The organism is Streptomyces atratus (genome assembly GCF_014648655.1).
Classification (GTDB): domain Bacteria; phylum Actinomycetota; class Actinomycetes; order Streptomycetales; family Streptomycetaceae; genus Streptomyces; species Streptomyces atratus.
Window position 1 is genome coordinate 281,751 of record NZ_BMRN01000005.1, and the last position, 112,402, is coordinate 394,152.

Annotated in this window: 101 protein-coding genes and 8 pseudogenes (1 of these 109 running past the window's edge); 42 read left to right on the forward strand and 67 right to left on the reverse strand. The window is 70.3% G+C overall.

The genetic code is table 11. From position 1 onward, the window contains the following. Positions 1 to 175: 175 nt before the first annotated feature. Complete coding sequence (locus IEZ15_RS11360) at positions 176 to 1,831, reverse strand: FAD-binding dehydrogenase (RefSeq protein ID WP_114243681.1); 1,656 nt, start codon at positions 1,829 to 1,831, stop codon at positions 176 to 178. Between the two features lie 204 nt (positions 1,832 to 2,035). On the opposite strand from IEZ15_RS11360, the gene IEZ15_RS11365 reads away from it, so the two are divergent. The 6 genes from IEZ15_RS11365 to IEZ15_RS11390 all read left to right on the forward strand — a co-directional run bounded on the left by IEZ15_RS11365 (position 2,036) and on the right by IEZ15_RS11390 (position 5,726). Beyond that, positions 2,036 to 2,929, forward strand: a complete 894-nt coding sequence (locus IEZ15_RS11365) for a DMT family transporter (RefSeq protein ID WP_189276280.1) — start codon at positions 2,036 to 2,038, stop codon at positions 2,927 to 2,929. 71 nt (positions 2,930 to 3,000) lie between these two features. Beyond that, positions 3,001 to 3,630, forward strand: coding sequence for a TetR/AcrR family transcriptional regulator (locus IEZ15_RS11370; RefSeq protein ID WP_189276282.1), 630 nt, complete (start codon positions 3,001 to 3,003; stop codon positions 3,628 to 3,630). Between the two features lie 29 nt (positions 3,631 to 3,659). Continuing rightward, positions 3,660 to 4,433: a glucose 1-dehydrogenase gene (locus IEZ15_RS11375; protein WP_189276284.1), complete on the forward strand. Its 774-nt coding sequence runs from the start codon at positions 3,660 to 3,662 to the stop codon at positions 4,431 to 4,433. Between the two features lie 33 nt (positions 4,434 to 4,466). After that, a complete protein-coding gene (locus IEZ15_RS11380) occupies positions 4,467 to 4,988 on the forward strand; it encodes an NUDIX domain-containing protein (RefSeq protein ID WP_189276285.1) in 522 nt (173 codons plus the stop codon). A 34-nt stretch (positions 4,989 to 5,022) separates the two neighbouring features. After that, a complete protein-coding gene (locus IEZ15_RS11385) occupies positions 5,023 to 5,418 on the forward strand; it encodes a YidH family protein (protein WP_114243685.1) in 396 nt (131 codons plus the stop codon). Next, entirely contained in the window at positions 5,415 to 5,726 is a 312-nt protein-coding gene (locus IEZ15_RS11390) for a DUF202 domain-containing protein (RefSeq protein ID WP_189276288.1), read from the forward strand. Before IEZ15_RS11385 ends, IEZ15_RS11390 begins: the two co-directional genes overlap by 4 nt. Positions 5,727 to 5,744: 18 nt before the next feature. On the opposite strand, the pseudogene IEZ15_RS11395 reads toward IEZ15_RS11390, so the two are convergent. Both IEZ15_RS11395 and IEZ15_RS11400 read right to left on the reverse strand, forming a co-directional pair. After that, positions 5,745 to 6,261 (reverse strand): annotated as a pseudogene (locus IEZ15_RS11395) (zinc-binding dehydrogenase). Between the two features lie 347 nt (positions 6,262 to 6,608). After that, entirely contained in the window at positions 6,609 to 7,898 is a 1,290-nt protein-coding gene (locus tag IEZ15_RS11400; protein WP_189276290.1) for a glucarate dehydratase family protein, read from the reverse strand. Positions 7,899 to 8,050: 152 nt separating this feature from the next. Here IEZ15_RS11400 and IEZ15_RS11405 point away from each other — a divergent pair, with 152 nt between their 5' ends. After that, complete coding sequence (locus IEZ15_RS11405; RefSeq protein WP_189276292.1) at positions 8,051 to 9,073, forward strand: phosphotransferase family protein; 1,023 nt, start codon at positions 8,051 to 8,053, stop codon at positions 9,071 to 9,073. Positions 9,074 to 9,081: 8 nt separating this feature from the next. Further along, the gene (locus IEZ15_RS11410) at positions 9,082 to 10,308 is read left to right on the forward strand and encodes an acyl-CoA dehydrogenase family protein (RefSeq protein ID WP_189276294.1); all 1,227 of its coding nucleotides are present in this window, start codon (positions 9,082 to 9,084) and stop codon (positions 10,306 to 10,308) included. A gap of 57 nt (positions 10,309 to 10,365) precedes the next feature. Here the strand turns inward: IEZ15_RS11410 and IEZ15_RS11415 are convergent, their stop codons facing one another. Both IEZ15_RS11415 and IEZ15_RS11420 read right to left on the reverse strand, forming a co-directional pair. Next, positions 10,366 to 14,976: a HEAT repeat domain-containing protein gene (locus tag IEZ15_RS11415; protein WP_189276297.1), complete on the reverse strand. Its 4,611-nt coding sequence runs from the start codon at positions 14,974 to 14,976 to the stop codon at positions 10,366 to 10,368. A 52-nt stretch (positions 14,977 to 15,028) separates the two neighbouring features. Next, complete coding sequence (locus tag IEZ15_RS11420) at positions 15,029 to 15,193, reverse strand: hypothetical protein (protein WP_189276299.1); 165 nt, start codon at positions 15,191 to 15,193, stop codon at positions 15,029 to 15,031. Positions 15,194 to 15,294: 101 nt separating this feature from the next. Between IEZ15_RS11420 and IEZ15_RS11425 the strand changes: the two genes are divergently transcribed. Beyond that, the gene (locus tag IEZ15_RS11425) at positions 15,295 to 15,645 is read left to right on the forward strand and encodes a LysR family transcriptional regulator (protein WP_229845832.1); all 351 of its coding nucleotides are present in this window, start codon (positions 15,295 to 15,297) and stop codon (positions 15,643 to 15,645) included. Here IEZ15_RS11425 and IEZ15_RS11430 read toward each other — a convergent pair. From IEZ15_RS11430 to IEZ15_RS11440, 3 genes and pseudogenes are all read right to left on the reverse strand, one after another. Beyond that, positions 15,584 to 16,177: a TetR/AcrR family transcriptional regulator gene (locus IEZ15_RS11430; RefSeq protein WP_189276301.1), complete on the reverse strand. Its 594-nt coding sequence runs from the start codon at positions 16,175 to 16,177 to the stop codon at positions 15,584 to 15,586. The genes IEZ15_RS11425 and IEZ15_RS11430 overlap by 62 nt on opposite strands. 54 nt (positions 16,178 to 16,231) lie before the next feature. Continuing rightward, positions 16,232 to 16,529 (reverse strand): annotated as a pseudogene (locus IEZ15_RS47010) (AMP-binding enzyme); the annotation flags it as partial. Between the two features lie 205 nt (positions 16,530 to 16,734). Further along, positions 16,735 to 17,499: an SDR family oxidoreductase gene (locus IEZ15_RS11440; RefSeq protein ID WP_114243691.1), complete on the reverse strand. Its 765-nt coding sequence runs from the start codon at positions 17,497 to 17,499 to the stop codon at positions 16,735 to 16,737. Between the two features lie 186 nt (positions 17,500 to 17,685). On the opposite strand from IEZ15_RS11440, the gene IEZ15_RS11445 reads away from it, so the two are divergent. Continuing rightward, the gene (locus tag IEZ15_RS11445; protein ID WP_189276302.1) at positions 17,686 to 18,963 is read left to right on the forward strand and encodes an exo-beta-N-acetylmuramidase NamZ family protein; all 1,278 of its coding nucleotides are present in this window, start codon (positions 17,686 to 17,688) and stop codon (positions 18,961 to 18,963) included. Positions 18,964 to 19,167: 204 nt separating this feature from the next. Beyond that, positions 19,168 to 19,779, forward strand: coding sequence for a hypothetical protein (locus IEZ15_RS11450; protein WP_189276303.1), 612 nt, complete (start codon positions 19,168 to 19,170; stop codon positions 19,777 to 19,779). A gap of 58 nt (positions 19,780 to 19,837) precedes the next feature. Here IEZ15_RS11450 and soxR read toward each other — a convergent pair whose 3' ends face one another. Beyond that, positions 19,838 to 20,311 (reverse strand): redox-sensitive transcriptional activator SoxR, encoded by a 474-nt coding sequence (soxR, locus tag IEZ15_RS11455; RefSeq protein ID WP_189276304.1) that lies wholly within the window; start codon positions 20,309 to 20,311, stop codon positions 19,838 to 19,840. Between the two features lie 134 nt (positions 20,312 to 20,445). On the opposite strand from soxR, the gene IEZ15_RS11460 reads away from it, so the two are divergent. Beyond that, positions 20,446 to 20,907 carry a MaoC family dehydratase gene (locus IEZ15_RS11460; RefSeq protein ID WP_114243695.1) on the forward strand — a complete coding sequence of 154 codons (462 nt, stop codon included), beginning with the start codon at positions 20,446 to 20,448 and terminating at the stop codon, positions 20,905 to 20,907. 36 nt (positions 20,908 to 20,943) lie between these two features. Here IEZ15_RS11460 and IEZ15_RS11465 read toward each other — a convergent pair whose 3' ends face one another. From IEZ15_RS11465 to IEZ15_RS11475, 3 genes are all read right to left on the reverse strand, one after another. Then, complete coding sequence (locus IEZ15_RS11465; RefSeq protein WP_114248902.1) at positions 20,944 to 21,567, reverse strand: TetR/AcrR family transcriptional regulator; 624 nt, start codon at positions 21,565 to 21,567, stop codon at positions 20,944 to 20,946. An 81-nt stretch (positions 21,568 to 21,648) separates the two neighbouring features. After that, positions 21,649 to 21,939, reverse strand: a complete 291-nt coding sequence (locus IEZ15_RS11470) for a YiaA/YiaB family inner membrane protein (RefSeq protein WP_189276305.1) — start codon at positions 21,937 to 21,939, stop codon at positions 21,649 to 21,651. A gap of 91 nt (positions 21,940 to 22,030) precedes the next feature. Then, a complete protein-coding gene (locus IEZ15_RS11475; protein WP_189276306.1) occupies positions 22,031 to 23,182 on the reverse strand; it encodes an acyl-CoA dehydrogenase family protein in 1,152 nt (383 codons plus the stop codon). Between the two features lie 65 nt (positions 23,183 to 23,247). Between IEZ15_RS11475 and IEZ15_RS11480 the strand changes: the two genes are divergently transcribed. From IEZ15_RS11480 to IEZ15_RS11490, 3 genes are read left to right on the forward strand one after another with little or no spacing between them, the layout of a single operon-like run. After that, entirely contained in the window at positions 23,248 to 23,922 is a 675-nt protein-coding gene (locus IEZ15_RS11480; protein WP_114243697.1) for a TetR/AcrR family transcriptional regulator, read from the forward strand. 15 nt (positions 23,923 to 23,937) lie between these two features. Beyond that, on the forward strand, positions 23,938 to 24,660 hold the full coding sequence (locus IEZ15_RS11485; protein ID WP_373302547.1) for an ArsR/SmtB family transcription factor: 723 nt from the start codon (positions 23,938 to 23,940) through the stop codon (positions 24,658 to 24,660). A 33-nt stretch (positions 24,661 to 24,693) separates the two neighbouring features. After that, a complete protein-coding gene (locus IEZ15_RS11490) occupies positions 24,694 to 25,677 on the forward strand; it encodes a DMT family transporter (protein ID WP_189276307.1) in 984 nt (327 codons plus the stop codon). Positions 25,678 to 25,951: 274 nt separating this feature from the next. On the opposite strand, the gene IEZ15_RS11495 is transcribed toward IEZ15_RS11490, so the two are convergent. The 9 genes and pseudogenes from IEZ15_RS11495 to IEZ15_RS11535 all read right to left on the reverse strand — a co-directional run bounded on the left by IEZ15_RS11495 (position 25,952) and on the right by IEZ15_RS11535 (position 38,119). After that, positions 25,952 to 27,031 (reverse strand): Zn-dependent alcohol dehydrogenase, encoded by a 1,080-nt coding sequence (locus IEZ15_RS11495; protein WP_189276308.1) that lies wholly within the window; start codon positions 27,029 to 27,031, stop codon positions 25,952 to 25,954. A 51-nt stretch (positions 27,032 to 27,082) separates the two neighbouring features. Beyond that, the gene (locus tag IEZ15_RS11500; RefSeq protein ID WP_189276309.1) at positions 27,083 to 28,471 is read right to left on the reverse strand and encodes an aldehyde dehydrogenase family protein; all 1,389 of its coding nucleotides are present in this window, start codon (positions 28,469 to 28,471) and stop codon (positions 27,083 to 27,085) included. A 504-nt stretch (positions 28,472 to 28,975) separates the two neighbouring features. Continuing rightward, positions 28,976 to 30,862, reverse strand: coding sequence for an ABC transporter ATP-binding protein (locus IEZ15_RS11505; protein ID WP_189276310.1), 1,887 nt, complete (start codon positions 30,860 to 30,862; stop codon positions 28,976 to 28,978). 238 nt (positions 30,863 to 31,100) lie between these two features. Further along, positions 31,101 to 31,339: pseudogene (locus IEZ15_RS11510) on the reverse strand (hypothetical protein); the annotation flags it as partial. Continuing rightward, positions 31,336 to 32,748 carry a CitMHS family transporter gene (locus IEZ15_RS11515; RefSeq protein ID WP_189276311.1) on the reverse strand — a complete coding sequence of 471 codons (1,413 nt, stop codon included), beginning with the start codon at positions 32,746 to 32,748 and terminating at the stop codon, positions 31,336 to 31,338. The pseudogene IEZ15_RS11510 and the gene IEZ15_RS11515, both read right to left, overlap by 4 nt. Before the next feature lie 464 nt (positions 32,749 to 33,212). Then, positions 33,213 to 33,833, reverse strand: a complete 621-nt coding sequence (locus IEZ15_RS11520; RefSeq protein ID WP_189276312.1) for a TetR/AcrR family transcriptional regulator — start codon at positions 33,831 to 33,833, stop codon at positions 33,213 to 33,215. Positions 33,834 to 33,882: 49 nt separating this feature from the next. After that, positions 33,883 to 35,166 (reverse strand): hypothetical protein, encoded by a 1,284-nt coding sequence (locus IEZ15_RS11525; protein ID WP_189276313.1) that lies wholly within the window; start codon positions 35,164 to 35,166, stop codon positions 33,883 to 33,885. Next, entirely contained in the window at positions 35,163 to 36,011 is an 849-nt protein-coding gene (locus tag IEZ15_RS11530) for a cupredoxin domain-containing protein (RefSeq protein WP_114243707.1), read from the reverse strand. Before IEZ15_RS11530 ends, IEZ15_RS11525 begins: the two co-directional genes overlap by 4 nt. Further along, a complete protein-coding gene (locus IEZ15_RS11535; protein ID WP_189276314.1) occupies positions 36,008 to 38,119 on the reverse strand; it encodes a right-handed parallel beta-helix repeat-containing protein in 2,112 nt (703 codons plus the stop codon). Before IEZ15_RS11535 ends, IEZ15_RS11530 begins: the two co-directional genes overlap by 4 nt. 122 nt (positions 38,120 to 38,241) lie before the next feature. Between IEZ15_RS11535 and hmgA the strand changes: the two genes are divergently transcribed. The 3 genes from hmgA to IEZ15_RS11550 all read left to right on the forward strand — a co-directional run bounded on the left by hmgA (position 38,242) and on the right by IEZ15_RS11550 (position 41,711). Next, positions 38,242 to 39,570: a homogentisate 1,2-dioxygenase gene (hmgA, locus tag IEZ15_RS11540; protein ID WP_189276315.1), complete on the forward strand. Its 1,329-nt coding sequence runs from the start codon at positions 38,242 to 38,244 to the stop codon at positions 39,568 to 39,570. 83 nt (positions 39,571 to 39,653) lie between these two features. Beyond that, positions 39,654 to 40,421 carry a GntR family transcriptional regulator gene (locus IEZ15_RS11545; RefSeq protein ID WP_189276316.1) on the forward strand — a complete coding sequence of 256 codons (768 nt, stop codon included), beginning with the start codon at positions 39,654 to 39,656 and terminating at the stop codon, positions 40,419 to 40,421. Between the two features lie 63 nt (positions 40,422 to 40,484). Beyond that, positions 40,485 to 41,711 carry a type ISP restriction/modification enzyme gene (locus IEZ15_RS11550; RefSeq protein ID WP_229845833.1) on the forward strand — a complete coding sequence of 409 codons (1,227 nt, stop codon included), beginning with the start codon at positions 40,485 to 40,487 and terminating at the stop codon, positions 41,709 to 41,711. Between the two features lie 22 nt (positions 41,712 to 41,733). On the opposite strand, the gene IEZ15_RS11555 is transcribed toward IEZ15_RS11550, so the two are convergent. Then, positions 41,734 to 42,441, reverse strand: a complete 708-nt coding sequence (locus IEZ15_RS11555; protein WP_114243711.1) for a TetR/AcrR family transcriptional regulator — start codon at positions 42,439 to 42,441, stop codon at positions 41,734 to 41,736. Between the two features lie 65 nt (positions 42,442 to 42,506). On the opposite strand from IEZ15_RS11555, the gene IEZ15_RS11560 reads away from it, so the two are divergent. Both IEZ15_RS11560 and IEZ15_RS11565 read left to right on the forward strand, forming a co-directional pair. Next, complete coding sequence (locus IEZ15_RS11560; RefSeq protein ID WP_189276317.1) at positions 42,507 to 43,484, forward strand: ATP-binding cassette domain-containing protein; 978 nt, start codon at positions 42,507 to 42,509, stop codon at positions 43,482 to 43,484. A gap of 71 nt (positions 43,485 to 43,555) precedes the next feature. Further along, entirely contained in the window at positions 43,556 to 44,308 is a 753-nt protein-coding gene (locus tag IEZ15_RS11565; RefSeq protein ID WP_229845850.1) for an ABC transporter permease, read from the forward strand. 13 nt (positions 44,309 to 44,321) lie between these two features. On the opposite strand, the gene IEZ15_RS44595 is transcribed toward IEZ15_RS11565, so the two are convergent. The 3 genes from IEZ15_RS44595 to IEZ15_RS11585 form a co-directional block, all read right to left on the reverse strand. Further along, positions 44,322 to 44,780 (reverse strand): alpha/beta fold hydrolase, encoded by a 459-nt coding sequence (locus IEZ15_RS44595; RefSeq protein ID WP_229845834.1) that lies wholly within the window; start codon positions 44,778 to 44,780, stop codon positions 44,322 to 44,324. A gap of 462 nt (positions 44,781 to 45,242) precedes the next feature. Continuing rightward, on the reverse strand, positions 45,243 to 45,506 hold the full coding sequence (locus IEZ15_RS11580; RefSeq protein WP_189276319.1) for a hypothetical protein: 264 nt from the start codon (positions 45,504 to 45,506) through the stop codon (positions 45,243 to 45,245). 271 nt (positions 45,507 to 45,777) lie between these two features. Further along, the gene (locus IEZ15_RS11585) at positions 45,778 to 46,587 is read right to left on the reverse strand and encodes an SGNH/GDSL hydrolase family protein (protein WP_189276320.1); all 810 of its coding nucleotides are present in this window, start codon (positions 46,585 to 46,587) and stop codon (positions 45,778 to 45,780) included. A gap of 223 nt (positions 46,588 to 46,810) precedes the next feature. Here IEZ15_RS11585 and IEZ15_RS11590 point away from each other — a divergent pair, with 223 nt between their 5' ends. Further along, positions 46,811 to 47,905, forward strand: coding sequence for a DUF5925 domain-containing protein (locus tag IEZ15_RS11590; protein WP_373302548.1), 1,095 nt, complete (start codon positions 46,811 to 46,813; stop codon positions 47,903 to 47,905). An 89-nt stretch (positions 47,906 to 47,994) separates the two neighbouring features. Here the strand turns inward: IEZ15_RS11590 and IEZ15_RS11595 are convergent, their stop codons facing one another. Next, positions 47,995 to 48,372, reverse strand: coding sequence for a GntR family transcriptional regulator (locus IEZ15_RS11595; protein ID WP_114248906.1), 378 nt, complete (start codon positions 48,370 to 48,372; stop codon positions 47,995 to 47,997). 69 nt (positions 48,373 to 48,441) lie between these two features. Here IEZ15_RS11595 and IEZ15_RS11600 point away from each other — a divergent pair, with 69 nt between their 5' ends. The 3 genes from IEZ15_RS11600 to htpG all read left to right on the forward strand — a co-directional run bounded on the left by IEZ15_RS11600 (position 48,442) and on the right by htpG (position 52,124). Then, complete coding sequence (locus tag IEZ15_RS11600; protein ID WP_114243717.1) at positions 48,442 to 49,362, forward strand: GNAT family N-acetyltransferase; 921 nt, start codon at positions 48,442 to 48,444, stop codon at positions 49,360 to 49,362. Then, the gene (locus IEZ15_RS11605; protein ID WP_189276324.1) at positions 49,343 to 49,837 is read left to right on the forward strand and encodes a ribonuclease FAU-1 family protein; all 495 of its coding nucleotides are present in this window, start codon (positions 49,343 to 49,345) and stop codon (positions 49,835 to 49,837) included. The genes IEZ15_RS11600 and IEZ15_RS11605 overlap by 20 nt, the downstream gene beginning before the upstream one ends. A 349-nt stretch (positions 49,838 to 50,186) precedes the next feature. Continuing rightward, entirely contained in the window at positions 50,187 to 52,124 is a 1,938-nt protein-coding gene (gene htpG, locus IEZ15_RS11610; protein WP_114243719.1) for a molecular chaperone HtpG, read from the forward strand. Positions 52,125 to 52,140: 16 nt separating this feature from the next. On the opposite strand, the gene IEZ15_RS11615 is transcribed toward htpG, so the two are convergent. The 5 genes and pseudogenes from IEZ15_RS11615 to IEZ15_RS44600 all read right to left on the reverse strand — a co-directional run. Then, the gene (locus tag IEZ15_RS11615; protein WP_189276326.1) at positions 52,141 to 53,688 is read right to left on the reverse strand and encodes a trifunctional class I SAM-dependent methyltransferase/NUDIX hydrolase/VOC family protein; all 1,548 of its coding nucleotides are present in this window, start codon (positions 53,686 to 53,688) and stop codon (positions 52,141 to 52,143) included. A 35-nt stretch (positions 53,689 to 53,723) separates the two neighbouring features. Next, positions 53,724 to 54,188, reverse strand: a complete 465-nt coding sequence (locus IEZ15_RS11620; protein ID WP_189276328.1) for a GNAT family N-acetyltransferase — start codon at positions 54,186 to 54,188, stop codon at positions 53,724 to 53,726. Between the two features lie 134 nt (positions 54,189 to 54,322). After that, positions 54,323 to 54,493: pseudogene (locus tag IEZ15_RS11625) on the reverse strand (transcriptional regulator); the annotation flags it as partial. A gap of 63 nt (positions 54,494 to 54,556) precedes the next feature. Beyond that, positions 54,557 to 54,973, reverse strand: coding sequence for an ester cyclase (locus tag IEZ15_RS11630; protein WP_189276330.1), 417 nt, complete (start codon positions 54,971 to 54,973; stop codon positions 54,557 to 54,559). A gap of 148 nt (positions 54,974 to 55,121) precedes the next feature. Beyond that, positions 55,122 to 55,217, reverse strand: a pseudogene (locus tag IEZ15_RS44600) (MBL fold metallo-hydrolase); the annotation flags it as partial. Here IEZ15_RS44600 and IEZ15_RS11635 point away from each other — a divergent pair. Beyond that, positions 55,217 to 55,315: pseudogene (locus IEZ15_RS11635) on the forward strand (CGNR zinc finger domain-containing protein); the annotation flags it as partial. The pseudogenes IEZ15_RS44600 and IEZ15_RS11635 overlap by 1 nt on opposite strands. Positions 55,316 to 55,544: 229 nt before the next feature. Here the strand turns inward: IEZ15_RS11635 and IEZ15_RS11640 are convergent. Continuing rightward, positions 55,545 to 55,922: a DUF5959 family protein gene (locus IEZ15_RS11640; protein ID WP_229845836.1), complete on the reverse strand. Its 378-nt coding sequence runs from the start codon at positions 55,920 to 55,922 to the stop codon at positions 55,545 to 55,547. Between the two features lie 411 nt (positions 55,923 to 56,333). Here IEZ15_RS11640 and IEZ15_RS11645 point away from each other — a divergent pair, with 411 nt between their 5' ends. Further along, positions 56,334 to 57,374, forward strand: a complete 1,041-nt coding sequence (locus IEZ15_RS11645) for an NAD(P)/FAD-dependent oxidoreductase (RefSeq protein WP_189276332.1) — start codon at positions 56,334 to 56,336, stop codon at positions 57,372 to 57,374. A 10-nt stretch (positions 57,375 to 57,384) separates the two neighbouring features. Here IEZ15_RS11645 and IEZ15_RS47015 read toward each other — a convergent pair. Together IEZ15_RS47015 and IEZ15_RS11650 are read right to left on the reverse strand one after the other, a co-directional pair. After that, positions 57,385 to 57,608 (reverse strand): annotated as a pseudogene (locus IEZ15_RS47015) (IS630 family transposase); the annotation flags it as partial. 175 nt (positions 57,609 to 57,783) lie between these two features. Next, entirely contained in the window at positions 57,784 to 58,398 is a 615-nt protein-coding gene (locus tag IEZ15_RS11650; protein WP_189276334.1) for a DUF2867 domain-containing protein, read from the reverse strand. A gap of 105 nt (positions 58,399 to 58,503) precedes the next feature. Between IEZ15_RS11650 and IEZ15_RS11655 the strand changes: the two genes are divergently transcribed. After that, positions 58,504 to 59,088, forward strand: a complete 585-nt coding sequence (locus IEZ15_RS11655; protein WP_189276337.1) for a TetR/AcrR family transcriptional regulator — start codon at positions 58,504 to 58,506, stop codon at positions 59,086 to 59,088. 53 nt (positions 59,089 to 59,141) lie between these two features. On the opposite strand, the pseudogene IEZ15_RS11660 reads toward IEZ15_RS11655, so the two are convergent. Then, positions 59,142 to 59,354, reverse strand: a pseudogene (locus tag IEZ15_RS11660) (IS5/IS1182 family transposase); the annotation flags it as partial. Between IEZ15_RS11660 and IEZ15_RS11665 the strand changes: the two are divergent. Beyond that, entirely contained in the window at positions 59,311 to 59,463 is a 153-nt protein-coding gene (locus IEZ15_RS11665; protein ID WP_308427395.1) for a hypothetical protein, read from the forward strand. The pseudogene IEZ15_RS11660 and the gene IEZ15_RS11665 overlap by 44 nt on opposite strands. Positions 59,464 to 59,485: 22 nt before the next feature. Here IEZ15_RS11665 and IEZ15_RS11670 read toward each other — a convergent pair whose 3' ends face one another. The 3 genes from IEZ15_RS11670 to IEZ15_RS11680 form a co-directional block, all read right to left on the reverse strand. Beyond that, on the reverse strand, positions 59,486 to 60,379 hold the full coding sequence (locus IEZ15_RS11670; protein WP_189276339.1) for an esterase/lipase family protein: 894 nt from the start codon (positions 60,377 to 60,379) through the stop codon (positions 59,486 to 59,488). Positions 60,380 to 60,562: 183 nt separating this feature from the next. Continuing rightward, positions 60,563 to 61,570: a DNA polymerase Y family protein gene (locus IEZ15_RS11675; RefSeq protein ID WP_189276341.1), complete on the reverse strand. Its 1,008-nt coding sequence runs from the start codon at positions 61,568 to 61,570 to the stop codon at positions 60,563 to 60,565. Next, positions 61,567 to 65,064, reverse strand: coding sequence for a DNA polymerase III subunit alpha (locus tag IEZ15_RS11680; RefSeq protein WP_189276343.1), 3,498 nt, complete (start codon positions 65,062 to 65,064; stop codon positions 61,567 to 61,569). The genes IEZ15_RS11675 and IEZ15_RS11680 overlap by 4 nt, the downstream gene beginning before the upstream one ends. Positions 65,065 to 65,243: 179 nt before the next feature. On the opposite strand from IEZ15_RS11680, the gene IEZ15_RS11685 reads away from it, so the two are divergent. Further along, the gene (locus IEZ15_RS11685; protein WP_189276345.1) at positions 65,244 to 66,281 is read left to right on the forward strand and encodes an ABC-2 transporter permease; all 1,038 of its coding nucleotides are present in this window, start codon (positions 65,244 to 65,246) and stop codon (positions 66,279 to 66,281) included. 174 nt (positions 66,282 to 66,455) lie between these two features. On the opposite strand, the gene IEZ15_RS11690 is transcribed toward IEZ15_RS11685, so the two are convergent. Then, complete coding sequence (locus IEZ15_RS11690; protein WP_229845837.1) at positions 66,456 to 67,862, reverse strand: protein kinase domain-containing protein; 1,407 nt, start codon at positions 67,860 to 67,862, stop codon at positions 66,456 to 66,458. 556 nt (positions 67,863 to 68,418) lie between these two features. Between IEZ15_RS11690 and IEZ15_RS11695 the strand changes: the two genes are divergently transcribed. Both IEZ15_RS11695 and IEZ15_RS11700 read left to right on the forward strand, forming a co-directional pair. Then, a complete protein-coding gene (locus IEZ15_RS11695; RefSeq protein WP_189276349.1) occupies positions 68,419 to 69,297 on the forward strand; it encodes a septum formation family protein in 879 nt (292 codons plus the stop codon). 494 nt (positions 69,298 to 69,791) lie between these two features. Continuing rightward, positions 69,792 to 70,013, forward strand: a complete 222-nt coding sequence (locus IEZ15_RS11700) for a hypothetical protein (RefSeq protein ID WP_189276350.1) — start codon at positions 69,792 to 69,794, stop codon at positions 70,011 to 70,013. Here IEZ15_RS11700 and IEZ15_RS11705 read toward each other — a convergent pair. Next, positions 70,007 to 70,558 carry a DoxX family protein gene (locus IEZ15_RS11705; RefSeq protein WP_373302549.1) on the reverse strand — a complete coding sequence of 184 codons (552 nt, stop codon included), beginning with the start codon at positions 70,556 to 70,558 and terminating at the stop codon, positions 70,007 to 70,009. The two genes, IEZ15_RS11700 and IEZ15_RS11705, sit on opposite strands and share 7 nt — an antisense overlap. A 230-nt stretch (positions 70,559 to 70,788) precedes the next feature. Here IEZ15_RS11705 and IEZ15_RS11710 point away from each other — a divergent pair, with 230 nt between their 5' ends. Further along, a complete protein-coding gene (locus IEZ15_RS11710; RefSeq protein WP_189276352.1) occupies positions 70,789 to 71,439 on the forward strand; it encodes an alpha/beta hydrolase in 651 nt (216 codons plus the stop codon). Positions 71,440 to 71,762: 323 nt separating this feature from the next. On the opposite strand, the gene IEZ15_RS11715 is transcribed toward IEZ15_RS11710, so the two are convergent. Next, on the reverse strand, positions 71,763 to 72,923 hold the full coding sequence (locus tag IEZ15_RS11715; RefSeq protein ID WP_189276354.1) for an alkaline phosphatase PhoX: 1,161 nt from the start codon (positions 72,921 to 72,923) through the stop codon (positions 71,763 to 71,765). Between the two features lie 126 nt (positions 72,924 to 73,049). Between IEZ15_RS11715 and IEZ15_RS46395 the strand changes: the two genes are divergently transcribed. Then, a complete protein-coding gene (locus IEZ15_RS46395) occupies positions 73,050 to 73,181 on the forward strand; it encodes a hypothetical protein (RefSeq protein ID WP_268250372.1) in 132 nt (43 codons plus the stop codon). A 225-nt stretch (positions 73,182 to 73,406) separates the two neighbouring features. On the opposite strand, the gene IEZ15_RS11720 is transcribed toward IEZ15_RS46395, so the two are convergent. Next, positions 73,407 to 73,847: an ATP-binding protein gene (locus tag IEZ15_RS11720; RefSeq protein WP_189276356.1), complete on the reverse strand. Its 441-nt coding sequence runs from the start codon at positions 73,845 to 73,847 to the stop codon at positions 73,407 to 73,409. Positions 73,848 to 74,098: 251 nt separating this feature from the next. Between IEZ15_RS11720 and IEZ15_RS11725 the strand changes: the two genes are divergently transcribed. Next, the gene (locus IEZ15_RS11725; protein ID WP_189276358.1) at positions 74,099 to 74,944 is read left to right on the forward strand and encodes a helix-turn-helix domain-containing protein; all 846 of its coding nucleotides are present in this window, start codon (positions 74,099 to 74,101) and stop codon (positions 74,942 to 74,944) included. Continuing rightward, a complete protein-coding gene (locus IEZ15_RS11730; RefSeq protein ID WP_114243741.1) occupies positions 74,941 to 75,147 on the forward strand; it encodes a DUF397 domain-containing protein in 207 nt (68 codons plus the stop codon). The genes IEZ15_RS11725 and IEZ15_RS11730 overlap by 4 nt, the downstream gene beginning before the upstream one ends. Before the next feature lie 86 nt (positions 75,148 to 75,233). On the opposite strand, the gene IEZ15_RS11735 is transcribed toward IEZ15_RS11730, so the two are convergent. Further along, a complete protein-coding gene (locus IEZ15_RS11735) occupies positions 75,234 to 75,509 on the reverse strand; it encodes a hypothetical protein (protein ID WP_229845838.1) in 276 nt (91 codons plus the stop codon). A 170-nt stretch (positions 75,510 to 75,679) separates the two neighbouring features. On the opposite strand from IEZ15_RS11735, the gene IEZ15_RS11740 reads away from it, so the two are divergent. Continuing rightward, entirely contained in the window at positions 75,680 to 76,555 is an 876-nt protein-coding gene (locus IEZ15_RS11740) for an alpha/beta fold hydrolase (protein WP_114243742.1), read from the forward strand. Positions 76,556 to 76,631: 76 nt separating this feature from the next. Here the strand turns inward: IEZ15_RS11740 and fxsT are convergent, their stop codons facing one another. From fxsT to fxsA, 4 genes are all read right to left on the reverse strand, one after another. Further along, positions 76,632 to 80,567, reverse strand: coding sequence for an FxSxx-COOH system tetratricopeptide repeat protein (fxsT, locus tag IEZ15_RS11745; RefSeq protein WP_114243743.1), 3,936 nt, complete (start codon positions 80,565 to 80,567; stop codon positions 76,632 to 76,634). Continuing rightward, positions 80,551 to 81,906, reverse strand: a complete 1,356-nt coding sequence (gene fsxC / locus IEZ15_RS11750; protein WP_229845852.1) for an FxsC protein — start codon at positions 81,904 to 81,906, stop codon at positions 80,551 to 80,553. Before fsxC ends, fxsT begins: the two co-directional genes overlap by 17 nt. A gap of 210 nt (positions 81,907 to 82,116) precedes the next feature. After that, on the reverse strand, positions 82,117 to 84,351 hold the full coding sequence (fxsBH, locus tag IEZ15_RS11755; protein WP_189276362.1) for a radical SAM/SPASM protein FxsBH, inactivated beta-hydroxylase extension form: 2,235 nt from the start codon (positions 84,349 to 84,351) through the stop codon (positions 82,117 to 82,119). Between the two features lie 64 nt (positions 84,352 to 84,415). Further along, positions 84,416 to 84,583, reverse strand: coding sequence for an FxSxx-COOH cyclophane-containing RiPP peptide (gene fxsA, locus IEZ15_RS11760; RefSeq protein WP_229845839.1), 168 nt, complete (start codon positions 84,581 to 84,583; stop codon positions 84,416 to 84,418). A 226-nt stretch (positions 84,584 to 84,809) separates the two neighbouring features. Here fxsA and IEZ15_RS11765 point away from each other — a divergent pair, with 226 nt between their 5' ends. Then, positions 84,810 to 85,736, forward strand: a complete 927-nt coding sequence (locus IEZ15_RS11765) for a DUF4231 domain-containing protein (protein ID WP_229845840.1) — start codon at positions 84,810 to 84,812, stop codon at positions 85,734 to 85,736. Between the two features lie 57 nt (positions 85,737 to 85,793). Here the strand turns inward: IEZ15_RS11765 and IEZ15_RS11770 are convergent, their stop codons facing one another. From IEZ15_RS11770 to IEZ15_RS11815, 10 genes are all read right to left on the reverse strand, one after another. Further along, positions 85,794 to 86,273, reverse strand: coding sequence for a hypothetical protein (locus IEZ15_RS11770; RefSeq protein WP_114243745.1), 480 nt, complete (start codon positions 86,271 to 86,273; stop codon positions 85,794 to 85,796). A gap of 212 nt (positions 86,274 to 86,485) precedes the next feature. Then, positions 86,486 to 87,385, reverse strand: coding sequence for a S1 family peptidase (locus IEZ15_RS11775; protein ID WP_189276364.1), 900 nt, complete (start codon positions 87,383 to 87,385; stop codon positions 86,486 to 86,488). A 248-nt stretch (positions 87,386 to 87,633) separates the two neighbouring features. After that, the gene (locus IEZ15_RS11780; protein WP_189276366.1) at positions 87,634 to 88,449 is read right to left on the reverse strand and encodes a DUF1684 domain-containing protein; all 816 of its coding nucleotides are present in this window, start codon (positions 88,447 to 88,449) and stop codon (positions 87,634 to 87,636) included. Positions 88,450 to 88,453: 4 nt separating this feature from the next. Then, positions 88,454 to 89,734, reverse strand: coding sequence for an NtaA/DmoA family FMN-dependent monooxygenase (locus IEZ15_RS11785; RefSeq protein WP_189276461.1), 1,281 nt, complete (start codon positions 89,732 to 89,734; stop codon positions 88,454 to 88,456). 17 nt (positions 89,735 to 89,751) lie between these two features. Then, on the reverse strand, positions 89,752 to 90,819 hold the full coding sequence (locus IEZ15_RS11790) for an LLM class flavin-dependent oxidoreductase (RefSeq protein ID WP_189276368.1): 1,068 nt from the start codon (positions 90,817 to 90,819) through the stop codon (positions 89,752 to 89,754). A 19-nt stretch (positions 90,820 to 90,838) separates the two neighbouring features. Next, positions 90,839 to 91,813, reverse strand: a complete 975-nt coding sequence (locus tag IEZ15_RS11795; RefSeq protein WP_189276370.1) for an ABC transporter substrate-binding protein — start codon at positions 91,811 to 91,813, stop codon at positions 90,839 to 90,841. A 44-nt stretch (positions 91,814 to 91,857) separates the two neighbouring features. Beyond that, a complete protein-coding gene (locus IEZ15_RS11800; RefSeq protein ID WP_189276463.1) occupies positions 91,858 to 92,610 on the reverse strand; it encodes an amino acid ABC transporter ATP-binding protein in 753 nt (250 codons plus the stop codon). 29 nt (positions 92,611 to 92,639) lie between these two features. Beyond that, on the reverse strand, positions 92,640 to 93,539 hold the full coding sequence (locus IEZ15_RS11805; protein ID WP_189276372.1) for an amino acid ABC transporter permease: 900 nt from the start codon (positions 93,537 to 93,539) through the stop codon (positions 92,640 to 92,642). A gap of 59 nt (positions 93,540 to 93,598) precedes the next feature. Then, positions 93,599 to 95,455: an FAD/NAD(P)-binding protein gene (locus IEZ15_RS11810; RefSeq protein WP_189276374.1), complete on the reverse strand. Its 1,857-nt coding sequence runs from the start codon at positions 95,453 to 95,455 to the stop codon at positions 93,599 to 93,601. After that, positions 95,452 to 96,318, reverse strand: a complete 867-nt coding sequence (locus IEZ15_RS11815; protein ID WP_189276376.1) for an amino acid ABC transporter permease — start codon at positions 96,316 to 96,318, stop codon at positions 95,452 to 95,454. The genes IEZ15_RS11810 and IEZ15_RS11815 overlap by 4 nt, the downstream gene beginning before the upstream one ends. 491 nt (positions 96,319 to 96,809) lie before the next feature. On the opposite strand from IEZ15_RS11815, the gene IEZ15_RS11820 reads away from it, so the two are divergent. Continuing rightward, positions 96,810 to 97,754, forward strand: coding sequence for an ABC transporter substrate-binding protein (locus IEZ15_RS11820; protein WP_189276378.1), 945 nt, complete (start codon positions 96,810 to 96,812; stop codon positions 97,752 to 97,754). A 67-nt stretch (positions 97,755 to 97,821) separates the two neighbouring features. Here IEZ15_RS11820 and IEZ15_RS11825 read toward each other — a convergent pair whose 3' ends face one another. Next, complete coding sequence (locus IEZ15_RS11825) at positions 97,822 to 99,063, reverse strand: DUF5685 family protein (protein ID WP_189276464.1); 1,242 nt, start codon at positions 99,061 to 99,063, stop codon at positions 97,822 to 97,824. 310 nt (positions 99,064 to 99,373) lie between these two features. Here IEZ15_RS11825 and IEZ15_RS11830 point away from each other — a divergent pair, with 310 nt between their 5' ends. Beyond that, on the forward strand, positions 99,374 to 99,817 hold the full coding sequence (locus IEZ15_RS11830) for a cell division protein SepF (protein ID WP_189276380.1): 444 nt from the start codon (positions 99,374 to 99,376) through the stop codon (positions 99,815 to 99,817). Positions 99,818 to 99,839: 22 nt separating this feature from the next. Here IEZ15_RS11830 and IEZ15_RS11835 read toward each other — a convergent pair whose 3' ends face one another. Together IEZ15_RS11835 and IEZ15_RS11840 are read right to left on the reverse strand one after the other, a co-directional pair. Continuing rightward, positions 99,840 to 101,051 carry an acyl-CoA dehydrogenase family protein gene (locus IEZ15_RS11835; protein WP_189276382.1) on the reverse strand — a complete coding sequence of 404 codons (1,212 nt, stop codon included), beginning with the start codon at positions 101,049 to 101,051 and terminating at the stop codon, positions 99,840 to 99,842. 73 nt (positions 101,052 to 101,124) lie between these two features. Next, entirely contained in the window at positions 101,125 to 102,849 is a 1,725-nt protein-coding gene (locus tag IEZ15_RS11840; protein WP_189276385.1) for an MFS transporter, read from the reverse strand. A 554-nt stretch (positions 102,850 to 103,403) separates the two neighbouring features. Here IEZ15_RS11840 and IEZ15_RS11845 point away from each other — a divergent pair. Beyond that, positions 103,404 to 104,447, forward strand: coding sequence for a phosphatase PAP2 family protein (locus tag IEZ15_RS11845; protein WP_189276386.1), 1,044 nt, complete (start codon positions 103,404 to 103,406; stop codon positions 104,445 to 104,447). Between the two features lie 118 nt (positions 104,448 to 104,565). Here IEZ15_RS11845 and IEZ15_RS11850 read toward each other — a convergent pair whose 3' ends face one another. From IEZ15_RS11850 to IEZ15_RS11865, 4 genes are all read right to left on the reverse strand, one after another. Beyond that, positions 104,566 to 104,781, reverse strand: a complete 216-nt coding sequence (locus IEZ15_RS11850) for an I78 family peptidase inhibitor (protein ID WP_114243759.1) — start codon at positions 104,779 to 104,781, stop codon at positions 104,566 to 104,568. A 413-nt stretch (positions 104,782 to 105,194) separates the two neighbouring features. Further along, on the reverse strand, positions 105,195 to 106,154 hold the full coding sequence (locus IEZ15_RS11855; protein ID WP_189276387.1) for a helix-turn-helix transcriptional regulator: 960 nt from the start codon (positions 106,152 to 106,154) through the stop codon (positions 105,195 to 105,197). A gap of 57 nt (positions 106,155 to 106,211) precedes the next feature. Beyond that, positions 106,212 to 107,066, reverse strand: a complete 855-nt coding sequence (locus IEZ15_RS11860; protein ID WP_189276388.1) for a transferase — start codon at positions 107,064 to 107,066, stop codon at positions 106,212 to 106,214. Beyond that, positions 107,063 to 108,346 (reverse strand): glycosyltransferase family 4 protein, encoded by a 1,284-nt coding sequence (locus IEZ15_RS11865; protein WP_189276389.1) that lies wholly within the window; start codon positions 108,344 to 108,346, stop codon positions 107,063 to 107,065. Before IEZ15_RS11865 ends, IEZ15_RS11860 begins: the two co-directional genes overlap by 4 nt. Positions 108,347 to 108,703: 357 nt before the next feature. On the opposite strand from IEZ15_RS11865, the gene IEZ15_RS11870 reads away from it, so the two are divergent. Next, a complete protein-coding gene (locus IEZ15_RS11870) occupies positions 108,704 to 109,495 on the forward strand; it encodes a DUF8842 C-terminal domain-containing protein (protein WP_189276466.1) in 792 nt (263 codons plus the stop codon). Positions 109,496 to 109,632: 137 nt separating this feature from the next. Next, entirely contained in the window at positions 109,633 to 109,986 is a 354-nt protein-coding gene (locus IEZ15_RS11875; RefSeq protein WP_114243764.1) for a hypothetical protein, read from the forward strand. A gap of 63 nt (positions 109,987 to 110,049) precedes the next feature. Here the strand turns inward: IEZ15_RS11875 and der are convergent, their stop codons facing one another. From der to cmk, 3 genes are all read right to left on the reverse strand, one after another. After that, positions 110,050 to 111,519 carry a ribosome biogenesis GTPase Der gene (der, locus tag IEZ15_RS11880; protein ID WP_114243765.1) on the reverse strand — a complete coding sequence of 490 codons (1,470 nt, stop codon included), beginning with the start codon at positions 111,517 to 111,519 and terminating at the stop codon, positions 110,050 to 110,052. Between the two features lie 63 nt (positions 111,520 to 111,582). Then, on the reverse strand, positions 111,583 to 112,287 hold the full coding sequence (locus IEZ15_RS11885) for a lysophospholipid acyltransferase family protein (RefSeq protein ID WP_189276390.1): 705 nt from the start codon (positions 112,285 to 112,287) through the stop codon (positions 111,583 to 111,585). Further along, positions 112,284 to 112,402, reverse strand: partial view of a (d)CMP kinase gene (gene cmk / locus IEZ15_RS11890; RefSeq protein WP_189276391.1) — the final stretch only. The gene runs 598 nt beyond the window's last position; only the last 119 of its 717 coding nucleotides appear in the window; its start codon lies off the right edge, out of view; the stop codon is at positions 112,284 to 112,286. The genes IEZ15_RS11885 and cmk overlap by 4 nt, the downstream gene beginning before the upstream one ends.

Genomic DNA, 112,402 nt, shown 5'->3' on the forward strand with positions numbered 1-112,402 from the left:
GACCCGGTCATCGAGGCCGAAGGCCTCGGCCTGCACTACCGACGGCGCCGCAAGGCCGCCTGGGCGCTGAAGGACTGTACCTTCACCCTGCCCGTCGGCCGGGTCGTCGCCGTCGTCGGCCCCAACGGGGCGGGCGACGGCCCAGGTCGCCGGGACAGCGGGACGCCCGGGGTGCCTAGGAGGTCGCCTGCGCCGCCGCCCTCCCCGCTGCCCGGCCGGAGAAGATGCAGCCGCCGAGGAAGGTCCCTTCGAGGGAGCGGTACCCGTGCACCCCGCCGCCGCCGAAGCCTGCCGCCTCCCCCGCCGCGTACACACCGGGCAGGGGCGTGCCGTCCTCGGTCAGCACCCGGGAGGACAGGTCCGTCTCCAGTCCGCCGAGCGACTTGCGGGTCAGGATGTTGAGCCGTACCGCGATCAGCGGGCCGGCCTTGGGGTCGAGGATGCGGTGCGGCGGAGCCGTACGGATCAGCTTGTCCCCGAGATAGGTGCGGGCCCCGCGGATCGCGGTGATCTGGAGGTCCTTGGTGAAGGGGTTGGCGATCTCGCGGTCACGTGCGGTGATCTCGCGGCGCAGTTCGGCCTCGTCGATCAGCGGCTCGTCGGTGAGCGCGTTCATCCCGCGGACCAGCGCGCCGAGGTCCTTCTCGACCACGAAGTCCACCCCGTGGTCCATGAAAGCCTTCACCGGGGCCGGTACGTCCGCGCGGGCCCGGCCGATCACGTCACGGATCGACTTTCCGGTCAGGTCGGGGTTCTGCTCGGAGCCGGAGAGCGCGAACTCCTTGCCGATGATCTTCTGGTCGAGGACGAACCAGGTGTGGTCGTGGCCGGACTTCATGATGTGTTCGAGGGTGCCGAGGGTGTCGAAGCCCGGGAAGAGCGGGACCGGCAGCCGCTTGCCGCGGGCGTCCAGCCAGAGCGAGGACGGTCCCGGCAGGATCCGGATGCCGTGCTCGGCCCAGATCGGGTTCCAGTTCTCGATGCCCTCGGTGTAGTGCCACATCCGGTCGCGGTTGATGTGGTGGGCGCCCGCCTCCTCGGTGATGCCGAGCATGAGTCCGTCGACATGGGCGGGGACGCCGGAGAGCATCTTCGCGGGCGGGGTGCCGAGCCGCGGGGGCCACTGCTTGCGCACGAGGTCGTGATTGCCACCGATGCCGCCGGAGGTGACGATCACCGCCTGGGCCTTCAGCTCGAACGTGCCGGTCGACACCCGGCTGCTCGCGGTGCCCCGGGCGGCGGCGCTCGGCTCCAGGATCTCGCCGCTCACCGTGTCGACGGCGCCCGCGGTGCGGCCGAGACCGGTGACCCGGTGGCGGAACCCGAACTGTACGAGGCCCTTGGCGACGCCTGCGCGGACCCTGCGCTCGAAGGGGGCGACGACGCCGGGGCCGGTGCCCCAGGTGATGTGGAAGCGGGGTACGGAGTTGCCGTGGCCGGTCGCGTCGTAGCCGCCGCGCTCCGCCCAGCCGACGACGGGGAAGAGCCGCAACCCCTGGGCGTGCAGCCAGGAGCGCTTCTCACCGGCCGCGAAGTCGACGTACGCCTCGGCCCACTTCCGTGGCCAGTGGTCCTCCTCGCGGTCGAAGCCCGCCGTGCCGAGCCAGTCCTGGAGGGCCAGCTCATGGCTGTCCTTGATCCGCATCCGGCGCTGCTCGGGCGAGTCGACGAGAAAGAGACCGCCGAAGGACCAGTGCGCCTGCCCGCCGATCGACTGTTCGGGCTCCTGGTCGAGCAGGATCACCGAGCGGCCCGCGTCGACCAGCTCGGCGGTGGCCACCAGACCCGCGAGCCCCGCCCCGATAACGATCACATCAGCGTCGTACGCCATGGGTTCCATCCTTGTCGGGGCGATCCGGTCACGGCCACGGTGACCGTCCGGCCGGGGCGCCGGAAGTTACTCGTGCGTCAGATCCTCTGCATCGGCCGCCGCGGCGTCAACCGCCCGGTCGGCGGCGCTCCGGCCGCACCCGCAGGGCGCAGGCGCTATCGTCGAAACAAATCACCCACTTCTGGCCTGACTTGAGGTAGAAGCGTGTCGGTGCTGGTCCTCGTGCTCGCCGTGAGTGCCGCCTGCTGTCTGGGATTCGGTTTCGTCCTGCAGCAGGCCGCCGCTTCGCACGCCCCGAGGAGCGACTATCTCTCCTTCCGACTGCTGCTGGACCTGATGCGGGTGCCGAGCTGGCTGGCCGGGATCGGGCTGATGGTCTGCGGCATGGCGCTGGGGGCCCTGGCCCTGGGCGAGGGCGAGGTGTCCGTCGTCGAACCCCTGCTGGCGACCAATCTGCTCTTCGCGATGGCTCTGTCGCGCCATCGCACGGGGCAGCGGCTCGGCCGGCAGGGCTGGGCCGGGCTCTGGCTGCTGGCGGGCGGAGTCGCCGCCTTTCTGCTGGCGGGCCAGCCGCAGGGCGGTGAGGCGGTGACCAGTCCGCTGCGGCACTGGCTGGTCATCGGCGTGGTCGTGGGAATCGCCCTGCTGCTCACCGCCTTCGCCAAACGCTCGGAGTCCGGGGTCGCCCCGGCGCTGCTCGCGGTGGCCGCGGGGCTGCTGTACGGACTCCAGGACGCCCTCACCCGGGTCACCGGCGAGCGGCTGTCCGACGAGGGCTGGTCGGCACTGGTGACGGCGTGGCAGCCGTACGCGGTGGCGGTGCTGGGGGTGACGGGTCTGCTCCTGGTGCAGAGCGCGTTCGAGACGGGCCCGCTGCGCGTCTCGCTGCCGCCGCTGACCGCATCCCAGCCGCTGGCCGGGATCGCCTGCGGGGTCGGTTTCCTCGGCGACCGACTGCGTACCGACACCGGCGCACTCGCCTGGCAGGCGGTAGGTCTTGTGGCGATCGTCGTCGGGATCGTGCTGCTGGGACTGCATCCGGCGATGCCGGAGGGGCCCGTGAGCGGGCGCCGGGAAAAGAGTCTCCAGCCGAACTGACCGGCGTCTGTCCGGTCACAGGGCGCCGTCCGCCCTGGTCATTAATAATGGCCAGCATTAGAATGGTCCTCATGGCGAGAACGTCAGGGCAAGAGACCAGGGACAAGCTGATCCGCGCGGCCGAGGAGATCTTCGCCGCGCAGGGCACGGACGGCGCCCAGCTGCGAGACATCGTCCGGCTGGCCGGGCAGAGCAACCCCTCCGCGGTCCAATACCACTTCGGCTCCCGGGCCGGGCTGCTCGACGCGGTGATGGAAGGCCGCCAGACCCGTACCGAACAGGTGATCGCGCCGCTGCTCGACGAGCTGGCCGGGGACTGTGGCGTACGGGAACTGCTCACCGCACTGGTGACGGCCGAGGCGAGCCTGCTCGCCGACGACCGGGGCCGCCGCTGTCTGCGGATCTCGGCCCAGCTCAGCCATGAGACCGGACTGCGGACCGGCCGATTGCACCCCGCCCTGGACGGCACCGCCTACGGGCGGCTGATCGGCCGCATCGGGGACTGCCTGGGCGCACTGCCCGGGCCCGTGCGTCTTGAGCGCCTGGACCTGGCGCTCACCCTGATCGGCGCGGCGCTGGCCGACCGCGCCCGCCAGGGTCTCGACGGCACCCGGCCGCTGACCGGCGAGGAGTTCTTCCTCGCCGATCTCGTCGAGACCACCACCGCGTTCCTGCACGCGCCCGTGCCGGGCGGCGCGTGAACCACCCGCACCACATGAAAGACAGTGTCATGACCGACAAGAACAAGCTCAGCGACAAGACCGTCATCATCACCGGCGGCGCCCGGGGACTCGGCGCCGAGGCCGCCCGCCTCGCCGTTGCGGGCGGCGCCCATGTGGTGATCACCGATGTGCTCGACGACGAGGGCGCCGCCACCGCCGCCGCACTCGGGGCGCAGGCCCGCTTCATGCACCACGACGTGACCTCCGAGAAGGACTGGCAGCGCGTCGCCGAATTCGCCGTCGCCAAGTTCGGGCGGATCGACGGCCTGGTCAACAACGCCGGCGTATCGACCGGTCAGCCGCTGGAGACCGAGACGGTCGAGCACTTTCGCAAGGTCATCGACATCAACCTGACGGCCGTCTTCATCGGCATGAAGACGGTGATCCCGGTGATGAAGGAGAACGGCGGCGGTTCGATCGTCAACATCTCCTCGGCCGCCGGTCTGATGGGCCTCGCCCTGACCTCCAGCTACGGCGCCTCCAAGTGGGGGGTCCGCGGTCTGACGAAGGTCGGCGCGGTGGAGCTCGGCGAGGCGAAGATACGAGTGAACTCCGTGCACCCGGGCATGGTCTACACGCCGATGACCGCGTCCGTCGGCATTCAGCAGGGCGACGGCAACTACCCGAACACCCCGATGGGCCGGGTCGGCGAGGCCCCGGAGATCGCGGAGGCGGTCACCTTCCTGCTCTCGGACGCCGCCTCGTACATCACCGGCGCCGAACTGGCCGTGGACGGCGGCTGGACCACGGGCCCGACCGTCAAGTACGTCATGGGCCGGTGATCACTGTCAGCGGCCTGATGTTGGATGAGGGGCATGACTCCTTCTGACGAGATCCTGGACATCGTCGACGAGCACGACGTGGTCGTGGGGCAGGCCCCGCGCGGTGAGGCGACCGCGCGGGGCCTGCGCCATCGCTGCGTCTTCATCGAGGCCAGGGATGCCGGGGGCCGGCTCTTCGTGCACCGCAGGACCCCGGCCAAACCGGTCTTCCCGTCCCACTACGACATGTTCGTCGGCGGGGTGGTCGGGGCGGGCGAGTCGTACGACGAGGCAGCACTGCGGGAGGCCGAGGAGGAGCTGGGGGTCTTTGGGCTCCCCCGCCCCGAGCCGCTGTTCAAGTTCCTCTACGAGAGCGCGGAGCACTCCTGGTGGAGCCACGTCTACCAGGTACGGTGCGAGCTGCCGGTGAACCCGCAGGTGGAGGAGGTCGCCTGGCACACCTTCCTCACCGATGCGGAGCTGGAGCAGCGGCTCGACGACTGGGAGTGGGTGCCGGACGGCCTGGAGGCGTACCACCGGCTGCGAGCCTTCCGGGCGGGCGGGGCAGCCTCCTGAGCCGGGGCTCGATTGCCGGTCGTAAGGTTCACGCGTGATCGAATTCGTACAGAGCCTGCGACTGTGGTTCGCGCCGCAGCGTATCCGCGAAGAGGGCGACACCCCCGACTACCGGTTCTCGCTCGCCAACGAGCGCACCTTCCTCGCCTGGATCCGGACGGCTCTCGCACTGATCGGCGGTGGTTTCGCGGTCGACCAGTTCCTCCCTGAGCTGGTGTGGGGCATCCGCGCGGGACTGGCGCTCGCGCTGCTCGCGGCCGGTGTGCTGTGTGCGCTGCGGGCGATCAATCACTGGGTACGGTGCGAGCGGGCGATGCGGCGCGGCGAGGACCTGCCGGTCTCCCGGTTCCCGACGCTGCTCGGTCTCGCGGTCGCCGTCGTCGCCGTGGCGATGGTGGTGGTGGTCCTCTTCGGCTGGGAGGGCCGGTGACGGCCGAGGGGCGCGACCCCGGACTTCAGCCCGAGCGGACCAGGCTGGCGTGGCGGCGCACGACCCTGTCCTGCACGGTGGTGGCGCTGCTGGCGGTCAAGCAGGCGCTGCACAGTGGGGCGAGCCCGGCCGGGATCGTCGCCGTGGCGCTGAGCGCGCTGGCCTGGCTGGGATTCCTGCTCGTGGCGCACCGGCGGGTGCTCGGGATGGGGACCGCGCGGCCGCAGCCGCTCTCGGCGCTCGGTGCGCTGACCGCGGGGGCGTGCACGGTCGCGCTCGCGGTGTTCGCCGCGGCCATGCTGTTCTGAGGCCCGGCACCGGGTGTGTCAGACGTCCGGGGTGTCCCGGGGGACGGTGACAACAATCTTTCCGCGGGTGCGCCCCTGCTCGTTCAGCCGGGAGGCGTCCGCCGCCCGTTCCAGCGGGAAGACCCGGTCCGGATGGACCGTGACGATGCCCTGCCCGGCCGGTTCCGCCAGGTGGGCCAGGTCCTTGGCGTCCGGACGCACGAAGGCGTAGCGGCCGCCGTACGAGAAGACCTCGCCGTCCGCGATGGAGGCCGGCCGACCCTCGGGCTTCAGCACTTCGGCGGAGGCCCGGAGCGCCTCGCCTCCGACGGTGCCGAACGCGGCGTCGACGAGGCCGTCCCCGCGTCGGGATCAGCGGGGGCACGGCCACCGGGCCTGGGGCGAGGCGCCCCTCCTGGTCCTTCCGGTCAACCGGGTTGATCGCCGCAGCCCGCACCTTCACCAGGACGATGTCGGGGCCGACCTCGGGGTCGGGCCATTCGCCGGACTCCAGGACGTCGGCCCCACCATGCCTGCTGTTGCTGATCGCCTTCATGTACCGACCGTTCCTGGGCGGTGAGCAGACGCGGGTCCTGTCTCACCGGCACGCCCCGAACGGTCTTGGGCGCACTGGTCCTCCGCTTTCGTGTCCTGGGCGGCGACGCATATCCCGTATGCGGTCCGTCCCGGGCGGGCAAAATCCCTACGCCCTGACCATGTGAGTGCGGCCGGAGAAGAAGACACTTTGCGCACGCCCCGCCGGGCACATTCACGGATCGTCGCACCGTGCACTCAATCGTGCCCATGTGTGCCAGAACAAGGCAATCGCCCAGCAGTTGTGAACCCTCGGTGCGGGCCGGGGCCCCCGCAACCCAGGCCGTGGCCGCTGCGGGGAACGTTCCGTCACCAGCGCGGGATCGAGGGGGTCTGCCATCCGGACTCGGCCTTGCGCATCGCGGCCGCGTCGTCGCGCTCGCGCATCGTGCCGTCGTCGTCGAGCCAGCGCCGGTGCAGCACGGCCAGGCGTTCGCGGTCGAGCTCGACGCCGAGCCCGGGTGCGTCGGAGACGGTGAGCCGGCCGCCTCGGAAGACATGGCGTGTGGTGATGACGTCCTCGGCCTGCCAGGGGTAGTGGCTGTCGCAGGCGTAGTCGAGGTTGGGGACGGTGGCCGCGACGTGGGTCATCGCGGCGAGGCTGATGCCGAGGTGGGTGTTGGAGTGCATGGAGAGTCCGACGCCGAAGGTACGGCAGATCCCGGCCAGCTCACGGGTGCGGTGCAGGCCGCCCCAGTAGTGGTGATCGGAGAGCACGACTTGGACGGCGCCGCGGGCGAAGGCCTCCGGGACCTCGGCGAGGGTCGTGACGCACATGTTGGTGGCGAGCGGTACGTCGGTGCCTGCGGCGACGGCGGCCATCAGGTCCGTGCCGCTCGCCGGGTCCTCCAGATATTCGAGTACGCCCTTCAGCTGTTCGGCGACGTACAGCGAGGTCTCGACGGACCAGGCGCCGTTGGGGTCGAGGCGCAGCGGCTGCCCGGGGAACTCGTCGGCCAGGGCACGGATCGCGGCGATCTCCTGGTCGGGTTCGAAGACGCCGCCCTTGAGCTTGAAGGAGGAGAAGCCGTGCTCGCGGGCGAAGCGCCGGGCCTGGGCGACGACTCCGGCCGGGTCGACGGCTGCGCCCCAGTCGTCCTGTTCGCCGCCCTCGGGGTGGGCGGCCCAGCGGTAGAAGAGGTACGCGCTGTACTCGACGCTGTCGCGGACCCTGCCGCCGAGCAGAGCGTGCACGGGGAGGCCGAGGGACTTGCCGAGCGCGTCCAGACAGGCGACCTCGAAGCCGGAGACGACGGAGAGCCGGAGCTTGTCGGCGGTCTGGACGCCGCGCAGCCCACCGGCGTCGACACGGTCGTCGGCCGCGCGTGAATCACCGCACACCTCGTCGGCCAGTGCGAACAGGCCGTTCAGATCGCTGACCGGGCGTCCGACGAGGGCAGTGGCGAGCGGCTGGGCGAGTTCGAGGTACTTGCCGTCCCCGTACGTCTCCCCGATACCGGTCACACCGCCGCGTGTGACGACTTCCACGATGAGTCGCGGGGTGTACGGCTGGTGGACGCCCTGGGTGTTGAGCAGGGGCGGGTCCGCTATCAGGATCGGGGTCAGCCGGACTTCGTCGATCAACAGCTCTGTATTCATACGTGAACCATATTCAGGGATACGGCTGAACGCCAGACTCCGGCCCGCGTCGGAGCGGAGTCCGCACGCCGGATTCCGGGAGTTCACTGGACGACATACCGACTGGTCGGCATCATGAACACCGACCGTCTCTCACCCCGGAGGTGCGCACGATGAGCCCAGTCCATCCGCCAGGTCTCGACCTCGACCGGCTGCGCGGACATCTCGCCCGCGAGCGGCCGGGTCTGGTGAACGGACCGCTCGAAGCCCGGCTCGTCGAGGGCGGCCGCTCCAATCTGACGTACATCGTCACGGCCGGCACCGGCCGCTGGGTCGTGCGCAGGCCCCCGCTGGGCCATGTGCTCGCCACCGCACACGACATGAAGCGCGAGCACCGGGTGATCAGCGCCCTGCACCCCACGGCCGTTCCGGTGCCCGAACCGGTGCTGCTCTGCGAGGACGACTCGGTGATCGGGTCACCCTTCTACGTCATGGAGTACGTCGAGGGCACCCCGTACCGCACGGCCGAGCAGCTCGCCCCCCTGGGCGCCGAGCGCACCCGGGAGGCCGTCCTCGGTCTCGTCGACACCCTCGTCGAACTGCACGCCGTGGACCCCGAGTCCGTCGGGCTCGGCGACTTCGGGCGCCCCGAGGGCTTCCTCGACCGGCAGCTGCGCCGCTGGGGCAAGCAGCTGGACGCCTCCCGAAACCGCGAACTGCCCGGCATCGACGAACTGCACGCCGCGCTCGGCCGAGAGCTGCCCGTCTCCCCCGCGCCCACCGTCGTACACGGCGACTACCGCCTGGACAACGTCCTGATCGGCTCCGACGACCGGATCAAGGCCGTTCTCGACTGGGAGATGTCGACGCTCGGCGACCCGCTGACCGACCTCGGTCTGCTGGTGATGTACAGCTCCGACCTCGGTCTGCCGAAGTCCCCGGTCTCCACCACCAGCGGCGCGGCCGGCCATCCCACCCCCGCCGAGCTGATCGAGCGCTACGCCGCACGCTCCGGCCGGGACACCTCCGCCATCTCCTGGTACACGGCGTTCGCCTGGTTCAAGCTCGCCGTGATCCTGGAGGGAATCCACTACCGCTACACCCTGGGCCAGACCGTCGGAGCCGGCTTCGACCGCATCGGCGATCTCGTCCCCGTCTTCATCGAGCACGGCCTCACCACCCTCCAGGAAGGCTGATCACCCCCATGGACTTCGCATTCGACGCCCGTACCGAAGAGCTGCGCAACAAGCTGCTCACCTTCATGGACGAGCATGTCCACCCGGCCGAGAAGACCGCGGACGAACAGCGCGCGCTCCTGGCCTCGCCGTGGGACACCCCGCAGATCGTCGAGGACCTGAAGGCCGAGGCGCGGCGGCAGGGGCTGTGGAACCTCTTCCTTCCCGATGCCGAGTACGGCGCCGGGCTGACCAACCTCCAGTACGCACCGCTCGCCGAAATCACCGGCCGTTCACCGCAGTTGGCGCCGACCGCGCTCAACTGCGCGGCGCCGGACACGGGCAACATGGAGGTGCTCTTCCAGTTCGCCACGGACGACCAGAAGAAGCAGTGGCTGGAGCCGCTGCTCGCCGGGGAGATCCGGTCGGCGTTCGCCATGACGGAGCCCGAGGTGGCCTCTTCGGACGCGACGAACATCGAGACCCGGATCGTGCGGGACGGCGAGGACTACGTCATCAACGGCCGCAAGTGGTACATCTCCGGGGCGATGAACCCGGACTGCCGGATCTTCATCGTGATGGGCAGGACCGCGACTGCCGATGACCCCGACGGTCCCGACATCCGCCGCCAGCAGTCGATGATCCTGGTCCCGCGCGACACGCCCGGCCTCGAAGTGCGGCGCGCGATGCAGGTGTACGGGTACGAGGACCACTACCACGGCGGTCACGCGGAGGTCGTGTTCAACGATGTGCGGGTGCCCGCCGCGAACCTGATCGGCGAAGAGGGCGGCGGCTTCGCAATCGCCCAGGCCCGTCTCGGCCCGGGCCGGATCCACCACTGCATGCGGCTGATCGGCATGGCCGAGCGGGCCATCGAGCTGATGTGCAAGCGGGCGGTCTCCCGTACGGCCTTCGGCAAGCCGCTCGCCCAGCAGGGCGTCGTGCAGAACTGGATCGCCGACGCACGGGTCACGGTGGAGCAGCTGCGGCTGCTGGTGCTGAAGACGGCGTGGCTGATGGACACGGTGGGCAACCGGGGTGCGCACACGGAGATCCAGTCCATCAAGATCGCCACCCCGCGTGCGGTGGTCGACATCCTCGACCGGGCGGTGCAACTGCACGGCGCGGGCGGCGTCAGCCAGGACTTCCCACTGGCGGAACTGTGGGCGGCGGCACGGACGTTGCGGCTGGCGGACGGGCCGGACGAGGTGCATCAGCGGTCGTTGGCCCGGCGGGAGATCAAGCGGTACGTGTAGGCGGTGGCCCGGGCGGGGTCGGTGGGTGCGAGGGCCCGCCCGGTTGCCGTTTTGTCCTCAATCACCGGACGGGCCCGGCATGTTGCCGGACGGGCTTGAATTTCTGAGCCGGTCGAGGACGTCCGTGTAGAGGGAGCGTTTGTCGGGGCGGGCGTGGGCGGCGGCTTGACGGAGGGCGGGGATCGCCGCCTCGCTCATCCCGACGAGCCCCTCGGCCGCCGCCCTGCGCACGCCGGGATGCGGGTGTGCGAGCAGTCCGGTCACGGCAGGGATCGCGGGCTCCCAGCCGGCGTGGCAGAGCGTGCGGATCGCCGTACGCGTCGGTTCCGGCCGGGGGTCGTCCAGCAGGAGCATGGTGTGGCCCAGATAGGTGCCCCGGTCCAGCATCGTCCGTGAGGTCCGGTGGGCGCGCAGGCGTACCTTGGCCCGGGGATGGTTCAGCAACTCACCGATCAGGTCGCACAGTCCGGGGTCCCGGTCCGGGTCCGGGCCCGCGTGGGTCTCGGCCAGTTCTCTGAGTGCCCCGCATATCTGATCCGGGGTGCCGGTTCGGGCCAGGTCCAGCAGTTCCTGCCTGGACGGGCGGTGCGAAGCTCCGCCGGGTGCGGCCGGGGGGCGGTCACGGAGCGCTGCCAGCGCTGCCGCGTCCTGCTGCGCGGCGTCCGGGCCGCGCAGCGGACCCTCGACGAGAAGAAGCCGGTCCGCCATGTCGTCGCGCCCTTCGGCGCGCAGCCGCCGACACGTGCGTGTCAGCGCGGGGGTACGCAGGAGCCGACGGTCGAGGAGCAGGTCGAGGAAACCCCAGGCCCCGGCGTCGAGCCGGTCGCCGAGGGCCCTGGCGAGCGCGTCGGCGGGGTAGCTGCGCAGTGCGTCGCCGACTGCCGGTCCGGCGGCGGGCAGGGCGTGCTCCCACCACTCCAGCAACAGCGGCACCAGCGGTTCCAGTGTCCACGGGGAGAGCTTCGAGGCCGCGAGAGCCACCCTGTCGTGCAGGACGTCCTCGCCCCGGAGCTCCGTCTCGTCGAAATTGCGCAGTGCACGGGCCAGGTCCACGCCGACGGGTATGTCGATGTGCCCGCGGAGGTACGCGCGAAGAACCGGCAGCCGGGCCTCGGGCTCGGGCCACTTCGCCAGTGCCAGGGCAGCGGTCTCCCTGCGGCCTGCGTCAGTTGACCCCAGCATGTCGAGCAGGCGCTCCCGCAGGGCCGCAGAACGGGGCTGGTCGAGGTCGTCGATGTGTACGTGCCGGGGCAGCGGCGTCGCAGCCCGGGCGGTCTCGGTGATGGTCCAGGGCGGTGCGTCGAGGGGCTGAAGAAGCGTCATCCAGTCGAGCAGGGCGGCCCGGACTTCGGGGTCCGCGCCGTGGTGTACCTCGATCAGTGCGGTCAGCCGGTCCCGCGAGCCGACCCTGCCGTCGTCCTGTCGGCGGAACTCCTCCAGAGTGTCCGGTGCGCGCACCGCGTCGTCCAGCGCCGCCCGCCATGCCCGGGTCTCGGCGGGCACGGGTGCCGCGGTGGTCTCCGGGGCTGCGAACGCCTCCCTCAGCACGGCGGCCTGGGCCTGCCAGGGGTCGGCGCCGAGCCGGGCCGAAGCGAGTGCCTGATCGAGGTCGGCGCGGACCAGCACCGCGCCGAGGCGGCGCAGCAGCGTCAGCGTGGACCGGCTCGGCGTCGTGGGTGCGGGAGGCAGTGCCCGTACCGCAGCGGCGACGGCCGGCCTGCCGGCCCCCGTCAGCATCGGCGCGGCCTCTTGGAGTACCACGATCAGGTCGTGCCGGTCCTCGTCCCGTGCGTCGACGAGCGCGTCGAGCAGGACCCGTGCGGACCGGGCGAATGCCGTCAGTTCCCCGGCCGCCCGGGGTGCGGGGCAGATGCGCAGCGCGAACCGCACCAGTCTGTCCCGGGCCGCGGGCCGGGAGCCGGCCAGCCGGAGCCAGTCTGTGAGCATCGGCCGCAGATCGTTCAGCCGGTCGGGGTGGGGCGGCACGTCCCTCTCGGCGACGCGCAGGGCGACCGAGGGGTTCCAGCCCCCGGCCACCAGCGACCTGATGTCACGGTCCGCCGCACTGTCCACCGATGACCGCTGTGCGACGGCCGACGCGGTGATGCCATGCCTGGCCTGCGGTATCGCCAGATCCTTCACGTCCCCGGAGGCAAGACCGACCCGGCCGTCCGCCACCAGGGAGAGCAGGGTGGCCGCCACCGGTGACGCCTGATCGTCCAGCGCGAGGACCGAGCGGGCGCCGAGGACGCCGTCGAGGCCCGCCAGCAGCAGTTCGCGGGTACGGCCGTCCCGGCTGTGCTCGGCGGCGGCGAGAAGTGTCGCCGCGTAGGCGTCGCCGAGGACGGCGCGCAGGGCCGCGACGAGGGTGCCGCGCAGCCCGGGGTTGTCGTGGTGCCCGAGCCAAAAAAGAAGCTTGGGCAGCGCCGCCGGTGTGCCCGCGCGGACCAGTACCTCGGCGGCGGTCTTCTTGATGTTCATGTTCGGATGGTCGAGACATGCGGCGATCGCGGTGCACGCCCAGTGGGCCTGTGCCTGACCCAGTGCGAGCAGGGCCTGCCGGACGGTCTGGATGTCCTGGGCGGTGGTCAGCGCGATCAGGGTCGCCGACAGCGCCTGTGCGTCCTCGCCCGTGGCGTCGCGGGCGAGCAGGGCGATGACGTGTTTGCGTACGTGCCGGTCGCGGTGGCGCAGCAGCCGGTGCACCCGGGCGCGGGTGCCCGCCCAGGGGGCCCTGAGCAGCAGTTCGAGCAGGATCGCCCGCTCACGGTCGGACAGTCCGGGCCGGTCCAGCAGATCCAGTGCCATGGTCGCGACGAGTGCGTGGCCGGCCTCTTGCGCATCTGCCGTGCCGAGCAGGCAGACCGGCCGGATCGCGCCCCGCTCGTGGAGACGGCGGCCCAGGGCGTGCACGGCGTCCAGGACCTCTTGGGGCACCACGGGCTCACCGCCGGGCTGTCCGTGTTCCCACTCCCGCAACGCCGCCTGTTCGGCCACGATGCGCAGCAGCAGGTCCGCGATGGCCGGCAGTGTGCCGGCGTTGCCGTGGTCCGCGAGACGGCACAGCGCCGCCACCGGCTCGTCCGGGTTCAGATGGGAACGCAGCAGGGCCAGTTCCCGCTCGTCCGGGCCGCCCAGGTCCGCCGCGACGCGCGCCGGCAGGCCGACGGGATCCAGCTGTACGAGAAGGGCGCGGCGGTGCGCCGGATCGCGGGTCAGCTGCCACAGCAGTTCGAGGGCGCGGTCCCGTACGGCGTACAGGTGGGGCGCGATCGTGTCGCCGTCCAGGCCCAGCCCTTCTCGCAGGGCCAGTACCGTCCGCTGCCCGCCGATGGCCTGAAGAGCGTCCAGGGCCGCGGCGGGCACCGAGGGCAGCAGAGCGATCACCGCGTCTTCGGCATCCGCATGGCGCAGCTCGCGGATCGCGTCGAGGAACGGACCGGGGGCGCAGGCCGTGGGAAGCACGCGTGCGATCGCTTCCCCGATCGGAAGCTCGCCCGCTCCCTGCCCGGCCAGGGCCACCAGCAGGGCGAGCCGTCGCGGCCCGCTCGGATCATCGGCGGCCGCCTCCGTCAGTACCCGGAATGCCTCCTTCCGGCAGGTGAACAGGATCGTCGCGATCTCACGGGGCGGAATCGAGTGATCGGCCAGGGCCAGGCCGACCACCGCCGGAACTTCCGGACCGTCCACGAAGTGCCCGCGCCGGTGGAGACCGCGCAGACACGTCACCGTCGGCCCGCCGAACAGCAGCGGATCATGTGCGGCGACGGCCGTGAGTTCACCGATGTCGTCGCGGTCCGCCAGATCACCGAGCAGTTCCACTCCCTGTCGGCGAAGGCCCGGAGGAAGATCCGGATCGTCGATGATCTGCCGCAGCAGGTCCTTGTGGCCGTGGCGGGCGGCCGCCGCGAGGGCAGCATCGGCCACCGCGGGCCTGCCCCCCGCCGAACCGGCGGCGAGAAACGGAGAGATGCACCCCCGCGGCAGCGGCTCCATCGCCGCCCACGGCTCGGTGAGTTCGCCCAGCGCGCCGGCGACGACCCGGTCGCTGTCGGCGCCGAGCAGGCCGATCAGGTCTTCGCGGACCAGCGCGGGAGCCAGCAGTCCGGCGTGCAGCCCCTGGCGCGCGAGTCGCAGCGCCTCGGCCTGCAGCACGGGGTCGCCGCTGTCCGCCAGCTCGTCCACGAGTTGAGCCGGACGGTGCGCCGGGGTGATGTCCGTCTCCCGTACGGCCTGGTAGAGGAGTTCACCCGGGACCTCGTCACGGATCACCGCCGGCTCGTCGAGGAGTTCGGAGCGCAGCCACGCGATCCTCACCCGTACCGGCAGCCCGGCCGTGCGCCATGACGGGCGGGGGCGGCCCCGGAGACAGTGGCCGAGTCGCTCGTAGAGCCCCGCCAGGAGGAGATCCGCCTCCGGCGGCCCCATCAGCGCCACGGGCAGCAGCCCGGCGAGTTCGGCCGTCTCCGCGTCGTCGGACGGGCGGCCCGCTGTCACTCGCTCGTTGAGCAGGACCAGTCCCATATGACGCAGGGCGGGGTCCTCGTGCCGGATCAGACGTCCGAGGACTGCCGGTGGGCAGTCCTGCGCGTCCAGGAGCCTCGAAAGCCGCTCGGTGTCGGCCCGGCGTACGGCATCGTGGAACTGTTCGTCGGCGGGCGTCTTCACCGTCGGATGCTAACCGGGTCGCTCCCGGCTCCGCCAACGGGATTCGACCCCGTCAATAACCGCCGAACGGCACATGATCGGCCAGCGCCAGGTCGCGGGCGAAGGCCCTCACACGCAACAGGCACCGGGCGACGAGGCGGACGGCCGGTGTGTGGTGCGGGCCGTATGCCGCGGCCCAGAGCGCGGGGACGTGTACGGATGGCTGGATGTGAGTCATACATCCAGCTTCGGCCCGTACCGGCGGTCGGTCCAACAGATGGTTCAGCCGGCTGCGATCGATACCGTGGATGGCTGGAGATACGCCGACTCCGCCACTTCATGGCGGTGGTCACGCACGGCGGTTTCACCGCCGCCGCCCGTGCCGAGCCGATCGTGCAGTCCCCGCTGAGCACCTCCGTGCGCAACCTCGAACGGGAGCCGGGTGCCGAGCTGTTCGACCGGAGCGGCCGACGCGTGATCCTCACCGAGGCGGGCCGGGCGCTGCTGCCGTCGGCCCGGTCGGTGCTCGCCGGGACACAGGCCGCGCGGGACGCGGTGGCCGCCCTGTCGGGGTTGGTGACCGGCCGGGTCCGTATCGGCCGGCTGGCCGGCGACGCTCCCCGGGTGGCTAGGGACGCAGGGCGCGCAGCAGCAGGTCGGCCAGGTGGTCGGCGACCTCCTGCTGGCTGAGCGGGCCGTCGGGCCGGTACCAGGTGGACAGATGGTGGACCGAGCCGAAGTGGTAGTCGACGATCAGGTCCGCCGGGGTGGCCGTGGAGAACACTCCGCTCCGCTGGCCCTCTTCCACCAGGGCCCGGAAGCGCTCGTGGTAACGGCGCCGCTCCACCCGCACCTGCTTGTTCTTCTCCGGGCTGAGGTGGTGCATGGACCGGAAGAAGATCGAGGCGTCGTCGAGGTTCTCGATGGTCGTGACGACCACGTCCGCGGCGGCGTCGCGCAGCCGCTGTTCGACCGGGGCGTCGGCGTCGGCGAAGGCATCGAGGCGCTCCTGCTGAAGCCGGAGCACCCGGGCGTAGACCTCCTGGAGGAGGTCCTCCTTGGAACCGAAGTAGTGGTAGAGCGCACCCTTGGTGACGCCTGCCGCCTCGACGATCTCCTGGACCGAGGTGCGGTCGTACCCCTGCTCGGCGAAGAGCCGGGTGGCGACGGCCAACAGCCGCTGCGGAACGGGGGCCGTGTCCTCGTCCGTCGCCTTGGCCATTGCCGCCACCTTCCTTCCGTACCGTGCGTGAATCCGTGCTGCGCGTGAAACGGTCTACCGAGGGGAACGCAGTTCCCGCCCGAGGATCTTCCCACTCGCCGTCTTCGGGAGTTCGGCCAGGATCTCGACCTCGCGCGGGTACTTGTACGCGGCAAGCCGTTCCTTGCAGTATGCACCCAGTTCCTCGGGTTCGACCGTGGCGCCCGGCCGCAGGCTGACGTAGGCACGGACGGTCTCGCGTTCCGGAGACCGGATCGACGGGGGCTTCGCGCTCCGGCGGTACGGAGGCGCAGGGGGCCGTGCACTCGGTGAGGCCGTAGCCGTTGCGGATGTACGGGCCGAAGCCCGCCCGGCGAGGTGGCCGGCCACTGAGTCGGAGAGCGCGTCGGTCTCGCGGTAGCTCAGGCGTCCGTCGAAACAGGCGAGCGCCGGATGCCCGGGGCTGCGGGCGACGGAGGAGCGGAAGGCGTGGACCAGGGTCTCGGCCGGGCCGACGGGGGCCCGCTGGGCGTCGCTGAGCAGGGAGGTCCAGGGCTTTGCCGCGTAGATGGAGTCGGTCATGCGCCGGTCTCCTCCCACTTCCGCTGGAGGTGGTTCATATTGCCGAGCCAGTGGTCGGTGTCCTTGGTGCGGGCCCGGTAGAAACCGGCGACCTCGGGGTGCGGCAGGACGAGAAAGCGGTCCTCGGCCATGGCGTCGAAGAGCGCGTCGGCGACCGCCTCGGGCTCGATGGCGCTGGGGGCGAGGACGAGCTCGCCGGCCGATCCGGCGGCGGTGAGCATGTCCGTACGCACGCCCTGTGGGCAGATCGCGTGGACCTTGATGCCGCGGTGGCGGTAGGTCAGCGAGAGCCATTCGGCGAAGGCGACGGCGCCGTGCTTGCTGACGCTGTAGGGTGCGGCGCCGATCATCGTCAGCAGTCCGGCGGCGGAGGCGGTCGAGACGAAGCGGCCGCTGCCGCGCTCCAGCCAGTCCGGCAGGAGCGCCCTCGCCGCGCGGACGTGGGCCATCACATTGACGTCCCAGGCGGCGGCCCAGACCTCCTCGTCGGCGAAGACGTCTCCGGGCGAGGCGAGGCCCGCGTTGGCGCAGTAGATGTCGACGGTGCCGTCCAGCGCGTCGCGGGCGGCGTCCACGATCTGCGAGGCGTCACCGGTCACGGCGGAGCCGCCGATCTCCTCGGCCAGCGGCTTGATCCGGGCTTCGTCGAGGTCGTTGACCACGACCCGCGCGCCTTCCGCGGCGAATCGGCGGGCCAGAGCGGCTCCGATGCCGCCTCCGGCCCCTGTGACCACTACGCCCGCGCCCTGCACCGTACTCATCGGGTCCCGCCTCTCTCAGCCGACTTCTCCAGCAGACTAACCAGTCGGTATGTGATCGGGGAAGGGTTTGTCCGGGAGGCTGTCGCCACTCCTGTCACACCGCTCTCGTCCACCTCGTTCCGCGCGGCCTCTGTGCGCGCTAGCGTGCGTGACCATGACAGTCGGAGCGATCATGGAGGTAGCCGAATGAGCCTGTCCAGGCGTGGTTTGCTGGCCGCCGGCGGTGCAGTGGGAGCCCTTGCGGCGACGGCTGCCGGACCCGGGAGCGCGGTCGCCGGCCCCCTCCCCGGCACAGGGCAGGGCTCCGGGCGCAATAGGGTCCGTACCGGCTTCGACCGGCTGGCGGCGGGCGGCTATGCGCTGCTGAAGGGGCAGAAGGTCGGGATCGTCACCAACCCGACCGGGATCACGTCCGACGTACGCCACATCGTCGATGTGATGCACCCGGACGAGCGGGTGAACCTGGTCGCGGTCTTCGGACCCGAGCACGGCTTCCGCGGCACCGCGCAGGCGGGCGGCTCCGAGGGGCGGTACGACGACCCGGCGACCGGACTCCCCGTATACGACACGTACTTGAAGAGCGGGCAGCCGCTCGCCGATGTCTTCACCGCGTCCGGCGTGGACACCATCGTCTTCGACATCCAGGACGCGGGCGCCCGCTTCTACACGTACATCTGGACGCTCTACGACTGCATGGAGGCGGCGGCGCTCGCGGGCAAGCGGTTCGTCGTCCTGGACCGGCCGAACCCGGTGACCGGACGGGCCGCGCTGGGACCGGTTCTCGACCCGGCGTTCTCGACCTTTGTGGGGCGCCGGGAGATCGCGCAGGCCCACGGCATGACGGTGACGGAGCTGGCACTGCTCTTCAACGCCGAGTTCCTGGCCGCGCGGCCGGTCGAACTGGACATCGTGAAGATGTCGGGATGGCGACGCGCGGACTTCTTCGACGGGACCGGGCTGCCGTGGGTGCCGCCGAGCCCCAACATGCCGACGCCCGACACGGCGCTGGTGTACTCGGGCACCTGTCTGTTCGAGGGTACGAACCTCTCGGAGGGACGGGGGACGACCCGGCCGTTCGAACTGCTCGGCGCAGAAGGCATCGACCACCGGTGGGCGGCGGCCGCGAACGCGCTCGACCTGCCCGGAGTCGCGTTCCGCGAGGCGTACTTCGCGCCGACGTTCTCCAAGTTCCAGGGCAGGACGGTCGGCGGGGTGCAGCTGCACGTCCAGGACCGCGAGGTCTTCGATCCGGTACGCACGGGGATCGCGCTGCTGGTGACGGCGAAGCGGACGTGGAGCGGGTTCGCGTGGCGCTCCGACAACTGGATCGACAAGCTCACCGGCAACACGCGGGTCCGCACGCTGATCGACGCGGGGGCGGACACCGATGAGGTGGTGGGGGCGTGGGCGGAGGATCTCGCCGCGTTCCGGGCCGTGCGGAAGAGGTATCTCCAGTACCGGTGAGACGGGCCGGGCGGGTCCGAGGGTTCGGGCCCGCCCGGCGCACCGGCTCCGTCCCTTCCGAATCATCACATGCCGCCGCGTGCGGCTCTCATGACGATGCGTCATCTCACATGGTGGACGCCGCCATATTTCAATGGATCCGAATCGGGCAGCCGTACGTCCATTCCTCGACGCCGAAGTACGAGCGACGGAGGTGGCGGTGCAGTGGCCGGATTCCGGAGTCTTGCGAGACAGGTCCGCGATCCGCGGGGCGACCTGGCGCTGCGGCGGTATTCGCTGCGCAAGTGCCTGGAGAGGTTCGCCCCTTACGGGCATCGGGCGACCTGGGATCATCTGTGCGCCCGGCACGGGATCGAGCCCGAGGACCGGTCCCCCGATCCGGTGCGGCTGATGCGCGCACTGGACGAACTGGAGGCGGCGAGGGCCGTCTGGCTCGGATACGAGGCGGGGTTCGCCGAGCGCCGCAGGCGGGAGAAGCACGACGGGCTGCGCAGGCCCGGCGCGTTCGACGACTGGCACCGGCGCACCTGGGGCGGCCACGGCGTCGCCCGCTGCGAGGACCCGACGGTTCACCCCTCCGCGCCGCTCGCCGAGGTTCTCGGCCGGCTGATCGCCGCGCTGGAGTCAAAACCGGGCGCGTCCTGCCCGGTGTGCGCGGGCGCCGAGATCGCCTGGCGGCCGGATCTGGAGCGCGAGCCCTGGTCGGGGCCGGTCTGCACGGGGTGCGGGATCCTGGTGCCGCAGCCGGTGCTCACACCGGGGGCGCTGGCGAAGGCCCGGAGCGCGCGGCGCCAGGATCTGGCGTCGGCGGCGTGACGGGCAGCGGGCGCGCCCGGCGCGCCCGCCAGGCATCCGAGCGGCCGGGCCCCCGCCTCTACGGACAGTCGACCGAACGGCGCTCCGGCATCAGGCGCGAGCCACTGATCCGCTGACCGGAGATGTCGTCCGGATTGGAGAGCACACAGTTCTCCAGCGACAGACAGCCGCAGCCGATGCAGTCGGTGAGATGGTCCCGCAGCCGGCCCAACTGCTCGATGCGCTCGTCCAGTTCGGAACGCCACGCGGCGGAGAGCCGCGCCCAGTCGTCACGGTTCGGGGTGCGCTCCTCCGGGAGTTCGGCCAGAGCGTCCCGGATGGTGGCAAGCGGGATTCCGACCCGCTGCGCCGCACGGACGAACGCGACCCTGCGCAGCGCGTCCCTGGTGTAGCGACGCTGGTTTCCACTGGTGCGGCGGCTGCTGATCAGGCCCTTGGCCTCGTAGAAGTGCAGGGCCGAAACAGCGGCGCCGCTGCGGGCGGAGAGCTGGCCGACCGTGAGTTCATGGAGTGTCTGTGGGAGCTGGGGCACCCCTCCAACCCTACTTGTCCGCCCCCGGCCGGTCCGTCGTTGACAGGAACGCACCCGCCAACCATGCTGAGCAAGCGCTTAGACAAGAGCGCGACGCCGGTTGGCCGAGAGCTGGAAGGGCAGGGACCAGGGACATGGCAGAGCCGAGGATCTTCACGTCCGCGCAGGAGCTGCGCGACGGGGTGGGCGAGCAGCTGGGTCACAGCGAGTGGCTGGAGATCGAGCAGAAGAGGATCGACCTCTTCGCCGAGGCCACCGGCGACCACCAGTGGATCCATGTGGACCCGGAGCGGGCCGCGGCCGGGCCGTTCGGCAGGACGATCGCGCACGGTTACCTCACGCTCTCGCTGCTGCCGGCCCTCGTACCCCAGATCATGCGGGTCGAGGGCATGAAGATGGGCATCAACTACGGGACGAACAAGGTCCGCTTCCCGTCCACCGTGCCTGTGGGCTCCCGGCTGCGCGCCACGGGCGTGCTGAAGAGCGTCGAGGAGGCCGGGGGCGGCGTGCAGGTCACCGCCCTCGTCACGGTCGAGCGCGAGGGCGGCGACAAGCCTGTGTGCGTGGCCGAGTCGGTGTCGCGCTACTACTTCTGACGGCGCGGCTGCTTCTGACGGCGCGGCCCGCCACCGCTACCGCTTGGCAGCGACCATGCGCAGCACGAGGTCGGCGTACAGGTCGCCGACCTCGTCCGGCGTCCGGCTGCCCTGCGCGTTGAACCAGCGCGCCACATCGATGCAGAGCGAGAGCACCGCGAGCGTGGTGCCCGGAATGTCGGGGACGTCGAATTCCCCGGCCTGCACGCCCTCGCTGATGATCCGGCGCACCACCGCGTCGCTCTTGCGGCGCAGCTCGACGATCTCGGTGCGGTGCTCCTCACCGAGGGCGTCCAGTTCGTACTGGACGACGCGGGCCGTGGTGTGCCGTTCGGCGTGCCAGCGGACGAAGGACCGTACAGCCTCGGCCAGCCGCTCGGCGGCCGTGCCCCCGCCGTCGGCAGCGGCCTCCAGGACGAACAGGGCGCGGTCGTGACCGATTCTGCTGATCCGATGGAGCAGCTCTTCCTTCGTCTTGTAGTGGATGTAGAGGGCGGCGGGGCTCATCCCCGCCCGGCCGGCGATGTCGCGGGTGGTGGTGGCGTGGTACCCGCGCTCGGCGAAGGCTTCGACGGCGGCGACGAGGAGCCGCCTGGCCGCCTCGGGCGTCACCTCGGCCCACGGCGCACTGCCGCCGTCGGTCTCCTCCGCCGTGCTCATCGTCACTCGCCCCTCTCGTCAGCAGAACGAACACCATACCCCGAACCTGAGCAAGCGCTTAGGGTCCGTCCGGCGGGATCGTCAGAGCTTCTGGAAGGGGTCGTGCTCGGCGAGAATCTTCTCCAGCCGGGCCTGGTCGACCCGGCTGACGATCCGGCCCGCTTCCTGGCGGTCACGGATGACCTTGGCCAGGGTGAAGCAGGAGGTGACGAGGTAGAGGACACCGATCGCGAGGAATCCGCGGACCCAGGCGTCGGCGTCCAGGAAGTAGATACCGAGAGCCACCGCACCCATAGCCACCCCGAAGGAGGCGACGGCCTGGCCGTAGAAGGCCGCGGTGCCCTGCTGCTTGACCTGTGCTGTCTCACTCATGACGCCCAGCATCGGCCGACGTGGCGTGCGCCACATCCGCTCGGGTACTCAGCCCGGTACTCAGACGCCCGTTCGAGCAGCGGCGCGGGAGTCAGAACGCGGAGACCCCGGTGAGCGCGCGGCCGATGATCAGCTTCTGGATCTGGCTGGTGCCCTCGTACAGCGTCATCACCCGGGCGTCGCGCAGCAGCTTGCCGACCGGGTACTCGTCGATGTAGCCGTAGCCGCCGAAGACCTGGAGCGCGTTGTTGGCGGCGCGGACGGCGGCCTCGGACGCGAAGAGCTTCGCCTTGGAGGCGGCGGTGACGAAGGGCTTGCCGCGGTCGACGAGGTCCGCCACCCGCCAGGTCAGCAGCCGGGCGGCGTCGACGTCGACGGCGATGTCGCTGATGAGTTCCTGGACGAGCTGGTAGCTCGCGATGGACTTGCCGAACTGCTCGCGCTCGCCCGCGTAACCCACGGCGGCGTCGAGTGCGGCCTGCGCGATTCCGACACAGCCGGCCGCGACCGACATCCGCCCCTTGGCCAGGGCGGACATCGCGATGGAGAAGCCCTTGCCCTGCGGGCCCATGAGCGTCGAGGCGGGCGCGCGGACGCCCTCCAGGACCACCTCGGCGGTGGCCTGGCCGCGCAGGCCGAGCTTGCCGTGGATGGTGCGGCGGCTGAGGCCGGGGGTGTCGGTGGGGAGCAGGAAGGCGGATATGCCCTTGTGGCCGGGGGTGTCGTCGGTGCGGGCGAAGAGCAGCACGACGTCGGCCCAGGTTCCGTTGGTGATGAACATCTTGCTGCCGTTGATGACATACGAGTCGCCGTCCCGGACGGCCTTCGTCGTCAGGTTCCCGGCGTCCGAGCCGGTGCCGGGCTCGGTGAGGCCGAAGCAGCCGATCGCCTCGCCCGCGGTGAGCTTCGGCAGCCAGTGCCGCTTCTGCGCCTCATCGCCCCAGGCCGCGATCGTCTTGGCGACCAGGCCGAGGGACACGGAGACGATGCCGCGGACCGAGGAGTCGCCGCGGCCGAGCTCCTCGGTGACCAGGCAGTACGCGAGGTGGTCGCCGCCCGAGCCGCCGTACTCCTCGGGGACGGTGAGGCCGAGGAAGCCGAGGGAGCCCAACTTCTTCACGATCGACTTGTCGACGTTCTCGGCCCGGTCCCACTCCACGACATGGGGTGCGATCTCGCGGGCGACGAAGTCCTTGGCGAGCTGCCGGACGGCTTCCTGCTCCTCGCTGAGCTCCAGGTTCAACCTTCGACTCCCACACTTTAATTAGCACTGCTAGTTTTCTGCTTGCAGGCCCTACTATGTGCCGCATGGCCCGACCGCGCAAGCCCCTCCTCAGCAGAGACCGCATCGTCGAGGCGGCGAGCGCACTCGTGGACTCCGAGGGGCTCGACGCCGTCTCCACCCGCCGGCTCGCCGCCGAACTCGGGGTCAGCGGACCCTCGCTCTACAACCACTTCCGCAACAAGGACGAGATCCTGGACGCGGTCGCGGACGCCGTGTCCGCCCAGGTCGATCTGTCGATGTTCGACGAGTCGGACACCCGCGACTGGCGCGCTGCCCTGCACGACTGGGCCGTCTCCTACCGTGCGGCGCTCACCGAGCACCCGCACATCGTCCCGGTGCTCGCCCAGGGTCCGGGACGCCGCCCCGCCGGTCTGCGGGTGGCCGACGCGGTCTTCGGTGCGATGGTCAGGGCCGGCTGGCCGCCCGCCCAGGCGACGTACATCGGGGCCCTGATGCGCTACTTCGTCACCGGCTCGGCCCTCGGTTCGTTCGCCCGCGGCTTCGTCGACGACGAGACGGCGTACGACCCCGCGGACTATCCGCACCTCGGCCAGGCCCATCTGCTGGCCGACCGCCGCCGGAAGGTCGACGAGGGCGCGTTCGAGACCGGGCTGCGAGCGCTGGTCGACGGCCTCTGTCTCCAGTACGAGCAGCTGGCGTCCGCCGGGACTGTTCGGCCGGCACCGAAGCGTTCCTGACGCATTCTGGAACACATGGCACGCATGGCACACCCCGACCCGGCCGCACCCCGCCTCGCCGCCCTGGCCACGCTCCTCGCCGACGAGACCCGCGCGGCCTTCTGCCTGGCCCTGCTCGACGGCCGCGCCTGGACCGCGGGCGAACTGGCCAGATACGCCTCGGTGGCACCGTCCACCGCCAGCGAACACCTCGGCAAGCTCGTCGCGGGCGGGCTGCTGGCCGAGGAGCGGCAGGGCCGCCACCGCTATCTGCGGCTCGCCGACGAACGGACCGCGCATCTCGTCGAGGACCTGGCAGCCCAGGTCGTCCCCGACGCCGCGCCCGAGCGTCCGCGCACACTGAGCGCGGCGAGCGCCGGCAGCGCACTGGCTCGCGGCCGCACCTGTTACGACCATCTCGCGGGCCGGATCGGCATCGCGATCGCCGATGCCATGACCGTACGGGGGCTGCTGAAGCAGGACACCGGCTTCGCGCTCACCGACGACGGCCTCGGCTGGTTCGGCGGACTGGGTATCGCTCTGGAGTCGAGGTCGCGGCGTCCGCTCGTACGGAGCTGTCTGGACTGGACGGAGCGCAGGCCGCATCTGGCAGGGGTCGCGGGAGCAGCGCTGTGCCGCCATGCGCTGGATGCCGGGTGGTGCGTACGGATCGGGTCCGGGCGTGCGGTGAGAGCGACCCCGGACGGGGAACGGGCGCTGCACGAGCATCTGGGCATCGAGCCGGAAACAATTCGGTAGGTGCCGAACGGCCGCGGCCCTACGGTCGGGTCCATGACGACGACACCCGCCCCGGCGGCGACACCCGCGGCACATCGTAACTGGCGGGCCCCTGCCGCGGCCTGCACCACCGTGCTGCTGTGGGCCTCCGCCTTTGTCTCCATCCGCAGCGCCGGGGATGCCTACTCGCCCGGTGCGCTCGCTCTCGGCCGGCTGCTCACGGGCTCCCTGGCGCTGGGCACGTTGCTGGTGCTGCGGCGCGAGGGGCTGCCGCCGCGGGCCGCCTGGCCGGGGATCATATGGTCGGGCCTGCTCTGGTTCGGCCTCTACATGGTGGTGCTCAACTGGGGTGAGCAGCAGGTCGACGCGGGCACGGCCGCGATGGTGGTGAACATCGGTCCCCTCCTGATCGCGCTGCTCGGTGCCCGGATGCTCGGCGAGGGGCTGCCCGGCAGGCTGATCGCGGGCATGGCCGTGTCGTTCGCGGGCGCCGCCGTGGTCGGACTCTCGATGTCGGGGCACGGGAACGCGTCGGTGCTCGGCGTGGCGCTCTGTCTGCTGGCCGCGGTGGCGTACGCGGCAGGGGTGGTCAGCCAGAAGCCGGCGCTGCGGCACGGCTCCGCACTGCAGATCACCACGTTCGGCTGCCTGGTCGGCACCGTCGCCTGTCTGCCGTTCTCCGGTGCGCTGATCTCCGACGCCGCCGACGCACCCCTGTCCGCCACCCTGAACGTGGTCTACCTTGGCCTCTTTCCGACCGCGTTGGCCTTCACCACCTGGGCCTACGCACTCGCCAGGACCACCGCGGGGCGGATGGGAGCAACCACCTATGCGGTGCCCGCGCTGGTGGTGCTGATGTCCTGGCTGCTGCTGGACGAGGTGCCCGCGCCGCTCACCGTCGGCGGGGGTCTGCTCTGCCTGGCCGGGGTGGCGGTCTCCCGGATGCGTCCGCACACCGGCCTGCCGCGGAAGAATCCGGCACAGCCGGTGGAGGGACGCCGACATGACACGGAGCGCCGAGGAACCGTGCGACCGTAGGAAGAAGACGGAGAAGAAGTCGGCCGGGGCCCGGGGAAGCCATGCTGGACGCCCGCACCGAGGCGGCCCGCCACGGCGGCTCCGGACTCGACGGCTTCGCAGGGGCCGACAGCGAGGACGACGATCCGGTCCTGGTGACGCCCGAGGGCGACGGGGCTTCTCGGCGTGCGGCGGCTCCGTACATGACACCCGGACGGCCGCGACGAGGAGGGGCCGGGCACGGCGGAATCCCCGGCCGCCGTCGAGGGCGGCCGGGGCCCCTTCCGGGCATCGGTCAGAAGACCACCAGGGCCCGTCCGCCCCTGCCCGCGATCATGTTGTCGAAGGCCGCCGGGATGCCGTCCAGCGCGATCCGTTCGGTCACCATCATGGAGAGGTCGAACCTGCCCGCCAGGATGTGCTCGGCAAGGACCGGCAGGTCGCGGGCCGGGTCGCTGTTCCCGTACACACAGCCCGTCAGCGAGCGGCCCCAGTGGAAGATCTCCAGGGCGTTGAAGGACACCGGCTGGTCCCTGCCACCGATGCCGACGACCGTGGTGCGGCCGCCGCGGCGGGTGGAGTCCCAGGCGCCCCGGATGGCGGCGGGCCGTCCGACGCACTCGATCGCGACGTCGGCGCCCTGGCCGCCCGTGAGCTCCCGGATCGCGCGCGGGGTGGTGTCGGAGGCGATCACGTAGTCGGTGGCGCCCGCCTGCCGGGCCAGTTCCTCCTTCTCGGGGGACACATCGACGGCGATGATTTTCGAGGCGCCCGCGATCCGGGCGGACTGGAGCACGGCGAGGCCGACACCGCCGATGCCGAACACGACGACGGACTCGCCGGGGCGCACCCGGGCACTGTGGTGGACCGCGCCGTATCCGGTGAGGACCGCGCAGCCGAGCAGGGCGGCGTCGGTGAGCGGGATGCCGTCGGGGGCGGGCAGGGCGCAGTTCGCGGCGACGACGGTCTCCTGCGCGAACGCCGCCACATTCAGGCCGGGGTGGAGTTCGGTGCCGTCGGCGGTACGGGCATGGATGCCGCCCGCACCGGACAGCGCATTGGCGCAGAGCCAGACCTCGCCGATCCCGCAATGGTGACAACTTCCGCAGGACGGCGCCCAGTTGAGCACGACACCGTCGCCGGGCGCGACATGGGTGACGCCCTCACCGGCCGCGACGACGGTGCCCGCACCCTCATGACCGAGGACGGCGGGGACGGGCACCCGCACGGTGCCGTTGGACAGCGAGAGGTCGGAGTGGCAGACCCCGGCGGCGGCGAGACGGACTCGCACCCGGCCGGGTCCGGGTTCCGGGAGTTCGATGTCGGTGATCTCCAGGGGAGCTCCGACGGCGGGCAGTACGGCGGCGCGGACCACGAACAGGCTCCTTGACGGTCGGCAGCGGGGATCGGGGCAGGGAAGGAAAGGTCAGAACTGCAGCGACTTCGTCTGGAGGTACTCGGCGAGCCCGTGCGAACCGAGCTCGCGGCCGACGCCGGACTGCTTGTAACCGCCGAACGGGGCGAGCGGGTTGAACCGGCCCCCGTTGATGTCGACCTGCCCGGTGTCCATCCGGCGGGCGAAGGCCACCGCCTCGGCATCGTCACCCGCCCAGACCGCTCCCGCGAGCCCGTACACGGTGCCGTTGGCGATGCGCAGGGCATCGTCCTCGTCCTCGTAACGGATGATCGAGACGACCGGGCCGAAGATCTCCTCCTGGGCGATGGTCATCTCCGGGGTGACGTCGGCGAACACAGTGGGGCTGACGAAGTACCCCTGCTCGCGCGGGGCTTCGGGGCCGCCCGCGACGAGGCGCGCACCCTCCGCCACACCCTTCTCGATGTAGCCGCGCACCCGTGCGTGCTGCTTGGCGTTGACGAGGGGCCCGATGCGGTCGCCGTACGTGGCGGCGGCCTCCGCGGCGAGCGCGACCGCCTCGTCGTACCGGGAGGTGTGCACGAGCATGCGGGTCCAGGCGCTGCACGTCTGGCCGGAGTTGCCCATGACGTTCGCGATGCCGACGCCGACGGCCTTGGCGAGGTCCGCGCTCGGCAGGATGACATTGGCGGACTTGCCGCCCAGTTCGAGGGCGACGCGCTTGACGGCTGCGCCGGCCGTGGCGCCGATCTGCTTGCCGACGGCGGTGGAGCCGGTGAAGGAGACCAGGTCGACGCCCCCGTGCTCCGCGAGGGCCTGTCCGGCGACCGGGCCGAGGCCGGTGACCAGGTTGAACACGCCTGCGGGGATGGCCGCTTCGTGGACGGCCTCCGCGAAGAGCTGGGCGGTCAGCGGGGTGTCCTCGGCGGGCTTGAGGACGACTGTGCAGCCCGCCGCGAGCGCGGGGGCGACCTTGGCGACGATCTGGTGCAGCGGGTAGTTCCATGGCGTGATCGCGCCGACGACGCCGACCGGTTCGGCGTAGACGGTGGAATTGCCGACCTTCTCCTCGAAGGCGTACGAGGCGGCGAGTTCGGCGTACGAGCCGGCTACCAGGATCGGTACGCCCGCGTGCACCTTCTGCGAGAACGGCAGCGGTGCGCCGAGTTCGGCGGTGACCGTCTCCGCGATCTCGTCCTTGCGTGCGACGAGGACGTCGCGCAGGGCGGCGATCTTCGCGGCGCGCTCGGCGGGCGGAGTCGCGGCCCACGCGGGCAAGGCCTCACGCGCGGCGGACACGGCGGCGTCGACGTCCTCGGCGGTGCCTGCCGGGACATGCGCGATGACCTGCTCGTCCGCCGGATCGACCACCGCGATCAGGTCCGTGCCTGCGGCGGCCCGCCACTCGCCGCCGATGTACATCCCGTCGTGGGCCTTCATCGCGTTCCTCCCGAGGTGCCGTGGCTACGGCGTAGTCGTCCGCGCCCCAAACTAGCGCTGTTAGTTTTTGGGCGCCAGAGGCCATTTCCATGGCCCCCGTCACGGTGTCACGCCATGGGCCGAAAGTCCGCCCGTCCCGGCCGGTAATACGCCAGTAACGGCCTCCTCCCGGCGTCCGGCGCCAGCCCGCCCCACCCCGTGCTTCCCCTCGTAGGTCCGGGTACGGGGCCGGCTCCCCCGCACCCGTCCAGGAGGAGCACTCCATGCACCTGCCCCGATCCCCCGAACGGCTGTCGGAGACCGATGCCCGCACGGTGCATGTGGCCGCGTTCGCGGCGCTGGGCCGGGAGGCGGCGGCACACGAGGAGTTCGGGCGGGCTGCGGCCCTGGCCGGGGAACTCCCCTGTCCCGCGGGGGCGTTCGCGGTGGATGAGGCCGGCGGGACGGACTGGACCGCCGCCCCTGCCGGATTCCCCGGCTGGCCGGTGTTCCGGGCGGCCGTTGTCAGCCGAGCTCCGCGGCCTGCGTACCAGGGTTCTCGAACTGGGTGGTGTACAGCTCCTCGTACCGGCCGCCGGCCGCGAGGAGTTCTTCGTGGGTTCCCCGCTCCACGATCTGCCCGTCCTCCACGACAAGGATGAGGTCGGCCGCCCGTACGGTGGAGAGCCGGTGGGCGATCACGACTGCCGTGCGTCCGGCGAGCGCTTCGGTGAGCGCCTCCTGGACGGCCGCCTCGGAAGTGTTGTCCAGGTGGGCGGTGGCCTCGTCGAGGATGACGACGCGCTGGCGGGCCAGGAGCAGCCGGGCGATGGTCAGCCGCTGGCGTTCGCCGCCGGAGAGGCGGTAGCCGCGTTCGCCGACGACCGTGTCGAGCCCGTCGGGCAGCGAGGCGACCAGACCGTCCAGGCGTGAGCGGCGCAGCGCGTCCCAGAGGTCCTCCTCGGTGGATTCCGGCCGGGCGAGCAGGAGGTTGGCGCGGACCGACTCGTGGAAGAGGTGGCCGTCCTGGGTGACCATGCCGAGGGTGTCACGCAGCGTGTCGGCGGACAGGTCGCGTACGTCGATGCCGCCGATGCGTACCGAACCCTCGTCCGTGTCGTACAGGCGCGGCAGCAGTTGCGCGATGGTCGACTTGCCCGCGCCGGACGAGCCGACGAGTGCCACGGTCCGGCCGGGTTCGGCGCGGAAGGAGACCCCGCGCAGCACTTCGCTGCCGCCGCGGGTGTCGAGGGCCGCGACGTCCTCGAGCGAGGCGAGGGAGACCTTGTCGGCGGACGGGTAGCCGAAGCGTACGTCGTCGAACTCCACGGACACCGGGCCTTCCGGGATCGTCCGTGCGTCCGGCTTCTCCTCGATGAGCGGCTTGAGGTCGAGGACCTCGAAGACCCGCTCGAAGCTGACGAGGGCGCTCATCACCTCGACGCGCGCCCCGGCAAGGGCGGTGAGCGGCGCGTACAGCCGGGTCAGCAGCAGGGCCAGGGAGACGACCGCACCCGCGTCCAGTTGCCCGCGCAGGGCGTAGAACCCGCCGAGCCCGTAGACCAGGGCGAGCGCCAGCGCGGACACGAGGGTGAGGGCGGTGATGAAGGCGGACTGGGCCATGGCCGTGCGCACCCCGATGTCGCGCACCCTGCCCGCTCTGGCGGCGAATTCGGCGGACTCGTCGGCGGGCCGGCCGAAGAGCTTGATCAGTGTGGCGCCGGGTGCGGAGAAGCGCTCGGTCATCCGGGTCCCCATCGCGGCGTTGTGGGCCGCCGCTTCCCGCTGGAGCCTCGCCATTCGCGTACCCATCCGGCGCGCGGGCAGCACGAACACCGGCAGCAGCACCAGTGCGAGCGCGGTGATCTGCCAGGAGATGGAGAGCATGACGCCAAGGGTGAGGAGCAGCGTCACGACATTGCTGACGACGCCGGAGAGCGTGTTGCTGAAGGCGCGCTGGGCGCCGATGACGTCGTTGTTGAGGCGGCTGACGAGCGCGCCGGTGCGGGTGCGGGTGAAGAACGCGATCGGCATGCGCTGCACATGGTCGAAGACGGCGGTGCGCAGATCGAGGATCAGCCCTTCACCGAGGTTCGCCGAGAGCCAGCGGCCGACCAGGCCGAGCGCCGCCTCCGCGACGGCGATCACGGCGATGAGCAGGGACAGCCGTGTGACGGTGCCCCCGTCCTCGCCGGTCACGATCGCGTTCACGACGCGGCCTGCGAGGACGGGGGTGGCGACGGCGAGCAGCGCCGTCGCCACGCTCAGTACCAGGAACAGGGCGACCCGGCGCCGGTGCGGGCGGGCGAACGCGGCGATGCGCCGCAGGGTGTTCCGGTCGAAGGGGCGCCGGTCGGCTTGCGCGTTCATGACATTGTGGAGCTGCGTCCACGCGGTGGCTTCCATGCTCATGGAAGGAACGTACGACCTCCAGTGGACTTGAGGTCAACCGCCCGGAGTCGTCCGGTGCTCCTGGGGTCTCCGAGACCCTGATCCGCCGGACAGGACCCTGAGTCCTGTCCGGCGGGACCCGGGATGCCCTTGGGCAGTGGTCGGATCCGGCGGACGTGGTGGTCGAAGACGTACAGGTGCGCGAGATCGACCACGAGCGGGACCTGTCCGCCGGTGCGCAGCCGCATGTCGGGGCCGGTACGGACGGGGTGCCGATGAACGCGGCGACGAAGACACTCTCCGGCAGGGCGTGGACCTCGCGCGGCGGGCTCACCTGCTGGAGCCGTCGCGCATCACGGCGACCCGGTCGCCCAGCGAGAGAGCCCGGCAGGAGACGGCGGGCCACGCCGTCGACACCACCCCCTGCGCAAAGGCGAAGGCGATGACGAGGCGCAGCAGCCGGCTCCTTCCGGGCTCTTGTGTACGGGACACGGTCAGATGATTCCGAAGAGGAGTCCGGCGCAGAGCACCACGAGTGAGGTGAGCACGGCCCACTTGACGGTGAACCTGGTGTGGTCGCCGAACTCGACCTTCGCCATGCCGACGAGGACATAGACGGCCGGGACCAGCGGGGACGACATGTGCAGGGGCTGTCCGACCAGGGAGGCGCGGGCGATCTCCAGCGGGGAGACACCGTGGGCGGCACCGGCCTCGGCGAGCACGGGGACGACGCCGAAGTAGAAGCCGTCGTTGGACATGAAGTACGTCAACGGGATGCTCAGGATGCCGGTGACGATCGCCATGTGCGGGCCCATGCCGTCGGGGATCGCGCCGACGAGCCAGTCGGCCATGTGGTCGACCATGCCGGTGCCGGAGAGGACGCCGGTGAAGACGGCAGCTGCGAAGACCATGCCGGAGACATTGAGGACGTTGTCGGCGTGGGCGGCGATACGGGCCCGCTGGTCGGGCATGTGGGGGAAGTTGACGGTGAGGGCGAGGGCCGCGCCGAGCAGGAAGAGCACCGGGATCGGCATCAGCTCCGTGATCATCGCGGTGAGCAGCGCGACGGTGAGGCCCGCGTTGAACCAGTAGAGCTTGGGGCGCAGGGTGGCCCGGCCCGGGTCAAGGCCCTTGAAGCCCTCGTCCGCATTCGCTTCGTCGCCGTCCGCGCCCGTGCCCGTACCGCTTCCGCCGGAGCTCTTGCGGGTACGGTCGCTGCCGCCGCCCGTCCCGACGAGAACCGTCTCCGACTCCGTGACCGTCTCGGTGGCCAGCACCTCGTCGAGGGTGAGCGTGCCGAGCCGCTTGCGCTCGCGCCGGCCCAGAACGACGGCCAGGAGCAGTACGGCGACCAGTCCGACGCCGAGCGCGGGAATCATCGGGACGAAGATGTCGCCCGCGTCCAGCTTGAGCGCGGTGGCGGCGCGGGCGGTGGGGCCGCCCCAGGGAAGGGTGTTCATGACGCCGTTCGCCGTGGCGGCGACACCGGTCATCACGACCAGGCTCATCTTGAGGCGCTTGTAGAGCGGGTACATCGCCGAGACGGTGATCATGAAGGTGGTGGAGCCGTCACCGTCGAGCGAGACGATCGCCGCGAGCACCGCCGTACCGACCACGATCCGCATCGGGTCGGCCTTGCAGAAGCGCAGGATGCCCCGCACGATCGGGTCGAAGAGGCCGACATCGATCATCACACCGAAGTAGACGATGGCGAACATCAGCATCGCGGCGGTCGGGGCCAGATTGCCGACGCCCTCGATGACGTAGTCGCCGAGCTTCGCGCCCTTCCCGACGGCGACGCAGAACAGTGCGGGGATCAGGACCAGCGCCGCGATCGGCGACATCTTCTTCATCATGATCAGGACCAGGAAGGTCGCAATCATGGCAAAGCCGAGGATTGTCAGCATATGGGATACCTATCGCTCACCCTTGAACTCCCACCGGAGTCGGCGGTGCGGATGACGTTAGGGCGCGCCTCGCAGCGTTAACAAGATGTTGACATGCGAGCAATACGAGCAAAACCCCAGGTCAACGCGGGGATCACGTGATGGGCACAACCGGCAGAACCACCTGGGTCACAGCGTCGGGTGTCGCGGTAGGCGTCACCACCACCGGGATGCCGTTGAGCACAGCGGTGCGCAGAGGGGGCGGATGCGCAGGGCGGTGCGGGAGCTGCTGGGGTCGCGCGACATGGGCCCTCCCCGGGGCGGCGACAGCAGTGGCACGTACGCGGGCAGGCCCGGCCGAGCATACCGACCGGTACGCATGGCGGCGAGGTGTTGTCGCGACGATATCGCCGGGCCTCGAGGCGGGCGTGGGGCGGGCCGGAGGACGGGGCGGGGGGAGGGGTCGCGGCACGAGGCCCTCGCGGTCAGTCCAGGACTTGTGCGAGGTAGGCCCGGAGCAGGACGCGGGTCTCACCGACGATGGCCCGGTCGCCCGACGGGTCGGTACGGAAGGCGAGTTGGAGGAGGGCGTCGGCGGCCTCGACACAGACCAGGACGGTCCGGAGCAACTCCTCGTCGGGGGCGCGGCCGAGGTGTCCGGAGAGCAGTTCGGTGAGCCGGCCGGCGACCCGGTGGTTGGCGTCACCGGCCGGGTCGTCGTCGGGGGCCGGAGCGCCGAAGTCGACGAGCGCGAAGCCGGCCACGGAGAGCTTCATGGCCAGGTATTCGTCCAGGACGGCATCGATGGCGCTGCGCCAGTCGGCGGCCTGGATGGCGGCGAGGCGGGCGGTGATGCGTTCGGCGTAGCTGTCCAGGTTGCGCCGGGCGAGCGCATCGGTCAGCGCGCGCTTGTTGGAGAAGAACCGGTAGACGGAGCCGATGGGGACCTCGGCACGGACGGCGACGGCACGGGTGGACAGCTGCTCGTATCCGGTCTCGTCGAGGAGTTCGGCACAGGCGTCGAGTATCCGGGCGAGGCGTTCGGCGCTGCGCTGCTGCACGGGGGCGCGGCGGAGGTTCGTGTTCGCATGGGGCACGGGATCCATGATGCCGTGGGTCTCCTCCGCGGGTGACGGGTCGGTGCCGGTGCGACCGTCATGCGATGAGCAGGGACAGCCCGCCGATGGTGTACGTGATCATCAGGACCAGCAGCGGGAGTTGCCCCGCCACGGCGCGGCCGGGCGGGAAGAGGCGCACGGACCTGTCGTGGGCTGCGATGACGCCGAGTACGTGACCGAGGACGATCGCGGCGACCTGGAGCGTGGCGACGCCGCCCGGGCCGAGCGGCGGCTCGGGCGGGACGGGATTGTCAGTACCGGATGCCACCATGACTGTGCGTGACCCTTCGGTGACGAAGAGCGTGAAGTAGTGGGCGATGAGATAGCCGAGGGCGATCGGGACGAGTGAGTGCGCGAAGACGGTGAGGGGGTGGCGGAGTTGACCGGAGATCAGCCGGGTGGCGCCGGCGCAGAGGGCATAGAGCGTGGCGACGAGGGCGACGGCGCCCAGGAGCCCGAGCGTGGCCGCGGTGGTGCGGCCCAGGGGTGAGGTCTGGACGGTGACGATCCAGGAGGGGGCGTCCGAGAAGCCGTCGTAGGCAGTGGAGCCGAGCATGACGCAGACGGTGGCGACGAGTCCGGGGGTCTGCGGGGTGGCATCGAGACCGTTGAAAGGGGAGCGGAGTACGAGGCGGCGGTCGGTGGGGCGACGGCCGAGCGGGGAGAGCCGGGCGAGCAGCCCCGAGTAGACCTCGAAGGCGTCCGCGTGGTCGAACCATCCGGCGCCGTGGCGGGCGGCGCCTGCGAGGTGGACGGCGGCGTAGAGGGAGAGGAAGAGGAGGAGGGCGGTGGTCGATGCGGGGTCGGGGGCGACGAGTTCGAGCCAGGTGAAGGCCAGGAGCCCGGCCGCGGCGGGCCAAAGACCGAGACGTACGGGAAGGGGGCGGCCCGCGGCGGGATCACGGCCGAGCACGCGGCAGCCGAGGAGGTGGACGGTGCGGAGCGGGTTGAACAGTCGCCAGACGGGGCCGAGGAGGAGTGAGGCGGGGACGAGTCCGACCCAGAGGAGTACGTAGACGGCGCCGGGGGCCGGGTTGCGGTCCGGGTCGTCCGGGCCGAGGAGGAGGTGGAGTGTGACGAGCAGGGCAGCGGCCGACCCGAGTACGCGCACGGCGATACGGGTGGGGCGTGCGTCGGCGAGGCGCTGGACGGCGGCCGGGAGCGGGCGGCCCGCCCGGTCGCCGCGGAATCGGGAGGAGGACCAGAGCAGGCCGAGCGCGAGAAAGGAGACGAAGAGCGCGGCGAAGGCCCCGGCGAAGGCGTAGAAGGGGGACAGCGGAAGGTCGTGCTGGGCGCCGATGCCATGGGCGAGGACGCTCACCGTACGACGAGCTGGGTCAGGAGCAGGTCGGACTCATGTGTCTCGACTTCGAAGAGCCCGGTGCGGTCTGCGGTGAACGTGAGGGTGACGGTCTTTCCTGCGGGCAGCCGGGCCTCCTTGTCGTAGCCGTGGACGTGGAGGGTGTCGGCTTGGTCGCTGCGGACCCGGAGTTCGATGATCCGGCCCTTCTTGATCTCGGTGCGGCCGGGGGCGGGGCTGACCTTGCCGTGGGAGACGACGATCTCGAGTGCCGTGTCGGGCCGGGGCGTTTCCGGTCGGTGCGGCGCGGGGGCGGTGGGCTGTGCGGAGGCAGTGGTGAGGGAGGTGGTGGCCTGGATCGGGGTGGAGTTCACGGCCCAGGCGGTGTGGTCGTCGGCGTAGAGGCGGGCGGTGAGACCGGTGCCACCGCCGGAGCTGCGGACGAGGGAGTCGGGGAGGTGGTACCAGGATCCGTAGACCCGGGCGAGGGGGTGGCCGTCGAGGAAGAGGCGGGCGTGGCCGCGCCCGAGGAGAGCGGCGCCGCCCACGCTGTCCGGGGTGAACCGGAAGTTCCGCACGGAGAGACGGACGTTCCAGCCGTCCTCGGAGTCCCGCCGGACGGCGACCGTCACCTGGGGAGCGCCCTTGGCGTCGACCTGGCGCAGCCGGTGGCCCGATCCGTCGTCGGCTGCGAGGAGCCGGCCGACGCTGCCGACGGCCTGCTCATGGCTGGTGCCGGGTTTGTGGTGGGTGGTGGCCCGCCCACCACAGGCGCTCGCACCGAACACGAGGGCGCCTGCGGCGAGCACGGTGACGGCTGCGCCGCCCGGCCGGGCGAGCCACCGTCGCCTGCGGAGATTCTTCACGATGCATCTCCTTCCGGGGCGGGGGCCAAAGCGGTGGCCGGAGCGCCGGGCGCGTGCACGCCCGCGTCCGGAGCAGGGCCCTCTTGCGACGCGCCCTGCTCGCCCGGAACTCCCCGTTCCGTGTGCCGGGCGGCAGCCACGACGGCCCACACCACCCAGATCACCCCGAGCAGTCCACGGAGCCAGGCCGGGCTGAGGGGAATCCACGGGATCATGAACACGGCCTTGTCGAGGGCGTCGAGCAGGGTGAGCGCACCCAGGACCACCGTGGTCCAGCCCAGCCAGGGCCGGTCGCCCCGCAGCACCAGCCCGATCCCGGTCCACCACACCCCGGTCAGCAGCAGTGCCAGCGCGGGCACATAGGTGGAGGCGGGCCCCGTCGTCGATCCGGCCACATCCAGCCCGAGGCCGATCGCGCCGAGCACCGTGACCGCGGTGGCGAGTCCACTGCCGCGCAGTCTGCGCCACCACAGCACCCCGCCGACCAGCGCGAGCACCACCGCGATCGCCAGCGTCACCTGTACCTCGATGCGCTCGATGCCACGTGCTCCGTACCAGTCGCAGCCGGCCGGCAGCCGTCGTGCCTGCACGTTGTAGTCGGCGCAGACCAGCAGTTGGGCGAGTTTGACCGGTTCGCCGACGAGCCGGTCGGTGCGTCCGGACACGGCGCCGCGCTCGGAGCCACAGGTGGGCAGGGTGCGTGGGGAGGACGGCCCGGTGTCCGACTGCCAGCAGTTGCCTTCGCCCTGGCCGTCCCAGAACACGTCGGTGCGGTTGGGCCGGGAGTTGCCCGCCTTGTCCGTGCCGAGGTGGTTGCCCGCGTACCGGTTGTGGTGGGAGGTGTCGGTCTGCTTGGACAGCGCGCTCTCGCCGCGGATGAAGGCGGGGACCGCGGTCAGGAAGAAGGCGGCACGCTGCTGCCCGTAGATCCAGTTGTTCTCGTACAGGTTCCAGTTGCCGCCGGCGGTGATGATGCCTGAGCCCGGCGGCATGGAGATCTGGGGGCAGACGACCCCGTCCTCGTAGCCGCGGTCCGCGGGCGGCTTGGCGCAGGTCCCGTCGGCGACATACGGGTAGTAGTCGGCGTTGTTGTCGTGGATCAGGTTGCGTTCGAAGCGGGCATGGTTCTGCGGCAGTCCTGGGTGACCGGGGAAGGCGCTGTCCATCGAGGCGCCGCCCATGTTGTGGTCGAACTCGTTGTCGTGGACGTAGACGGAGTCGCCCGCGGTGCCGGAGTAACCGACCATGTTGTGGTGGCTGCGGCAGCCGGTGATCTCGATCGAGTAGCGCGGGACCTCGTAGCCGTACCCGTCGTTGATGTCGGACGCGCTGCCCGGGTAGATGCCGGAGTCGCCGTTTCCGTACGACTCGCAGTTCTTGTACAGCCCGTGGTCGCTCGCGAAGGTCAGAAAGCCGTACTCGTCGTTCCACCGGGTGAGAACGGAGTCGATGACGAATCCGTCCTGCGCGAGGACGTACAGGGAGTTGAACGTGGTGCGCTGGGCGGTGAAGTTCTTGAAGTAGATGCCGTGGGAGCCGTCCGCGCGGATCGCGTTGAGCTTCTGGTACTTGGCGTCGATGACGACGTCCGTGCGTTCGGCGCCCGTCCCCTCGATCTGGAGGTTCTTCTTGCCGAGGATCGCGACCAGGTTCTGGTTGTGCGGGCACTGCGTCTGCTGCGCGTAGGACAGGATCTGGTAGCCGAGCTGGGAATTGGGCGCCTTCAGGCGAGTGCACTCCCCCGCCGGTTTGGGCAGTGAGGGCTCCTCCTCGTACAGGCCGGGCAGGATCGCGATGTTCATGCCGGGCCTGCCGACCGCGTCGACGGCCTGCTGCAGATGGCGGTAGCCGGACCTCAGGCACCGGTCGAACAGCCGCAGGTTCCGGGCCCGCAGCCCGTCGGGGAAGCCGGATATGCGGCGCTCGAAGTCCGCCCGGTCGCTCTTGCAGACCAGCAGGTCCGGTTCGCCTGTGCGGTACACGGGGACGCTGCCGGTTCCGTCGGGCAGGGTGACCGGACGTTCCTCGTGCGCCTGGGCGGCCGGAGCCGCGAGGAGGGCGACGGCGAGCGCCGCCAGGACCACCAGAAGTCTTCGTGTCCACGACATGTGCGGGAGAGTAGAGCATTGTTCAACTTTTGGAACCCCCCTGCGCACCACGAATGCCGTTGACTCTCCCCGATCCGATTCCTACGGTTGTCCATAGGATTCCTTCGGCACCGGGAGCGCACATGAGCGGCATCGAGCAGGCGAGGAAGACCGCGGAAGGGCTTGAGCATTCCGCCGGTTTCGGCAATCAACACAGCTCGGAGGCAGTGCCGGGAGCGCTGCCGCACGGCCGCAACTCGCCTCAGCGCGCGCCCCTCGGGCTCTACGCGGAGCAGCTGAGCGGCTCGGCCTTCACCGAACCGCGGGCGCACAACCGCCGTTCCTGGCTCTACCGGATCCGCCCGTCGGCCGCCCATCCCCCGTTCGTCCGTAACGGCAACGGGGCGGTGCGCACCGCCCCGTTCACCGAATCCGTGCCCGACCCCAACCGGCTGCGCTGGGATCCGCTCCCCGAGCCCGCGGCCGGAACGGACTTCCTGGCCGGCCTGTGGACCCTCGGCGGCAACGGCGACGCGACGCAGCGTGCCGGCATGGCCGTGCACCTCTACCACGCCAACTCGTCCATGACCGACCGGGTGTTCAGCGACTCGGACGGCGAGCTGCTGATCGTCCCGGAGCGGGGCGGCCTGCTGCTCCGTACCGAACTGGGCCTGCTGCGCGCGCAGCCGGGGCACATCGCACTGATCCCGCGCGGCATCCGTTTCCGCGTGGAGCTGCTGGATGACACCGCCCGCGGCTATGTCTGCGAGAACTACGGCCAGCCGTTCACCCTTCCCGACCTCGGCCCGATCGGCGCCAACGGCCTGGCGAACGCCCGGGACTTCCTCGCCCCCGTCGCCGCGTACGAGGACGACGACCGCCCGGTGGAGGTGGTCAACAAGTTCTGCGGGAACCTCTGGTCCGCCACCTACGACCACTCGCCGCTCGATGTGGTCGCCTGGCACGGCAACCACACTCCGTACGTCTACGACCTGCACCGTTTCAATGTCATCGGCTCGATCAGCTACGACCACCCCGACCCGTCGATCTTCACGGTGCTGACCTCTCCGTCCGACACCCCCGGTCTGGCCGGCGTCGACTTCGTCGTCTTCGCACCGCGCTGGCTGGTCGGCGAGGACACTTTCCGACCGCCGTACTTCCACCGCAATGTGATGAGCGAGTACATGGGCCTGATCGAGGGCGCGTACGACGCGAAGACGGCCGGCAAGGGCGGCTTCGTCCCGGGCGGCGGCTCGCTGCACAACATGATGTCGGCGCACGGCCCGGACCGGGAGACCTTCGACCGGGCGAGCGGGGCGGAACTGAAGCCGCAGAAGATCGACGACGGTCTCGCCTTCATGTTCGAGACCCGCTGGCCGGTGACGGCGACCGGGCAGGCGGCGACCGCCGACCATCTGCAGCGTGGCTACGACGACGTGTGGCAGGGTCTGAGCCGCAACTTCAGGCCGTAGGCAACGACGCCGCTTCTCGGCCCCCGCGTCGTCGCGTCCGCTGTGTCGCAGTACGGAGAGACCAGGTGACCCAGGTGCCTCAGATGCCCAAGATGCCCCAGGGGCATGCCTTCGCCCCCGATTCGCTGGTCCTGAACCGCAAACTGCCGCTGTGGTATCAGGTCTCGCAGTCGTTGCGCGCCTCGATACTGGGCCGCACCAAGGACGCATCGGCGCGGCTGCCGACCGAGGAACAACTCGCCGCGCACTACGGCGTCAGCGTCCTGACGATGCGCCAGGCGCTCAAGGAACTGGAGACGGAAGGGCTGATCAGCAGGCACCGGCGGCGCGGCACCTTCATCGAGCCGCGCGCCCGCCGGGTGTCACCGGTCCGGCTGCTGGGCTCGATCGATGCGATCGTGGCCCAGCAGTCGGGCGAGCGGACCGTGGTCCTCGGCCATGGCCCGGTCGCCGTGCCGGGAGACCTCACCGAGTACTTCTCCGACTGTGCGGAGGTCGTCAGCTACCGCCGGCTGCGCCGCGACGGGGAGAGCGACGAGCCCACCAACTGGGCGGAGAACGCGGTGCATCCCGAGGTCGCCGCCCGGATCGATGTGGCCGATCTCGAACGCTGGCCGATGACCAAGGTGCTGCGCGACCGGGTCGGTGTCCGGATCGCGCGCATCACCGACACGGTCGAGGCCCGCCTCGCCGACCCGGCCACCGCCGGGCTCCTCCAGGTGCCGCTGCTGAGCCCGATCCTGTTCTACACGGGCGTGACGTACGACGAGAGCGGCCGGGTGGTGGATGTGGCGCAGATCCGCTACCGGGGCGACCGGTTCTCCTTCTCGGTGACGGTGGAGGCGCACTGACGGCCCGCCCTCCGGCGCCATTACGATGCCGGAGGGCGGCGTGGCGACGGGGAGGACGACACGGTGGCAGCACGGGCGACGGCCAAAGCCGGCGGGGACGACGACATCCCGCTGCTCGACGACCTCATGCCATGGTCCGTACGGCCTCTTCGGACCGGGCGCCCCTGGGTGACCGCCCCGGATGCCGGTTCGCTCAAGGCCCGTTGGGAGCGGCTGGTCCGGGCGGAGGCCGCCGAACGCGAACGGCTGTTCCGGCCCACCCGTTCCCGTACCCCGCAGACCCCGGTGGCGGCACTTCCCGGACAGGCCACCTCCACCGGCCGGTTCGCCCGCGAGACCGGCCCCTGCCCCGAGCCGGTACGGATCCTGCACGGCCCGTTCGACGAACAGTGGCTGCTCCCGGACCACCGGCTGATCGATGCCGCCCGCCCCGAGCTGTGGCGGGTCGCCGACGGGCAGCAGCTCTTCGTGGTCGAGCACGGTTGCGTACCGCAGGACACCGGTCCCGCCCTCTCCGTGACGGCGCTGTTGCCGGACGGTCACTCCCCGGCCGGCCGGCCGGGCCGCATCCGGCCGCTGTACCGGCGCCCCGGCGGTCTCGAACCCAATCTGGCGCCCGGGCTGCTCACGCTGCTGCGGGCCCGCCACGGGGATGCGGTCACCGATCGGTCCGTGCTGGCGTGGACACTCGCGGCGGCCCGCCCTTCCCCGGCCGGGTGCGTGGTGCCGCTGCCCGCCGACCCGGAGCGCTGGTCGGCGGGGGTGGAGCTGGGGCAGGAGTTGCTGCGGTTGCAGCTGCGCGGCGCCCGGGGCGGGGAGCGCCCGCGACTGCCCGGTGGGCGTCGCCCCTATGTGCGGGCCGCGGTTCCGCCTGTACCGACCGCGTTGGAGTACGACCCCGACGACGAGACGCTGACGCTGGGTACGGGCCGCATCTCGCCCGTGCCGGCCGGGGCGTGGGAGTTCCGGGTGGGCGGGGTCCGGATGCTGGAGCTGTGGTTCGAGCGCCGTGCGGCGGCGGCCGGAGCGCAGGACATGGACGGCCTGGAAGCGGTCGGGCCCCGGGCCTGGCCCCAGGAGTGGACCTCGGAGTTGCTGGAACTGATCGCCGTGCTCGCCCTGCTCGACGGACTCCGGCCACGGCAGGAGGGCCTGACCGACGGCCCGCAGATCACGGCCGACGACCTCCGCGCGGCGGGCGTCCTGCCCGTCCCGGCCACGGCCCGGCGGCCCGCATCCGTGCTCGACCATCAGGAGGAGGGCCCGGACGGGCAGTTCGCGCTGCTGTGACCGGGCGCCCCGGACCCACTCGCTACCGGTCGAAGGAGTCCAGCACCCGGCGCAGCGCCCGGTCGAAGACCCCGTCCAGATCGATCGGCCCGGGGTCCTCGGCGAATGCCGCCGCCATCCGCGGATACTTCCCGGTCGCGATCTGGCTGATCAGATAGCCGGTGCGCGCGGCGTGCTCCTGCTCCTCGGACCAGGGCAGCGACCGGCTGCGCTCCGCCGTGGCGATCTCGTTGGCCACATAGGTGGTGACCACACTGGTGACCATGGCGATGAGCTCCATCTTCTCGCCGAACCGTGCGTCGACCCCGTCCAGGCAGCTGAGCGAGTACTCCAGATACCGCAGGGCGTTCGGGCTGAAGCCGTACACGGGTGACATCAGCCGGGGCACCCAGGTGTGGCGCTGCATCATCTCGCGGGCCTGATGGGCCAGCGCGATGAGATCGGCGCGCCAGTCGCCGGACGGCTCCGGGAACTCGTACCCGCCGCTGACCGCGTCGAGCATCAGCTCGTACAGGTCCTCCTTGCGCGGCACGTAGTTGTAGAGCGACATCGTGCCGCAGCCGAGCTCCGCCGCGACCTTCCGCATGGACACCGCGTCGAGACCCTCCGCATCGGCGATGCGGACGGCGGCTGCCGCGATGTCGGCACGGCTGAAAGCGGGCCTGGGGCCGCGGCCCGCACGCTCGGGGCGCGCCCAGATCACTTCGGGTACAGCGGGTCGCCCCACCATTGATCATCACCTCTCCCACCCATCGTAGTTACGTACACCGTACGTAGTGCGGTACGGTAGGCCGCATGACAACTACGTACGGTGTACTTAGTGAAGGTCTGGAGAAGCACTACGGCGACGTCCATGCGCTGCGGGGACTCGATCTCGCGGTCGCCGAAGGCACCGTCTGCGGAGTGCTGGGGCCGAACGGCGCGGGCAAGACCACCGCCGTCCGGGTCCTCACCACGTTGACGGCCCCGGACGGCGGAAGCGCCCGGGTGGCGGGCCACGACGTGGTGCGCGAGGCGGGCGCGGTACGCGCGGCGATCGGCGTCACCGGGCAGAACGCCTCGGTCGACGGCGAACTGTCCGGCCGGCAGAATCTGCGGCTCTTCGCCAAGCTGCTCCGGTTCCGCGGCGAGGCCGCGCGCGCCCGCGCCGACGAACTCCTGGAACGCTTCGAGCTGACGGAGGCCGCCGACCGCCCGGCCCGCACCTACTCGGGCGGCATGCGCCGCCGCCTCGACCTCGCCGCCAGTCTGCTGACCCGCCCGCGGGTGCTCTTCCTGGACGAGCCGACCGCCGGACTCGACCCGCACAGCCGCAACCAGATCTGGGCGGCGGTACGGGAACTGGCCGACCGGGGCACGACCGTCCTGCTCACCACGCAGTATCTGGAGGAGGCCGATCAGCTGGCCGACGACATCGTGCTGATCGACCAGGGCCGAGTCGCCCATCGCGGCACCCCCACCGAACTGAAGGCCCGCATCGGCAGCTACGCCGAAGTGGTCGTCCCCCATGAATCGGCGCTGGTCCCGGCGGCAGGCGTGCTCGATCAGCTCACCGGCACCGAACCGGTACTCGACCACGAGCGCCGCACCGTGGGCGCCGTCGCGACCGACACCACGCTCACCCTCCCCCGTATCGTCCGCGAACTCGACGCGGCGGGAGTACCGGTGATCGACGCGAGCCTGCGCCCGCCGACGCTCGACGAGGTATTCCTCCGCCTGACCGACCGCGGCGACGGCCGCACCTCCCCGCCCCTGAAGGAGACGGCAGCATGAGCAGCACCGCACTGACCCACGAGCAGACCGTCACGCCCGCCACAAGCGCCCCGATCGCCGATGCCCTGGCCATGCTGGGCCGCCATCTGCAGCGGATCAAAGCAGCGCCGGGCGTAATGATCCTGACCCAGACCATGCCGATCACGATGCTGCTGTTCTTCGGGTACGTGTTCGGCAGCGCCCTGGCCATGCCCGGCCAGGAGTACCGCGCGTTCCTGGTGCCGGGCCTGCTGGCGGCGACGGCGGCCAACGGCATCATGGTCGGGATGTTCCAGGCCTCGCAGGACTGCCACCGCGGGGTGATGGACCGGCTCCGTACGCTGCCGATGAGCCGGGCCGCCGTACCGTTCGGCCAGACCGCGGCCGATCTGCTGACCACGGCCATCGGCATGATTCCGCTGATCCTGGTAGGACTCGCGGTCGGCTGGCGGATCGAGGGCGGTCCGCTCGCCGCCCTGGGCGCCTTCGGGCTGCTGCTGCTCCTCCGGTTCGCCACGTCCTGGCTGGGCTGCTGGCTGGGCCTGCTGATCCGCAACGAGGAGATCGCCGGTCAGCTGGGCAGCGCCACCTTCATCCTGCCGCTGCTGTCGAGTGCGTACATCCCGACCGACAATCTGCCGGGCTGGCTGCGGACGGTCGCGGAGTGGAACCCGATCAGCGCCATGGCCTCGGCCACCCGCGAACTGTTCGGCAACGCGTCCCCGGCCGCCGACGCGGCCTGGCCGGTCGCCCACCCGGTGGCCGGAACGCTCGCCTGGTCGGTGGTGCTCCTCGCGGTGTTCGTGCCGCTGTCCGTACGGCGTCACGCACGCGGCGGCGAGTGACCGCGCACCGCGCTCACCGGGGCAGCGTGGCGGGCCGGTCCAGGGTGCCGAGCAGGCTGATGAAGCCGGACTCCAGGAAGGCACCGAGTTCCGTCAGCGCATCGGGCTCGTCCAGCGGCCGGTTGGTCACGGCCTCCTCGGCGAACGCCATCCACGCCCGCGTGGCGATGGAGAGCCGGGGCGAGTCGGGCATCCCGAGCCGTCGCTGCCCCTCCTCCACCCGCCGGGCGAGGGTGTCCCTGGTCCCCTCCACGAAATCCTCCACCGCGGGGTGACTGCCGGCGGCACCGCGGACGGCCGGATGGTCCGGCATCGGCGGGATCACCGCGTCGGGCACTTCCTCCGGCAACCAGTGACCGGCCCCCTCGATCGCCTCGAAGCGGTACGGGCCGTCCACCCACTCCCCGGTCGACTCGGCCGCTTCGCGCCCGAGCACCCCGTCCTCACTCCCCCAGAGGTAGAGCGTCGGCACCTGGATCCGGCCGGCCGTGGAGATGAGGACGCCCTCGGGAGCGCGGTACCAGTTGAGGGTGGCTGTCGACGCACCCGGAACGCTCAGCCTGCGAACGCTCTCCTCGATCAGCGAAGGCGCGCTCCGGCCCGCGTACGCGGCCAGGTGATGCCCTCCGACGGCCGCGCGCTCCGGACCCGGAAGTTTCCTGCGTCAACATCTCGGGATCTCGGGATGACAAAGATGCTACGTACACGATAGGTACGAGTGGACGGACGCAGCCGCCGATGGCCGCCGTGCCGACGTCCGGCGAGCACACCGAAGCGCCGCTGCGAGCCCTGGGGATGACGGGAGGGCAGACAGCAGCGCAGCGCCGGGACGATGTGATCGCCTGCGTGGCCCCGAGCGGGGGGACCTGGGCGACGGACCCTGGCCGGGGAGCCCGGGCGGTGGACCGGAGCACGGTCGTGACGGGCCGTCGAGTCAGTGGCGGCTGCCGAAGAGCGACCGCCGCAGTCGCCGCAGCGGCGCGAAGAGCGAGACCCGCGCACTCTTGCTCCGGTGGCTGTGGGCGGCATCGCGCGAGGTGAGCTCACGCATCAGCAGCGTCGCCTCCGCGGCCTCCCGCTGCGGGACGGCAGGGCCGCCGAGCACCGCGAGATGGCGGTCGAGGCGCGAACTCGTCGCACTGCTCCCGCATGTGATGGCAGGCACACGCGGCCTGCTGCGCATCGCTATCTGTTCCATGTCACTCCCCACCCGTACGAGGGCACCCGGCCCGGGCAGGTTAACCCTATCCCCCCGCGACGACACCCGTGTATCCCGGTCGCAGGATTGAGCACACACATACGGAGGATGACGATTGACCTCTGAATCCGCCCGATTCCAGGGCGAGTTGGACAGAACGGAAGCGGTTCGGCCGTAGTGAATCGACGGGGCGCCGGACGGAGACCCCTGCGGACGGGGCCTCCTGCCCGTCAGACGGCTGAACGGGCCCGGCGCATGTACGGGGTCGGGGTCAGGCGACCGAGTCGAGGCCGGGCAGGTAGCCGCCCGACTGTCCGGCTGCGGTGGGGTGGTACGACTCACCGATGTTGAGCCAGTTGAGGCTGTGCAGCCAGGCGCTTCCGGAGCAGATCTCGTGCCCGGCGAACTTCCCCGCGACATCGACGAAGGTGAAGCCGTGGTCGGCAGCGCGCTTGGCGGTCGCCGTGTTGAGGTAGTCGGCGGCACCGTTGATCGCGGTGCGCACCTTGTCGCTCAGGCCGACGGCACAGCTGCCACCGATCTTGTAGAAGCGCGGGTAGCCGAGGACGACGACATGAGCGGACGGCGCCTTGGTCCGGATCGCCGAGTACACCGAGTCGAGATTGCCGGGCAGGGTGGTGTCGACATAGCTGCGGGCCGTGGCGATCCGGCTGAGGCAGGTGGCCTCCGACTGGAGGACACAGGTGGTCATGACGTCGGAGAAACCCGCGTCATTGCCGCCGATGGAGATCGAGACGAGGTCGGTCGAGGCGCCGAGGGGGCCGAGCTGGTTGGCCTTGACATCACCTGTACGGGCACCGGAGCAGGCGGTGAAGCCGAAGGACGAGGGCGAGTTGGCGGCGACCCAGAGTGCGGGGTAGGCCTTGGTGCTGCGCTTGCAGTCACCGCTGGCACTGTCGTAACTACCGGAACCGACACCCGAGGAGTACGAGTCACCGAGGGCGACGTAGTCGACGGCCTGAACAGACTGTGCGGCGTTGGCGGTGGCCGCTCCGGTCAGAGCGAGTACGGCACCGAGCAGGAGCGAGGACGAGAACGCCACGAGTCTGGACATCTTCATGGAACCTCCCTTGGACCGACCGGCAGGATCTCCGCCTGGTCTGCCGTGTCCGTGGTAGCAGTACCCACACCCCCACCGGAAGTGTCCATGCCAAGTTGCCCAATGAATTCTCCTGTGCGCCCCTCTGAGGTTGCGTCATGTCCGCGGTCCGCCCGCCGGAAGCAGGGAGGAAGGTGGCGAAACCTGGGTGCGCCGGGTGCCCCCTTGCCGGATCATGGGCGCCATGTCTGCCAACCCTGAGTCCGCTCTGCCGATCCGGCTCACCGTCGACGACAGCGATTCCCCGTCCGACGTCGTCGACGCGCTGTTTCTCGGCCGCTTCGCGACGGGCGAGCAGCCGTACTCGCACAGCTCCTCCCTCGACCGCGTCAAGGCCGGGGCCACCTTGCTGCCCCCGGCCGCCAAGGTGCTGCGCGCCGCCCGCGACGACGACCGCAGCGCCACGCTCGCCGAGGGCGACGGCTGGACGCTGCTCATCTCGCGCTGGAACCGCGGCGCCGATGTCACGGTCACCGCGACCAGCCCGGAGCTGGCGCAGAGGATCCTCGGACAGGCGACGGACGGCGCCCGGGACGAACCGGAACCGCAGCCCGAGAACGTGACGATGGGCTTCTGGTACGTGTCCCCGCGCCGCGGCCCGTACCGCACCACCCGGCAGATCGCCGCCGGTACGTGGGACGAGGTCCGCAACAACTACACGGCACCGGTGGCCGATGCCATGGACCGGCTGATGAAGGTCACGCCCGACGACATCGCCGGCCGGCTGCTCCTGCTGCACGGCCCGCCCGGCACCGGCAAGACGTCCGCACTGCGCACGCTCGCACGCTCATGGCGGGACTGGTGCCAGGTCGACTGCGTGCTCGATCCGGAGCGGCTCTTCAACGATGTCGGCTATCTGATGGACATCGCGATCGGTGAGGACGACGGCACGGCGAAGGGCCGTTGGCGGCTGCTGCTCCTGGAGGACTGCGACGAGTTGATCCGCGGCGAGGCGAAGCACACGGCGGGCCAGGCGCTGTCCCGGCTGCTGAACCTCACCGACGGGCTGCTGGGCCAGGGCCGCAATGTGCTGGTGGGCGTCACCACCAACGAGGATCTGGAGCGACTCCACCCGGCCGTGGTGAGGCCCGGCCGCTGCCTCGCCAGGATCGAAGTGGGCTCGCTGACCCGCAAGGAGGCGGCGGCCTGGCTGGGTACGGAGGAAGGGCTGGGCCGCGAGGGCGCCACGCTCGCCGAGCTGTACGCGCTGCGGCGCGGCAGCGGTCCCGCGTCGGTGCCGAAACAGGATTCCGGTGCGGACGCGGGCCTGTATCTCTGAGCCCGGCACAACCAAGCCCGTCCGGCGCTTGAGGGCAGGGACCGGCGGCCGGACGGCGCCCGGCCCCTGCCCCGCCCCGGCCCTCCGACTCATCGCGCCGCGTACGCCGCCCGTACCGCGTCCTCGGCCAGGGACAGCGCCTCTGCCCGGGACAGGCCCAGTCGCCGGGCCTGCTCCGCGTATTCCTGCGCCGCAGCCGCCGCATGCCGTTCCGCCGCATCACCGGCAGCGGCGATGAAGGTGCCATTGCGGCCACGGGTCTCGATCACCCCGTCGGCCTCCAGCGCCCGGTACGCCTTGGCGACGGTGTTCGCGGCGAGGCCGAGCTCCTCGGCGAAGCCGCGTACGGTCGGAAGTCTGAAACCGACGGGCAGCGCGCCGGAGCGGGCCAGTTCGGAGATCTGCGTGCGCAGTTGCTCGTACGGGGCGGTACCGGAATCCGGATCAAGGGCGATCTTCAGGGTCACGCGCCGATTGTCCCCCACCGCCGGAAAATCAGCGGCGCTCCGTGCGGGAGCACGCGTAACGTCCGGCCCATGACTGTCCTCGTTCGCGACTTCCTGCCCGCCGACGCGGAGGCCTGGGTGCAGGTCCGGCGCGCCGCACTGCCCTACATGGTGACGACTCCCGAGCAGGTCGCCTTCGATCTGGCCTCCGCCCATCCCGACAAGCGCTACCGGCTGCTGGTCGCCGAGGAGGACGGTGCGCTCATCGGGACCGCACAGGTCGGTCTCGTCCACGACAGCCCCGAACCCGGCCAGGCGTTCTGCAATCCGTACACGCACCCGGACCGCACCGGGCACGGGGCAGGTGGGTTGCTGCTGAGCACGGCCGAGGAGTACCTCGCCCGGGAGGGCGCGCTCGCGCTCTACACCTGGGTGCTCGACACCCCGTCGAACCGCGCGTTCGCCGAGAAGCGCGGCTACGCGCCGAGCCGCTCGGCCCATTTCCTCCACCTCGATCTGGCCAACGGCTCGCTGCCGCCCCGTCAGGAGCCCCCGGCGGGCGTCGAGCTGCGTACCGCCGCGGACTTCGCGGACGATCCGCGCCAGCTCTTCGAGGCGGACGCCGAGACCACAGCCGACGAGCCGAGCGACACCCCGGCCGAACTGTCCGACTACGAGGACTGGCTGAATCAGACCTGGCGCCACCCCGGGCTCGACCACGAGTTGACTTCGGTCGTGGTGGTCGACGGGAAGGTGGTGGCGTTCAGCGCGGCGCAGACCGACGGTCTGACCCGCTACATGTCGGGAATGACCGGAACCCGCCGGGCGTACCGCAACCGGGGCCTGGCCAGGCTCGCGAAGAACGACTCGCTGCACCGGGCGCGCGCCGCCGGGTACACGGACGCGTACACCGGCAATGACGCCGACAACGGTCCGATGCTGGCGGTCAATCGATGGTTCGGCTACGAGATCTGTGCCACGGAGGTGCGGTATGTCCGCAAGCTCGGCTGAGACCGCGCTGGTGGTCGCCCTGGTGAAGGCCGGGCGGACCAAGATCCGCTACCCGGCGGATGTGGTCCGCGACGACGGCACCCGGGTGACGGTGCGTGCGCCCTGGGCGGCGCCGGGGGTCCGTGACTTCGGCTTCGTACGGTTCGAGCCGGGCGATGTGTTCACCGAGCACTACTGGCGCGACCGCTGGTTCGCCGTGAAGGAGGTCCGTACCGGCGCGGGCGAACTCAAGGGCTGGTACTGCGACATCACCCGTCCCGCCGTGCTGCGGGACGCGGAGCTTCTGGTCGAGGACCTGGATCTCGATCTGTGGGTGTCGGCGGACGGTTCGGCCGTACTCCGGCTGGACGAGGACGAGTTCGAGGAGAGCGGTCTCGCCGAACGCGATCCGGCGGCGGCCGATGCGGCCCGCCGGGCGCTGGACGAGCTGGAACACCTGGCCCGCGCGGAGGGCCTCGCGACGCTGCTGGCCTGACCGGCGGAGGTACTCGTTCCGGGCGCCGGACGGACCGCCGTTCGGTCCGCCCGGAGCTCCGTCCACGGCTTCGGTCAGCCGTCAGCCGTCAGCCGTCGGCTCGATGGCCGCAGTGGAACAGAAGGTTCGGCAAGGCGGGGCCCGCAGGACCCGGATGCCATGTCCGTCGGCATATCCAGGGAGAGCGTGCCCACTTTGTACCGAATTGCCGTGAGTCCGGTCCGGCCCTGCCGCCAAAACCGCACGACGGACACCCCTGACTGTCGGAACGCAGTTCCCGCGATGCCCAGTTGATCTACAGTTCTCAGGCCAGTTCCCCACCCGGTGACCTGAGAAGGAATCACGGATTATGCCCACTGAGACGTTCGAGTTTCAGGTGGAAGCGCGCCAGCTTCTGCAGATGATGATCCACTCGATCTACTCGAACAAGGACGTGTTCCTGCGCGAACTCGTCTCCAATGCCTCCGACGCGCTCGACAAATTGCGGCTCGAAGCACTCCGCGACGACTCGCTCGGCGCGGACGTGTCCGACCTCCACATCGACATCGAGACCGACAAGCAGGCCCGTACGCTGACCGTGCGGGACAACGGCATCGGAATGTCGCACGACGAAGTGGTCCAGCTCATCGGGACCATCGCGAACTCGGGCACGGCGAAGTTCCTGCGGGAGCTCAAGGAGGCCGAGGACAGCGCCGCGGCCGAAGGGCTGATCGGCCAGTTCGGTGTCGGGTTCTACTCCAGCTTCATGGTGGCCGACGAGGTCACGCTGCTCACCCGGCGCGCGGGCGAGAGCCAGGGCACCCGCTGGACGTCGACCGGCGAGGGCACGTACACGATCGAGACCGTCGACAGCGCTCCCCAGGGCACCTCGGTCACACTCCGGCTCAAGCCGGAGGACGCCGACGACCGGCTCTACGACTACACCTCTTCCTGGAAGATCAGGGAGATCGTCAAGCGGTATTCGGACTTCATCACCTGGCCCGTCAGGATGGCCCCGGAGACCGCTGCCGACGACGCCGCGGACTCCGGGGCAGCGGCCGACGACGCCCCGCGCGAACCCGAGACGCTCAACTCGATGAAGGCCCTCTGGGCGCGCTCGCGCGACGAGGTCACGGACGACGAGTACCACGAGCTGTACAAGCACATCAGCCACGACTGGATCGCCCCGCTCGAAACCATCCGGCTGCAGGCGGAGGGCACCTTCGAGTACCAGGCACTGCTCTTCATCCCGTCGCACGCGCCCCAGGACCTGTTCATGCAGGGGTACAAGCGCGGCATCCAGCTCTATGTGAAGCGCGTCTTCATCATGGACGACTGCGAAGCGCTGATGCCGCCGTACCTGCGCTTCGTCAAGGGCGTCGTCGATGCTCAGGACCTGTCGCTCAACGTGTCGCGCGAGATCCTCCAGCAGGACCGCCAGATCCAGTTGATGCACCGGCGTCTGGCGAAGAAGGTGCTGTCGACGGTCAAGGACATGATGTCCGCCGACCCGGAGCGCTACGCCACGTTCTGGCGGGAGTTCGGCCGTGTCCTCAAGGAGGGGCTGCTGAGCGACTTCGAGAACCGCGACGCCATCCTCGGTGTCGCCTCCTTCGCCACGACCCACGACAAGGACGAGCCGACCACTCTGCGGCAGTACGTGGAGCGGATGAAGGACGGTCAGGAGCACATCTACTACCTCACGGGCGAGTCCCGGCAGGCCATCGAGAACTCCCCGCACATGGAGGCGTTCCGGGCCAAGGGCGTCGAGGTGCTGCTGCTGACCGATCCCGTCGACGAGGTGTGGGTCGAGGCCGAGCCCGAGTTCGACGGCAAGAAGCTGCGGTCCGTCGCCAAGGGCGAGGTCGACCTCGGCACCGAGGCGGAGAAGAAGGAGGCCGCGACCGAGCGCGAGAACCGTCAGCAGGAGTACGCGGATCTGCTCGCCTGGATGACGGACCGGCTGAGCGAGACCGTCAAGGAGGTACGGCTCTCCTCGCGCCTCACCGTCTCGCCCGCCTGCATCGTCTCGGACACGCACGATGTGACGCCGGCCCTGGAGAACATGTACCGCGCCATGGGCCAGCCCGTCCCCCACGTGAAGCGCATCCTCGAACTCAACCCGGAGCACCCGCTGGTCAGCGGTCTCAACCGGGCACACGCCGAACGCGGCGAGGATGCCGGCACCGGCCTGGAGGAGACGGCCGAACTCCTCCACGACCTGGCGCTGCTGGCCGAGGGCGGCGAACTGGGCGACCCGTCGCGCTTCGTCAGACTCATGGCCGACCGCCTCGAGCGCACCCTGTGAGTGAACGCCGCAAGCCCTAGTCCCGGCGCCGCGCCCATACATCGGTGTGCGGCGCCGGGTCCTTTGGCGCCGGTCGGGCTTGCTGGATTCCGGCGACCAGCTCCACCTCGTACCCCGCCGCGTCCTCCAGATAGGCGGCGATGTGCCCGTCCCCGCCCGCGTACGGGTACCGGTCCGGGAAGAGCGGCTGCCAGCCGTGCTCCGGGGCCCCGGCCACCAGTGCGTCGAGGGTGGCCCGGTCCCGGACGTGGAACGCCAGGTGGTTGAGCCCGGGGCGGCGGCGGTCGTGCGTCCCCCCGGTCAGGTCGGGTGACTGCTCGACCACCACATAGCTGTCGCCGCGCCGCCAGCTCCGCCCGTGTTCCCAGCGCTGGTACGGGACATGGCCCAGCTCGCCGAGCAGCCAGCCCCACCCCTGCTCGGCAGCCGGCAGATCGGGCACCCACAGTTCGATGTGGTGCACCCCGCCGGTGCGGGCCCCGCCGGCCGGCAGCGGGACGGCGCGGCGGATCGCGTGCGGCTGGTACACCACGGTGTCGCCGTCCTCGTGCCAGTGGATCAGGAAGTGCTCCCCCGCGCGGTAGCCGTCGAGTCCCGCGCGGCAGTAGGCGACGATGTCGTCCGGCAGGGCGTCCAGCGGGAACCACGCCAGCTCGGAGCACTTGTCCGGTTCGCGGTTGTACGGCGGGCGGGCGGGGTCGTACTCCGCCTCGAAGAACCAGCCGGTCCTGGGACTGCCGCCGGGGCCCCGGTGCTGCATGACCAGGGCGACCCACAGCTCGTCCGGGCCGAGTTCGACACCGATCTCCTCGGCGGCCTCGCGGATCATCGCCTCGCGGACGTCCTCACCGTCCTCGACATGTCCGGACGGGCCGTTGAACAGCCCGTCCGCGTAACCGGTATTGGCCCGGCGGGCAAGCAGGACGTCCGGGCCGCGGCGGAGGATCAGATGCACATCGACGACCTCGGTGTGCCGGTGCGGCGGTTCGGCGCGGGCCACCAGGGCGTAGCGCTCGTCGTCGACCTGCTTGCCCCACAGGGTCGGATCGTCGGAGAGCCGCTCGTGGTGGATGCGTTCGGTGAGCTCGGAGAGAAGTCCGGTCAGCCGCTCGGCGGGGAGGCCGACGCCGCCCCGGACGCCTTCGATCAGGATCAGCCGGCCGCCGGGCCGCAGCAGGGCGAACCAGTGGCGCAGGACTGCCGCCGGATCAGGCAGCAGAAACACGACATGTCTGGCCATGATCACATCGAACTGCTGCTTTCCGACCGGCGGTTGGGCCGCGTCTCCGAGAAACACCCCGGTACCCGTCCCGGCGAGCTTGGCCCGTGCCTGCTCCACCATGCGCGGCGACCGGTCGACGGCGGTGACCCGGTGCCCCTGCCCGGCGACGAGCAGCGCAAGGCTTCCGGTGCCGCATCCCAGGTCGAGCACCTCGGAGCGCTCACTGGGCAGCCAGCTCTCCAGCCGCTGCGCCCAGGCGTGCCGGACCGCCGGGTCGAGCAGCCCGTGGTCGGGCTCCTCGTCGAAGGGGTCGGCTGCCGAATCCCAGTCGATCGTCGTCATGAGCCGATCGTGCCATCCCCCACTGACGGAGTCGATCAGCCGGCCAGCCGCTTGCGGTAGTGGAAGCGGTCGTACACGCCGTCCACACGGCGCTCCACCAGCTCGTACCCGTAGCGCGGGTAGAGCTTCTGGTTCTCCCACATCAGGGCGTTGGTGTAGAGCCGGATCTCGGGGAGGCCGAGGCTGCGGGCGTGCGCGTCCACGTGGGCGAGCAGCCGCCGGCCGACTCCCCGGCCGGCCGCGTCCGGGTGGACGGCGACGGACTCCAGGAAGAGGTGGTCGTCGTGCGGTACGAGGACCAGGGCACCGATGATGTCCGGGACCCCCGTCACGTGCACCCGGCCCGCGGCGACATCCGCCGCGTGGTCCGCCTCCATCGGTGCGGGTACGAGACCGATGCGTTCGATGTAGTGCCGGTAGGCGGCGTCGGTGACGGCCCGCACGGCGGGGACGTCGGCCGGGGTGGCGAGGCGGATCTTCTCGGAAGCTTCGGCGGTCATGTACGCACCGTACGGCCGGTCGTTCCTGGAGGTCGTTTTCTCCCAGTGTTTTATCCCGGGATCTGCTGGTCGTCAGGAGATCTCCACAGTTCGAGGGGATCGACATGAGACATCACACCTGTCCCCGCGCAGGGCGCGGCGTGGATGAGGTCGCGAGCGGCATCGCCATACACGGCCATCCGTGCCGGCCCCTCGAACGCCTTCGCGTAGTCGGCGAGTTCGCGGGGGTGGCGGACGTCGGTCTCGGTCGTCAGGGTCTCCACCACGGCCTGGACGTCGTCGTGGAGGTAGAACGCACCGGTGGGCCGGTCGATCCGGAGGCAGTCGGCAAAGCCGCGACGGTGCAGCCACGGGTCGTGCGACGGCTGTTACGCGCTGGGTCCGGCCTTGAGCTGCTCGATGGTGTCGAGGAGGTTGTAGTGGGCGCGCTTCTCGATGATCTTCCCGTCCTTGAAGGTGAAGAGGTTGAACATCGAGAAGCGCACGTGTGCACCTGCCGGAGGTACTCCCCAGAACTCGCCGTTCTGGTCTCCCTCGACCACGACGAAGGCGCCGACCCGGTCGCCTTCGGCCACGGTGCACTCGACCGTCAGGCGGCTCCCCTTGAAGGCGTCGATGTGCTCCTTTTCCGCGGCGATGAACCCGTCGGCACCCGGGCGGGGCGTGTCGAGCTGGTTGTAGAAGATGAAGTCCTCATGGAACATGCCGGTCACCGCCGCGTAGTCCTCACCTTCGAGGGCTTCGTAGAAGTGACGTACCAGGTTCGTGTGAGTCTCTGTGGACATGCTTGCGCCTCAGGGGTGTTGAGCCGGCGGGCCGGCCGTGGTTCGGCGTTCCGTGGCGGCCCGGCGGACCCGCCGGGCCGCCACGGACATGAGTGGTGCGGAAGGTTTCAACCGCCGGCGTCCGTGCTGGACGGTCGCGTCGGCCGGGTCAGCCCCGGTGGCCCCAGTCCAGGCGGTCGGCCAGCCCCGCGGCGGTGAAGGCGGCCGCCAGATCGTCGCGACCCTCGGTGAAGTGGGCCCAGCTACCTGCTCCGGCACGGCCGCCGCCACTGGTGCTCCACCCGCTGCGGCGACCGCGCCCGCGCCGCCCGCGCCTACGCCCGACGCGGCAGCACCCCCTGACAAAAGGGCACACGACCACGAGCCGCCGGAACCACCACGGCTTCCCGTAACACCCCCCACAGGCCCGAGCGCGAGGGGCGGCGCCTCAGCGAAAGAACACCCCGCTATCTGTATTGGTTCCGTATTGGTTCCGTCGCCTGCGGATTCGCCGGGAGATACGCGATGACATCCACGAAGCATTGCTGAGCATCGGGTGTGCGCTGATTTGCTGGAGACGGCCGGCCGCTGTTCATCGCCGCCATTCGTAGGCGTTCGGGGCCGTCTCGATGACCTCGCTCGGCCAGTTCTCCCTGACCTGTCGCAGACGGTCACGCTGTTCATCGACCCACCCTGCGGTGACCCGCACCGGGACACTGACCAGGGTTCCGGAAGCTGGCGTGTCCTCCACGGTGACCACCGGCACTCCGCGCTGGCCGCGGACCTCGATCCGGACTTCCGGGTTGCGCCCGTCGTCCATCCAACCGACATCTCGGCCGGCGGCGAGCGCGTCCAAGGCATGGGCCCAACTGTCCAGGTCTTCCCGGGCCAGGCACACGCTCAGACGTCCGCCGGCGAACCCGCTCGCGATGACGACCTCAGCATCAAGAGAGTCATGCCAAGGCAGCACCCCCTACATGTGGCGTCCCAGCACTCGGATCACGACACTGTTCTCGCCATCAGCAAGGCCGATGAGATCCATCGTGTTCACTCCAGCCGTCCTGCTCCCACACCGACATCAACGGTCAGTCATCATCCACGCGCTGCGAAGCAAGGGTCCGTGCAGGGGCTGCTGCGGTTCATTCCGTCAGGAGTTCTTGCTGTGTTCAGCTCCGGGACCGCCCGGCGCAGAATCTTGAGCACCGAATGACAGCGCGGGCCCTTCGGTCCACCGCCCAGCGCATCCAAGGCCGGACCGCCGCGGCTCGAATGGAGACTCGATTTCATGAAAGGATCGAGTCATGGCACGGCCTTCCCGGTACCCGCTTGAACTCCGTCGCCGTGCGGTGCGCTTGGTCGCCGAGGAAGCAGAGGTGGGCAAATGGTTCGAGAGAGCATGATGCGCGTCGCCGTGGTGGGCTCGGGCGCACTGGGAGCCGCGGTGGCGGACGAGCTCGTGCGCCGCGGCCTGTCCGTCGTGGTCTGCACGGCGGAGGAGTCGCGGCCTCCGGTGACGGATGTGGCGTTCGGCTGGCTCAACTCGCACGGGTCGGCGGCGGAGCCGCCGTCGGGCGCGCGCGATCGGGACGAGCTCGCCCGGTCGCTCGGCGTGCTGCGCAACGTCACGGCGACGCCACCGTTGCGCGGCGTCATCACCTGGAACGGCGCCGTGAGCTGGGCGTCGACCGCAGCCGCGACGGCTCGATTCGCCGAGCAATCGGGTTCCGGCGTCGCGACCGTCGAGGCGGAGGCTCTGCGGCAGATCCTTCCCGGCCTGCGGGTGGCGCCGCCGGTGGTCGCGCACGCGAGCGACGAGGGCATGGTCGAGCCGGACGACCTGCGCCGCGCGTTCCTCGCCCGCGCGCGGGCCGGCGGCGCCACTGAAGTCGCCATTCGGGTGGATCGCATCCGGGCGCGGCGGGCGGGCGGCTACGAGCTGCAGGGCACCGGAGCGGCACTCGTCGTCGATCGGATCGTACTCGCCTGCGGGACGGGCCTGCCCGCCCTCGCGGAGCAGCTCGGCGAGCACATCGAAGTCCCCGGTGTCCCGGCCGCGCGCTTCACCTTCACCGCGCCGGAACTACGCCTGGACCGTGTGGTGTCCACGCCGGCGTTCGAGATCCGGCCGTCCGCCCGGCACGGCTTCGTCGGCGCCGAGGACGTGGTCCCGGGCGAGACGGAGACGGCGACGCGGGCGCGGGTGCGTGCGTCCCTGAGTGCCGTGAGGGAGGCGTTCGGATTGCCGCAGGAACCGGTGCTGGGGGACGTGACCATAGGCGTCCGCCCGATCCCGGCAGGCGACGGCGTGCTCTGCGCACCGCTGGCGAGTGCTCCGGGGATCGTCGCACTGGCTGCGCACCCCGGGGTGACGCTCGCGGCCTCGCTGGCGCTGCGTGCGGCGGAACAACTCGGGAACCCCTAGCGTCCTGCGCCGGAGATCCGTCGGCAAAAACGGCGAGGAAGTCGAGGATCTCCTCGGCCGTCTTGGTCCAGATGAACGGTTTGGGTCCTCGTTCCAGTTCTTGACCCACGTGCGGATGTCGGCTTCGAGCGCCTGGACGTTCTTGTGTGCGCCGCGGCGGATCATCTGGTCGGCCAGGAAGCCGAACCACCGCTCGACCTGGTTGGTCCACGCGGAGCCGGTCGGGGTGAAGTGCTCATCTCCGTGGATGCGGTCGGTCGGGGAGCTCGGCGACGGGCGGCGACCTCTTGAAGTGCTCTCCCGGCCGAAGCCGGGAGATTCCTGCTTACCCGGTGGGGTAAGCGCCGGTGTCAGGGGCCTGCCGCGCCAGAAACCGTTCCCCCCAGCCCCTGACCGGCGCTCGCAGCGATCACGGTTGAGGACTGGTGCCCTTGGGAAGCAGAAGCGCGCGGTCCCGCCAGGCGCGCTCCCACTGACGGGTGAGCGCCGGATAGACGATCAGGTAGCGGAACGGTGCGATGAGGGCCATGTACAGCCGTCCGAACCGGCCGTTGGGCTTGACCAGGACCGCCATCCGCAGTTCGTGGTCGCCGTCGCTGGACAGCACCCACCCCAGGTGCATGAGGGTGTGGACGGTCTTGTTCGCCAGTTCGCGGACGGACTCGTTGTCGAGCTCGTACACGGGGGTGAACGGGTTGCCGCCGGAGTCGGGCCCGTCCACGGTCTCGCGGAGGTCGCGCGGCAGGCGGTCGCGCAGCGACTGGACCCGCGTCCCGAGGCCGGCCCTGGGCTTGTCCCATCCGAGCAGGGCGCCGAGCTTCCAGCGCACCGCGAACAGGAACCGGACCGCAGGATTCTGCTTGGCGAAGCCGTCGCCCGCCCGCATCGCGGCGAGCATCACGGGGAAGTCGCCCGGCCCGGCGCCAGGGGTGCGGAAGGACCACACGTCCTCGGTCTCGAAGTCGCGGGTGAGCGCGTGGATCCGCCACGGCTGATCGGTGTGGGAGGTGTGAGGAAGTTTCATGGCCGCTGCCGCCATTCCTGTCTCGGGGCGCCGTCCGCCATCCCCGTTATACGCTTACGTATAAGATGAGGCTAGATCGGATATACGGCTACGTATATCCGATGGATGAGTGAGGTGGAACACATCGTGGGCACTGCTCGCACACCGCGCGACACATGGGTGGAGGAAGGTCTGCGGGCGCTGGCCGACCGTGGTCCGGACGCCGTCAGGGTCGAGGCGCTGGCGAAGCGGCTCGGCGTCACCAAGGGCGGGTTCTATGGGTACTTCGCCGACCGCGACGCGCTGCTGGAGGCGATGCTGGACGCTTGGGAGCAGGAGAGCACCGACGAGGTGATCGACCGGGTCGAGCGCGAGGGCGGCGACCCGAAGACCAAGGCCCAGCGTGCAGGCATGCTCACCTTCTCCAGCGACCGGCTGCTCCCCATCGACCTCGCGGTCCGTGACTGGGCCCGGCGTGACGAGGCGGTCGCCGAGCGCCTGCGACGGGTGGACAACCGGCGTATGGACCTGTTGCGCGAGATGATCGGCACCTTCTGCTCCGATCCCGACGAGGTTGAGGCCCGCAGCCTGATCGCCTTCTGCGTGGCAATCGGAAACCACTCCCTCGCCGCCGATCATGAGGGCCGCACCCGAGCCGAGGTTCTCGCCCGCGCCGGCGACCTGATCCTCAACCGCACCAGCAGGCGGTAGGGCCGCTCAACCTCGCCCTGCGGAACCAACCCGGGTCGCCGTCAGGCGTCGTTTCACTTGGTGAGTCGGCGGTGGCAGATGAGGGTTGCGGCTATGCCGACGATGGCGAGGAAGTGCTCGGGCTTGCGTTCCTATCGACGGTGCAGGCGGCGGCATCCGGCGAACCAGGACACCGTTCGCTCGACGACCCAGCTGTGGCGGCCGAGCCGGGTGGAGGATTCGATGCCCTTGCGGGCGATCCGGTGGCGGATGCCGCGTGACGGCAGTACCCGTTACCTGACCATCGGCGGTGCGGCCGCGCTTGCCATGGGTGCGGCCGCACTGTTCGCCTCGGTCCGCCGCCGGGCCGCCGTCGGGGGCCGGCACCGGCACTGAGCACCTGGGGCGAGTCCGTGGGCTAGCCGATGACGGAGGCGCAGGTGGTCGGGGTGGCGTGCGCGGGGTCCAGGGCGTTCGCCACCTCGTGGTAGGCGATCCGGTCGACGGTCCCGATCGCCACATGCTCGGACAGGTCGACCGGGCACAGGTCCTGGAGGAGGACATTGCGTACGTTCGGCCCGTCCAGGAATTGCGTACGGTACGGGGTCACGACCTCGTCATACCTGGTCGCGATGACCGTGTAGCGCACTCCGGGCACGGTGTCGCCGCCCGCGTTGAGTTTGGTGATGAAGGCGGAGCCGGCCACCTGGTCGGCGAGACCGGGCGTGTTGGCGTTCAGCAGGTCCTCCGCTCCCGGGAAGTACGGCAGCAGTTTCGTCAGTCCGAGGAGGGTGGTGCCGTGGTTGTCGGGCGCCAGCCCGATCAGGGCGTTCACCTTGGCGGCGCCGCCGAGGAACTTCAGGTAGTAGTTGGGCATCATGCCGCCCTGGGAGTGGCCGACGATGTCGGCCTTCGGCGCCCCGGTGGAGGCGAGCACCTGGTCGACGAACGTGGCGAGCTGACCGGCCGACTTGTCGATCGGACCGAGGCCGTTGAAGAACGGAACGCCCGGCAGTTGCCCGTAGTCGAGCGAGTAGACGCAGTACCCCCGGTTGACGAGGTAGGGGGCGAGGACGAGCCAGTTGTCGATCGAGTTCCCGAAGGTTCCGTGGACCAGGACGACGGGGCGGGGATGGGCTGCGGAGGGCTTGCAGGAGTAGTCGTTCCAGCCGCGGGAGGTGGCTGTGGCGACGGTGGGGGCGGCTGCAGCGGCAGTGGCCGTGGGGGTGGCGACTGCCGCGACGGCGAGGAGCAGTGCGGCGAGGGTTCTCCGCGCACGTGGGGTGCGCGGCGCACGGGTCCGGGGCAGCATCGTGTGGTCTCCTTGCGGCTCAAGGGAGTTGCGATGTCTGTGCACCCTGCGGCCCGGACCACAAGTTCTGACTGCTGAATTTCCTGTGTGCTCATGCCAAATTACGGGCGAGTAAGGTGGCGTGGGAAGTTACGCGTCGGTAAAAACTGATGAGTAATCAACGATGTGGCGCCAAGGGGCCGATCAGGCCGCAAGCCGCCCCGGCATCACGGCCCGCGGGCCGAACCTGGCACGCAGCCGGTCCGCCACCGCCTCGATCCGGCGCGCCTGTTCGTCCACCGGGTCGAACGACAGTTGGTGCGCGGCCCGTTCGGCATCCGTCAGCCCCTCCGCGCGCAGCGCGATCCCCCGCACCCGGGCCCGCTGCAGAGCGAACGAGTCATGGATCCGGTACGCGAGTTCGGTGAGCGCCGCGGAGTGTGCGGTGGGCTCCCGGAGCACACGACTGCGGGTCAGCGTCGAGTATCCGGTCCGGTCGGCATAGCGCACGGAGACCGAGAGCCCCCGGCACACCTGCCCGTCCCCGCGCATCCTGGCCCCCAGCTCCTCGGTGAGCGACATGAGCGCGCGGCGCTGCCGCTCCCGGTCCAGCTCGTCGCGCGGGAAGGACCGTTCGGCGGCGATCGACCGGGCGGCGGCGCCCGGTACGACCGTCGTACGGTCGATGCCGCGCGCCCGCTCCCACAGTTCACGTCCCGTCCGTACGCCGGTGATCCGCTGCAGGGTGCCGAGCGGGGCCGCAGCGATCCGGCCGACGGAGTCGAGCCCGTACCCGCACAGGGTGCGGGCCGTCGCCGCCCCCACGCCGTCCAGCGCGGCGGCCGGCTTGGCCGCGAGGAACTCCGCTCCCCCGCCCGCGGGGACCACGAAGGTCGTCCCGGGCCCGGCCTGCCGTGCCGCCATCCGGGCCAGCATCGGGTTCTGCGCGGCCCCGATCGCGCAGTCCACGCCGTGCAGGGCGAGCGCACGGATCCGGATCACCGAGGCCAGCCCCTTCACGTCCCGCCCGAAGTAGCGCAGCGCGCCGCGCACATCGGCGAGCGCCCCGTCGGGCGGGACCGCCTCGACCACCGGGGTGAACGCACCGAGAAGGGCGAGCAGCCCCTCATAGCAGGCGCTGTCCGGGAGGCCGCCGCCGACCTTGCGGAACCGCAGATACAGGATTCCCGGCGCATCATGTGCAGTGCTCATCCCGCGCTCCCCGGACTCTGGTGCCACAACTTCCTTCCGGTGGCGACGCCTTCGCCGGGCGGCTGGAGGTCGGACCAGGGGTTCATCTCGTACCCGGTGGACATCTGGATGCGACGGCCGCTGTCGGCGGGAGCAGGACCGGGAGCCTCGGGGGCGCCCTCCTCGGACGAGGGCTCCGCCGCCAGCCGGGCCGCGACCGCGTCGAGTCCGCCGGTACGCCGCAGCTCGGCCAGTTCCGCCAGGTTCCAGGCGGCCGCACCGACCACGCTCAGGCTCTGCGGTCCGCGCCGCTGCACCACTCCGCGTACCAGCAGCAGCCAGGAGTGGAAGACGGTGTGCGCGCATGCGGCATGGCTGTCGTCGAAGAAGGCCAGGTCGACCAGGCCCGTACCGTCGTCCAGGGTGGTGAAGATGACCCGGCGGCCGGAGCGGACCGGCGGGGTCTGAGTGGCCGCCTTGGCGCCCGCGACCAGCACGGTCTGCCCGTGCCGCGCCCCGCGCAGCCGCTTGGCGGAGACCGCGCCGAGCTCCTTCAGGAACGCATGGTGATCGCCCATCAGGTGGCGGGAGACATCCATGCTCAGGACGCCGAGCTCGGCACTGAGGCGTTCGGCCTCGTTGAGGTCGGGCAGCCCGATGGAGCCGGTCCTGCGCCCCTCGCCGAGCGGAAGCTGCGCGCCACCGGAGCCGGACCGCGCCCCGGTACCTCGCTGGGCACGGTGCAGTTCGGACAGATGCAGCAGCAGATCACGCCGGTTGGCACCGAACGCGTCCAACGCGCCGACCTGGGCCAGCCGTTCAGCGGCAGGCTTTCCCGGCCTGGCCCGCTGCCAGAAGTCCAGCAGCGAGGTGAAGGGCTGCCCGGCCTCGATCCGGGCGACCTCGGCCGCACTGATGCCATGGACGTCCGAGAGCGCGAGCCGCACCCCCCAGACCTCCCTCCCCCTCTCACCATCAGACACCAGTTCGATTCGATGGGCGGCCGCCGACCGGTTCACATCCAGCCCCAGCACCGGCACCCCACGCCGCCGCGCGTCCGCGAGCAGCAGCCGCTTCGGGTACATCCCCGGATCATGGGTGAGCAGCCCGGCATAGAAGGCCGCCGGGTGATGCGCCTTGAGCCACGCCGACTGATACGTCGGTACGGCGAAGGCGACCGCGTGCGCCTTGCAGAAGCCGTACGAGCCGAACGCCTCGATGATCTCCCAGGCGCGGGCAATCACTTCGGCGCTGTACTTCTTCACCGCCGCCTGCTGCGCGAACCACACCCTGATCCGGCCCTGCGCCCCGGGGTCGGAGAGCCCGCGCCGCACCCGGTCGGCCTCGTCCCGGCCGCAGCCGGTCATGATGTCGACCATCTCGATGATCTGCTCATGGAAGACGACCACTCCGTACGTCTCGCGCAGCGCCCCCTCCAGGTCGGGGTGGGGGTAGCGGACGGGTGTCCGGCCGTGCCGGGCCCCGATGAACGGCCGCACCATGTCGGCGGCGACCGGCCCCGGCCGGAACAGCGAGATGTCGACCACCAGATCGTGGAAGGTGGCGGGCTGGAGCCTGCCGACCAGGTCGCGCTGGCCCGGCGACTCGATCTGGAAGCAGCCCAACGTCTCAGCACTCCTGATCAGCCGGTACGTCTCCGGATCGCCCTGCGGTACGGCGTCCAGATCCACGTCCCGCCCCGAGGTCCTCTTGATCTCCGTGACCGCGTGCGCCATCGCCGACTGCATCCGTACGCCCAGCACATCGAGCTTGAGCAGCCCGAGATCCTCCACGTCCTCCTTGTCGAACTGCGCCATCGGGAAACCCTCCCCGCTGGTCGGCATGACAGGCACCCGACGCAGCAGAGAGGCGTCCGAGAGGAGCACCCCGCACGGGTGCATGGCGATGCCGCGCGGCAGGGCGTCCAGCGCCTCCACCAGCTCCCAGAGCCGCCCGTACCGATCCTTCTCCCGCGCCACTTCGCGCAGTTCGGGCAGTTCCTCCATGGCCGCGCGGGCGTCGCGGGCCCGGATGTGCGGGAAGGCCTTGGCGAGCCGGTCGGTCTCGGCCGGGTCCATGGAGAGCGCCGCGCCGACGTCCCGGATGGCGTGGCGCACCCGGTAGGTCTCGGGCATGGCGACGGTCGCGACCCGCTCGGTGCCGAAGCGGCCGATGATCGCGCGGTAGACGTCGAGGCGGCGGGCCGATTCGACGTCGATGTCGATGTCGGGCAGCACGAAGCGGCGCTTGGAGAGGAAGCGTTCCATCAGCAGCCCGTGTTCGACCGGGTCGGCGTGCGCGATCCCGAGGAGATGGTTGACCAGGGAGCCCGCGCCGGAGCCCCGGGCGGCAACCCGTACCTTCATCGCCCTTGCATCATCAACGACTTGAGCAACCGTCAGAAAATAGGAGGCGAAACCGTGGTAGGCGATGATGTCCAGCTCCTGGTGCATCCGCTCCCAGTAGTCGCGCCTGCGGTCGTAGCCGCGCAGCACCATTCCGGCGGCGGCGCGGGAGGCCAGTACCCGCTGGGCGGTGCGCCGACCGGCACCGACGAGATGCGGTTCGGGGAAGTGGACGGCACCGAGGCCGAGGTCGCCCTCGGGGTCGACGACGCAGGCGTCGGCGGTGCGCCGGGTCTCCGCGAGCAGCCGCGCTCCACCGTCCCGGCCGAGCCCGGCCGAGGAGGCGATCCGCTCGGCGGTCTCCGCCATCGCGCGGGCATCCTTCAGCCAGCGCTCATCGCTGTCGAGCGGGGCGCGGCGGGGGTCGACGGGGACCAGCCTGCGGGCCGCGTCGAGCACATCGGCGACCGGGCCCTGCCCGGGGTCGGCGTACCGGACTGCGTTGGTCAGCACGGCCCGCACCCCCTGCTCGGCGGCGAAGCCGACGGTACGGGCGGCGAGCCGCAGCGATCCGGGTCCGGTGCCTTCGCGTCCGTGGTGGACGACTTCGAGGCGCAGGTCGTCGCCGTAGATCTCCCGCCAGGGGGCGAGCAGTGCGGCGGCCCGGTCCGGGCGGCCGGCGGCCAGCACCCTGCCGACGTCGGAGGCGGGGCCGAGCAGCACGGTGAGCCCTTCGGCGGGCAGCTCGGACCGGCCGACCAGGGGCTGTCCGGCACCGGCGGGCGCGGGGGCGTGGGCGGCGGTGACGAGTCGGCACAACTCCGCCCAGCCCTGCGCACCGTCCCGGGCGAGGAAGGTGACCCGGGGTGCGGATTCATCGACAAAGGCGCCGCCGCGGACCGGGGCCCGCAGCCGATGCGTGCGTCCGCCTTCTCCCGTATGCTCCGCCGCCGCAGGGTCCACCGCGAGCTCCACTCCGAAGAGCGGCCGCACCCCGGCCCTCTCGCAGGCCTTGGCGAAGCGGACCGTACCCGCGAGCGTGTCGCGATCGGTCAGCGCGAGAGCGTCCATCCCCCGCTCCGCGGCGCGCTCCGCCAGCCGCTCCGGGTGCGAGGCCCCGTACCGCAGGGAGAACCCGGAAACGGTATGCAGATGCGTGAACCCTGGCATCTGCACCTCCTGGACCGATCCGCACTCACCACCCCTCGCTCTCCACCATAGACCAAGTTTCGAACATTCGTACGATACCCGGAGTGCGGGACATGCACCCGGCCCCGGACCGGCGCTCCGGTCAGCCATTCGGCCCGGTCCCACCTGCGCGAACGGCCGACGACCCGGACCGTGGGGGCATGACTTTCGCTGACGAGGTGAAGAACGCCGTCACTCCACGGGCCGCACTGCTTGTGATCGGTGTGCTCGGACTGCAGCTGCTGTTCATCGCGTCCTACGTCGGAGCGCTGCACAAGCCGAAACCGACGGACGTACCCTTCGGGGTCGTCGCGCCCCAGCAGATGTCCGCACAGCTGATCGCCGAGCTGAAGAATCTCCCGGGCGGCCCGCTGGCCCCCCGTACGGTCGCCGACGCGGCCACGGCCCGTGGGCAGATCCTGAACCGCGAGATCGACGGCGCCCTGATCGTCAGCCCCAGGAGCACGACCGACACCGTGCTGGTCGCCTCCGGCGGGGGTGCCGCGCTGGCCGACACCCTGACGAAGATCATCACGAAGGTCGATCTGACCCAGCAGCGCACAGTGCGGTCCGTGGACGTGGCCCCGGCCTCCGACCAGGACTTCGACGGGCTCTCGTCCTTCTACCTGGTCGTGGGCTGGTGCGTGGGCGGCTACCTCTGCGCCTCGATCCTGGCGATCAGTGCCGGCTCCAAGCCCGCCAACCGGCAGCGCGCGCTGATCCGGACCGGCGTCATGGCGCTGTACTCCATCGTGGGCGGGATCGGCGGCGCGATCATCATCGGCCCGATCCTCGGCGCCCTGCCCGGAAGCTTCTGGGGCCTGTCGGGGCTGGGCGCGCTGACCGTCTTCGCGGTCGGCATGCTCACGCTCGCCCTGCAGGCCCTCACCGGCATCGTCGGCATCGGCCTGGCCGTCCTGATCGTGGTGATCGCGGGCAACCCGAGCGCCGGCGGCGCCTTCCCGCTGCCGATGCTCCCGGACTTCTGGCGAGCGATCGGCCCCGCGCTGCCGCCCGGGGCGGGCACCTGGGTGGCACGCTCGATCGCCTACTTCAAGGGCAACGCGGTCACCGGACCACTGCTGGTGCTGTCCGCATGGGCGGCGGCGGGCACACTCGTCACGCTCCTGCTCTCCATGCGTCGCAGACCGGATGATGCCGCCGGTGACACGGCGCCCGTGGGATCGACGGCCGCCTGACCCAGCGGGTCGTGGCAGCGCGAGCGCTCACCGGCATCCGGGAGCCGCGCGCTGCAAAACGTCCGGCCGGGTCTCCTGTCGCATCCTGAAGAATCATGAGGAGACCCGGTGTCCGCTCGACGTGACCTCCGTCGAGGACATCGGCGACCACTGGCGGCCCTGAGCGCCGACGGTCTAGCTGCCGCCGGATACCACCGGGGCCAACCGGGCGAGGGACACTATGGCGAGCAGGACATGTCCCAGCAGGGGCACGAGCGCCGTCGCCTGAAAGACGGCGAGCGAGACGCTGCGCTGTTGCCCCGGCCGGGATGAGCCGCCCGTTGCCGTGAGCCAGATCCCCCACACAGCGACCATCAGCGGAACGAAGGCGAGGAAGGCCGGGGCGGCCTGGAGCAGAAAGGCTGGGACAAGCAGGAGGTAGGCCCGACGCAGACGCTGCGCCGCCCTTCTGTTCGCCGCCTGCGTCTGCGCCGGGCCGAGTACCGCGCCGACGCCGTGGTTCCATCCCTCAACGGGCGGTACGGGCGCCGTGGTCGGCCCCGGCGGGAAGTCACCGCTGCGGCTCGCGTACGCGTCCGCGGCCCGGGGCCGGGCCGGCTCGACCGGTGGTGGAGGAACGGGATCCGTCGACGTGACCACGGCCGTGGGCGTCGGCATGAACAGAGCGGCATCCGGCTGCGTCACCGCATGGCTGATCTGCTCGCGTACGTACTCGATCTGCGCGCGCATCACGTGTGCGTCCTGGAACCGGTTCCCGGGGTTCTTCTCCAGCGCGCGGGCCACCAGCGCCTCGACCGCCTCCGGCACCCTGACCCCCGTGGATGTCAGTGTGGGCGCCGCCGTGGTGGCGTGCTGGTACCCGATGGAGATGTGCGAGTCCCCGTCGAAGGGCAACTGACCGCTGATCAGCTGAAACAGCATGACGCCCGCCGCGTACAGATCGGATCTGCCGTCGACCGCCCGACGGCCTTCGAACTGCTCGGGGGACATGTAGTGGGGAGTCCCGATAAAACCACCGGTGGCGGTCAGTACGGTCCCTCCCGCCCCCGGCCCGTCCAGTGCGCGAGCGATGCCGAAGTCCATCACCTTGACCGCACCGTCGTCGGCCACGACGACGTTGGAGGGCTTGATGTCACGGTGCACGATTCCCGCGGTATGACTGGCCGCCAGCGCGGAGAGCACCTCCGCGGTCAGTTCAAGGGCGCTGTCGAGCGCTATGGCTCGGCCGGAAGCCGCGGACTCCGCGAGTAACTCGCTCAGCGTGGCCCCGCGCACGAACTCCATGACGAGGTAGGGAATCAGCTGTCCGTCCGCGAACCGCTCCTCCCCCGTGTCATGCACCGCGACCACGCAGGGGTGACTGAGCCTGGCCACCGACTGGGCCTCACGCCGGAAACGTGCCCGGTACTGCTCGTCGTGGGCCAGGATGGCCAGCATGGTCTTGACGGCGACCGTCCGGTTCAGCGCCGTGTCATGCGCCTTGTACACGGCGGCCATACCGCCCTGGCCGACCTGCTCCTCGATGCGGTAACGCCCGCCCGCCAGCGCCACGCCTGTCCGGATCGGTCCGGTCGCGCCCACCACTGCGTGCTCCTCCCCCGACGACCCGGCCCGGAGCCACCGGGTGGCGGCGAACGGGCAGGTCGGCCAACGAGTATATGGGCGCGGTGTCAGTCGGTCGCCAGAGGAGTCGGACGTGCCGCCGCGTCCCTGGATCTGCCGCTGACCACAGTCATCGCCGGCGTGCATGAACCGTCCGACTTCTCGGGGCTGCCCATAGTCGGGGACGATCGATCATGCCGCCCATGCGCCCCGCGCCCAAGTAGGGGCAGAGACTGCCGCCAAGCCATTCATCCCGCCCCGGGTACTGTCCGCTTGTTCGAAACGAGCCCCAGGCCAGGGGCTGTGGCGGCTGGGGCTGGAGCCGGTCCGAGCGGGTGTCTGTTACCTCGACGCGGACCGCCTGAGGCAGAAGCAGGAGCGCGGCAGACTCTCAAGCGCCGGACGACAACTCGTCCGGTTATCACCCGCACAACCACCACCGGTGCACCAAAGCGCCTGCACACAGCACTGTCACTGACATGCCATACGATGCGCACATCTGTTCGCAACCCTTCCGTTTGAGGATGCTCACGTCATGTCTCTCGGTGTCACGTCCCGTTCCCTGCGCGGTATATCCGCTGCCGTAGCCCTGATCTCGGTCGGAGCGGTGGGATGCTCCGAAGCCCTCGACAGCGCAGAGGCCGGTGCCAAGAAAGTGGTTCGCCAGCGGTCGGTCTTCTCGCTCGCGACCGGCGACTGCTACAACCCGAACAACGCGGCGCCCAAGAGCGAGGAGCTCAGCGTCGAGGTCGTGCCGTGCAAGGAACCGCACAAGGGCCAGGTCGTCGGTGACTTCAAGATCGACGGGCATTCGGCGTACCCCGGTGAGGACAAAACCGCACAGATCGCCGACGAACGATGCCCGGCCGAGGCACAGAAGTTCGCCCCCGACGCCTGGGCCCTGCCCAAGGGCGTCGACGTCTACTACTACTCCCCCACCAAGGAGAGCTGGGCGACGGGCGATCGGGCCGTGAGCTGCACGTACACCAAGGAAGCGGGCACGTTCTCCGGTTCGCTGAAGAGCAAGCCCCTGAACGCCGACCAGCTCGCGTACCTGAAGGGTTCGAACGCCGTCTACGAGGCCCTGTGGACGAACCAGCCCGAAGCAGAGCATGTCGAGGACGACTTCGCCGGCTACAAGAAGCAGGCCAAAGCCGTTACCGCCGCGCTCGGCACCCACCTCACGGCCCTGAAGAGCATTGAGCAGCCGGAGACCGTCAAGCTCCGTGCACGGCTGGAGGAGACCGCCGGTGCGTGGGAAAAGGCCGCCTCGGCCGGTGACACGGACGCCTTCTACCTCGCCTACGACCGGGCCTTCGCCGGTATCGACCCGGGCAAGACGGTCGCCGCCCGCAAGGAGCTGAAGCTCGCCACCACCGTCCCGGCCGACGAAGCCGAGGTCTGGGCCGGCTGACCCGGTCGGATCACGCCGTCCGGCCGGGCCCCCGCCGGACGGCGGGGACACCGAGGCGGCCGAGTGCTTCCGGAGTCAAACCGCGGAAGCACTGGCCGAGGCCGAGTCAGCGGTGAACACGGGCCGGGCCGGGGCTGCGGCCGCCGTTCCCTCTTCGGCTCCTCGCCGAGCACGGCGGAGGAGATCTGCCAGGTGCTGGACCGGTTCGTCCGCACGGCGGCACCGGATCCGGCACGTCGGACTGCGCAGGGCCTCCGGTCCCGGCATCCTGGCTTCGGCCAGGTGCCGGGACCGAAGAACACCCCGGCGCCTCCTCATCTCTCCGCCCCCGACCCCGGGACGAGAACGGTCCGGTGTCGCATGGATCGGCCGCCGTTCCGCTGTTCCCCGAGGCCGCTGAAATACGGCGGGCGGTCCGTACTCCGTTGAAGCCACCGAGCCGGACGCAATGCCATCGGCCCGGACAGACTCATCTCCTGCCTGCCCGGACCACCGTGCGGCCGCCGTCGCACACGGCCCTTCGGCTCCTCCGGCGCGCGGCGGTGCTCGGGGGCGCCTTCGGCCGCGACGCCCAGGTGGGCATCATCGACCAGTTGTACGCGCTCGGCCGCGAGACGGAGGTCGAGGCACAGCTCCCCAGCATGCAGACCACGATCGCCGCCACCGGGGCATGGAGTGGCGTGCGACACGGAGGGGAGGGAGCCCTGCCTCAGTGACGCAGCAGCAGCGTGACGCCGGCCACGGCGGCACCGAGCACGATCGCGGCGACGCCGTAGGCGATCCGGTGCGAGCGCAGCCAGGGCAGCAGTCGGTCCACGGCGATCCGGCCGGGGCCGGTCAGGGCGAGCGTCACCGCGGTCAGGGCGATGAGGATTTCGTACTCGACGCCCTGTGGGGCGAAGAAGCCGCCGCCCCACTTGACGGAGATCGCGTTGACAAGCGTGCCCGCGACGGCCGCGGCGGCGAGCGGAGTGAGCAGACCGAGCGCGAGGCCGAGCCCGCCGAGGGTCTCGCTGAGCCCGGCCACGACGGCGAACGCCCTCGGTGAGGGGTAGCCGGTGGCCGCGAAGAACTGCCCGGTGCCGTCGATGCCACCCCCACCGAACCAGCCGAACAGCTTCTGGGTGCCGTGCGCAGCCATGATCAGGCCGAGTGCGAGGCGCAGGACGAGCAGGCCGATGTCATAGGCGCGGGCGGGGGCGGCCGGGGCCTTCTCGGGCGCGGCAGCGGGGCGGGACAGGGCGGTGGCAGGAGTGGTCAAGGGAGGGGCTCCTCGTGGGGCGGGTGGCAGGGGCCGCACGACGCCGGGCGACACTTCCACATGAACTTGAAACTTCAAGGTAACTCACGAATCAGCTTTGCTTCAACTTTCAAGCAATTCGTGTAAGGTCGACGCCGCGGCCGACCGGACCGCGGCGCCGCTTCGGCTCCCTGCTTGTGCACAGCGGTCGGCTGCCACCATGTCCCGTACGTGCACCAGGAGTTGCCGCTATGCCGTACACCGTCGCCCCCACCATCCGCTGGTCCGTCGAGCCCGCCCGCAGGCCCGGCACGCCGCTCGTCGTCGCCCTGCACGGGCGGGGGGCGGACGAGGCGTCGTTCGCGCAGCTCGCGCCGCATCTGCCGCAGGGCGCCACGGCCGCCTTCGTGCGCGCCCCGCTGGCCGAGGGTGCTGGATACGCGTGGTTCGCCAACCGGGGCATCGGGCGCCCGTTGCCCGACTCCATCGCCGCGACCGCCGACTGGCTGTTCGGCTGGCTCGACATCGAGGCCGCGGGGCACACCTCGGTCTCGCTTCTCGGCTTCTCGGGCGGCATGGCGATGGCGGGCGGTCTGCTGCTCGCCCGCCCGGAGCGATTCGCCGCCGCCGTGCTCCTGTCCGGCACGCTGCCGTGGGACGCGGGCCTGCCGGAGGAGCCGGGACGCCTGGCCGGGGTGCCGGTCTTCTGGGGGCGGGACGACGCGGATCCGGTGATCCCGGCCGGCCTTGTGGCCAGGACGGGTGAATGGCTGCGCGAGAAGTCGGGCGCCCGACTTGCGGAACGCCGCTACCCGGGGCTCGGACACGGCATCGCCCTGCCGGAACTGGCGGATGCCTCGGACTTCTTGCAGGACATCTGGAGTGCCCCGGGCCGGCAGTGATGCCTGGCGAGCGCGCCGCCACCCCGGGACCACCCGCTCGACCGGAGCTCGGAGATCAGGTCGGCGACGAGTGTCGGCGCCGGCTCGTCGAGGCTGCCGCGGGGCGGCTTTCCGTCCTCATCGGATCAGACCGCAGTCCAGCAGCTCCTTCCGGGCCGCCGCGAACTCGCCGGGCACCTCGTTCCCTGCCGCCGGCCCAAAGAGCACGATCACACCGCGAGAGGCGGGCCTGGTAATCACCCTGCGGCACGGCAACGCCGTGCCGCGCACGGTGACGCCGCTGGGCGCCGCCCTGTTGAGGGGCAGCGCCCAGCCGGAGGAGCCTACGCCCGGAAGGGACCGGTCACCTCGTACGTGATGCCGGCGGACGAGCTGCCGGTCGTACCGCGCTGGCTGGAGAAATACAGCCGCTTGCCGTCGGGCGAGAAGGCCGGTCCGGTGATCTCGGAGGCGGACTGGCCGGTGATCCGCAGGAAGGGAGCCACCACGTCGTCGGGCGTGATGATGCAGATCTCCATGTTGCCGCCGTCCTCGGCGACGAACAGGTCACCGGAGGAGGAGCCGGTGACATTGTCGACACCGGTCAGCGGGGCACCCCCGCCCACCACCAGCGAGTCGTCGTAGGCGAGTTCATAGGTGTTCGTGGCCAGGTTGACCTGCCAGACGCGGTTGTCGCCCTTGGTGGTGAACCAGACGGTGTCGTTCGAGTAGTGGCAGCCCTCACCGCCGTTGAACCGCTTGGCGCCGGAGACCTGGTCACGGGTCACGGTCGGGGCGCCGTCCGGGTCCGGCACGGTCGCCCAGGTGAACGAGCCGGAGGTGGCGGTGCCGGCCTTCAGTACCTGGAGCGTGCCGGAGGACAGGTTGCCCCAGGTCGTCGGGATGAAGCGGTAGAAGCAACCGTTGGTCTCGTCCTCGGTCAGGTAGATCACCTTGCGGACCGGGTCGGCCGCGGCCGCCTCGTGCTTGAACCTGCCCATCGCGTCCCGGCGGACGGCCGCGTTCACACCCCACGGGTCGGTCTCGTACACGTATCCGAGGCTGACCTCCTCGCAGGAGAGCCAGGTGTTCCACGGGGTGGCACCACCCGCGCAGTTCTGCCGGGTGTTGGAGAGGATCCGGTACGCGCCGACGGTCGCGCCGGTCGAGGAGAACTTGACCGCGCTCGCGCCGCCGGAGGGATTGATCTCCGAGTTGGAGACGTAGATCCAGCCGGTGCCGTCGGCGAAGCAGCCACCGCCGTCAGGGGCGTTGTGCCAGGTGTAGTCGGTGGAGCCGACCTTCTGGCCGGACCGGGCGATGACCCTGCTGGTGAACCCGGAAGGCAGCTGTATGCCGTTGGCGTCCGCGCCGCCCAGTGCCCCGTAGGGTCCGGAACCGGGCTGAGCCGGGGCCGCGTAGGCGGCGCCGTGCATCAGGGTTCCGCCGAAGGCCATGGCCGAACCGCCGATGACCGCTCCACGAAGGAAATTGCGACGTTCCACTTGTCACTCCAGGGGGAGGTGGTGACTTGCCCGCCACCGGTCGGCGGCGGGGTCGCACGCTTCCGGAAGGTAGGAGTGACGAATTGACAGGGTGTGAACACCAAGGCATCCCGAGATGATGAGCGCATGCCACCCGTATCGCTGAAGCCGTATCCCAAGAACGACCGTGAACCGACCCTCGACGACCTGAGCGAACTCGTCGCCCGTGCTGAGCAGTTCCCCGGCACTCCGCTCCTGGTCGCCGAGATGCGGCAATAGGCCGCGCGCACCCACCGCCCCGTTCGTCGAGGATGTCGGCGATCCCGTCGGTCACCCTGCGGACAGCTTCGACCTCGCCTTGGCCGATCCGTCCGGCGGGCTTGGTGATCCGCTCCCGGTCGTCCGCGTTCGCCACGCGCTCACGCTTCTGCGGCGGCAACCTCAGCGGCGAGCACGAGGTGTGTCGAGGCCGGGCCATCCCCGGCGCGGCCCCGGCGACCTCCATCAATGCACCTCCGCCCAGACCGTTTTGGTGAACTCGTCGCGGACGGTGCAGCCCCAACGGTCCGCGTACGCCTCGACGAGCAGCAGACCGCGGCCCGATGCCGCGTCGCCGGACGCGGGCCCCGCTGCCGGGATGGGCGGCAGGCGCTCCGGGCGGGTGTCGGTCACCTCGATACGGACGGCGTGGGGCAGGAGGAGGAGCGCCAGCCGGAAGTCGCGCCCGGGGAGGCGCCCGTGGGTGATGGCGTTGGCGGCCAGCTCGGCGGTGACGAGGGCGACGGTTCGAGCAGTCTCGGAGTCGTACGGGCTGCCGTACCACTCGGTGAGCTGCTGGACCGCGAGGGTACGCGCCAGCCGGGCGCCACGTGGGGTGCTACTGAGGCGGAGGCTGAACTCGGGTGCTGGGTCGAGTGGTTCATTGGTGCTTTCCTGTTGCTTCACGACGCCATCGTGGGACTCGGCAGAAGTCGGTGACCAGGTGCGACGGCCGTACGGGATATCGGCGGTACGGGCCGGGTGAAGTGGCGCCGCCCTGAGTTGTACGGGTCTTGTACGGGTGCCGTACGGGGCGGGGGCCGTGTCCCTGAAAAAGGCCCTTTCGTTGAACCTTGCCCAGCCGTAGTGGAGTTGAGCAAAAGCTACGGGTAGCTGGCGGGCGGGGCGTGAACGGTGGCGGAAAGGGCGTGAGGGCAATGCGGGATACACGGAACAGCCGCGCGACGAAGACGAAGGAGGACAGCGAGCTGCCGGGGGTGTGGGTGGCCTACGGCAAGCTCCTCCAGCACCTGCGCAAGCGGGCCGAGTTGAATCAACAGGCACTCGGAGATGCCATCGGGTACTCCCTGGAACAGGTCGCGTCGGTCGAGCAGGGGCGACGACCCGCGAAGGAGGCGTTCACCGTCGCGGCGGACCGGGTTCTGGCTGCGGGCGGGGTACTGGAAGTACTCCAGGCCGATGTGGACCGGGCGAAGCTTCCGCAGTTCTTCCGCAACTTCGCCCTCATCGAGGCGGAGGTGTTGAGCCGCTTCTCGTACGATCCGCTGCTGGTGCCGGGCTTGTTGCAGACGGAGGCGTACGCACGGGCCGTGTTCGGCGGCCACTGCCCGCCGTTCAGCGACGACATCATCGACCAGCACACGGAAGCACGGCTGAGCAGGCAGAAGCTGCTGACGCGGGATCCGCTGGCGGAGTTGTCGTTCATCATCGGGGAGGAGGCGTTGCGCGACCCGGTGGGCGACAGAGAGGTGATGCGCGCCCAGTGGCAACGCCTGTTGGAGGTAGGCGAGTTGCGCAATGTCGAGGTTCAGGTCATGCCTGCCGGGCTGGGGTTTCATCCTGGGAAGAACGGGCCATTCGTGACGGTTCAGACGAAGGAACTCCGGCACCTCGGCTACTTCGAGTCCCAGGGTGTCGGGTGTGTCGTCGGCGATCCGGCAGAGGTCAGCTCATTCGGGTTGCGATATGGCAAGCTGCGATCGCAGGCCCTGAACGTCGAGGCGTCTGCGCGGCTCATCGAACGGCTGGTGGGAGAGACATGAGCGTGGAGCAGGTACCCGGGAACGTTGACGAGCTGCGCTGGTTCAAGAGCAGCTACAGCGGATCGGACGGTGGCGACTGCGTGGAGGTGGCTGCCGGCCCAGGTGCGGTGCACGTACGGGATTCGAAGGCGGCGGGTGGCGGACCGGAGCTGCGGGTCGGCCGGGGCGAGTGGGCGGCGTTCGTAACTCTCGCGCGCGGGTAGTCCCGGCAAGGCTTCCTGAACGGAACAGCGGGCTCATCGGCATCAATTGAGGTGATGCGGACGAGCCCGTTGTCATACGCGAAAGCTCAGAACAGAGCGCCCTCGGCGCCCTCACCGAAATCCGAACCACCTCGCGCCGCCAACTGCTCCTTGCGCTTCCGAATGGCATCGGCGGAGGGCTTCGGCATGTCCGGGTGCTTGGCCGGCTTCTCATGCAGGCCGAGGTGGACCTCGTCGGCGTACGCCTGGCGGTTCAGCTGGCGCAGCCGGTCGGTGATCTCGGTCCGGGCGAGCAGACCGATGGTGTAGCGGGTGCCCTGGTCGGTCTCGTGGAAGCCGTGGTCGAGCAGGAACAAGATCAAGCCAGTCGGCTTCGCGCCGGAGCCGACACCGGCGCGAATAACCAACGCGCCCCCGAACACTCCCACGGTTTCCCAACACGCAGTCCCGGTAAGTGCTCTGATGAGCCATCATCGAATCGGGCGGGAAAAGTCGGGCACGCGGTGCCCGCACCATACGGAGGAGGCGCCAAGTGCGTAATCGGGTGCGCGCAACGGACGGGCGGCATCTGGTGGTGGAGCGTCTGGGAGATCCCCGCGGCAGACCGGTCTTCCTGCTGCACGGAATGCCCGGCAGCAGGCTCGGTCCGGCTCCGCGCGGCATGGTGCTGTACCAGCGCAAGACACAGCTGATCACCTATGACCGGCCGGGCTACGGCGACTCCGACCGGCTGCCGGGCCGCTGTGTCGCCGATGTCGTTCAGGACGTACGGGCCATCGCGGACCACCTTGAGCTGGAGCGCTTCGCCGTGGTGGGCCGATCCGGCGGTGCCCCGCACGCCCTGGCCTGCGCCGCGCTGATGCCCGAGCGCGTCACCCGTACCGCCGCACTGGTCGGGCTGGCCCCCTGGGGCGCCGACGGCCTGGACTGGTTCGACGGGATGGCCGCCTCCAATGTGCTGGCGTACTCCACCGCGGCGGCCGATCCTGACGGGCTCGCGGAGTCGTTCATCTCGCGGTCCGCGGTGATCAGGAAGAATCCGGTCAGCCTCATCGACGATCTGCGCAGGGAGCTGACCGACTCCGACCGGATGGTGGTCAACGACGCCGGGGTCCGCACCATGCTGCTGCGCAACTACCGTGAGGGGCTGCGCACTTCGGCATGGGGCTGGATCGACGACGCGATCGCGTTCAGCCGTCCGTGGGGGTTCGACCCTGCGGACATTCCGGGTCCGGTGATGCTGTGGCACGGCGAGAAGGATGTGTTCTCGCCGGTGGGCCACTCCCGCTGGCTGGCCGAGCGCATCCCGAACTCCACCGTCGTGGTGGAACCGGCGGCCGCGCACTTCGACGCGCTGCACGTGCTGCCCACGATCCTCAACTGGCTGCTGGAGCCGGCTGCCTGCTGAGGAACGGACCCGGGCGGGACAGGAGGAGGCAGGGAGAGACAGGGAGCGTCCGGTGGCCGCCGGACGCTCCCGCGGCTCAGACCTGCATCGGCTCCAGCTCGCGCTCGAACCGGCGCTCGTCCCGGGCGATCCGGGTCATCGGGTGGTCGTCGCCGAGCTGCCGGGACAGTTCGTCGACCGTCTCCGCCCTCAGCCGCAGCGCCTCGTCCTTGCGCCCCATCGCATCGAAGGTGACCGCCATGTTCGACATCATGGCCAGGGTCTCCGGGTGGTGCGCCCCGAGGACGCGCCTGAGCTGTCCGGCCACCTTTCGTTCGGTCTCCAGCACGATGTCGAGATCGCCCCGTTCGGCCGTCGCGTTGGCCAGGTTCATGACGCAGAACAGGGTGTTGGGGTGCTCCTGCCCGTACACCTCCCGCATCGACGCGACCACTCGGGTCAGCACCCGCTCCGACTCCTCCACCTCGCCCGCCCCCAACTGGTAGACGCCGAGGTTGTTCAGGGCGGCCAGGGTGTACGGGTGCTTCTCCCCCGGCACCTTCATGTACTGGTCGACGACCTCCTGTGCGGTGTCCCTGGCCTCGGTCGCCTCGCCCGCCGCGAACAGGTCGGCCGCCAGATTGAGGTCACAGGCCAGCGACTCCGGGTTGGCGGCGGTGTACTTGGCCCGGTACCGGGCGCGGGTGGCCACCGTGAGCCTGCGGGCGTCCTCCAGTCTGCCCGCCCGGCGCAGCGACACCGCCAGGCTCTTCGCCGCGCTCAGCGTGCCCGGGAAGGCCCGTCCCAGCGTGGCCTTGTAACTGTCGTACGTGCGGCCGAGGATGCCGACCGCGTCCTCGTACCGCCCGACGTCACGCAGGTCCCGGGCCAGGTTCATGGCCGAGGAGAGGCTGTACGGGTGTTCCGCGCCGAGCACCTCGACCCGCCGGTCGAAGACATCCTGGTCGATCTCCCTGGCCCTGGCGTACTGCCCGATGGACCGCAGGGTGAACGCCAGGTTGTTGGCCGCCGCCAGGGTCCTCGGATGCGAATCGTGGAAGATCTGGTTGAACCCGTCGGTGGCCTCGGTCGCCAGCTCGATCGCCATGGTGTATTGACCGAGCGTGCCGAGGTCCGTCGCCAGACTGCTGGTGCTCATGTACGTGTGCGGATGCTCCGGTCCCAGGACCTCCCGCTGCGTCGCCAGGGTGATCTCGTCGAGCTCCTTCGCCTCCACATAACGGCCGCGCGCGCGGTAGATGTTGGCGAGGTGGAAGCAGAGGTAGAGGTACTGGATGTCCCGCTCCCCCAGCGTCTCCTTCCAGATGGCGCGCAGCTCCTCGCCGAGGGCGCCTGCGGTCCTGAAGTCACCTCGCTTCCAGAGGTATCGGACCCGGTCGATCAACAGCCTGCGGGCCTCGGGCTCCTTGCAGTTGCGGGCGTCGGAGGGGACGAGGTGCGGCCAGAGGGTGGCGAACTGCGGCCAGGTCGAGGGGTTGTCGATCGGCTCGTCCTCATCGGGCCGGGCACCCGCCAGAATGCGGTGGACGGCATGCCGGGCGTCGCGCTGCTCCTCCTCGCTTAGCTGTGCCCGGATGACGGCCTGGACGAGACGGTGCACCTGGATGGAGTTGGAGACCTGGTCGACCTTGGCGAGAGCGAACCGGCCGATCTCCCGGATGACCCGACCCAGCACGAGCTTCTCCTGGAGCGCGGCGTCGTACGGCTTCAGTGCCTCGATCATCTCCTTGCTGTACAGGAGGTTCCCCGAGATCGGCTCGGGGGCGAAGAAGGCACAGAGCTGGAGCAGCCGCACCGCGGCGGGCGAGCGCTCCTTGAGCCGTTCGATGGAGATGTTCCAGGTCGCTGCGACCGGCTGCGGGTAGCCCGCCGGCTGGTTGAGCGCCAGCACCTCGGGAGCCTGCTGCGCAAGCTGTTCCAGATAGGTGTCGATCGGCGTGGCGGTCTCCGCGATCCAGGCCGCCGCCTGCTCGACGGCGAGCGGCAGGTCACCGACTGCGGTGGCCACCTGGGCGGCGTCCTCGTCGCTCAGCCCCGGGGCCCGGCGCTGAAGGTGTTCGATGGACTCCTCGCGCAGGAAGACGTCGACGGGCAGTGCGTCGCCGTGCTGGGACCATGCCTGGTTCCGGGAGGTGACCAGGATGTGTCCGGAGCCGCCCTGCGGGAAGTAGCGCCTGAGCCGTTCGGGGTCGTCGGCGTTGTCGAAGACCAGCAGCCAGCGGTCCGAGGGCACGCCGCGCCGCAGCAGGTCCACGGCTTCCTGGGAGGCGGCCGCCATGTCGTCGCCGCCCTGGGCACCGAGCCGGACGGCGAGCTCGGCGAGCCCGGCCACCACGTCGTCGGTCTGCTCGGACGATATCCACCACACCAGGTCGTAGTCGGCCATGAAGCGGTGCACGTACTCCAGGGCGACCTGGGTCTTGCCGACGCCGCCGAGTCCGTACAGGGTCTGCGGCTGCGGCAGCACGACGGCCATGCCGCCGCCGAGCTGGTCGCGCATCCGCTCCAGGACCAGGGAGCGGCCGGTGAAGCCGGGGTTGCGCGGCGGCGCGTTCCAGATCCTGGGGACGGTACCGGGGAAGCGGGGTCCCGGCGACACACTGTCGGTGAGTTGTACGGGCCGGTCCAGGGCGCGCAACAGGGCGGCGGTGGCATGCACCTCGTCGAGCCGGAAGAGATCGACGGGGTTGCGGTCGATGTAGGGCGCGGACAGCCGTACGTCACCGACCCTGAGCGGCAGCAGATGGCGCCGGCCACCGCCGGGGTCCTCCGCCACGGCCCGCTCCCAGAGGTTCACCGCACGCTGCGACTTGAGGTAGGCGCTGGAGAGCAGCACCACGGTACGGGCCGCGTTCTCCGCGGCGGCGACCGCCGGTTCCGGGGTCTCCCGCTCGGCGGACACATCGCGCGGTACGACGCGGAACCCGGCCCGGGTGAGCACGGATTCGATCCAGTCGGCCCACATCCGGTTCTCCGCCACATAGCTGAGGAAGAGATCGGCGGGCAGCGCGGGCCTGCGCCGGGTGAACGCGTCACGGATGCGCAGCCGTACCTCTTCGCCGACCGGCGGCATCGAGGTGATCTGCTGGCCGGTGATGACGGAGGTGAGCCGTTCGAAGGCGGAGAGCAGCGAGTTGGTGAGACCGGCCTCGTCGCCGAAGGTCGCGAGGGTCTCCTCGTAGGCGTAGTAGGGGCGGTACGGAATCTCCACCGCGCCCCAGTAGGCGGTGAGCTCGTCCCCGGACAGATCGCGCGGCAGCCGGTCGAACTTCAGCCGGGCCAGCGCCCGTCCGGCATCGGCCTTCTCCTTCTCGCCCTCGTCGATGCGCATCGGGACGGGGAAGATGGAGATGGGGCGGCCGGTGTAGCGCTCGGAGATCTGCCGGGCGACGGAGGCGGCGCCGTCTATGGACTGGTCGCTGAGGGTGAAGCAGTCGACGAGGACGTCGGGCAGGTGGACGGTGCAGATGTCGGCGATGTCGCTGAGGCCGGTGCGGCTGTCGATGAGGACGTAGTCGTAGTTGGCCTTCATGTCGTCGCGCAGGGCGTCGAAGAAGTGGCCGCCGCCGAGCCGGTCGTAGAAGTTGTCCCAGTCGAAGGTGGAGACGGTCGCGGAGTATTCGCGGTTCTGCCGCCCGGCGGAGACGAAGTCGAGGGTGCCGCCGTGCGGGAACTCCCAGCCGAGCGCCTCGGGTGTGAGGGATACGGCGTGCGGCTGGATACGGGCGTAGTCGCGGTGCCAGTCGTCGGCACGCTGGACGGGGCTGGTCGCGGCCCACGCGTACTCGGTGATCAGATCGATGACGCCGGTGGTGGCACCGAGTGTCGACGGGTCGAGGAACGGGTGGAAGAACCGGTGGAGCCCCGGTGCCTCCAGGTCCCAGTCGACAGCCAGTACCCGCTTTCCGTTGGCGGCGAGTATCCAGGCGGTGTTGGCCAGAGCCATGGTGCGCCCTGTGCCGCCCTTGTACGAGTAGAAAGTGACGATGCGCCCGTCACGACTGGCCGTCATCCGTGTCCTCCGCATCCGTCGCAGGGTCGTGTGTCCCGGGGGTGTAGTACGTCTGCGCCATCGGCCCCATCAACCGTGTCCGTTCGGTGTGCCCGCCGCCGGTGGCGGGTGGGTAGACCGCCGCATGTCTCAGGTACTGCTGGGCCGCCACCTCGACCACCTGCGGCAGGATCTGTCCGAAGGCCTCCATGCTGGGTACGCCCTTGGCGGCGGCGCGGCAGTAGGCCCGCCCCTGGCGCATCTTGGTCGGCATGGTCTGTTCGAGCTTCTCGGTCAGTTCGGCCTCGGCCGCCCTGCTCTCGTGGTCCTCGCGGTTCCACGGCACGACCATCGTCACCCAGGGGCGGTTCTCGGCGTCGAAGGCGGCGAGCCGTCGGCGCCGGTCCTCGTCCTGCAGGGCCCACCGGTCGACGAGCAGGATCTCCGGTCTGCTGGGCGGCTGTTTGCCCTCCGGGTGCCCGGACTCCTCGTCGAAGGAGGAGATGGTGGCCTGGTAGTTGAGGGAGCGCACCAGGTCCTCGGCGACATAGGCCAGGGGACGGGCGGCGGCCGGGTGGTAGGGGTTCCAGTCCTGCGGGTTGTCGCCGTAGTAATCGGCGTTGCGTCCCTCGGGCAGGTCGTGCCGGGTGGGAGCGGCGATGGTCACCTGCATGGGGCGGGGGCCGCCGGCTCCGCTGTTCGGCGGGCCGAAGGCGCTGGGGGCCAGCCGGTAGTCGACGGGGCGGCCGGTGCCGATCCGTATGGTGTCCGCGACGTTGACGATGCGCTTGGCGAGTTCGTACACCGCGCGCTCGTACTCCTCGGTGAAGAGCTTGAGTTTGATCAGTCCGTAGAGTCCGTCGCTGACGTAACGGTCCCCGAAGTCGCGGTGGTTGAACTGTAACCTCTCGGCGGGTCCCGGGAGTTGGCTCGGCGGTACCGGCACCCAGAGCGCCGGGACGATCGCCTCGGCCGGCTGGTTGGAGCGTGCCCGGTAGTGAATGGCGCGCTGGGCGAAGGCGTACCACTCCTTGCCGCACATCTCGCTGGCGAAGTAGCGCGGCGAGAACAGCGGAACGAACACCCGGCAGGTGGCGAGCACCTCGCCGAGCCGCTCCGACCAGCCCTCGCCGGAGCGTATCTCGCGGTCGATGAACCCGGCGGGCGCGCCCGCGGGCAGATCGGTCATGGCCATCACATGGCCGCAGAGATCCTGGAAGAGCCGCTCGACCCACATGTCGGGGTCCGTTCCACCGCCGTACCCCGGTGTATGTGCATAACTCAAGAAGAAGTACGGCCGATGGTCCGCCGCTCGCTGCTGCGTTGTTGCGTGCACACGACCCCCGTCCTGTGTGAGCACCCGCACCCGAGGATTGAAGTGAATGCGAGCGAATTCATCATTCCGGAGCGGACGTTGCTCCACCCCCATGGCGTTCGGTCATTCAACGCCAGTTTTCAGTCATACGTTCCCAGGTTCAGTCGATCATTCCTTGATCGAATTCGGTCTGCGTCTGTTCCTCCCAGTTGTCCTGTGCGTACCGGCGGCCCCGGCTAAACCGGAATGCAAGCCTCAGATCTCTTTTCGCATCTGATCCAGCAGTCGTTTTCCACTGATGGTCAGCTCGGCGGCACCATCGAGCGTGTCGAGGGCCTGCGGTACGCCCTCCAGATAGCTCGGCTCGAAAGCCCCCAACGCCATCCGCTCATAGGTGTCGGCCAGCAACCGGGAAAACGGAACTGGTTCTTCCTGCCAGGGCATCCGATGTTCCCAGGAGCCGTCTGCCGCGTAAAGATCCGTGACATCGCAAAGCGCCCGCAATTCGGCCCGCCGGAAGCCCCGCAGCAACGCGAACGCCAACTCCTCCGCGCTGCCGTGCGGAGAGATCCCCAGAGCCCCGTATCCGTGCCGCCCGACGGCGGGCTCCGCCGGGGCCAGACGGGTCAGCGGTGTGAGGGTGGTGAGACGGCCCGCCATCTCGCCGGTACGCCCGGGCGCCTTCGCCTCGATCAGCGTCCACGCCTCTTTGGTCCTGGCCTCCAGGTCGGCTGCGGCCCGGTCGTCGAGGGCGTCCGTGGCGGGCACGGAGAAACATGTGCGGTACGGGTCGAGGTCGTCGAGCACGAGGCCGGGCGCCGAACCGGGCGTCGCGAGCCGGCGCAACGGCCGCCAGCCGGGACCGGCCGCCTCCGGCCGTACGACCCTCAGTTCGGCCGCGTCACTCTCTTCCTGCCGGACCAGGAAGCCGTCCTCGGTTGCCCGCACCAGTGCCGTGCCGCGCTCCCCCGCATCCGCGATCCGCAACTCGCCGAGACCGGGCAGGAAGATCCTGCCGCCCGAGAAGGTCACCCGTACGGGCAGATCGAGGCCGCCCCGTACGGCGGCTGCCGCGAGATACACCGGCATCCGACGCGCCACCTGCATGGCCCCGGGCCGCTCCTGGGCCAGCTCCATCGCGTACAGCAGCCAGCTGCGGGTGTAGGGGTGGGCCAGCACCTCGTCCAGACCGCGGGCCCCTTCCTCGGACGCGTCGATGGTGGCGGCCAGTTCCCAGACGGCCGCCCACTGCTCGCCGCCGCGCCGTCCGACGTCGGCGTTCAACCGGGCGAGCAGGGTGCGGGTGAGGTCCTGCTGGGCGGCGAGCAGCTCGACGGGCTCGGCCACCGCGGGTGCGACAAGGGCCGCTGCGCTGCGTGCCTCGATGCCGCGCACCAGGGCCTCCAGATCGGCGCAGTACACGGACGGGTTGTCGAATACGCCGGACGGCCCCGTGGAGCGGTACCGGTGGGTGTAGAGGCCGCCTCCGCACGAACGTACGACCGGGCATCGGCGGCAGGTCTCGCTGACACCGGCCAGCCCGAGCTGGCGGGCCCGCACCCCGGGGTGGGCCGCGACCTCGTCGAAGGTGTGGGTGAAGACATCGAATCCGGTGGCCGCCGCGCCCTCGTAGGCACTCTTGAGCGAGTCGACCTGCTCCAGCTGGCCGTCGGTCTCGACGACGACGAGGTCGGTGGGGGCGAGCCCCAGGGACTCGGTGAGGCTGGGGCCGCCGCTCAGCGTGGACAGCACCGAGGAGAAGAGCCTTACCGGCACCGGGCGCCCCTGCTCCTGCCAGCGGTCGAAGACCGCGAGGAGCCAGTCGGCGTAGGCGGTGGGTGAGCCGTCCGGGCGGGGCGGCGGCTCGTCCCAGGTGGCGTGCGGAAGCAGGAAGTCGATGAGCGGCGGGTCGAGCTCGGTGAGAGCGTCGAGGACCGCGCGCGGGTCGTTCTCGATGTCGACGGTGCACAGGAGCCCGAGGTTGAGATGGCGGTAGCGTTCCTGCTGGAGCAGCTCGACGGCCTTGAGGACCAAGGAGTGGCTGCTGCGTCCGTCGGCATAGCGGCGGTGCCGGTCGTTGGCGGCCCGGTCGCCGTCCAGGGAGATGCCTACCTTGACGTCGAACTCGTCGAAGAGGTCGAGATAGCGCGGGCTGAGCTGGAGTCCGTTGGTATGGATACGGAGGTCGAGCTCCGCGATGCCTTCGAAGGCGGAGGTGAGCTCTTCGCAGACGCGCCGCAATCGGGCGGGGCCCGCCAGTAGAGGCTCCCCTCCGTGCAGGATCACTGACACGGAGGGCAGTGCATGTGTCTTGGCATGCTCGGCCAAGCGTTGAGCAGTCCGGAAGATGACATCATCAGAGATTGTTTTCGGCCGGGTTCGCCAGCTCTGATCTGCATGTTCATAGACATAGCAATGGTCACAGGCAAGATCGCACCTGCTGTGAACCTTGAGAACGACTTCGCGGAAAGGGACCAGGGGTCCTGTCATTCCGCCAGTCTAGCCAGCCCGAAGGGGTGGTCGGGGCATTGGTTCGGAGTGCCGAGGCGTCGGTTCAGAGTGCCGAGTTGAAGGTCGATGCCTGGGTGGGGCGACCGGCTGACGCGGCATGCACACGACCGAGCTTCCGGGCAGCAGCAGTGCCGCGGACATCGATCTCGGCGAGCGGCACACGGTTCTTCTTCGCAACAGCGAAGGAGAGGGAGGATTCAGAGGTCTTCACGGCCGTCCTTGAGGGGGTTTGTTCCGATGGAATGGTTCCAGACAGGAATGCAGCAACGGTATCTGCACCATTGCAGTGTCCGGCGGCACGACTTTACTCTCATGGCCTCGGTTGGCAACTGAGGACGCCCACTTGGAACAAGAGCGTCACGTGGGACCGTCCCGGATCGAACGGAACCACCGATTCCACCATTGAGGTGACGACATAACCGCAGACGGGAGTGAACATGACGGCGATTCCCGGACCGCTGCAGAGCATGGTGTTCAGGAACGCCGACCTGCCGGCGCTGTTCCATCACACGGACGCGATCGCCATCGCGAGCCAGCGGGAGGCCGTGAACACCACCCGCGTCCAGCTGATTCTACTGGTCATCGGCGCGATACCGGCCGCGGTGCCCTGGCACCTGGAGATAGGTGACTCGTTTCAACTCACCGATGGTGTCGGCGTGTTGGCCTATGTGGGTGTCCTGATCACGATGTACCTCACCGCCCAACGCAAAGCAAAGTCGCAATGGCAACTCAATCGCTCGGCAGCAGAGTTCATCAAGTCGATGTGCTGGCGTTACTCGGTGCACGGCGCGCCGTTCGACACCACCACCCAGCACCCCGAGGCGGTGTTCGCGAATCGTCTCGAAGAAGGTCTCCAGGAGCTCCGGAAGGTGGGGTGGGCCGACCCTCGCGACCTGACGGCGGATTCGGGCGGCCTGATAACGGACTCCATGCGCGAGTTGCGGAACAAGGCATTCACCGTGCGCAAGGAGACGTACGTACGGGACCGGCTGATCGAGCAGCGCAGTTGGTACCGCAGGCGTCAGGAGGTGTCCCGGCGGGCCACGCTCGTCTGGTCGACCACCATTGCCGCACTGGCGGGTCTCGCCCTGGTGTTCGCGCTGCTGCGGACGTTCTCCGTCACCCAGTCGTTCGCCCTGACGGGGGTGCTGTCGGCCGCCGCGGCGGCCTGCCTGGCATGGAGCGAGATGCGCCGCCACCACCCACTGATCTCGGCCCACTCGCTGGTGGAGCAGGATCTGGAGGCGATGCAGGTGGCGATGGAGACCACACTGACCGAGCGTCAGTGGCCGCGGGCGGTTTTCGAGACCGAGCGCATCGTCTCCCCGCAGCACACCGACTGGCTTGCCAGACATCAGATGTGACGAGTATTCAGCAACTGCGGACGCGCGGTCGCATACCTAGACGGCGGCGGGAAACGGTCAGGTGCGCTCCACGCCCTCGCGCCAGATCACTGTGACCGGGCGGCCCAGGCTGCGGGCGTACGTCACGATGTCGCCCGTGCCGCCGAAGCCCCGGGCCGGCCTTCCGTCCCACACGGCGAGCAGCCGGTCGCAGTGGTCGGCGATGTACGCGCCCGCCGCGTAGTACGCCTCGTCGGTGGAGTGCGGGTAGTCCAGCCGGACTTCCCGGACCGCCCGGCCCTTGAGGGCCCGGTAGCGGGCGAGTTCGGCTGCGTCGGCGAAGCAGGATTCGTAGTCGCCGCTGGGGATGACCACGGTCAGATCCGCACCGCGGGCCAGGGCGAGGTCGGCGAAGAGCTGGTCCGCCCCCACCGCCAGGCTGGAGAGGGCCTCCAAGGAGCCTTCGAAGCCGCAGAGCGCCGCCTCCAACCCGGCCAGCACATGGGCATGGGCCTCCCGCGGAATGCTGCGATGGCCGGTCACTCCGATGCGTTTCACGGACCTGGAACCCCCTGAGGTGTCTGCCGGGGGGGTCCCGGAGGGCATCCCTCCGGGAGGCACAGCATCCGCCCCCGTTTGCTCCTGCATGACCGACCTGCCCCACATCCTCTCAAAAGCCGCGGGGTGAACGGGAGCCCCCGCCCAGGATTCGGGCGGGGGCTCCGTCTCGGCCGACTGCCTGTTCGAAGGCCGGACCGGGGTGCCTGGCGTCAGTAGACGCTGACCCCGTACGCGCTGAGCGCCTCGGTGACCGGCTGGAAGAACGTCGTACCGCCAAAGGAGCAGTTGCCGCTGCCGCCCGAGGTGAGACCGATCGCCTTGGAGCCGGAGTAGAGCGGACCGCCGGAGTCGCCGGACTCCGCACAGACGTTGGTCTGGATCATGCCGTAGACGATGTCTCCACCGCCGTAGTTGACCGTGGCGTTGAGGCCCGTGACGGTGCCGCCGTGAATGCCGGTGGTGGAGCCCCGGCGGGTGACCGACATGCCGACCGTGGCGTTGGCCGCGCTGGTGATGTCGACGCTGCCGACGGTGCCCGGGTGGGCGAGCGAGGTGTTGTCGTAGCGCACCAGCCCGTAGTCATTGGTCGGGAAGCTGGATCCGACCGTCGGGCCGATGCTGGTCGAGTTGGAGGAGTTGGTGTACCAGGGCGGATTGCCGTCGGTGCAGTGACCGGCGGTCAGGAAGTAGTAGGTGCTGCCGCTGCGGACGTTGAAGCCGAGGGAGCAGCGCCAGCCGGGGGCGTAGATCGCGTCGCCGCCGGAGAGCAGCTTGCTGAGCTTTCCGGGGGTGCGCTCGATCCGCAGGGCGCCGGCGTTGGCTCCGGCGGACTTTTTGATCTGCTTGATCTCGGCCTGTGAGACCGTGCTGTCCGCGGTGACCACGAGGGTGCCGGTCGCCGGGTCGATGCTCCAGGCGGTCCCCGCCACATCGGCGTCGAGCACCGCGTCGCTCGCGGCGGAGAGCTGCTTGGCGCTGAAGGTTGTGGTGGTGTCGGCCTGGGCGGAGGGGACGGCGAGTGCGGCGACGGCGACAAGTCCTGCGGCGATGGCGACAGCCCTGCTGCGTCTCGCGGTACCGCTGAGGGGGGTGGTGCGCTTGATCCTCACTTTTCATTCCTCCCGAGGGGAATCGGGGGTCCGCCTGTGGGGTGGTCGGACCCGTGAGGCGCAGTCGTTCGCACGGCATGCCCGCAGCTCGAATATGCCGTGCTCCTGACAAGCGCTGCTCGGAAGTATTCAAGGCGTCAACTTCTGGCACAAGAGGGCCTTCTGGCCTGAACTTGTCGGACAGCACGGGCGTCCCCGGCAGCACATGGGCTGCCGGGGACGTCGTCCCGAGGGGATGTGGCAGTGCATCAGCCGTCGACGCGGTTCCGCTCCCCCGCCTCGACAGCGATGGGAAGGGTGTTGCCGGGCGGCGGGAAGGGGCAGATGAAGTGGTCCGCGAAGGCGCAGGGCGGCAGCAGCGCACGGTTGAGGTCGACAGTCACACTGCCGTCCTCGGACGGGGCCGCGGGCCGCAGGAACCGGAAGCGATAGCTACTGTTTCCACTGGTGGCATCTGCGAAGACGGCCCAGAGCGAGCCATCGGGCTCGACCGCGACCTGCAGGGTGTGCTCCGTGCCGTCGACCTCGAAGGCGACCTCGCCGGCGAGTCCGAGGCCGCGCTCGACTCCGTCGGCGTTCTCGACCCGGACCGTAACGGCGCTCTCGTACGGGCGGAAGGTGCCCGGCAGCGCCCAGCGGGCGTCGTACGGGGTGACCTCGATGTCCCGGAAGACGCGCCGCGCCACGGAGTCCGGGTCGAAGTCCCGTACCGCCCAGAGCCCTTCGCGACTCAGCACGACGAGCCGCCGCTCGCCGTGCGCGACACGGGACTCGCCGATCGGGCCGCGGTCGGCGGTGAGGCGGACCTGGCCGGTGAAGGGCTTTCCGTCGACGGTCAGACCGTCCGCGGCGGCGGCGCTGAGCACCAGCTCCTCGCCGTCCTCCCGCCACTGTCCAGGCACCCCTGGAATGTGGCCCTCCGGGTAATCGGAGAGCCAGTGGGTGCCAGTGAGGGAGAGCGGTCCGTACGGTGCCGCGACCGTCGTGGTGCGCTCCTCGTGCCAGTGCTTCCAGTCCTGTGCCGCCTGCCCGGAATCGTGCGGCTGCTGTGCGTCCGTGCTCATGCGATCAACCTTTCCATACCGGCCCGGCGAGCCCGAGATGCGACCGCAGTGTGGGACCCGTGTACTCGGAGCGGAATACACCGCGTTCCTGGAGGAGCGGGACGACCCGGTCGACGAAGTCGTCCAGGCCGCCCGGGGTGAGATGCGGTACGAGAATGAATCCGTCGGCCGCATCGGCGGCGACGAACTCCGTCAGCTGCGCCGCGACCGTCTGCGGGCCGCCGATGAAGGACTGCCGCCCGGTCGTCTCGACGACGGTCTGCCGGATGGACAGCCCCTTCTCCTTCGACAGCGCACGCCAGCGGGCCGCGACCGCGAGAGGGTCTCCGTGCCTGACCCGGCCCTGGACCAGCGAGGACTCGGGGTCCGGGTCGATCTCGGGCAGCGGTCCGTCGGGATCGTACGAGGACAGGTCACGGCCCCAGATCTGTTCCAGGGCCAGGAGCGCGTTCTGCGGGGAGACTTGCTGGAGGCGGATCTCGGCCGCCCTCTCCTGGGCCTCGGCATCGCTGTCGCCGAGCACGAAGGTGACCCCGGGCATGATCTTCAGCTCGTCGGCTTCCCGGCCGTACTTGGCCAGCCGCGCCTTGACGTCGGCGTAGAAGGTGCGGCCGGCCTCCAGGGTGCCGTGCCGGGTGAAGATGACATCGGCGGCGGACGCGGCGAACTCGCGGCCCTCCGGGGAGTCCCCGGCCTGGATGACGATCGGATGGCCCTGCGGGGAGCGCGGGACGGTGAACTCCCCCTCGATCGTGAAGTGCTGCCCATGGTGCGCGAACGGGCGCGGAGTGCCGTCGGGAGTCCAGGTGTCCCACAGTTCGCGGGCGGTGGCGACGAACTCGGCGGCCCGGGTGTATCGGTCGGCCCGGTCGAGGTAGCCGCCGCGCCGGAAGTTCTCCCCGGTGAAGGCGTCCGAGGAGGTGACGACGTTCCAGGCGGCCCGGCCGTCGCTGAGGTGGTCGAGGGTGGCGAGGCGACGGGCCAGTTCGTACGGCTCGTTGAAGGTGGCGTTGACGGTGGCGGCAAGGCCCAGCCGGTCCGTGACGGCCGCCAGCGCGGCCAGCACGGTGAGGGATTCCGGGCGGCCGACCACGTCCAGGTCGTGGATTCGGCCGTTGTGCTCGCGCAGCCGCAGCCCTTCGGCGAGGAAGAAGAAGTCGAACTTGCCGCGTTCCGCCGTGCGGGCGAGGTGTTCGAAGGAGGAGAAGTCGATCTGGCTCCTGGAGCGGGGGTCCGCCCAGACGGTCGTGTTGTTCACACCCGGGAAGTGGGCGGCGAGATGCATCTGCCTCGGTGCGGTGCTCATGCTTGTCCTCCTTCGAGGGCGTACCGGTTGGCGGGGCGGGCCAGCCCCAGGTGCTCGCGCAGGGTGCCGCCGGGGTAGAAGGTGCGGAATTGGCTGCGGTGCTGGAGCAGGGCCACCGTGCCGTTGACGATCCGTTCGAGGTCGCGCCCGGGGGTGATGGGCGTGAGGTGGAAGCCGTCCGCCGCTCCCCCGCGGTGCCACTGGTTGATCAGTTCGGCGAGGTCGACGGGTCCGCCCCGGTAGTACGAGCCGCCTGCGGCGAGCGGGGGTCCGCTCACCAGTCCCGGTTCCGGGGCGGTCTCGGCGTCGCCGAGGTCGACGGTGAGCGCGACCAGGACCCGGAGGGTGTCGGGATCGCGTCCGTACGCCGCGGCGCGCCGGCGCAGATCGGTGCGGATCGCGGCGGCCCGCTCGGGGGCGGTGGCACGGACGAGGACGACATCGGCGTGGCGGGCCGCGGTCTCCAGGGCCGGGCCGCCCATTGCGTCGACGACGGTGACCGGGTGCCCCTGCGGGGGCCTGGGCACGATGGCCGGCCCACGGACGGTGAAGGCGGCACCCTCGAAGTCGACGTAGTGCAGCTTGTCGCGGTCGATGAAGCGTCCGGTGGCGACATCCCGGATCTCGGCGTCGTCCTCCCAGCTGTCCCAGAGCCGGGCGCTCACGTCGGCGGCTTCACCGGCCTCGCGCCACAGATCGTCGGCGGATGCGGCCGGACGTCGGCCGAACAGCCGGGCCTCGGCCTCGGTCATCGATACATCGACATTCCAGCCCGCCCGGCCGTGGCTCACCCAGTCCAGGGTGGCCACGGCGGACGACACATGGAACGGCTCCGTGTGGGTGGTGGTGACGGTCGGCACCAGACCGATCCGGTCGGTGGCGGGCGCGACCCGGGAGAGCACGGCGAGTGCGTCGAGTCCGGGTCTGGCGAACGAGTCGCCGAGGGTGACGAAGTCCAGGGCGCCGCGCTCGGCGAGCCGGGTGAGGCCGATGTAGTGCTCGGGGGCGTAGCGGGGCGGACCGCCGATCTCGGCGGCCAGGTGAAGGGGTGCTGTTCCAGGCATGGGTGTTGCCTCTCGGGGCTCAGTTCTTGGGCTTGGGCAGGCCGGTCGGGTTGATCTCGGACTTCGCGACAGCCTCGTCAAGGAGCCCCCAGCGCTTCAGCACCTCGGCGTACGAACCGTCTTGCACGACGTGGTCGATGGCGGCCGCATACGCCTCGACCAGACCGCTGCCCTTCTTCGTGGTGGCGGCGATCTTGCCCTGGAGTCCGTCGCCCGCACCCGACAGCGTGCCGACGATCTCGGTCCGGCCGGCCGATGCGACGTGGTAGTTGGCGGACGGGCTGGGTCCGAGGTAGGCGTCGATACGGCCGGACTGGAGGGCCAGGTAGTAGTCGGTGTCCTTCTGGAAGTACTTGATGTCCACCGGCTTGTGCCCGGCCTTGACGTTCTGCTCGCTCCAGTCGACGAGGATCTTCTCCTGGTTGGTCCCGGACGAGACGGCGATCGTCCTCCCCGCCACGTCCTTCGGCTCCTTCACCTTCCAGCCGGAGCCCTTCTCGGCCTCGAAGGCGATGTTGTCGAGCCGGTAGGTCGCGAAGTCGTACTTCTCCTTGCGCTCCTCGGTGACCGTGACGTTCGAGAGCACTCCGTCGAACTTGGCACTGTCGAGACCGACGAAGAGGTTCTCCCAGGAGACCTCCTCGAATTGCGGCTCCAGACCGAGCGTGTCGGCGATCAGGGTCGCCATGTCGATCTCCGAGCCGATCCGGGTCTTGTCGTCGGTCGCGTAGAAGCCCAGCGGTGGCGAGGCATCGGCGCTCGCGCCCAGCCGCAGCGTGCCCCTCTCGCGGATGGCCTCGGGCACCTTCGCCGCGATGGCGTCGACCTTCGTGCCTCTGATCCGGTGCTGGTCGGGACCGATATTGATACCGGCGCCCTGCTGCCCCTTCGGCTTCACCTCACTGGTGGCGGCGTCACCGGCGCCGCAGGCCGTGAGCAGTCCTGCGGCGGTGAGGGTGGCGAGTGCGGCGGACAGGGTGCGGCGGACGGACACGTGCGTACTCCTTGAAGAGAACACTGAAGGGAACATGGATGGGGTCACAGAACCTTGGAGAGGAAGGCGCGGGTGCGCTCGTGCTCCGGACGGTCGAGTACGTCGCCGGGGGCGCCCTGCTCGACGATCCGTCCCTCGTCCATGAAGACGACGGTGTCGGCGACCTCGCGGGCGAAACCGATCTCGTGCGTGACGACGATCATCGTGGTGCCCTGGAGCGCCAAGTCCTTGATGACGTCGAGGACTTCGCCGACCAGCTCGGGGTCGAGCGCCGAGGTCGGCTCGTCGAAGAGCAGCAGCTTCGGTTCGAGGGCGAGGGCGCGGGCGATGGCGACCCGCTGCTGCTGCCCGCCGGAGAGCTGCTTGGGGTAGGCCCCCGCCTTGTCGGCGAGCCCCACCCGGGCGAGGAGCTTGTCCGCTGCGGCAACGGCGTCCTTCTTCGGGCGGCCGAGGGCGGCGACCGGGGCCTCGATGATGTTCTCCAGCACGGTGAGGTGCGGGAAGAGATTGAAGTTCTGGAAGACGAAGCCGATCCGGGTGCGCTGTCGCAGGACCTCGCGCTCACGGAGCTCGTACAGCTTGTCGCCGTCCCTGCGGTAGCCGACCAGGGTGCCGTCGACGCTGATCCAGCCGTGGTCGACCTTCTCCAGGTGGTTGATGGTGCGCAGGAGCGTGGACTTGCCGGAGCCGGAAGGGCCGAGGACGACGGTCACCTCTCCGGTACGCACGGACAGGTCGATGCCGCGCAGCACTTCGAGGCTGCCGAAACGCTTGTGGACGGAGCGGATCTCGACCATGGCGTCCGTGGATCCGGTGGTGGTGCTGCTCATCGCGCGGCCCCCTTGGCGTAGTGACGTTCGACGTAGTGCTGGAGGACGGAGAGCACGGTGGTCAGGAGGATGTACCAGACCGTCGCGACCATCAGCAGGGGCACGACCCTGCCGTTGCGTCCGTAGACGACCTGGACCTGGTGGAAGAGTTCGCCGATCGCCATCACGGAGACGATCGAGGTGCCCTTGAAGAGCGAAATGATCTCGTTGGCGGCGTTCGGCAGGATGGAGCGCATCGCCTGCGGGAGCACGATCCGCCGCAGCTGCCGGTGCCGGGGAATCCCGAGCGCGGCGGCGGCCTCCAGTTGGCCGCCGTCCACCGCCAGTACACCGCCGCGGACGATCTCCGCCGCATAGGCGGCCTGGTGCAGCGCCAGTCCGAGGACGGCCGCACTCATCGCGCCGACCAGGTTCATCGTGTCGAAGGAGAAGAAACCGGGCCCGAACGGGATGCCGAACTGCAACTCCTTGTAGAGATAAGCGAGGTTGAACCAGAAGAGCAGCTGGACGATGAGCGGGATGGAGCGGAACGCCCAGATGTACGCGTGGGCGACCGCGCTGAGGAACGGGCTGGCCGACAGCCGCATGAAGGCGAGGACGATGCCCAGCGCGAAGCCGAGGACCGTGCCGTAGAAGGTCAGCTGGAGGGTGACCCAGACGGCCTTGAGGACGGTCTCGGCGGTGAAGAACTGGACGAAGACACCCCACTCCCAGCCGGGGTTGGTGACCAGGCCGTGCAAGAACTGGGCGAGCACGACGGCGGTGGCGGCGACGGCGACCCGGCGCCAGGGGTGGCGTACCGGGACGACGATGAGTGCGTCGTGGTCGGCGGCGGTGGGCGCGACGACACGTGGTCCTGCCGCCTTGTCGATGGGTGGATCGCTGGTGAGGGACATGAGGGGTCCTTGAGCTGCAGGTGTACGGGGGTGGGACGGGGCTTTGCGCGGAGCCGGGGTCAGGCGCCGAGGGGGCCGTCGCTACAGGCGAGATCCCGGAGGAAGGAGAGCGCCGTGCGCGCGGTGGCGTCGTTCTGCCGGAAGGCCGGGCCGCCGGTGCGCGGCCGGGTGAACGCTCCGCCGGCACGCGCGGTGGTGAACGGGCCGAGCGCGAAGCGGCGCGGGTGCGGACGGCCGTCGCGGCCCAGGATCCGGCCGTTGTCGGGGTCGACCGAGAGCAGTCCGGCGTCGGTGGCGGCGGCCCCGTCCTCGTACAGCTCCTGGAGCAGTGGGCTGCGGGTGCGTTCCAGCGAGGGGTCCGGCAGCCGGGCCTCGACCAGGGCGCGGGCCTCGATCCGCTGCCCGGGCACGGTGGCGCTGCCGGCCCGGAAGACGCCGTGGTGTTCATCGGCTTCGACGGCCATTCCGGCGCCGAGGAAGCGGACGACACCGGCCCGGGAGAGCGCGAGGAGCTGGTGCAGCCGGGGGCCCGGCGGGCCGGAGGCGAGATAGCTGAAGAAGCCGTGCCACCAGCCGCCGATGTCACCGAGCCGGATCAACTGCCCGTAGGCGGACAGCAGTCCGAGGAAGACGGCGAGGTCCGGGCTGTGAGCGGGGTCGTGGCGGCGTTCCAGGTCGGCGGCGATATAGCCCCGCAGCCCCTCCTGCAGTGCGTCGTACGAGGGGTAGCGCACCCCGTCCAGGGGGTGGTCGAGCGCTTCCAGGTCGAGCCGGTCGGCGGGGTCGGGGACGGCGGCCGATACGAGGGCGCGCAGCTCGGGGCCGGCCGGGTCCGCAGCGGCGTACTTCGCCTCGAAATCGGGCCAGTCGCCCGTCGTGCGCTCGGGGTGGGCGGTGAAGAGCCGGTGGTAGTGGGCGTAGCCGAGCTCCTTGTCGACATGTGGCCACACATCGCGCCGGAAGTCGACCGGCTCGTCCGTCTTCAGCAGCGCCTCGGTCCGGTCGGGACCGAGGAAGCGCGGCAGCGGCGGCCGTTCGCCCTGCCAGGCGTAGCCGATCTTGGAGTGGTACGGGACACCCCGGCGCGATCCGATGTGGAGCACGGGTTCCCTGCCGGACGGCACGTACTCGCCGTTCTCGTACCGTCCGCCGCGGCCCTCGGTGAGCAGCACCATCAGATCGACGAAGGCGAGTCCGAAGCCCCGGACGATGACCGGTTCGCCCGCGGGCAGGTGGGTCAGATCGGTGTCCGCGGTGAAGTCGGGCGGCAGGTGGACGAGTCCGTGCCGGTCCGCGAAGTCCGCCAACTCGCGTTGTTCCGGCTCTGGTTCGGCGTCGAGGTGGCCGATGGTGACGGCGACGAGATCGGCGAGGATCGGCTTGTCGCGCCCCTCCAGCCAGACGCGCTGACGGCCTTCGCGCGGCCCGGTGACGCGCACGGCCCTGCCCCTGTGCCAGTGGACCGTGAGGCCCTTCGGGAGTGCGGCCACGGCCTGCTCGTACACCCAGCGCAGATAGACGCTCTGCAGTCGTCTGCTCGGGAAGTCGCTGCCCTCCAACGCCTTTATCTCGGCGAGGAGTTCGGACTCGATGCCGGCCTCGTCCGGGAGCACGAGACGTCCGTCCCGGATGTCCGCCGCCCAGGTGTGGAGCGCGGGCCCCGGGCGTATCGGCCCTTCCTGCTGGACCGTTTCGTCGGTGAACATCGTGACGTCCTCGGCCATGGAGTTCATCCAGAGCAGCGGCGACTGGTCGTGCCGCCAGATCCGTCCGCCGCCCGGCGGGTACGGGTCGACGAGATGGATGTCCAGCGGGCGGCCCTCGTACAGGCCGGGAGCGTTGGCGGCGATGCGCTCGATGAGGCCGGTGCCGCGCGGCCCGGCGCCGATGACGACGAGCGTCGGTGACCGGCTCATCGGACACCTGCCGTGCCGCGCGCGTAGTGCCGCTCGATGTAGTGCTGGCCGATGCCGAGCAACGAGGTGACGACGGCGTACCAGATGGTGGCGACCAGCAGCAGCGGGATGACCTGGTAGGTGCGGTGGTACACGAGCTGCACCGAGTACAGCAGGTCCTGCACGGCGATGATGCTGACGATCGAGGTGCCCTTGAGGGTGCCGATCAGCATGTTCCCGGCGGGCGGGACGATGGAGCGCATCGCCTGCGGCAGCACGATCCGGCGGAGCCGGCGCCAGGGCCCGAGGCCGAGCGACTGGGCGGCCTCGATCTGTCCGCGTTCGACGGAGAGGATGCCGCCGCGGACGACTTCGGCGGCGTACGCGGCCTCGTGCAGGGTGAGCCCGATGACGGCGACCGTGACGGGGCCGAGAAGGTTCACCGTACGGACGCCGAGGATCTCCGGGTAGAGCGCGCCGATGTTGAACCAGAACAGCAGCTGGACCAGGATCGGGGTGGATCTGAAGAGCCAGACGTATCCCCAACTGACCGCTTGCAGAACGCGGTTGCCGGAGAGTCTGAGGACGGCGAGCAGCGTGCCGAGGGCGAAGCCGAGCACCATGACCAGTGCCGTGAGCCAGAGGGTGAGGCCGAGGCCGCGCAGGACTGCGGTGGTGGTGAAGTAGTCGGCGACGACGTCCCATTGGAAGGCTTCGTTGCGTATGACGGAGTTCAGTGCCAGGGCGAGGAGCACCAGGGCGACAACGGCCGCCGCCCGCTGTCCTGTCCGGCGTACCGGGACGATCCGGAGCCGGTCGGCATCATTGCTCTTCGCGAGCGGGGCGGGGGGAGACGGAGGGCGGATATCTGTCTGCGCGGACATGCGAAGGCTCCGTGGATGCAGAGATCGAACACGGGGCGTGCCTTCAGCACAAACACAACGTGGACCGGGCCCCTCAGCACCGGTCCGCTTCCGAGGTAAGCGCTGTTCACTGCGTGCTGTCAAGCTTGTCCACACTGTGAGTCGTACGTCTCAGTTCAGTTGACGGACCACTGGATGCCTGTTCCACTTGGGCCATGCATTCGCAGCAGTGGCTGGTCAAGCGCTCCCACATCGACTTCGGTCGCGTGTGGTCCTCCTCCTGTTGAGCTGACCCCCTGCGTCTCCCCGCGTCTCTGCCTCGCGCCGTGTGCGGCGCCTGAGCACTGTTTCCTGCGTGCCTTCACGTACACAACACCGCTCCGCCCTCCCCTCGCTCCGCCGTTTCCCGCTCCGCCGATTTCCTTCGCCACGACCGTGGTGTCGCTGTGCGCTGCCCTGCTGCCGCGCTTTCGCGCCTGTTCACGGCCGACGAACCAGGAGAACCACACCTCATGCCCCGAACCCGGCACTCCGCTGCCTTCGCGCTGATCACCGTCGCCACTCTCGCCCTCACCGCGTGCGGGTCCGGCGATCCGGCGGCCGCACCGGCCGGCGCCGCCGGGACCGCAGCCGCCAAGGGAAAGATCCCGACGACGGATGTCGTGTCGTCGGTGCGCAAGGACGAGGCCGCGGCGAAGCTGCTGCCCGCCGGTGTCCGTGCCTCCGGCACCTTCACCATCGCCTCCAGCATCGGCAATCCGCCCGGCGCCACCTACCTCGAGGACGGCAGGACGGTGGCCGGTACGGACATCGACATCGCGGACGCGGTGGCCAGGAAGCTCGGGCTGAAGCCGAAGCGCGAGGTGGCCTCCTTCGAGGCGATCCTGCCGGCGCTGGGCAGCGGGAAGTACGACGTGGGTACCGGGAACTTCGGGGTGACCGAGGAGCGCCGCAGGACGATCGACTTCGTCACGTACATCAATGACGGTCAGGGCTTCGCGGTCCGCGACGACAGCAAGCTGAAGAAGGTCACCGATCTCAGCCGGCTCTGCGGCCTGACCGTGGGCACCGGCGCGGGCACCACCTTCGAGGTGACGTTGGAGGAGAACAGGCACCTGTGCTCCGACGCGGGAAAGAAGCCGTACGAGGTGAAGACCTACAGCGACCAGGGCGCGATCTGGGGCTCGCTCCAGCAGGGCCGCAGCGATGTGGTGATGTCGACCATCAACGGGCTGCGTTACGCGGTGGAGCAGCAGGAGGGTGTGCGCTTCCTCAATGAGTTCAAGCGCCTCGATGTCGGCTTCGCCTTCAAGAAGGGCACCCCGCTGGCGCCCGCCTTCCAGGCCGCGGTGAACGGCCTCAAGGCGGACGGCACCTACGACAGGATTCTGAAGAAGTGGGGCATCAGCGCGTCGGCTATCAAGACCTCGCAGATCTCGCCGCCCGAGATCAAGTGATCCGGCCCGCGCCGGGCGGTGTCCGCGCGGTCCCGGTCCCGTCCGGCCCCTCGCCTGGCTCCCCGCCTCAGCAGCTGCAGTCGCACCCGCAGTCGCAACAGTCGCAGGATTCGCAGCAGTCCCCGCAGTTGCTGCAGCAGTCACAGGCATCGCAGCAGTCGCCGCAGTCGCACTGATTGCACAGTCCCTCGCGGCGCTGATGGCTCCACGGGTCGTTGAAGGTGCCGCAGCACATCTGGCAGGTGCAGGCCAGTCCCGCCCACACCAGGCAGCCCGCGATCAGACCGCGCCGGTCGCGCGGGGGCTCGGGCGGGGGCTGCGGCGGCCCGACGGGACTGCCGGGGCTCGGCGCGTACGGATTGCCGGGCGGCGGCCCGAAGGACCCGGTCTGCCGCACACCTGACGGGGGGACAGCTCCGTCAGGGGCCGGGCCGCCCGCCCGGTGCGAGCATGCCGTGGTGCCGAACGCCCGGTCCACCGACTGCCGCAGTTCGTGCACCAGTAGCACGTGAGCCAGCTTGTCGTCGGTGAACTCCGCGTCGCGCAGTGCCAGCCGCACGCCGCGCAGCGCGTCGTCGCAGAGCCGCCGGGCCTCGGCCCGCGTGGTGCCGGTCGCGGTGAGTGGGTTCCAGGAACCCGACGCGGCGTCAGCTTCCTGGTCCTCCACGGCATCCAGCAGATGCGCCAGGCGTCCGAAGAGGCGGCCCGCCTCGGCCAGCGGCTCCGCGTTCTGCGGCTTGCCCGCGAGTATCGCGGTGTGGGCGAAGGCCGCCGCGGTGGCGGTCTCGGTGGGCTCGGTGACCAGGAGCAGCGGGGTCCCGGGCCCGGCGAGCAGTTCGATGCCGGTCTGCCGGTCGACGGCGTCGACGAGCAGTGCCGTGTCGAAGCCGAGCTGTGCGCCGGTGCGCGCGCCGGCCCGGTCCCAGCCCGCGGCGACCCGGCGCGCTGCGGCAGCGACCGGGCGGCGCTTCAACAGACCGTCCCCGTCGGCGACGTGGTCCCGCACCTTGGCCGATGCCAGCACCAGGGAGACGGCGGCGGCCAGCCTGGCTCCCTCGCCGCGGGCGACCGGAGCGGTCCGCATGGCGCGCAGCGGGCAGGGTCCCGCGGTGCGTCGCCATCCGGTGGTGCGCTCGGCCTGAGCCTCCGTCAGGACAGAGACGATCAGGCCGTCATAGTTCGTGACGATCCGGGCGAACTGCCCGTGGTCGGAACGAAGTGCGAGACAGAGCCCGCAGAGATGGGCCATCCACTCGGACCTGAGCCCCTCGGACAACCGGTGGGCACAGGGCCTGACTATTCCGAACACGACAATCCCCCGAGAGTCGTTCACCTGTACGCCGCGCTCGTGCGCATGCTCGACGCGCATCGTATCGAGCACTCCTCGTTCACCCGTACGTCCCTCACATCACCCGTACGGACCGGCACATCGTATTTTCTTTCTTTCAGGCCCCTGATGCAGGAGGAACCTTGACGAATCGCCACATCTTCTGCACCAGTACCGTCACGAATCCCCTGCGCGCCGACTATCCACTTGGCGCACGATCCGCATCATGGACGACCATAGGGATACGAAAGAGATGCGGAACACCACGGAACCGCGGTGAGAGGAGGCGTCCATGGGATCGGTGCGCAAGGCGAGTGCCTGGCTGGGCCTCGTAGAGGACAACGACGAGCGGTACTACGACGACGACGAGTACGCCGAGGGTGCACAGACCGGGACCGGTCAGGCCTGGGTGACCGACCCCCGGGTGCAGGTGGCCTCCGAGGCGGCCGAGGAGACGGGCCGCCGGATCGCCACCGTCACCCCGGAGAGCTTCCGGGACGCGCGAGCGATCGGAGAGCTCTTCCGGGACGGCGTCCCGGTGATCGTCAACCTCACGACCATGGACCCCACCGACGCCAAGCGCGTCGTGGACTTCGCGGCGGGGCTGACCTTCGGACTGCGCGGCTCGATCGAGCGCGTGGCCACCCGGGTCTTCCTGCTGACCCCGGCCGACACCCAGGTGGTCAACGGCGAAACCGTCGGCCGGCCGGCCGACGGCTTCTTCAACCAGAGCTGAGCAGGGCGCTCGCCGAACCGGTCTACCGGAACGCGTCGAGGCCGGTGAGCGCCTTGCCCAGCACCAGCTGGTGCATCTCCACGGTTCCTTCGTAGGTGAGCACCGACTCCAGGTTCGTCGCATGGCGCATCACCGGGTACTCCAGGGAGATCCCGTTGGCGCCGAGGATCGTGCGCGAGGTACGGCAGATCTCGATCGCCTCCCGCACGTTGTTGAGCTTTCCGAAACTGACCTGTTCCGGACGGAGCCTGCCCGCGTCCATCCGCCGGCCCAGATGGTGGGCGAGCAGGATGCCCTTGTGCAGCTCCACGGCCATGTCCGCGAACTTGGCCTGGGTGAGCTGGAAGCCACCGATCGGCCGGCCGAACTGCTCCCGGGCCTTCGCATAGTCGAGGGCCGACTCGAAGCTGGCGCGCGCCGCTCCCATGGCTCCCCAGACGATGCCGTAGCGGGCATGGCTGAGGCAGCTGAGCGGGCCGCGGAGACCGGTGACCCCGGGGAGTACGGCATCGGCCGGCAGCCGCACCTCGTCGAGGACCAGCTCGCTGGTGACCGAGGCTCGCAGGGACCACTTGTGCCTGATCTCGGGCGCCGAGAAGCCCGGGGTGCCGGTCGGCACGACGAATCCGCGGATTCCGCCGGCCGCGCCGCCCTGGTCGGTCTGCGCCCAGACGACGGCGACCCCGGCGACCGAGCCGTTGGTGATCCACATCTTGCGGCCGGTGAGCACCCAGTCCTCGCCGTCGCGCTTGGCGTATGTCCGCATCCCGGCCGGGTCGGAGCCGTGGTCCGGCTCGGTGAGGCCGAAGCAGCCGATGATCTCACCGGCCGCCATGCCCGGCAGCCACTGCTGCCGCTGCGCCTCGGAGCCGAAGCGGTGGATGGCGTACATGGCGAGCGATCCCTGTACGGAGACGAGGGAGCGGATTCCCGAGTCGGCCGCTTCGAGTTCCAGGCAGGCCAGTCCGTACTGGACGGCGGTGGCGCCCGCGCAGCCGTACCCCTGCAGGGACATGCCGAGGGCGCCGAGCGAACCGAGCTCGCGGGCCAGCTCACGGATGCCGGGCAGCTCGCCGTTCTCGTACCACTCGGCGATGTGCGGCAGGACGCGGTCGGTGGCCCAGTCGCGGACGGTGTCGCGGATGGCGAGGTCCTCGGCACTGAGCAGATCGTCGATGCCGATCGGGTCGGCGGGGTCGAAGGGCGGGAGCTTCGAGGACTCAGAGGTGGACATGAGGGTGCCTCCGGCGGCTCGCACGATGCTAAAACTAGCAGTGTTAGTTACGGTGTCGCACCGACGTTACGGCTCAGTGTCCCGCCCGTCCAGAGCCGGTCGCCTCGGCGGGGCGGCGCCGGGCGGCCAGCGGGCGCGGCCGCTGCGTACGGCCCACGGCGGGCGCCTCGTGCGGACCGTGGGATCCCGGCGCCTCGCTCCGCCCCCGGGACTCATGGGCGTCCTCGGCCTCGTGGGGTTCACGGACACCCGGTGACGGGCACTCCATCACCCGCGGCAGCCGCAGCGCGGCGAGCGCTCCGACCAGCAGCAGAGCCGCGCTGACCAGCAGCGTGACATGCAGTCCGGTGATGAAGGAGTGGCGGGCCGTGGAGCGCAGCACCTCGCCCAGCGGACCACCCAGCCGGTCCGCCACCTGGTATGCCTCACCCAGCGAGTGGGAGGCGGCCGCAGCGTCCCCGGCAGGGACGCCCTCTTCGGGAAGCTTCGCGAGTCCGGGGGCATAGGCGGCGTTCATGACGCTGCCGAGCAGGGCGATCCCCATGCCCGCACCCAGTTGGTAGGAGGTCTCGCCGATCGCCGCCGCGCCGCCCGCCCGGTCGGCGGGGGCCTCGCTGAGCATGGATTCGTACGCCCCGAAGAGCGTGGACTGAAGCCCGAAGCCCAGTGCGACGAAGGCCGCGGTCAGCAGGCCGGGCCGGTCGTGCTGCCCCATCGCGGTCAGGACCAGTACCGAGGCGGCCGTGAGCACGAAGCCCCAGCCGACCATTCGGCGCGGCCCGATGCGGCGCAGGGTGTACGAGCCGGCGGCGCCCGCGGCCATGGCCGCGAAGGTGAGCGGCAGCAGCCGCAGACCGGTCTGAAGCGGGCTCAGACCCAGGACGAGCTGGAGGTACTGCACGGCTATCAGTTCCAGCCCGACCAGAGCCAGCATGGCGAGGATGATGCAGCCCACCGCGGTCGAGAAGGCCGGCCTGGCGAACATCCCCATGTCGATCAGCGGATGCGTACGGCGCTTCTGACGGCGCACGAAGGCCATGAGCAGTACGGCCCCGACCAGCAGCGGGGCCAGTGTGGCCAAGTTCAGCAGCCCCTCACCGGTGCCCGCCCGCTTCACCCCCAGGACCACACCGAGCACTCCGGCCGCGGCCGTCAGCGCGCCCAGCACATCCCACGGGCCGTCGTTGCTGCCGCGTGACTCGGGGAGCAGCAGGCGGCCGACCGGCAGGATCAGCGCCATCAGCGGGATGTTGATCAGAAAGACAGAGCCCCACCAGAAGTGCTCGACGAGGAAGCCGCCTATGACGGGTCCGGTGGCGGCGCCGACGGCGGCGACCGCGGTCCAGACGCCGATCGCCACGGCCCGTTCGCGCCGGTCGGGGAAGACCTGCCGGAGGATCGACAGCGTCGCCGGCATGATCATCGCGCCGCCGACGCCGAGCAGGGCACGCGCGACAATCAGTACACCGGGGCTGTCGGCCATCGCGGCGATCGCGGAGGCGACGCCGAAGAGGGCGTAGCCGAGCAGCAGAATGCGGCGCCGGCCGACGCGGTCGCCGAGGGTGCCGAAGAGGATCAGCAACGAGGCGCAGACCAGTGGATAGGCGTCCACGATCCAGAGCAGACCGACGGCACTGGGCCGCAGGTCCTCGGTGACGGCGGGGACGGCGACATGGAGCACTGTCGAATCGAGCGCGACGAGCAGCAGACTGAGGCAGAGGACGACGAGGACGACCCATCGATTGGCACCGTCGGCGGCTGAGCGCAGCCGGATTCGGGCTGTGGTCGTCCCGGACATGCATGTACCTCCCAAAAGGTCCCTCGCGCTCGGCAGGCCAGCCGGGGGTGCAGCGGTTCTCTGTCCCTCGGGGCCCGGCATCGACGGGCGAGTGATCCGTCAGCGTACGCGAGTTCGGATCACTCACGCGTGGTCCACCTCATACCTCGGTGGGCCGCGGGGTGTGGCGTACGCCACGCCGAGCCGCCGCTCGGGACCCGCTCGGACCTGCACGAACCCGCGCGGACGGCTTGCGCGCCCGGCACAGAAGGTACTCGGAGTGACTCCCGGAGCACATGCCGGGCTCGGACCGAAAGCGTTCGGTAGCCGGACGAACACTATCCGTTTCACTCCATCGAGAGGCCGGAGAAATTCATACCGGCACCCTTGCGCTTTTCTGTCCGCACCCAAACACCCTTCCGAAATGAGTGCGAAATCAATAGCGCAGAAACACATCTATACGCTTCTTCGGGCCAGGAATTAAGGCCCGGCTGAGACATAGTCCACATCACATCGTCATCACAAAGAGACCGGATCGACCTGTTCGCGCGCTAACTCGCTGTAACGTCGATTGGGTGCGTACCGACATCTTTGCCCGCCTGGACCGGGAGCCGGAGCCGCCGAAGATAGAGCCACCGCGGATGAGCCGTCACCGCATCGCTCTCTTCTGCGGGACGTTGGCGTTCTATCTCGCCATCGTCGTTGCCGTGCTGGTCTCTTCCTGGCTGGTGACTCTGGACTGGAAGGTCATGCTCTTCCGGCCGTATCAACAGTGGCCGGAAATCCACGCCTTCCTCGACTACTACATCGTGCTCGGCCAGCGCGGCCCCACCGCCACCATGGTCGCCTGCTGGCTCGGCTGGCGCTCCTGGCGGCAGCACACGCTGCGGCCCCTGCTGACGCTCGCCGCCGCGTTGCTGCTGCTCAACATGACGGTCGGGGCGGTCAAGATCGGCCTGGGGCGGCTCGGTCCGCACTACGCGACGCAGATCGGCTCCGCGGAGCTCTTCGCCGGCGGCGATATATTTCCGTCGGGCCACACCGCCAACGCGGTCGTCACCTGGGGGATCCTCGCCTATCTGGCGACCACCCCGCGGGCCAGGCGCTATCTGTCGGCCACGTCGGCGATCGTCTCGCTCGGCGTCGGCCTCACCACCGTCTACCTCGGCACGCACTGGCTCAGCGATGTACTGCTGGGCTGGGCCGCGGGGCTGCTGATCCTGCTGGGCCTGCCCTGGGTCGAGCCGCTGATCACCCGGGCCGAGGCCTGGATCTTCGCCCAGCGCGGGACCCTGCGGGGACGCGGCCGTCCCGTTCCTTCCGTGCCCGTCGCGGCCGGAGGACCCCGGACCGTACCGCTCCCGCAACTGGACGGCGGCGACGCCGTGCCACAGAGCCCGGTGCTGGAGCCGGTCGCCGCGGGAGGACACACGGCGACCACAACGGGCACGGTCACGGGCGCCCGCTCGCGTGCACACCCGGCGCCCCCGTCGCATCCGGTGCATCTGGTGCGCTCGGAGCGGACTCCGGTCACCCCGGCCGGCAGCCGCCGCCCGCCGCACGCGGACCGTGCGCCGCGCGGCGGCACCACCCCCGCCCGCCCGATGACCGGCGGCTGAACACACCCCAGGAGCAGCGGGGCCGGTACGCACAGCCGTCCCCCCGCACGGTGAAGGCCCCGACTTCGGTCGGGGCCTTCACTCATGCCCGGGCCCGGAGCCCGGGGCGCAGGGATCCTCAGCCCACCCAGCAGCGGGTGACGACGGCATCGGCGACCTCGAAGTTGATCCGTCCGCTCCGGAACTCCATGGTGATGATCGCGCCCGGCGGCAGCGATCTGACGGTGCTCCAGCCATGCCTGCGGGCCCGCTGCTCGGCCGCGTCGACGAGGAGGCCGACGTACACATCGGGTGTGTCGTCCGGCTGGGCGGATGGGGTCGGTATGGGTGCCATACCTCTCACCGTAGGCGGCCGCGGACCACGACGGAAGCCGGGGCGCCGACCACCGCACGGCATCCTCACGTCCCTCGGCGGTCACGCTTGTGTCACAGGATCACGACACGCGTGCCGCTCGAATCACGCCACCCGGGCACGCGGCCCGCGACCGGACACACAGTAATCACACAGGCCGGGAAACGATCACACAAAAGGCCCGAAAACAAAGCAGAATATTCCGCATCGAACAGCTGGAATTTCCAGGTTGAATAGCCTGCGTAAATGAGCATGCCACCGGGAATTCACGCTTCCTTATGGCAGCCTTATCTTTTCGTCACAAAATCCGTACCCCGGGCCTGGGCAGCCGCCCGCTGCCGCCCGTATAGCGGACAACCCGAACCGTCCCTGTATGGGCGCGCCGTTGGAAGCGCTCAGTCCAGGGCCCGGGACAGCCGGTCCCTGGCCGCCCTGATCGCGTCATTGAGCTCCGGCGGTTCGACGACCTCGAAGTCGATCCCCAGCAGCATGACGTGGATGACCAGCACATCGAGACTCGCCGCCCCGGCGCGCAGCAGGCAACTGTCGGAGCCTTCCGCCTCCAGCACCCCTGAGGGCGTCGAGACCCGTTCGGCCGCGCGCTCGATCCCCACCTTCAGCCGGATCACCGCGTGCGTCGCGTACACGGTGGTCGAGATTCCCTTCGCGACATAGGCGGCCAGATCCTCGGCCGGTGCGTCACGGGGGACGAATCCCGGGCCGTGCGGCGGCATGGGCGTGATCCGGTCCGCGCGGAACGTGCGCCAGTCCGCGCGGTCCAGGTCCCAGGCGACGAGATACCAGCGGTGCTCGGTGCATACGAGCCGGTGCGGTTCGACGGTCCGGCGCGATACGGAGCCGGAGTGGTCCCGGTACTCGAAGCGCAGCCGCTCGCTGTCCCGGCAGGCTCCGGCAAGTTCGGTGAGGACACCCGGATCGGCGGTGGACGCGCCGGGTCCGCGGAGCAGCGGGACGGTGAAGGTGTTCAGCGCGTTCACCCGGCGCCGGAGCCGGTTCGGCAGCACTTGTTCGAGCTTGGCCAGGGCGCGTACCGAGGTCTCACCGATGCCCTCGACGCCGTTGCCCGCCGCAGTGCGCAGCCCGACGGCGACGGCGACGGCCTCCTCGTCGTCGAGGAGCAGCGGCGGCAGCTGGGCACCGGCGCCGAGTTGGTATCCGCCGCCGGTACCGGGGCTGGCGTTGACCGGATAGCCCAGTTCGCGCAGCTTGTCGACGTCACGGCGGACGGTCCGCGGGGTGACCCCGAGCCGTTCGGCGAGATCGGCGCCCGACCAGTCCCGGTGCGCCTGGAGCAGAGAGAGCAGGCGCAGCAGTCGTGCCGAGGTCTCCAACATGGGGCGAGTCTGCCAGGGGTTGCGGACAGCCGGCGTCCGCAACCGGCTGCCGATGGTCTACCGGGCTTGCACCGGGTCCGGTACGAGCCGTACGCAGAGATCGTTGTCGGCCGAGTAGCAAGGGATGGCGCGGATGCCCTCCCCTGCGCTGCGGCCCGGGTAGACGAAGCTGTTCTTGCGGTCCCAGACGTCATCGAGGATGCGGGAGATCCGTACGCCGTCGGCCGGCTCCCCGGCGCCCGTCCCGGGGAGCAGCCAGAGCATCCACAGCTGCTGCTCGGTGACCGGCCCGGGGCTCAGCCGGTCGAGCGGAAGCGTGAAGGAGAACGTGCCTTCCTTCCCGGCGACCGGCACCCGGCAGACCCGGTCGGGGGCGCCGGTCAGTCGCGCCTCGACGCGGGCGTCGTCGCCGAGGCGGGTCCCGTACAGCGTGCCCTCGACGGTCATCTGGCCCCCGTCAAAAGTGACCGGCCCGGCCTCGGCGTGCGGCGAGCGGACCCAGCAGCGCACGGCGAGCCGGCCGTCGACGGTCGGGTACGGGATACGGACCGCGATCCGCCCGGTCTCCGGTGTGCGGTCCATGAGAAGCCGCACATCCCTGATTCCGGGCTCGACGGCCACCGCTGCGTCGTCGTCCGCGCCCGGCTCACGCACATAGACGTCCCAGCGGCCTTCGGCGGGCGCCGCGGTGCCCGGCAGCACCGCTCGCAGCCGTCCCCCGCCGAGCGGACTCAGGGGCAGCCGCAAGGTGTTGCCGCGGCCGCCCGTACGTTTGGCCCCGCGCAGCCGCAGAAGCAGTTCGGGCGTCTCCCCGGCCTCGCCGCGGCGGAGATCGAGATCGAAGGTGATCCCGCCGTCGGGGCCTGCCGTGCAGTCGGCTCGTGGCGTCTGTCGCTCTGCGGAGACGGTCATGCGGGCTTCCCCTTGCGGATGACATCGGCGGCCTTGTAGCGCAGGGCGTACGCCCCGTCCAGCACGGTGCCGCGGGCTCGGTGCAGTGTGGTGCGCAGAGCGCCGTGCGAACGGTCACGCGGGGCTCGGGAGGCGAGTTCGGTGAAAAGCCGCTCGTGACGTTCGGCGATCCGTGACGGGTCGAACCGCTGCGACGCGGCCAGCGCGGCGCGGCCCGAGCGGTGCCGCGCTTCGTCGTCGCCGATCAGACCGAGCAGGGCGTCCGCCACCGCCGCCGTGTCACCGACCGGCACCAGCCGTCCGTCGGTGCCGTCCTCGATGATCTCGCGGGGGCCGTGCGGGCAGTCGGTGGCCACGACCGGCAGGCCGCAGCGCATCGCCTCGACGATGGTCATGCCGAAGGACTCGCGGTCCGAAGTGACTGCGGCGATCGCCCCCTTGGGCCACTCGGCCTCCAGCGGGTTGACCGGCCCCATCAGGAACACATGGTTGTACAGGCCGAGTTCACCGATGAGTGCGAGCAGCGTCTGGCGTTCGTTCCCGGTCGCGTCGCCGCCGCCGTAGATGCGCAGCCGCCAGTCCGGACGGACGGCAACCACGTCGGCGAACGCCCTGACGAGCAGGTCGTACCGCTTGACCTTGTGCAGCCGGCCTGCGGCGATCACCCACTTGCTGTCGCCGTCGGCGGGCGCGATCCCCGGCTCGGGCACGCTGTTGGCAATGGCCTCGATCCGTACGCCGGGCAGCTTGAGCCCGGTCCGGTAGGCACGGGCGTCGGCCTCGGTGACGGTGGTGACCGCGTCGAGCAGGGCGTAGCGATGCCCGATCTCGCGGCGCAACCGGTAGCTGTGGCTGTCGAGGGTGAGGTGCTCCTGCCCGATCCGGACCGGACCGCGCCGGGCCTGCCTGCTGATCTGCACATTGAGCCCCGGCCGGGTTCCGACCACGACATCCGCGTCCAGGGAACGCAGATGGTCCGCCACCCGCGCGTCGGTCAGCCTGCTGTACTGGCGGTACCTGCTGTCACCGCGCGGGAACACGGTTGCCGGACGGGCGTGTTCGGCCGCGTCGCCGTCGTAGGACGGGCTCTTCTTCCGCAGGTCGACGAGATGGCTCATGCGCACGCCTTCAGGGGCGCCCAGTGCGGGGACGTCGCGGTGCCGGAAGACCGACACGATCTCGATGTCGTGGTGCCCGGCCAGCGCCCCGGCGAGATTGAACGTCGTACGGATCGTGCCCCCGACCCCGTAGGCGTTGTGGAGCAGGAAAGAAATGTGCATGAAACGCCATATCTCCTGGTTCGGCTGATCGGTGGGGGACGGCACTTGCCATGACGGCGCAGAGAGGCCGGTGGTTCACTCCGGGCATAGGCCAGTTTCGGCCACTCTCATGCTCACCCGTTTTCCTGATTTGTCGATGTATCGGTGAACCGGTGCATGGCTGAGTCGACCACATCGCCGTACGACCGATCAGGAGAAACAGCTCGCAATTGGCCTCTCGAATCCCGAGATTCACCCTCTGCGCCGGATGGTTCGATTACGTTCCCTTTCTCGCGTGACCCCGGCCGCAGATCGCCCGTTGTCTTCTGCATGAGCCGGGAACCGCCCGGCGCACGCACCGAGTTCGAGGAGCCACCCGTGCCGCGCATGCTCGACGTCAGCGAGGACGTACGCGCCGAGATCGGCGACGCCGAAGCCGACCGGCTGCTCGTCGGCGACAACACCCCAGGCAGTTACGACTGCACCTCCTGCCGCACCCCCGGCGACTCCGAACAGGAACGCACCAGCACAGTGCTCTTCGTCGGTGACGAAACCGCTGTCCTCGCCTTCGCCCATGCGACGTGCATCCCCTCGCAGGTCGTCCAGGTCGCCGAGGAGCAACTGCAGGGCGCCGTACGCAGCATCACCGGCAGCGAAGCGGAGCACCCCGAGTACCCGGAGGGCCTCAGCCCCGAACAGGCCGTCCTCGGAATCACCAGCGGTCTCGTCCTGATCGACGACGAGCTCCACCCGGCCCTCGTCGTCGAGCCGACCGGCGCGATCGCCCGCCCGGGCACGGACGGCAGCCGGGGCGACGAATTCCTCCAGCTGCTGCTGGAGCAGGGCTTCCACCCGGTCCACCGGATGGACCGGATGCCCCCGGTGCTGCACGGCTGGTCGATCCTGCTCGCCATGGGCCAGTTGCACGCCGTGCTCCAGCCCGGCACCGGCGGCGGCGCCCCGGTCGCCTGGTGGCAGGCGCATGCGCCGCTCCAGGTCACCGAGGGCTGGCGGACCGCGGCCAACAAGTCGCAGACCGTGCTCGTCTTCGCCGCCCCGGCAGGGGCGATCGGCCAGCAGCCCCGCGAGGACCTGCTGCGCGACGCTCTGGACAGGGCCGCCGCCGGCGGGCTCCTGGTCGCCGCGGCAATGCCGCTGGCCGGGACCTGATCATGGCCGTCGGCTCCTCGCACCTGCGGCGAACAGCTATTTCTCCGCCGGGCCCGCATCCGACGGACAGCGGGGTCGTTGGCACATACGTGCACCCATACGACTCCTCCCGCCAGCGCCCGAGCCCGATCCCTGCCATGCGCCCCTCGCAGGAGCCATCGGGCGGTCAGTCCCACACCCCGATCTACGACGCGCTGTACTCCGAGTACCGCCGGTCGTTCCGGGCGCTGCCGGGTGACCGTAGCGGCGAGGAGCATCTCGGCTTCATGGCCTTCGGCAGCGGGCCCTTCGGCAGCCGCATCCCGCTCAGCAGCCACTCCGGCCTCTCCACGGGGCTCTCCAGCGGTCTCTCCGTACCCAGCGGGACCACCGGACACGGCAGCGGCCCGAGCACGCACACCGGCAGCCTCGGCTCCTGGCAGCGGGTGGGCCGGCACTCCGGGCGGGCCCCTGCGGCTCTGCCCCCGGGATCGGGATCGCGAGGGGCCTGACCGTACGACGGAGCCCCGGACCCTTTCGTATGCGAAAGGGTCCGGGGCTCCGCCATGGGCGTACTACTTGTTGCGGCCGCGCTTCTCGCGGACCCGCACCGAGATGTGGATCGGGGTGCCCTCGAAGCCGAACTCCTCGCGCAGCCGGCGCTCGACGAAGCGCCGGTAGCCGTGCTCCAGGAAGCCCGAGGAGAACAGCACGAAGCGCGGCGGCTTGGTGCCCGCCTGGGTGCCGAAGAGGATCCGGGGCTGCTTGCCGCCACGGACGGGGTGCGGGTGGGAGGCGACGATCTCGCCGAGGAAGGCGTTCAGCCGCCCTGTGGGGACACGGGTCTCCCAGCCGGCGAGGGCGGTCTCGATCGCCGGAACCAGCTTCTCCATGTGCCTGCCGGTGACGGCGGAGACGTTGACCCGCGGGGCCCACGCGATCTGCGCGAGCTCCGTCTCGATCTCGCGCTCCAGGTAGTAGCGCCGCTCCTCGTCGAGGGTGTCCCACTTGTTGTACGCGATCACCAGGGCACGCCCGGCCTCCACGGCCATGGTGATGATGCGCTGGTCCTGGACGCTGATGGACTCGCTGGCGTCGATCAGGACGACGGCGACCTCGGCCTTCTCCACGGCGGCGGCGGTGCGCAGCGACGCGTAGTAGTCCGCGCCCTCCTGGAGGTGGACGCGGCGGCGGATACCGGCCGTGTCGATGAACTTCCACGTGATGCCGCCGAGCTCGATCAGCTCGTCGACCGGGTCACGGGTGGTGCCAGCCAGCTCGTTGACGACGACGCGGTCCTCCTTCGCCACCTTGTTCAGCAGCGAGGACTTGCCGACGTTGGGGCGGCCGATGAGGGCGATCCGGCGCGGTCCGCCGATCGCGGTGCCGAAGCGCTGCGCGGGGGCCTCGGGAAGTGCTTCGAGTACGGCATCGAGCAGGTCGCCGGTGCCGCGGCCGTGCAGCGAGGAGACCGGGTGCGGCTCGCCGAGGCCCAGCGACCAGAGCGCGGTGGCGTCCGCCTCGCCGCTCTGTCCGTCGACCTTGTTGGCGCACAGCACGACGGGCTTGCCGGCCCGGCGCAGCAGCTTGACGACGGCTTCGTCGGTGTCGGTCGCGCCGACGGTCGAGTCGACCACGAAGACGACCGCGTCGGCGGCCTCGATCGCGTACTCGGCCTGGGCGGCGACGGAGGCGTCGATGCCCAGCACGTCCTGCTCCCAGCCACCGGTGTCGACGACCTTGAAGCGGCGGCCCGCCCACTCGGCCTCGTAGGTGACGCGGTCGCGGGTGACGCCGGGCTTGTCCTCGACGACCGCCTCACGGCGGCCGATGATCCGGTTCACCAGCGTCGACTTGCCGACATTGGGGCGGCCGACGACGGCGAGCACGGGAAGCGGTCCGTGACCGGCCTCGTCGATCGCGCCCTCGACCTCTTCGGCGCCGAAGCCCTCCTCCGCTGCGAGCTCCATGAACTCCGCGTACTCGGCGTCGCCAAGCGCTCCGTGCTCGTGGTCCGAGCCGTCGGAGTGAATCTGGTCGTTCATGAAGTCCGTTCCTCTTTGCATCATCATCGATGGGCCACGACCACGCGGCCCACTACTCAAGTCTTACCTACGCCCGGTGAAACGCCTGGCCTCGTCCAGATGGGCGGTCAGCCGCCCCTGGATCCGTACCGTCGCCTCGTCCAGCACCTTCCGGGTCCGCAGGCCACTTCCGCCCCCCCGTCGCCCGTCACCACCCTTGTCCGAGCTGCGCGCCCTGTCTTGCGCGTCGAAGGCGTCACCGAAGACGACATCGACCCGGCTGCGCAACGGCGGCAGTGCCGATATCAACCGTCCGCGGCGCTCGGTGCTTCCCAGTACGGCCACGGGCACGATCGGCGCCCCGCTGCGTACCGCGAAGTATGCGAGCCCGGCACGCAGGGAGGCGAAGTCGCCCTCGCCCCTGGTGCCCTCGGGGAAGATCCCGAGCACCCCGCCGTTCTCCAGCACGCCGAGGGCGTGGGTGATGGCGGTGCGGTCGGCGGTCGTGCGGTCCACCTTCAGCTGACCGATTCCGCGCAGGAACGGGTCGAGGGGGCCGACGAACGCCTCTTTCTTGATCAGGAAGTGGACGGGCCGGGGCGCGGTGCCCATCAGCATCGGACCGTCGATGTTGTGTGAGTGGTTCACCGCGAGTATGACGGGTCCGGAGGCGGGAACCCGCCACGCGCCGAGGACTCGGGGCTTCCACAGCCCGTACATCAGCCCGATGCCGATCCCGCGCCCGACCGCTGCGCCGCGCAGCGTGGGCGAGCCCGTGGCTTGGGTCACTTCGCGGCCCGCTTCTCCTCGACGAGGGTGACGACGCACTCGATGACCTGCGGGAGGGTCAGCTCGGTGGTGTCCACCTCGACGGCGTCGTCCGCCTTGGCCAGCGGGGAGGTCT

Coding starts and splice junctions, on each gene's coding strand:
- IEZ15_RS11470 (WP_189276305.1), bottom strand. CDS start 21,939: ATGAGTGAGACAGCACAGGTCAAGCAGCAGGGCACCGCGGCCTTCTAC.
- IEZ15_RS11840 (WP_189276385.1), bottom strand. CDS start 102,849: ATGTCCGGGACGACCACAGCCCGAATCCGGCTGCGCTCAGCCGCCGAC.
- IEZ15_RS11830 (WP_189276380.1), top strand. CDS start 99,374: ATGGGATCGGTGCGCAAGGCGAGTGCCTGGCTGGGCCTCGTAGAGGAC.
- IEZ15_RS11605 (WP_189276324.1), top strand. CDS start 49,343: ATGTCCGCAAGCTCGGCTGAGACCGCGCTGGTGGTCGCCCTGGTGAAG.
- IEZ15_RS11800 (WP_189276463.1), bottom strand. CDS start 92,610: ATGGTCGAGATCCGCTCCGTCCACAAGCGTTTCGGCAGCCTCGAAGTG.
- htpG (WP_114243719.1), top strand. CDS start 50,187: ATGCCCACTGAGACGTTCGAGTTTCAGGTGGAAGCGCGCCAGCTTCTG.
- IEZ15_RS11855 (WP_189276387.1), bottom strand. CDS start 106,154: ATGTTGGAGACCTCGGCACGACTGCTGCGCCTGCTCTCTCTGCTCCAG.
- IEZ15_RS11695 (WP_189276349.1), top strand. CDS start 68,419: ATGTCTCTCGGTGTCACGTCCCGTTCCCTGCGCGGTATATCCGCTGCC.
- IEZ15_RS11565 (WP_229845850.1), top strand. CDS start 43,556: ATGCTGGGCCGCCATCTGCAGCGGATCAAAGCAGCGCCGGGCGTAATG.
- IEZ15_RS11585 (WP_189276320.1), bottom strand. CDS start 46,587: ATGAAGATGTCCAGACTCGTGGCGTTCTCGTCCTCGCTCCTGCTCGGT.
- IEZ15_RS11430 (WP_189276301.1), bottom strand. CDS start 16,177: ATGGCCAAGGCGACGGACGAGGACACGGCCCCCGTTCCGCAGCGGCTG.
- IEZ15_RS11790 (WP_189276368.1), bottom strand. CDS start 90,819: ATGCCTGGAACAGCACCCCTTCACCTGGCCGCCGAGATCGGCGGTCCG.
- IEZ15_RS11370 (WP_189276282.1), top strand. CDS start 3,001: ATGGCGAGAACGTCAGGGCAAGAGACCAGGGACAAGCTGATCCGCGCG.
- fxsT (WP_114243743.1), bottom strand. CDS start 80,567: ATGACGGCCAGTCGTGACGGGCGCATCGTCACTTTCTACTCGTACAAG.
- IEZ15_RS11645 (WP_189276332.1), top strand. CDS start 56,334: ATGGTTCGAGAGAGCATGATGCGCGTCGCCGTGGTGGGCTCGGGCGCA.
- IEZ15_RS11480 (WP_114243697.1), top strand. CDS start 23,248: ATGGCCCGACCGCGCAAGCCCCTCCTCAGCAGAGACCGCATCGTCGAG.
- IEZ15_RS11505 (WP_189276310.1), bottom strand. CDS start 30,862: ATGAGCATGGAAGCCACCGCGTGGACGCAGCTCCACAATGTCATGAAC.
- IEZ15_RS11425 (WP_229845832.1), top strand. CDS start 15,295: ATGGCGGTGGTCACGCACGGCGGTTTCACCGCCGCCGCCCGTGCCGAG.
- IEZ15_RS11360 (WP_114243681.1), bottom strand. CDS start 1,831: ATGGCGTACGACGCTGATGTGATCGTTATCGGGGCGGGGCTCGCGGGT.
- IEZ15_RS11615 (WP_189276326.1), bottom strand. CDS start 53,688: ATGACGACGATCGACTGGGATTCGGCAGCCGACCCCTTCGACGAGGAG.
- IEZ15_RS11420 (WP_189276299.1), bottom strand. CDS start 15,193: ATGACTCACATCCAGCCATCCGTACACGTCCCCGCGCTCTGGGCCGCG.
- IEZ15_RS11865 (WP_189276389.1), bottom strand. CDS start 108,346: ATGCACATTTCTTTCCTGCTCCACAACGCCTACGGGGTCGGGGGCACG.
- IEZ15_RS11805 (WP_189276372.1), bottom strand. CDS start 93,539: ATGTCCCTCACCAGCGATCCACCCATCGACAAGGCGGCAGGACCACGT.
- IEZ15_RS11710 (WP_189276352.1), top strand. CDS start 70,789: ATGCCGTACACCGTCGCCCCCACCATCCGCTGGTCCGTCGAGCCCGCC.
- IEZ15_RS11515 (WP_189276311.1), bottom strand. CDS start 32,748: ATGCTGACAATCCTCGGCTTTGCCATGATTGCGACCTTCCTGGTCCTG.
- IEZ15_RS11400 (WP_189276290.1), bottom strand. CDS start 7,898: ATGAATACAGAGCTGTTGATCGACGAAGTCCGGCTGACCCCGATCCTG.
- IEZ15_RS11675 (WP_189276341.1), bottom strand. CDS start 61,570: ATGAGCACTGCACATGATGCGCCGGGAATCCTGTATCTGCGGTTCCGC.
- IEZ15_RS11665 (WP_308427395.1), top strand. CDS start 59,311: ATGCCCTTGCGGGCGATCCGGTGGCGGATGCCGCGTGACGGCAGTACC.
- IEZ15_RS11465 (WP_114248902.1), bottom strand. CDS start 21,567: ATGAGCACGGCGGAGGAGACCGACGGCGGCAGTGCGCCGTGGGCCGAG.
- IEZ15_RS11785 (WP_189276461.1), bottom strand. CDS start 89,734: ATGCATCTCGCCGCCCACTTCCCGGGTGTGAACAACACGACCGTCTGG.
- IEZ15_RS11765 (WP_229845840.1), top strand. CDS start 84,810: ATGACGGCGATTCCCGGACCGCTGCAGAGCATGGTGTTCAGGAACGCC.
- IEZ15_RS46395 (WP_268250372.1), top strand. CDS start 73,050: ATGCCACCCGTATCGCTGAAGCCGTATCCCAAGAACGACCGTGAACCG.
- IEZ15_RS11685 (WP_189276345.1), top strand. CDS start 65,244: ATGACTTTCGCTGACGAGGTGAAGAACGCCGTCACTCCACGGGCCGCA.
- der (WP_114243765.1), bottom strand. CDS start 111,519: ATGAACGACCAGATTCACTCCGACGGCTCGGACCACGAGCACGGAGCG.
- IEZ15_RS11490 (WP_189276307.1), top strand. CDS start 24,694: ATGACGACGACACCCGCCCCGGCGGCGACACCCGCGGCACATCGTAAC.
- IEZ15_RS11875 (WP_114243764.1), top strand. CDS start 109,633: ATGCGCCCCTCGCAGGAGCCATCGGGCGGTCAGTCCCACACCCCGATC.
- IEZ15_RS11655 (WP_189276337.1), top strand. CDS start 58,504: ATGAGTGAGGTGGAACACATCGTGGGCACTGCTCGCACACCGCGCGAC.
- IEZ15_RS11410 (WP_189276294.1), top strand. CDS start 9,082: ATGGACTTCGCATTCGACGCCCGTACCGAAGAGCTGCGCAACAAGCTG.
- IEZ15_RS11405 (WP_189276292.1), top strand. CDS start 8,051: ATGAGCCCAGTCCATCCGCCAGGTCTCGACCTCGACCGGCTGCGCGGA.
- IEZ15_RS11730 (WP_114243741.1), top strand. CDS start 74,941: ATGAGCGTGGAGCAGGTACCCGGGAACGTTGACGAGCTGCGCTGGTTC.
- IEZ15_RS11780 (WP_189276366.1), bottom strand. CDS start 88,449: ATGAGCACGGACGCACAGCAGCCGCACGATTCCGGGCAGGCGGCACAG.
- IEZ15_RS11535 (WP_189276314.1), bottom strand. CDS start 38,119: ATGTCGTGGACACGAAGACTTCTGGTGGTCCTGGCGGCGCTCGCCGTC.
- IEZ15_RS11545 (WP_189276316.1), top strand. CDS start 39,654: ATGCCCAAGATGCCCCAGGGGCATGCCTTCGCCCCCGATTCGCTGGTC.
- IEZ15_RS11835 (WP_189276382.1), bottom strand. CDS start 101,051: ATGTCCACCTCTGAGTCCTCGAAGCTCCCGCCCTTCGACCCCGCCGAC.
- IEZ15_RS11555 (WP_114243711.1), bottom strand. CDS start 42,441: ATGGTGGGGCGACCCGCTGTACCCGAAGTGATCTGGGCGCGCCCCGAG.
- IEZ15_RS11820 (WP_189276378.1), top strand. CDS start 96,810: ATGCCCCGAACCCGGCACTCCGCTGCCTTCGCGCTGATCACCGTCGCC.
- IEZ15_RS11725 (WP_189276358.1), top strand. CDS start 74,099: ATGCGGGATACACGGAACAGCCGCGCGACGAAGACGAAGGAGGACAGC.
- IEZ15_RS11560 (WP_189276317.1), top strand. CDS start 42,507: ATGACAACTACGTACGGTGTACTTAGTGAAGGTCTGGAGAAGCACTAC.
- IEZ15_RS11810 (WP_189276374.1), bottom strand. CDS start 95,455: ATGAGCCGGTCACCGACGCTCGTCGTCATCGGCGCCGGGCCGCGCGGC.
- IEZ15_RS11630 (WP_189276330.1), bottom strand. CDS start 54,973: ATGTCCACAGAGACTCACACGAACCTGGTACGTCACTTCTACGAAGCC.
- IEZ15_RS11850 (WP_114243759.1), bottom strand. CDS start 104,781: ATGGCACCCATACCGACCCCATCCGCCCAGCCGGACGACACACCCGAT.
- IEZ15_RS11440 (WP_114243691.1), bottom strand. CDS start 17,499: ATGAGTACGGTGCAGGGCGCGGGCGTAGTGGTCACAGGGGCCGGAGGC.
- IEZ15_RS11860 (WP_189276388.1), bottom strand. CDS start 107,066: ATGACCGTCTCCGCAGAGCGACAGACGCCACGAGCCGACTGCACGGCA.
- IEZ15_RS11500 (WP_189276309.1), bottom strand. CDS start 28,471: ATGAAGGCCCACGACGGGATGTACATCGGCGGCGAGTGGCGGGCCGCC.
- IEZ15_RS11580 (WP_189276319.1), bottom strand. CDS start 45,506: ATGGAACAGATAGCGATGCGCAGCAGGCCGCGTGTGCCTGCCATCACA.
- IEZ15_RS11670 (WP_189276339.1), bottom strand. CDS start 60,379: ATGCTGCCCCGGACCCGTGCGCCGCGCACCCCACGTGCGCGGAGAACC.
- IEZ15_RS11620 (WP_189276328.1), bottom strand. CDS start 54,188: ATGACCGCCGAAGCTTCCGAGAAGATCCGCCTCGCCACCCCGGCCGAC.
- IEZ15_RS11460 (WP_114243695.1), top strand. CDS start 20,446: ATGGCAGAGCCGAGGATCTTCACGTCCGCGCAGGAGCTGCGCGACGGG.
- IEZ15_RS11380 (WP_189276285.1), top strand. CDS start 4,467: ATGACTCCTTCTGACGAGATCCTGGACATCGTCGACGAGCACGACGTG.
- IEZ15_RS11520 (WP_189276312.1), bottom strand. CDS start 33,833: ATGGATCCCGTGCCCCATGCGAACACGAACCTCCGCCGCGCCCCCGTG.
- IEZ15_RS11600 (WP_114243717.1), top strand. CDS start 48,442: ATGACTGTCCTCGTTCGCGACTTCCTGCCCGCCGACGCGGAGGCCTGG.
- IEZ15_RS11680 (WP_189276343.1), bottom strand. CDS start 65,064: ATGCCAGGGTTCACGCATCTGCATACCGTTTCCGGGTTCTCCCTGCGG.
- IEZ15_RS11650 (WP_189276334.1), bottom strand. CDS start 58,398: ATGAAACTTCCTCACACCTCCCACACCGATCAGCCGTGGCGGATCCAC.
- IEZ15_RS11375 (WP_189276284.1), top strand. CDS start 3,660: ATGACCGACAAGAACAAGCTCAGCGACAAGACCGTCATCATCACCGGC.
- IEZ15_RS11445 (WP_189276302.1), top strand. CDS start 17,686: ATGAGCCTGTCCAGGCGTGGTTTGCTGGCCGCCGGCGGTGCAGTGGGA.
- IEZ15_RS11815 (WP_189276376.1), bottom strand. CDS start 96,318: ATGTCCGCGCAGACAGATATCCGCCCTCCGTCTCCCCCCGCCCCGCTC.
- IEZ15_RS11590 (WP_373302548.1), top strand. CDS start 46,811: ATGTCTGCCAACCCTGAGTCCGCTCTGCCGATCCGGCTCACCGTCGAC.
- IEZ15_RS11485 (WP_373302547.1), top strand. CDS start 23,938: ATGGCACGCATGGCACACCCCGACCCGGCCGCACCCCGCCTCGCCGCC.
- fxsBH (WP_189276362.1), bottom strand. CDS start 84,351: ATGACAGGACCCCTGGTCCCTTTCCGCGAAGTCGTTCTCAAGGTTCAC.
- hmgA (WP_189276315.1), top strand. CDS start 38,242: ATGAGCGGCATCGAGCAGGCGAGGAAGACCGCGGAAGGGCTTGAGCAT.